Source organism: Microbacterium alcoholitolerans, from assembly GCF_050408615.1.
Classification (GTDB): domain Bacteria; phylum Actinomycetota; class Actinomycetes; order Actinomycetales; family Microbacteriaceae; genus Microbacterium.
The window spans coordinates 282,887-396,499 of record NZ_JBNTKD010000001.1 but is presented as its reverse complement, the minus strand read 5'-3'; the positions used below and the strand labels follow the sequence as shown (position 1 = coordinate 396,499).

Below are 113,613 nucleotides of genomic sequence, written 5' to 3'. Positions count from 1 at the left end.
CCGCGATCACCTTGGGGTCGTCGTAGGCCGCGGTGGCCTGCACGATGGCCTTCGCACGGGCGGCGGGGTCACCCGACTTGAAGATGCCCGAGCCGACGAACACGCCGTCTGCGCCGAGCTGCATCATCATGGCGGCGTCCGCCGGGGTCGCGACGCCCCCGGCGACGAACAGCACGACTGGAAGCTCACCGGTCTCGGCGATCTCGGCGATCAGCTCGTATGGGGCCTGCAGCTCCTTGGCGGCGACGTACAGCTCGTCCTTCGACAGCGCGGCGAGAGCGGCGATCTCGCCGCGGATCTTGCGGATGTGCTTCATTGCCTCCGACACATCGCCGGTGCCGGCCTCACCCTTGGAACGGATCATGGCCGCCCCCTCGTTGATGCGGCGCAGCGCTTCGCCCAGGTTGGTCGCCCCGCACACGAACGGGACGGTGAACGGCCACTTGTCGATGTGGTTGACGTAGTCGGCGGGCGAGAGCACTTCGGACTCGTCGATGTAGTCGACGCCGAGCTCCTGGAGCACCTGCGCCTCGACGAAGTGGCCGATGCGGGCCTTCGCCATGACGGGGATCGACACCGACGAGATGATGCTGTCGATCATGTCCGGGTCGCTCATGCGCGAGACACCGCCCTGTGCGCGGATGTCGGCGGGAACGCGCTCGAGCGCCATGACGGCGACGGCTCCGGCGTCCTCTGCGATCCTCGCCTGCTCCGCCGTGACGACGTCCATGATGACGCCGCCCTTGAGCATCTCGGCGAGACCGCGCTTGACGCGCTGCGATCCGGTGGTCGGGTTCTGGTCGGATGCCATGGTCACTCCTCAATGTGACAAAGAATCATTTGGCCTATGTCAAAACATAGCACCTTAGACTCGTCGTGATGGACGTCAAGATCACCGGTACGACCGCCGCTGAGATCGCCGGCAGCGTGCGCGGGCTGCGCGAGCGCGGAGTGCTGCGCCCCGGCGATGCGCTGCCACCGGTGCGCGAGCTCGCCGGGCTCCTCGGCATCAACCGGAACACGGCCGTCGCGGCTTACCGCCAGTTGGCACAGGCCGGCCTCGTCGTATCCCGCGGACGCGCCGGCACGCTCATCGCCGGTGGCGACAGCGTCGCCCAGGAGGGCGTCGCCGACACCGTGCTGCACGACGTCGGATCCGGCAACCCCGACCCCCGGCTGATCCCCGACCCCACTGCAGCGCTCGGACGCATCGTCGGCCGGCCGGTGCTGTACGGCGAGCCGGTGATCGACGCCGGCCTCGAGGCGTGGACCCGCGAGTGGATGCACGGCGACCTCCCTCGGGACGACATGCGCATCTGCGTGACCAGCGGCGCGGTCGACGCCGTCGAACGGCTGCTCGCGCAGGCGCTGATGCGCGACGACGCCGTGGCGCTGGAGGATCCGTGCTTCCTCGCCAGCATCCACACCGTCCGTCTCGGCGGCTACCGGGCGGTGCCGGTGCCGGTGGACGACGAGGGAATGACGGTGGAGGGCCTGCGTGCCGCACTGAAGGCGGGCGTGCGAGCGATCATCAGCACACCGCGCGCGCAGAACCCCACCGGTGTCAGCCTGTCCCCCGCGCGCGCCTCAGCGCTGCGTGCGGAGCTCGCCGAGCATCCGTATGTGCTGATCATCGAGGACGACCACTTCTCGCTGCTGTCCAGCCATGCGTACGCATCGCTGATCGGGCCCGAGCATCGCCGATTCGCGCTGGTCCGCTCGGTCTCGAAGTTCCTCGGTCCGGACATGTGCCTCGCGCTCACCGCGACTGATCCGACGACCGCCGAGCGCCTGGCGATGCGGCTGAGCCCCGGCACCACGTGGGTCAGCCACCTGCTGCAGCGGCTCGCGCACGCGCAGCTGACCGACGGCGGCGTCCGCACGCAGATCAGTGCGGCGGCCGCACACTACGCCGGGAAGAACGCGGCCTTCGCCGCCGCCCTTGCCGTTCGGGGCATCACGACCACGTCGACTGACGGGCTGAGCCTGTGGGTGCGGCTGAGCATCCCCGCACGGGTCGCGACCGACAGGCTGATGCGTCGCGGCTGGCTGGCGCGGCCCGGCGATGAGTTCCGTCTCGATGAGGCCGCGCCGCCCTCGCACCACCTGCGGCTCACCGTGCACGATCTGTCGGATGACGACGCCGAGCGGCTGATCGACGACATCGCGGCCGCTCAGCGGTGACAGGGCTCGACCTCTGCGGGTGAGAGGATAGCGGGATGAAGATCCTCTCGATCCAATCGGCCGTGGCGTACGGCCACGTCGGCAACTCGGCCGCCGTCTTCCCGCTGCAGCGTCTCGGCGTCGACGTGCTGCCGGTGTACACGGTGAACTTCTCGAACCACACCGGCTACGGCGCGTGGCGCGGGCCGATGATCGAGCCGAACGACGTCCGAGAGGTCATCACCGGCATCGAGGATCGCGGCGTGATGTCGCAGATCGACGCCGTGCTCAGCGGATACCAGGGCGGCGAAGGCATCGGCGACGTGATCATCGACGCTGTCGCGCGGGTGAAGGCAGAGAACCCGGATGCGGTCTACGCGTGCGATCCGGTGATGGGCAACGCCAAGTCGGGCTGCTTCGTCGCGCCGGCGATCCCGGACCTGCTGCGCGACAAGGTGGTTCCGGTGGCCGACATCATCACGCCGAACCAGTTCGAGTTGGGTTACCTGACCGGCACGGAGCCGGACACGCTCGAGTCCACGCTGACCTCGGTCGATGCGGCCACGGCGATGGGTCCGTCGACGGTGCTGGTGACCTCGGTCGAGCGGCCCGATCGCGTAGAGGGCACGATCGAGATGCTCGCAGCCGACGCGAAGGGCGCCTGGCTGGTCACCACTCCGCACCTGCCGATGAAGGCGAACGGATCGGGGGATGTGACCGCGGCGCTCTTCACGGCGCACTACGTCGCCACCGGTGATGCGAAGATCGCGCTGGAGCGCACCGTCTCGAGTGTCTTCGATCTGCTTCAGCTGACGCTGGAGGCCGACGATCGCGAACTCCAGTTGATCCAGGCGCAGGAGTCCTACGCGAACCCGCGCATGCAGTTCAGCGCCCGCCAGGTCCGGTAGAGGTCCTCAGGCGGGCCAAGCACGCGCGACGGCTTCGCGCACCTCGCCGAGCAGCTGCGGGAGTGCCTTCGTCTTCGCGATGATCGGGAAGAAATTGGCATCCGACGACCATCTCGGCACGATGTGCTGGTGCAGATGCGCGTCGACTCCGGCGCCGGCGACGGCGCCCTGGTTCATGCCAAGGTTGAAGCCGTCACAGCGCGAGACCTCGCGCAGGACGCGCATCCCCGTCTGGGTCAGCGCGCCGATCTCGGCGACCTCCTCAGACGTCGCCTGATCGTAGGTCGCGATGTGACGGTACGGGCAGACGAGCAGATGACCCGAATTGTACGGGAAGAGGTTCAGCAGCACGTAGGCGGTCTCGCCGCGCGCGACGATCAGCCGCTCCGCGTCATCATGCTTCGGAGCTTCGCAGAACGGGCACTCCTCGCGCAGCGGCTCCGGGCCCGCCTGGATGTACGCCATCCGGTGCGGAGTCCACAGCCGCTGGAACTCATCAGGGACGCCGGCCAGATGACCGCCGTCCTCCGGAGGGATCCCTGAGCCGGGGTCCGTCATGCGAGATCCTCGGCGGTCATCACCCGCGCGTGGCTCGAGACGGCAGTCCGGATGCGCTCGATCGCCGTCGCGATCGGCACGCCGTTCTCCTGCGATCCGTCGCGGAAGCGGAACGACACGGTGCCCGCCTCTCGATCCTGCGCCCCCGCAATCAGGATCAGCGGCACCTTGGCGGTGGTGTGGTTGCGGATCTTCTTCTGCATCCGGTCGTCGGAGTGGTCGACCTCGGCTCGGATGCCCGCGGCGCGCAGTTGAGCGATGACGTCGTCCAGGTACGGGGCGAAGTCATCCGCGACCGGCACGCCGACCACCTGAGCGGGGGCGAGCCACAGCGGGAAGTCTCCGGCGTAGTGCTCGAGCAGGATGGCGAAGAACCGCTCCACCGAGCCGAGCAGCGCGCGGTGGATCATCACCGGGCGGTGCTTGTGCCCGTCAGGACCGGTGTACTCCAGCGCGAAGCGCTCGGGCTGATTGAAGTCGAGCTGAATGGTCGACATCTGCCAGGTGCGGCCGATGGCGTCGCGTGCCTGCACCGAGATCTTCGGGCCGTAGAACGCGGCTCCGCCCGAGTCGTCGACGAGCTCGAGGCCGGACTCGACCGCGACCTCGCGCAGCGTGTCGATCGCGGTGCGCCACTGCTCGGGCTCGCCGAGGAACTTGTCGTTGCCCTCTTCGTTGGTGGACAGCTCGAGGTAGAAGTCGTTCAGCCCGTAGTCGCGCAGCAGCTCCAGCACGAGGTTGAGGTTGGTGGTGAGCTCTTCACGCACCTGATCCTGGGTGACATAGATGTGGGCGTCGTCCTGGGTCAGTCCGCGCACGCGGGTCAGACCCGAGAGCGTGCCGCTCTTCTCGTAGCGGTAGACGGTGCCGAACTCCGCCAGGCGCAGCGGCAGCTCGCGGTAGCTGCGCCCGCGTGAGCGGAAGATCAGGTTGTGGAAGGGGCAGTTCATGGGCTTCAGGTAGTAGTCCTGACCCTGACGGGTGATGTTGCCCTCGTCGTCGACGACCTCGTCGAGGTGCATCGGGGGGAACATGCCGTCGGCGTAGGTCTGCAGGTGACCGGAGGTCTGGAACAGATCCTTCTTGGTGATGTGCGGGGAGTTGACCACGTCGTAGCCGTTGCGCAGCAGATGCCGGCGCAGATTTTCCTCGATCTCGTAGCGGATGATGCCGCCCTTGGGGTGGAACACCGCAAGACCCGAGCCGATCTCGTCGGGGAAGGAGAACAGGTCCATCTCGACGCCGAGCTTGCGGTGATCGCGGCGCTCCGCCTCGGCGAGGCGCTCCTGGTGTGCGCGCAGCTCGTCCTTCGTCGGCCAGGCGGTGCCGTAGATGCGCTGCAGCTGGGGGTTCTTCTCGCTGCCGCGCCAGTAGGCGGCGGCGACGCGAGTGAGGTCCCAGCCGTTGCCGATCATGCGCGTGCCCGGGACGTGCGGGCCGCGGCAGAGGTCCTTCCAGGCGACCTCGCCGTCCTTGGTGACGTTGTCGTAGATCGTCAGCTCGCCGGCGCCGATCTCGACAGACGCTCCTTCGGCGGCGTCGGCGCCGGAGCCAGGACCGCCGGCGAGGTCGATGAGCTCGAGCTTGAACGGCTCGTGGGCGAGCTCTGCGCGCGCCTCTTCCTCAGTGACGACGCGGCGGGTGAAGCGCTGGCCCTCGCGGATGATGCGCTGCATCTCCTTCGAGATGGCCTTGAGGTCCTCAGGGGTGAAGGGCTCGTCGACGCCGAAGTCGTAGTAGAAGCCGTCGGTGATGGGCGGGCCGATGCCGAGGTTCGACTGCGGACGGATGCGCTGCACCGCCTGAGCGAGCACGTGCGCCGTCGAGTGGCGCAGGATGTCGAGACCGACGGGGCTGTCGATGGTGACCGGCTCGGTGGTCTGCGTGTCGGTCACCTCGGTGGCGAGGTCCTTGAGCTCACCGTCGACGCGCAGGGCGATGACGTTCCGGTCGGGGTACAGGTCGAATCCAGTGGTCACCCGACCATCCTAGTTGCGAGCAGAACCCATCCACTGCTTCGAGCCCAGAACCCCGGCACTCTCGAGCAAACGCAAAAACCCCGGCGGAACCGGGGTTTTCGTCTGTGCGCGATACTGGGATCGAACCAGTGACCTCTTCCGTGTCAGGGAAGCGCGCTACCGCTGCGCCAATCGCGCCTGTGAAGGCTCTTCAGTTGTGCTGAGAGGTGGCGACGGGATTCGAACCCGTGTAAACGGCTTTGCAGGCCGGTGCCTAGCCGCTCGGCCACGCCACCAGGAGGTGGATTCGAACCCACATGCCGAAACCCCCGAAGGGGATCCTGCACTCGAGCGGATGACGAGACTCGAACTCGCGACCCTCACCTTGGCAAGGTGATGCGCTACCAACTGCGCTACATCCGCATTTCGTTCCCGGTGTCCCGGGCACTTGAAATACATTAGCCCAGGTTCAGCGCATCACCAAACCGCATCACGCAGTCGGGCGTGTCATTCCGAGCCGACCCCGAACGCCACGCCCGAGGGACGACGCGGTGCAGGTGGGGCGCATTCGATCGGGTATGCTTTCTACCTGTGCCGGAGTGCACGAGATAACTGCACATGGGCGATTGGCGCAGTTGGTAGCGCGCTTCCTTCACACGGAAGAGGTCGTCGGTTCGAGTCCGGCATCGCCCACCGATGTGCCCCGCCGTTCACTGAGTGAACGACGGGGCATTCTCGTTGACGGAGCGTGCGTCTGGATGATCAGGCGCGTGCCTCCCTGAGCTCTGCCGATGCAGGCTGCGGCTGGGAGAAGATCACGACGAGGATCACCGCCGCCCCGACGACGACGTGGGGCAGCCAGACGTTGAGCGCCTCACCGGCGAATCCGAAGATCCACGGCGACAGCGCCAGGAACAGGCTGGCGACAACGTCGAACGCCAGGTGCACCGGCATCGGGATCAAGCCGAACGGACCCCACTCGTACTTGGTGAACAGGCTGTAGACGATCAGCCCGACGCCGAGGACGATCGGGATCACCACGGCGGCACCGCCTACCGATGCGAATCCGAACAGCCACGGCGCTGCGATCAGCGCCGCTCCGACGACGTAGTCGAGGATGCCGTGGACCTTCGTGGGGATGAAACGCATGATTCCTCCTTGGATCTCACCGCGGGATGCGGTTCACTACGGATTCGTCGCACTCCCCCGATCGGATTGGGTGCATCCGTCGCTCGGATCTTCATCCACAGATCCAGGTGCGGTCGGTATCATTTATTGGTTGTCTTGCCGACCCTGCGAGAGCAAACGAGGAGCCACCTGTGATCGATCACGACGAAGTGAATGGCGACTGGGAGTTCGATCCCGCGCACACCCGCATCGGCTTCTCTGCGAAGCACGCGATGGTCACGACCGTCCGTGGCGCCTTCAACAACGTCACCGGTCACCTGCACGTCGACACCGAGCATCCGGAGAACTCCTGGGCGAAGGTGACCATGGACGTCACCAGCGTCGACACGCGAAACGCTCAGCGCGACGAGCACCTGCGCAGTTCCGACTTCTTCGAGGCCGACAAGTGGCCCGAGATCACGTTCGTGAGCACGCACATCGAAGAGGTCGACGACCGCGCCTTCAGCGTCACGGGCGAGCTCACCATCCGCGATGTCACGCGCCAGGTCATGATCCCGCTCGCGCTGACCGGCATCGAGACCGGTGCCTACGGTGAACTCCGCGCCGGATTCGAGGGCAGCCGCCGCCTGAACCGCCGCGACTTCGGCCTGGAATGGAACACACCGCTGGATTCCGGCGGCGTGCTCGTCTCTGAGAAGATCACGCTGGAGTTCGAGATCTCGGCCGTCAAGTCCGTGCCTGCCGAAGAGCCCGACGAGCCCGACGACGACAGCCCTGACAGCTCCGAAGACGACGACTGAGCGCTACTCCCGTGCCCAGCCGTACCGCTTGATCAGCGCTTCGGCCACTCTGCCGTAGCGACGCGCGTCCAGCACCGCCGCCTCGCGCCGCATGCCCTTGTGGTGCACGCTGTACAGCTGCTCGATATCGACCCAGGACTCTCTGCCCTGAGAATCCCAGCCGCCCGACCCGATAGACAGATAGTCGCGGTCGCCGTCGTGCGGCCTGCTCGTCATGCGCACGGCGTACACGCGCTCCAGGCCATGCCGGCCGATCACCAGCACCGGCCGATCCTTGCCTCGCCCGTCGTTCTCCTCGTACGGCACCCACGTCCAGATGACCTCGCCGGAGTCCGGCACATCGTTGCGTGACGGCGAGTAGCCCACGGCCACATCCCGGATGCGCTCGGGGTTCACCTGCACGGTCTCGGAACCGGGCATCCGCCCTGCTTCGGCGTCCTCGCCACTGCGGACCGCACCTCTGCGAACCCGGCCCTCCGGGCGCAGCCTCGCGTCCGGCCGCCCCTGCAGGTCCTGCCGCTTGGGTCTCTGCGTCGCCAGCATCCGAGTGAGGACGCCGGTGAGGGCGGACAGCATCTTCTTCGTCGAACTCACCTGCCCACCCTATCCAGCGCCCGTCCGCTCCCCTGCTCAGTCACGCTGACCCGTGCCCGGTATCACAATCGAGGTCGAAAATCGCCCCCGTTCTCACGCGCGGGGCGGTCGCGCATCCTGAGGACATGCTCCACAGGATCGCTGACGACGCTCCCCTGATCTTCGTGCACGGATACGACCTCGGCTCGCGCATCTGGTCGCGCGTGCGCACAGGAGCGCGGGCCGCACCGATGCGGCTGCTCGGTCACAGCGCGATGTTCGTCCGAGGCCCCGAGGGAGTGCGCGTCTTCTACGACGAGCGCCGCATAGCGCGGCACGGCGCCATGCCGCGCTTCGTGCAGGAGACCCTGTTCGGGCACGGCTCGGTGCACAGTCTGGATGCCGACGAGCACCGGCACCGCAAGTCGACCTTCCTGCGAGTCGCCTACGACGATGTCCAGGTCCGCCGCCTCGATCCGCTGCTCGACGAGGAATGGCAACGTGAGCTCCATGAGTGGGTCGACGGCGAACACCGCAGCGCCTATGACGCCGCCGTGCGCGCATTCGGACGCGCCGGGATGCGATGGGCCGGCCTCCCCGGCACGACGGACGCACGAGATCGCTTCGCCGCGCGTCTCGCGCAGATCGTCGATGGCTTCGGTCGCCCGTTCTCCCCTGGCTTCGCGACCGCCGTCTTCAACCGCGTGTGGTCCGACCGCCGGGCCGCCCGCCTGATCCGCGCTGTGCGCGCCGGGTCCCTGCACCCTTCGCATGGCACCGCGCTGCGCGAATGGGCGTGGCACCGCGACCCCGACGGAGAGCTCTTGAGCGCCCGGCTTGCCGGCGTGGAGCTGCAGAACAGCATCCGACCGCTCATCGCCGTCGCACGCTTCGCGGCGTTCGCCGCGGCGCGCCTGCACGATATGCCCGAGTGGCGCGCGCGCATCCACGCCGAGACCGTGGAGCGGGGGCAGCTCGTCGGCGGCCCCCTGGCCGTCGCGTTCGCACAGGAGATCCGACGCACCGCGCTCTTCGTGCCGATGCTTCCCGGCCGCGCCACCACCGACATCGAGTTCGACGGGCAGCACGTCCCGAAGGGCGGCCGGGTCGTCATCGACACCCTCGGCACGGACCTCGACGAGGCGTCGTGGGACGATCCGGAGCAGTTCCGGCCAGAGCGCTTCCTGGAGCAGTCGGACTACGAAGCGATCGAGGCGTTCATCCCGCACGGCGGCGCCGACGTCGCCACCGGGCACCGCTGCCCGGGTGAGAAGCTCGCGATCGCCGCGCTGTCCGCAGCGATCGCCGCGATCAGCGACCCACGCGTGACGATCAGCGACAGAGGGCTCGATGTGAACCGCCGCCGCCTGCCGACCATGCCCTCCTCCGGGGGATGCGTGCACGCCGCCGGCGCACGAGAACGACAGAACACAAAGGAGAGGATCGGATCATGAAGGCGCTCACGTGGCAGGGAAAGCGGGACGTGCGGGTGGATGAGGTGCCCGACCCGGGGATCATCGAGACCAGCGACGCGATCATCCGCGTCACCTCCACGGCGATCTGCGGATCCGACCTGCACCTCTACGAGCTGCTCGGCCCGTTCATCGACCCGGGTGACATCCTCGGCCACGAGACGATGGGCGAGGTCGTCGAAGTGGGATCCGGGGTGAGGACGCTGAGCCCCGGCGACCGCGTCGTGATCCCGTTCAACATCGCGTGCGGCACCTGCTGGTTCTGCCGCCGCGGACTGCAATCGCAGTGCGAGACCACGCAGGTGCGCGAGTACCGCAGCGGCGCGGCGCTCTTCGGTTACACGAAGCTCTACGGCCAGGTGCCCGGCGGCCAGGCCGAGTACCTGCGCGTGCCGCTCGCCGACTACAACCACATCAAGGTCGGCCACGACCTGCCCGATGAGCGCTATCTCTTCCTCAGCGACATCCTCCCGACCGCCTGGCAGGGCGTCGAATACGCGGATGTCCCGTCGGAGGGAACGGTCGCCGTCCTCGGGCTAGGGCCCGTGGGACAGTTCGCGGCGCGCATCGCGCGGTCGCGCGGCCATCAGGTTCTGGGCATCGATCCGGTGCCGGAGCGCCGGGCGATGGCGGCACGCCATGGCATCGACGTGTTCGATCTCGAAGACGATGTGGTCACGTACCTTCTCGACATCACGCAGGACCGCGGTCCCGACTCGGTGATAGACGCCGTGGGCCTCGAGGCCCACGGCAGTCCTGCGCTCGCCACGCTGCAGAAGGCCGCTGGGCTCCTGCCGGACGCTCTGGCACGACCGCTTCTGGAGAACGTCGGCGTCGATCGTCTCGCGGCGCTGCACGCCGGAATCGATCTCGTCCGCCGCGGCGGAACCGTCTCCCTCAGCGGTGTCTATGCGGGTGACGCCGACATCCTCCCGATGAAGACGATGTTCGACAAGCAGGTCACGCTGCGGATGGGTCAGTGCAACGTCAAGCGATGGATCCCTGAGCTGATGGCGCTTGTCGAGCATCCGGAGGACCCGCTCGGCGTCACCGACCTGACGACCCATCGCGAGCCTCTGGAGCGTGCTCCCGAGATGTACGAGACGTTCCAGAAGAAGGAAGACGGCTGCATCAAGGTCGTCCTTCAGCCCTCGCAGGGCTGAAGGACGACCTACCGCATCGTCGAGGCAGTCACTCGGCCAGTGCGTAGCCCGCCTCGCCGTGGACGACGAGGTCGACACCGGCGACCTCGTCCTCGCTCGTCACACGGAATCCGATGGTCTTCTCGATCGCGAGCCCGATGACGGCTGCGACCGCGAAAGAGTAGATCAGCACGCCCCCGGCGGCGATCACCTGCACCGCCAGCAGACGCCAGTCCCCTCCGGTGAACAGGCCCTGGCCGATGGCGAAGAAGCCGAGGTAGATCGTGCCGATCATTCCGCCTACCAGGTGCAGTCCGACGACGTCCAGCGAGTCGTCGAATCCCCAGCGGTACTTCAGGTCGACGGCCAGTGCGCACACCACGCCCGAGAGCGCGCCGAGCAGCAGGGCCCAGCCGGGCGTGAGACTCGCGCAGGCCGGCGTGATCGCGACCAGCCCGGCGACGAGCCCGGAGACGGCGCCGACAGATGTCGGCTTGCCATCCTTGATCCGCTCGATCAGGATCCAGCCGAGGATGCCGGCCGCCGCAGCGCCGAGGGTGTTGATGCCGATCAGGCCGACTTTGCCCATGTCCTCGGAGAGCCACTCCGCACCGGCGTTGAAGCCGAACCAGCCGAACCACAGCAGGGCCGCGCCGAGAAGCGTCAGCGGCACGTTGTGCGGGCGCTGGATGCCCTTCTGGAAGCCGATGCGCTTGCCGAGCACGAGGGCCAGTGCCAGCGCAGCCGCGCCGGCATTGATGTGCACCGCGGTGCCGCCGGCGTAGTCGATCACGGCGATGCCGCTCTCAGCACCGAACAGCGCGGTGCCGAGGTTCATGATCCAGCCGCCGCCCCACACCCATGCGGCGATCGGGAAGTAGCCGATAGTGCCGAACAAGCCGACAAAGATCAGCCAGGGGCCGAACTTCGCACGATCCGCGATCGCGCCCGAGATCAGCGCGACCGTGATGATCGCGAATGTCGCACCGTAGGCGACGCTCAGCAGGGCGACGTTCGATCCCTCGCCCGCGGCCGTCTCCACCAGGCCGAAGTCCGCGAACGGGTTGCCGGCGAACTGCGACGGGTCGCTCACCGCGCTCATCGAGAAGCCGTACAGCACCCACAGCACCGCGATCAGTCCGATCGCGCCGAAGCTCATCATCATCATGCTGATGACGCTCTTCGCCTTCACCAGGCCGCCGTAGAAGAACGCCACTCCGGGCGTCATCAGCAGCACCAGCGCGGTCGCCGTGATCACCCACGAGACATTTCCCGTCGCGTCCATCTGGAACCTCCTTCGTCGAGTTGCGAACGAGGTTCAGTCTGTGACCACCGTGTTTCCGGCGCCGTCGCGCCGTGTTGCGAGCGTGTTACGGGACGCCCGCGAATGTGAACGTCGCGTTACGCGGCATCCGGCAGTGAGTGCGTCAGTGCGTTCAGTCGCGAGATGGCACGCAGATACTTCTTCCGGTATCCGCCGGCGAGCATCTCGTCGGCGAAGACGGCATCGAGTGCGACGCCAGTCGCGGCGATGGGCAGCTGGGCGTCGTACACCCGGTCGACGAAGGCGACGAAGCGCAGCGCCTCGGACTGGTCGGTGAGCACGCGCACCTCGCGCAGCCCGACCAGCGAAAGGCCGTCGATGAGACGGATGTAGCGCGACGGATGCACCTGCGCGAGGTGCCGGATGACCTCGGAGAAGTCGTCATCGGATGCCGCGCCAGATGCCGCCGCCCGCGCGATGGCCTGCTGATAGTCGGCGGCGCCGAGCACGACGGCGCTGCCGTCGATCGCCCGCTGCCGGTAGTCCACGCCGTCGATGCGCAGCGTCTGGAAGCTCTCAGACATCGCGTGGATCTCGCGTAGGAAGTCCTGAGCGGCGAACCGGCCCTCGCCCAGCGCGTTGGGCGGGGTGTTCGAGGTGGCCGCGAGCTTCGTTCCGGATGCCACGAGTTCGCCGAGCAGCCGGGTCATCACCATCGTGTCGCCCGGGTCGTCGAGCTCGAACTCGTCGATGCAGAGCAGATCGGCGCCGCGCAGCAGGTCGACCGTGTTCTTGTAGCCCAGCGCGCCGACCAGTGCGGTGTACTCGATGAACGAGCCGAAGTACTTCCGGCGGGCGGGAAGCGCGTGATAGATGGACGCAAGCAGATGGGTCTTTCCGACACCGAATCCGCCGTCGAGATACACGCCCGGCTTCATCGGCTCCTCCTTCGGAGCCCGGCGGAAGAATCCGACCTTCTTGGCCGGCTCTCCCCGACCGGCGAAGCGGATGAGCTTGTCCTTCCCCTCCTCCTGGGAGGGGTACGCGGGATCCGCGCGATAGCTCTCGAACGTCGCGTCATCGAACTGCGGGGGCGGTACGAGGCTGGCCAGCATCTCGGGGCCGGTCACGACGGGCGTGCGCTCGGTGAGGTGCACGACGCCGGTGCTGAGCTGCTGGGTCATCACGTTCCTGAAGTCATAGTCTTACGATCCGAGTGCGGGCATGCCAGAAGGGATCTATCGTCAATGGGGGACGGATCAACTTTACGCCGTCATCCCGCCTACCCGGCGTCCCGCATCCAGAGGAGCAACAGTGACTGTCGAACACGACACCTCATCCACGAAGTTCGCCGAGTACGCCGAGCCCGGCCGCCTCGTGACCACCGAGTGGCTCGCCGCGAACCTCGACACCCCCGGCCTCGTGATCGTGGAGTCCGACGAGGACGTGCTGCTGTACGAGACGGGGCACATCCCCGGTGCGGTGAAGGTCGACTGGCACACCGAGCTCAACGACCCGGTCGTGCGCGATTACGTGGACGGCGAGGGCTTCGCCGAGCTGCTGAGCCGCAAGGGCATCGCGCGCGATGACACGGTCGTCATCTACGGCGACAAGAACAACTGGTGGGCCGCCTACGCGCTGTGGGTGTTCTCGCTGTTCGGACATGAAGACGTCCGTCTGCTCGACGGAGGCCGTGACAAGTGGATCGCCGAGGGCCGCGAGATCACCACCGAGAAGACGCTGCGTGCGGCCACCGAGTATCCGGTCATCGAGCGCGATGACTCGGTTCTGCGCGCCTACAAGGAGGACGTTCTCTCCGCGATCGGCTCCACCCCGCTGATCGACGTCCGCTCCCCAGAGGAGTACAGCGGCGAGCGGACGACCATGCCCGCGTACCCCGAAGAGGGCGCTCTGCGCGGCGGCCACATCCCCACCGCACAGAGCGTGCCGTGGGCTCGTGCGGTCGCAGAGGACGGGGGATTCAAGTCCCGACAGGAGCTTGAGGCGATCTACCTCGACGGCGCGGGGCTGAAGCCGGGCGATGACGTCATCGCGTACTGCCGGATCGGCGAGCGCTCCAGCCACAGCTGGTTCGTGCTGCAGCATCTGCTCGGCTTCGACAACGTGCGCAACTACGACGGCTCCTGGACCGAGTGGGGCAGCGCGGTGCGCGTTCCGATCGTCACCGGCGCCGAGCCCGGTTCGCGCTGAGTCGGGTCCACTCTGAACCGGAGGCACTGCGAGCATGGGAGAATCGCAGGGATGACTGACACGCACGTTCCTGCAAAGCTCGCGGAGTTCCGCGACGACTTCCTCGACCTGCCCGAGGGCGATCGGCTGGAGCTGCTGCTCGAATTCGCGAACGAGCTGCCGCCGGTGCCCGCGCATCTCGCGGATCACCCGGACATGTACGAGCGGGTGGCGGAGTGCCAGTCCCCCGTGTTCATCAACGTCGAAGTCATCGGCGGCGTCGTCGCCATGCATGCGACGGCGCCGCCGGAGGCTCCGACCACGCGCGGCTTCGCCAGCATCCTCGTGCAGGGGATCACCGGGCTCAGCGCCGACGAGGTGCTGGCGATCCCGGACGACTTCCCCCAGACGATCGGGCTGACGAAGTCGGTCTCGCCACTGCGCATCGGCGGGATGACCGGAATGCTGCTCCGAGCCAAGAACCAGGTCAGGCAGAAGCGCTGACTTCGCCGAGCCCCTGCGCCATCATCCAGTCGGTGATGGCCGCGGTCCAGCCGGTCTGGTCGTAGTTCCAGATCTTGGTGTGTCTGGCGACGCTGAAGGTCGGCATCGTGACGAGGTCGGGTCGTGCGGCCGCCAGCGCGTGCGAGGCATCCGCCGGCACGAACCCGTCGTCGTCACTGTGCAGCAGCAGGATCGGCGCTTCGAGCTCTGAGGCGCGCGCGACCATGTCGAGCTGGTCGAACGCGATGGCGCCCTCCGCACCACTGAGGCGCGCTGTGACGGAGTTCCCCAGAGCGCCCATCGCGAGCGCGGGCAGCGGTTCGCGAAGCCCGGACTCCCGCGCCTGGAACCGCAGCACCGTACGCCAGTCCACGACCGGCGAGTCAAGGATGAGCGCGGCGATCGCCGAGCGATGCCCGCTGGACACTGCGGTCTGCAGCGCGATCGCGCCACCCATCGACCAGCCCATCAGCACGACGCGGCGCGCACCGTGGCGCAGTGCGTAGCCGATGGCGGCGTCGACATCCCGCCACTCCGCCGTGCCGAGCGCATAGGCGCCGCCTCGCGAGCGCGGCGCCTCTCCGTCGTTCCGGTACGACACGACCATCGTGGGCAGGCCGAGCGCGTGGAACACAGGTACCGCGCGCAGGCATTCGGAGCGCGTCGTGCCCCGCCCATGCACCTGGATCACCCAGGTGTCGGATGCCGCGGGGAACAGCCACGCCGGGCACGGACCGGCCGGCGAGCCGATCAGCACGCTCTCCCACGGCAGATGCAGCTCGCTGGGCGTGACGTAATACCACCCGCTGAAGGCCGCGTCCCGGTCGACCCGAGCTCCGGGCTCGATCTGGGTCAGCAGCTTGCGGCGCACGTGCTTGGCATCGGCGCTGAGCACCGCGCCGAGCTTCACGTAGCCGTAGGTGCCGGTGGTGAACAGGCCGTACCGACCGGGCAACTCGGTGTCGGGCGTGCGGTTCAGCTCGATCGTCTGCGCGCCGGTGTCGACCGCGATGATCTGGGTGTCGTTGCGCCTGATTGCCGGTGTGACGACCCTGCGGGCTGTGGCGAACACCGTGAACGCGACCGCCGCACCCGCGGCGATCACGGCAGGGACGGCGAGGGCTACGGCGTGCCTGAGACTCTTCATCGCCTCCTGACTCTAGCCTGTCCACGTGACCGCACACCCGGACGCCGCAGCACGCTTCGCAGAGGCGGCGGCAGAGCTGCGAGCGACGCCGTTCCGCGACGACATCGTCGTGCGAGAGATCCCGTCCCCGAGCGGATTAGCACCGTTCTCGCTTGCGCTGGCGGCCGATGTCCGCCCCGATGACCATGGCGACTCCGTCTACGGCACCGGGCGGTTCGTCCTGCTGCACGACCCCGAGGCCCCTTCGTCCTGGGGCGGCGCCTGGCGCATCGTGGCGTTCGCACAGGCACCGCTGGAGCCCGAGATCGGCACCGACCCGCTGCTCGCGGACGTCACCTGGTCCTGGCTCGTCGACGCTCTCGACTCACGCGCCGCCGCATACCACTCCGCCTCTGGGACCTCGACCAAGATGCTCTCGAAGGGCTTCGGCAGTCTTGCCGGAGAGGGCGACGGTGCGCAGATCGAGCTGCGCGCGTCGTGGACGCCGGATGCCCCGCTGCGCCCACATGTGGAAGCATGGACGGAGTTGGTGGGGATGCTGGCAGGCCTCCCCCCTGGTTCAGAAGGCGTCGCTGTGCTCGGCGCGAGAAAGGGCGGACGTGGCTGAATACTCCGTGATCAGCGACCGCACGGAGTTCGAGAACGCAGCGCACGCTCTGGCCGACGGCTCCGGCCCGGTGGCCGTGGATGTCGAGCGCGCATCCGGATTCCGCTACTCGCAGCGCGCCTATCTCGTGCAGGTCTTCCGCCGTGACGCCGGCGTCTTCCTCTTCGACCCGCCCGCCATCGGCGACTTCGCACCGCTGCAGGAGGCGATCGGCGATCAAGAGTGGGTCTTCCACGCCGCCAGTCAGGATCTCCCCTCGCTGCGAGAGCTCGAGCTCTCCCCCGCGCGCATCTTCGACACAGAGCTCGCCTCGCGGCTGCTCGGCAGCGACGGGTTCGGTCTCGCGGCCGTCGTCGAGCACGCGCTCGGCATCTCGCTCGCGAAGGCGCACTCGGCGGCCGACTGGTCGACGCGTCCGCTGCCCGATCCATGGCTCGAGTACGCCGCGCTCGACGTCCTGCACCTCGTCGACGTGCGGGACGTGCTTGTCGACGAGCTCATCAAGGCGCACAAGGCGGATATCGCCGACGAGGAGTTCGCGGCAACGCTCTCGCGCCCACCCAAGCCTCCCCGTGAGGAGCCGTGGCGCCGGCTCAGCGGTCTGCACAAGGTTCGCGGCGCGCGACAGCTCGCTGTGGCCCGCGAACTGTGGACGGCGCGCGAGGAGTACGCGCAGCACATCGACGTCTCCCCTGGACGCCTTGTCCCGGACCGTTCGCTGCTTGCCGCGATCGTCGCCGCGCCGCAGTCGAAACAGGCGCTCGCAGGGCTGAAGGAGTTCAACGGCCGCGCCAGCCGCACGCAGCTGGACCGCTGGTGGAGCGCCATCGAGCGAGGGCGGACCACCGAGGACCTGCCCCGCGAGCGCGTGCCCAGCGACTCGCTGCCACCGCCGCGCTCCTGGGCCGATCGCAACCCCGAGGCGGATCTGCGGCTCAAGGCGGCGCGCCCGGTCGTCGAGGCGCTCGCCGAGGGGTTGCACATGCCCACGGAGAACCTGCTGACGCCCGATCACCTGCGCAGGGTCGCCTGGGATCCGCCCGCGCTCACCGCCGAAGCCATCGGCGAGGCGCTGAGTGGGCTCGGCGCGCGTGCCTGGCAAGTTGCGCATACTGCACAGAAGATCGCGGATGCCTTTGTAGAGGGCCCGCAAATCGAATCGGACGCGGTCGAAGACGCTTCGTAGGTTCGACCCAACCGATTCCTGGCGTCTCGAGCGGGCTCCTAGGCTGGGGGCATCCCCAACCTTTGGAGGCAGAGTGGCCGAGCTATCGGACGTCTACTTCGTCGATGGAGTGCGCACACCTTTCGGGCGCGCCGGCGAAAAGGGCATGTACTGGAACACCCGCGCTGATGACCTCGCCGTGAAGGCGACCATCGGCCTGATGGAGCGCAACGCCGACGTACCGGCTGAGCGCATCGACGACGTGGCGATCGCCGCGACATCGCAGACCGGCGATCAGGGGCTCACCCTGGGCCGCTCCGTCGCCATCCTCGCCGGGCTTCCGCAGACCGTTCCCGGTCTCGCCGTCGAGCGCATGTGCGCCGGCGCGATGACCAGTGTGACCACCATGGGGGCGTCCATCGGCGTCGGCATGTACGACTTCGCGATCGCCGGCGGAGTCGAGCACATGGGTCACCACCCGATCGGGAGCAATGCCGACCCGAACCCGCGCTTCGTCGCGGAGAAGATGGTCGACCCCGGGGCCTTGAACATGGGCGTCACGGCCGAGCGCATCTTCGACCGCTTCCCGCACCTGACCAAGGAGCGCTCGGACCGGTTCGGCATGCTGAGCCAGCACAAGGTTCAGGCGGCGTACGACGCGGGCAAGATCCAGCCGGACCTCGTGCCGGTCGCGATCAAGGACGCCGACGGCGCATGGGGTCTCGCCATCGAGGATGAGGGTCGTCGCCCGCAGACCACGATGGAGGACCTGGCCGCGCTGAAGACGCCGTTCCGTCCGCACGGTCGCGTCACCGCAGGCACCTCCTCTCCCCTCACAGACGGCGCGACCATGTCGCTGCTCGCCGGCGGCGGTGCTGTCAAGGAGTTCGGCCTGACGCCGAAGATGCGGATGGTCTCTTTCGCATTCGCCGGCGTCCAGCCGGAGATCATGGGCATCGGCCCGATCCCGTCGACCGAGAAGGCGCTCAAGAAGGCCGGCCTGACGATCGACGACATCGGCCTGTTCGAGCTGAACGAGGCCTTCGCCATCCAGGTGATCTCGCTGCTGGATCACTTCGGGATCGCCGACGACGACCCGCGTGTGAACCAGTGGGGCGGGGCGATCGCAGTCGGGCATCCGCTGGCGGCATCCGGCGTCCGGCTGATGATCCAGCTCGCCGCGCAGTTCGCTGAGCGCCCTGACGTGCGCTACGGCCTGACCGCCATGTGCGTTGGTCTCGGGCAGGGCGGCTCGGTCATCTGGGAGAACCCGTTCTACAACGGCAAGAAGAGGAAGTGAACGGGATGACCGATTACAGCAAGGTCGACTTCTCGCCGATCATGGCGCTCACCGAGGGCGAAGTGATCACGCACTCCCCCGTGCGCGACATCCGCCTCGCATCCGGCAAGGTCCTCGCGCTGATCACGCTCGACAACGGACGCGATCACACCCGCCCGAACACGCTGGGGCCGGCGACGCTCACCGAGCTCGGCGAGACGCTCGACACGCTCAAAGCGCGCGCCGCGGCCGGTGAGATCCAGGCCGTCGGCATCACCGGCAAGCAGTACATCCTCGCCGCCGGCGCCGACCTCTCCGACATCAGCCGCGTGGGCTCGAAGGACAACGCACGGCTGATCGCGCAGCTGGGCCACAAGGTCATCGGATCACTCTCCGAACTCGGCGTCCCCTCGTTCGCGTTCGTCAACGGCCTCGCCCTCGGCGGCGGCATGGAGATCGCACTCAACTCCGACTACCGCACCGTCGATGCATCGGCAGCCGCGCTCGCGCTGCCCGAGGTGTTCCTCGGCATCATCCCCGGCTGGGGCGGCGCATACCTGGTGCCGAACCTGATCGGCATCGAGAACGCCCTCGAGGTGGTGATCTCGAACCCGCTCAAGCAGAACCGCATGCTCAAGCCGCAGCAGGCGTTCGAGCTGGGGCTGATGGATGCGATCTTCCCCGCTGCGAACTTCCTCGAGAACTCGCTGGCGTGGGCTGACGCCGTCCTCGGCGGCAAGAAGGTCGAGCGCAAGAACCAGCCGGGCAAGATCGAGCGCACCGTGAAATGGCCCGTCGCCATCAAGATGGCGCGCAATATGCTCGAGTCGAAGATCGGCACAGTGCCGCGCTCGCCGTACGTGGCCCTCGACCTGCTCGACAAGGCCCGCAGCGGCACGAAGGCAGAGGGCTTCGCGCGTGAAGACGAGGCTCTGGCAGAGCTCGTCACGGGTGACCAGTTCGCCGCGTCGATGTACGCCTTCGATCTGGTGCAGAAGCGCGCGAAGCGCCCGGTCGGCGCCCCCGACAAGACGCTCGCGAAGAAGGTCACCAAGGTCGGCATCATCGGCGCCGGGCTGATGGCCAGCCAGTTCGCGCTCCTGTTCGTGCGCAAGCTGCAGGTCCCGGTGCTCATCACCGACCTCGACCAGGCGCGCGTCGACAAGGGCGTGGCGTACATCCACGACGAGATCGGCAAGCTCGAGCAGAAGGGCCGTCTCGACGCCGACACCGCCAACAAGCTGCGCTCGCTCGTGACCGGCACCACCGACAAATCGATCTACGCGGACTGCGACTTCGTCATCGAAGCCGTCTTCGAAGAGGTCGGCGTCAAGCAGCAGGTGTTCGGCGAGATCGAGAAGATCATCGCCGAGGATGCCATCCTCGCGACCAACACCTCTTCGCTCTCGGTCGAGGAGATCGGCTCGAAGCTCGCCCACCCCGAGCGTCTCGTAGGCTTCCACTTCTTCAACCCGGTCGCGGTCATGCCGCTGATCGAGATCGTGAAGACGCCGCATACCAGCGATGCCGCCCTCTCGACCGCCTTCGTGGTCGCGAAGGGCCTCGGCAAGAACGGCGTGCTCACCGCCGACGCGCCAGGCTTCGTCGTGAACCGACTGCTGGCGAAGGTCATGGGCGAGGCGGCGCGGGCCGTCTACGAAGGCACCCCGATCGCCGAGGTCGAGAAGGCGTTCGGTCCGCTCGGTCTGCCGATGGGCCCGTTCCAGCTGATCGACCTGGTCGGCTGGAAGGTCGCCGCCCACGTGCAGGACACGATGGTGCGCGCGTTCCCCGACCGGTTCTACGCCAACGACAACTTCCACGCCCTCGCCGAGCTGGATGCCGTCGTGGAGACGGACAAGGGCGGCCGCGTGACCGGCTGGACCAAGGCCGCCGAGAAGACGCTCAAGGGCGCTGTCGGCTCGACGCCGGCATCCGCCGACACGATCCTCACCCGGGTGCAGGACGGCCTCGCCCAGGAGATCCGGCTCATGCTGGACGAAGGCGTCGTGCCAGAGGTCGAGGACATCGACCTGTGCCTCATCCTCGGCGCCGGCTGGCCGTTCATCGATGGCGGCGCCTCGCCGTACCTCGATCGCGAGGGCGCTTCCGAGCGCGTGTTCGGTGGGACGTTCCACAATCCGCCGATCCGCGGCATCGAGAGCTGACACCCGCAGCACTCCGACGCCCCGTCCGACCGAGCAGGCCGGACGGGGCGTCTCGCTCAGCGCTGGATCGGGCGCCGGTCGGGCTCGCCGCGGTCCGGCCAGTGCGATACCGCCCGCTCGGCCAGCGCGGTGATCGTCAGCGACGGATTCACGCCCGGGTTTGCGGGCACCGCGGCGCCGTCGACGACGTGCAGACCGGGATGCCCCCAGACGCGGTGGTACGCGTCGATGACTCCGTGCTCGCGACTGGCCGAGATGACGGCTCCGCCCAGGAAGTGCGCTGTCATCGGGATTCCGAAGACCTCTGGCCACGAGCCGCGCTCCTCCGATGGGACCCCGGTCTCGGCCTCCATTCGACGCGCCATGGCTCTGACGGCGTCGTGCGCCTGCGGCAGGAAGGAAGGGTTCGGTTCACCGTGCCCCTGGCGGCTGGTCAGCACGTGGCGCCCGAGACGGCGACGCAGTGACAGGGTGAGCGAGTTGTCCGCGGTCTGCATGACCAGGGCGATGATGCCGCGCTCGCTCCAGCGGTGCAGCGAGCCCAGCCGGAACTGTCTGACGGGATGCCGCACAGCGTGTCCGATGAGCGTGCCGAGGCGCCGCAGCAGCGCCCGATCACCCGGGACCAGCACGGAGGCGAGGGCGCCCATCAGGTTGGAGCCCGGGCCATAACGCACGTTCTCGACGTGCGTGCGCTCGTCGACGTGGAACGATGTCGTGATCGCCACACCCTCCGCGAGCTTCGCCGAATCGGGCACCCGAGTGGCGACGGCGCCGTCGAGCGCTTCCGAATTGGTGCGCGTGAGGCGGCCGACGGCATCCGAGATGTGCGGAAGGGCACCGGATGCCCTCATGCGATGCAGCAGCTGCTGCGTACCCCACGTGCCGGCCGCGAACACGACCTGCTCGGCGCGGATGGTCCGACGGTGACGACGCAGCCAGGCTCCACTGCGCTCAGATGTCACCAGATACCCGCCATCAGGATGCTCGCGCACCTCGGTCACGGTGCGCATCGGCTCGATCACCGCGCCGCGCTGCTCGGCGAGGGCCAGGTAGTTCTTCATCAGCGTGTTCTTCGCTCCGACCCGGCAGCCGACCATGCAGTTGCCGCACAGCGTGCATCCCGTGCGGGCAGGGCCCTCCCCGTCGAAGAAGGGATCGGGGACAGTGACACCGGGCATCCCGAGGAACACCCCGATCGGGGCGAACCGGAAGGTGTCCTCGACGCCGAGGTCTGCGGCCGCGCCGCGCATGATGCGCTCGACGGGACCGGTGTGCGGATAGCCCTCGACGACGCCGAGCATTCTCTTCGCGGTGGCGTAGTGCGGCGGAAGCTCGTCTCTCCAGCGCACGCTGTCCGGCCACTGCGGGTCGGCGAAGAACGCGTCGCCCGGTTCGTACAGCGTGTTGGCGTAGTTCAGTGATCCCCCGCCGACTCCCGCGCCCGCGAGGATCATGACGTGCGGCAGCCGGTGAATGCGCTGCACGCCGTGACATCCGAGTCTCGGCGCCCACAGGTACCGGCGCACATCCCACGACGTCTTCGCGAAGTCGTCGTCTTCGAATCGGCGGCCGGCCTCGATGACCTGCACCCGATAGCCCTTCTCGCTCAGCCGCAGCGCTGCCACCGAGCCGCCGAATCCCGAGCCGATGATCGCCACGTCGATGTCGAAATCAGGCATCCGTCACTCTCCGACCGTCGGGACCATGATCCGCAGTGCGGCCGCGCGCACCGAGAGCACAGCCGATTCGCTGCCGATGCGCTCCCCGTCAGCGTAGATCACCAGCCCGGGTGCGCTCACGCGCACCGATCGAGCGCGCCGATGGGTCACCTCCGGGCGGCTCAGGTGCCGGCCGCTCAGCAGCAGCGGGAACAGCCGCACGAGGCGCAGACGACTGAGTGGACCGACATGCACGACGTCGAGGAAGCCGTCGTCGGGCTCGGCGCCTGCGCACACCGGCATACCACCGCCGTAGCTGGTGGTGTTGCCGACGGCGATCAGAGTACCGGGGGCGCTGTGCTCGGCCTCGCCGTCGATCGCGATGCGGAACGCTAGCGGGCGCAGGCGGATCAGCTCGATCACCAGGGCGAAGTAGTACCGCATCGCCCCGCGAGGCCAGCGCAGCCGATTCGTGCGGTCACTGACCTTCGCGTCGAAGCCGAGCGCGGCGACCGACAGGAACAATGTCGTCCGATCGGCGCTGCGCGCCTCGCCGATGTCGATGACGCGCACCTCACCCCGCACGGCCAGCGCCGCGGCCGCGGGCGCGTCGCGACGCGGAAGGCCCAGTGCCCGTGCCAGATCGTTCCCGGTTCCGGCGGGAACGAGCGCGACCGGCACGTCGCTCCGCTCCAGCAGATCGAGGATGCCGGAGAGCGTGCCGTCCCCACCGACGACGACGAGCACATCAGGATCGGCGGCCAGCGCCTGCCGCGCCAATTCGCGGGTCTCCGCAGCGGAGCCGCCCGCATAGGCCCGCACGTCCGCGCCGAACTCGCGCAGTGCGGCGATCGTCGACTCCGCGGCACGGTGCCCCCGGCCCTTCCCGGAGTGCGGGTTGGCGATGACGGCGATGTGCCCGCGCGGACTCATGACGCTCGCGACGCCGTCGGGATGACCGCCCCGGGATTGAGGATGCCGGTCGGATCGAGCTCGCGCTTGATCGCGGTGAGAATGCGGATGCCGGTCTCGCCGATCTCCTCGGCGAGCCACGGCGCATGATCGCGTCCCACACCATGGTGGTGGCTGATCGTTCCTCCCGCCGCGATGATCGCGTCGTTCACGCGTCCCTTGGCACGCTGCCAGAGCGCGACCTGGTCGCCGCGCAGCCCCGCCAGGACCGTGAAGTACAGCGAAGCGCCGGTCGGGTAGATGTGCGAGACGTGGCACATCACGTAGCTCTTGGCGTCGGCATCCGACAATCCCTCGCGCAGGGCGTCCTCCACCGCACCGCGCAGCCGTGACAGATTCGACCACGTGGTGGCCGTCTCCAGCGTCTCGCAGAACACACCGGCATCCAGCAGGGCGTCGCGCAGATACGGACCGTCGAAACGCCCGTGCAGCCACTCCTCAGCGGCCCCTTGGCCGGACGAGCTGCCGCCGGCCGCGCGCAGCACCTGGGCGGCGCGTTCCCGCCGCTGCGGGATGTCCTCGCCCTCGTACACCGTCACCACGCTCGCGCCCTTGACGAGGGCTTTGCCGATCTTGCCCACCTGGGCGAGACTGACCGCCGTCTCGGCCTCATCGGACAGGCGGATCACGGTGGGTCCGCCACCACTCTGGGCGATCTGACGCAGCCCCTCGACGCCCTCCGAGAACCCGGGAAAGGTCCACGCTTCGAAGAGCCGCTCGCGCGGTATCGGATGCACGCGCAGGCGCACCTCGGTGATGACGCCGAAGATCCCCTCCGAACCGAGGAAGACCCGCACGAGGTCGGGGCCGGCGGCCGAGCCCGGCGAGCGGCCGAGACGGAGATCGCCCGTCGGGGTCGCGACGCGCAGGCCCGTGACCATGGTGTCGAAGCGGCCGTGACCGGCCGAGTTCTGCCCCGACGATCGGGCGGCGGCGAAGCCGCCGATGCTGGCATAGCGGAAGCTCTGCGGATAGTGGCCGAGCTCAAGGCCGCGCGCGGCGAGCAGCGCCTCTGCGGCGGGGCCCGTCGTGCCGGCTGCGAGTGTCGCCTCTCCGCTGATCTCGTCCACGTCGAGCAGCCCGTGGAGCCGCTGCAGATCGAGGCTGATCACTGCATGATGGGGACCGCGCTCGGGGTCGAGGGCGCCGACGACGCTCGTACCGCCGCCATACGGGATCACCGCGATGCCGCGCGTCGCGGCCAGATCGAGCAGGGCGCGCACCTCGTCATGTGAGGCCGGGCGCACGACCGCGTCGGGCGCGAGCTGCTCCGGACGCCTGCGCCGCAGCAGGTCGGGCGTGGAGCGGCCGCCGGCGTGGCGGATGCGCGCCGCGTCGTCGCTGTCGACGTGCTCCGCACCGACGACATCCCGCAAGGCGTCGAGATCATCCCCGCTGAGGGCGCTCGCCGGGATGTGCACGTCGGTCAAGGCGGGAGGCGGCCCAGGGCGCTTTATGCGTCCGAGGAGCAAGGGGATCAGACTGCGCACGGCGAACGGCAGCTCCTTGGCCTTGGCGGGATCGCCCCAGCCGTTCCAGCGCATCGGCTGCCCGAGCACCGCATCGTGCATCTCGCCTGTCCGCATCTCGCCCGCGCGCTTCCCGCCCCTGGGCATCGCCTGTTCCATGCGTTACAGTGTGACAGATCATGGAAGAACGTCAACCAGAGAGCGCGGCAAGCGGCATCCGTCGCCCCGAGTGGGACGCCACCCAGGCGCGCATCCTCGACGCCGCCGACGCGCTCCTCCAGCGTCGCGGCGTGCACGGCGTGACCATCGCCGAGATCGCCCGAAGATCCGCGCTCAGCCGGCCGACGATCTACCGCAGCTGGGCCGATGCCGATGACGTGGTGCGCTCGGCGCTGCTGCGACGCGTCGCCGGCATCCTCGACGCGGTGCCCGCTCCGGTCCCCACCCGCGCGGCGCTCGTGGACACCGTGCTGTCGTTCATCGCGCAGTTCCGGTCGGATGCGGTGTATGCGCGACTGCTCGCCGATGAGCCCGAGGCGTTCACCCGCTACACCCTGCAGCGGGTCGGACAGAGCCAGCGCATGATCCTGCGCTGGCTGTCGGCCGCGATCGCCGCAGCGCAGGACGAAGGCGGCATCCGAGCGGGCACCCCCGACGAGATGGCAGTGATGCTGCTGCTGATCGCGCAGTCGGCAGTGCTCTCCCACGGCACGGTCGCCCACATCATCGACGAAGCCGGCTGGGAGCGCGAGCTGCGCGCCGCCATCGACGGACACCTGCGCCCGTGACCGAGCACTCCCCTGATCTCAACGCGGCCCGCCGTCGAACGGATCTGATCGAGACGGCCGAAGGCACCATCGACGTGCTCGTCGTCGGCGGTGGGATAACCGGCGCCGGCGTAGCGCTGGACGCCGCATCGCGGGGGCTCACCGTGACGCTCATCGAGGCCGAGGATCTCGCCTTCGGCACCAGCCGGTTCAGCTCCAAGCTCGTGCACGGCGGACTCCGCTACCTCGCGACGGGCGACTTCGCGACGGCACGGGAGAGCGCTCGCGAACGTCACCTGCTGATGACACGGATCGCCCCGCACCTGATCCGCCCGCTCCCCCAGCTGCTGCCCTTCGGTACAGGAATCACCGCGGGTCAACGCGTCGCGGGCGCCATGGGCATGGGCATGGGCGATCTGCTCCGCGTACGGGCCGGCACGCCTCGCTCGACGCTGCCGGGACCACGTCTCGTCACCACCCGCACGGCGCAGCGGCTGGTGCCGGCACTGAAGCCGCAGGGACTGCGCGGGGGCATGCTCTCTTATGACGGTCAGCTCGTCGACGACGCGCGGCTGGTGGTCACCGTCGCCCGCACCGCCGCCGCACACGGCGCCCGCATCCTCACCAGAGTGCGCGCACTGCAGCTGCGGGCAGACGGCGCGACGGTGTCGGATTCGCTCACCCGCGAACAGTTCGAGATCCGCGCGCGCGCCGTGATCAACGCCACGGGTGTGTGGGCGGGGACGCTGGACGAGTCGATCACCGTGCGGCCCAGTCGAGGAACGCACCTCGTGCTGGATGCCGCCGACCTCGGTTCCCCTGCGGCGGCGCTCACGATCCCACACGAGGGATCGATCAGCCGCTACGTCTTCGCACTGCCGCAGCAGCAAGGGCGGGTGATCGTCGGGCTCACCGATGAGGACGCCCCGGGCCCCGTGCCGTCGGTGGCGCAGCCCACCGAGTCGGAGATCGCGTTCCTCCTGTCGAGCCTCAACCGCGTGCTCGCGGTGCCGGTCACGCGCGACCGGGTGCGCGGCGCGTTCGCCGGGCTTCGCCCCCTCATCGACAGCAGATCGGAGAGCACGGCCGACATCTCCCGGAAGCATCTGGTGACAGCATCCGATTCGGGAGTCATCGCCGTCCTCGGGGGAAAGCTCACCACCTACCGCCGGATGGCGGAGGACGCCGTCGATCTCGCCGTGCGCACGCGGCTCGCGGGCGACGCGCCGGCGTCGCGCACGACCGACGTGCGCCTCTTAGATGTTCCCCCGCCCCACGTCGACCCGGGGATCGCCGACGGCATCTCCGTCACGCGGGAAGGCATCATCTTCGCCGTGCGCGCGGAAGGAGCACTGACCGCCGAGGACGTCATCGATCGGCGCACACGCATCGGACTCGTGGACGCGGATCGGGAGCGCTGTCTGCCGATCATTGAACGGATCGTCGCTGAGACGCTCGCAAGCTAGAATTTGAACATGTTCAGTTCTGAGCGCACACCGAAAGCAGAGCAGACGCGAACCCGGATTCGAGACGCCGCGATCAGGTCATTCGTCGAACGCGGGTATCCGGACACCACCATCCGGCTGATCGCCTCCGAAGCCGGAGTGTCGGTCGGGAACGCGTACTACTACTTCCCGTCGAAGACACACCTCGTCCAGGAGCTTTACCAAGAGGTGCAGCGCGAGCATGTTCGCCTCGCCACCCCGCTGCTGAAGCAGACCACAGGCCTCGTCGACCGGCTTCGGATCGTGTTCGAGTCCGGCCTGGCCGTTCTTGCCCCGTACCAGCGGGTTGCGCCGGGGTTCCTCAGTGCGATGATCGCGCCGGACTCGCCCATCAACCCCCTCTCACAGGAGTCCTCACCCGCGCGCGAGGTCACGGTCGGCCTGATTCAGTCGGCGATCGACGGCGCTGACCACCGGCTCCCAGAGGATCTGACAGCGCGGATGCCGGATGCCCTGTTCGTCGCCCATCTCGGTCTGGTGCTGCGCTGGACCTACGACAGCACCGACCAGCATCGCGGCACCCAGCGACTCTTGGACACAGCGCTCCGGCTGTTCGCCGTCGCCCTCCCCTTCGCACGCGTTCCCGGTGTTCGCGGCGTCGCGCGCGACCTGCTCGACCAGATCGCGGATGTGCGCGCATGAACACCACAGTCCGCACGCCGGAGCACCCGATGGCGTTCACCTCGGTGGAGTTCTGGTTGGGAGCATGGACAGCCTGGGGCCTCTTCCTCGCGTTCCTCCCAGCCCTCATCATCATCAGCTCCCTCCCGGAACTGTTCACTCCGAGCGCGGGCTTCATCGTGGTCGCGATCATCTACGGTCTCGTCATCGGAGGGTTCGTCTCGCTCGTCGCCATGCTGGTTTTCAGCCCATTGGCGTGGCTTCTCGGATACTGTCTGCGGCGCACCGCAGATCGCTGGATCCATGTCCTCGCGTTCACAACACTCGGTGCGGCCGTCGGGTTCGTGACATTCGCCGCGTGGACACTGCTCGCCTACGCGCAGATCACGGATGCACTCATCAGCTGGCCGAATTGGTCTTATGCCGCCGGGAGTGCGGTCGCGGTTGCTCTGGGATGGTGGCGGGCTTCACGGCGCGCTCTCGAACGGGATGACCTGCGCAGCGAATACCCGCCGACGCGCCTGAACGCGTTTCTGCGCAGGTCCGACGGCGATGCCCAATTCGAGGACTTCGCGCTGGACTCCTGAACTCACCGGCTCTCGTGCAGCGGCAGGTCTATCACGCCGGTCTGCCCCGGTGCCTTCGCAACCGGCAGGCGCGTGCCGCTGACCTGCTCGACCACATCGGCTGCGATCTTCTCGGCTGTCAGGCCGGCATCCGCGAGGATCTGCTCGCGCGTGGCGTGATCGAGGAACTCGTCGGGCAGTCCCAGCTCGTCCACGCCCGTGTCGATCCCCGCCTCACGGAGCACCTGGCGCACCCGGGTGCCGACACCGCCGACGCGGATGCCGTCTTCCAGAGTGATCACCAGTCGGTGACGACGCGCAAGCTCGACGACCGCGGGCTGAACGGGCACCGCCCAGCGCGGATCGATCACGGTCGCGCCGATGCCGTGCGCTTGGAGCTTCTCCGCGATTGCGAGGCCCATCTCCGCAAACGATCCGATCGCCACGATGAGCACATCCTCCGCCCCCTGCCGGGCAAGCACATCGGTGCCGTCCGCGAGCCGCTCGAGGGCGATGATCTCGTGAGGGGCGTCGCCCTTCGGGTAGCGGATCACCGTGGGGGCGTCGTCGACCGCGACAGCCTCGTCGAGGAGCTCGCGCAGACGCACCCCGTCGCGCGGAGCGGCAATGCGGATGCCGGGCACCAGCTGCAGCATCGCGAGGTCCCAGACGCCGTGATGGCTGGGGCCGTCGGGGCCCGTGACACCGGCCCGGTCGAGCACGAAGGTGACGCCGGCACGATGCAGGGCGACATCCATCAGCACCTGATCGAAGGCGCGGTTCATGAACGTCGCGTAGATCGCGACGACCGGATGCAGTCCTCCGAACGCCAGCCCCGCGGCGGAGGCGACAGCGTGCTGCTCGGCGATGCCGACGTCGTACACCCTGTCCGGGAAGCGTTCCGCGAACGCGGCAAGGCCAGTCGGACGCAGCATCGCCGCGGTCATGGCGATGACGTTGTGCTCGCGCTCGCCCACGGCGACCAGCGCGTCGGAGAACACCGACGTCCAGGACTTTCCGGATGACGAGCCCAGCGCGCCGCCCGTCTTGGGATCGATGCGCCCCACGGCATGGAACTGGTCGGCGATGTCGTCACGGGCCGGCTGATAGCCGCGACCCTTCTCGGTGATGGCGTGCACGATGACAGGTGCACCGTAGTCCTTGGCCAGACGCAGAGTCTCCATCAGCGCAGGGATGTCATGACCGTCGACCGGGCCGAGATACTTGATGTCGAGATTGGAATACAGCGCCACGTTGTTCGTGAAGCGCGAGAGGAACCCATGCGTGCCGCCTCGCACGCCTCGGAACATCGCCCGGCCGAACGGCCCGAAGGCGCGGAACAGTCGGTCGGACTTCCGGTGCAGATCGCGATAGGCTCCCGCCGTGCGGACACGGTTGAGATACCGCGACATCCCCCCGATCGTCGGGGCGTAGGAACGGCCGTTGTCATTGACGACGATGACGAGGTTGCGCTCGTTGTCATCGCTGATGTTGTTCAGCGCTTCCCACGTCATTCCCCCCGTCAGCGCGCCGTCGCCGACGACGGCGATGACGTGCCGATCAGAGCGACCCGTGGCAGTCAGCGCACGGGAGACGCCGTCCGCCCAGCTCAGCGAACTGGAGGCGTGTGAGGACTCCACGACATCATGCGGGCTCTCGGAACGCTGCGGGTAGCCGGCCAGGCCGCCGCGCGCGCGCAGCTGCGAGAAGTCCTGGCGCCCGGTGAGCAGCTTGTGCACGTACGACTGATGCCCTGTGTCGAAGATGAAGGGGTCTTCGGGTGATGAGAACACCCGGTGCAGTGCGATCGTCAGCTCGACGACGCCGAGGTTCGGCCCGAGATGCCCGCCGGTGCGGGCGACGTTCTCAACGAGGAAGGTGCGGATCTCCGCAGCGAGTTCGGTGAGTTCCTCGGGTGAGAGCAGATCAAGATCTCGTGGACCGGTGATGCTCGGCAGGATCGGCATGGACGCTCCTCCGCGACTCGGCGACCGCACGGCCGGTGGGCGCGCGCGCATGAGCTCCAGTCTATCTCCGCGTCCTTGGGTGTTCGGTGCGACAGTCGGTGCTGGAATGCGACCCGGACGTGCTTCGCCAGCTGTTCTCATGACGAAAGCGCCCCGCCGGGCCGAAGCCTGACGAGGCGCTCTCGCATCACGGGTGTCAGACGAGCGAACGCAGCACGTACTGCAGGATGCCGCCGTTGCGGTAGTAGTCCGCCTCACCGGGGGTGTCGATGCGGACGACTGCGTCGAAGGTGATCGGTTCGCGACCGGCCGCCGAGAACTCGCTCGGGGTGGCCGTGACCTTGACCGTCTTCGGGGTCGTGCCCTCGTTGAGCTGGGTCAGGCCCTCGATCGAGACGATCTCGGTGCCATCCAGCCCAAGGCTCTCCCAGGTCTCGCCGGCGGGGAACTGCAGCGGGACGACGCCCATGCCGATCAGGTTCGAGCGGTGGATCCGCTCGAAGCTCTCGGTGATGACAGCCTTGACGCCGAGCAGGTTGGTGCCCTTGGCCGCCCAGTCTCGCGACGATCCGGAGCCGTACTCCTTGCCGCCGAAGATCACCAGCGGCGTGCCCTGGTCCTGGTAGTTCTGCGAGGCGTCGTAGATGTACGCCTGTGGGCCACCGGCCTGGGTGAAGTCGCGGGTGAAGCCGCCCTCGATCTGCTGACCGTCGTTGACGGCCTTGACCAGTGCGTTCTTCAGGCGGATGTTCGCGAACGTTCCGCGGATCATCACCTCGTGGTTGCCACGACGCGAGCCGAAGGAGTTGAAGTCCTTCTGCGCGACGCCGTGCGCGGTGAGGTACTCGGCAGCCGGGGTGCCGGCCTTGATGTTGCCGGCGGGTGAGATGTGGTCGGTGGTGACCGAGTCGCCGAGCGTGGCCAGCACGCGTGCACCGGTGATGTCGGTGACCGGCGCCGGCGTCAGTCCCATTCCGTCGAAGTACGGCGCCTTGCGCACGTACGTCGAGTCCTCGTCCCACTCGAAGATGGGTCCCGTCGGGGTGGGCAGGCTCGTCCAGCGCTCGTCGCCGTCGAAGACGGTGGCGTACTGCTTGATGAACTGGTCGCGCGAGATCGACGAGTCGATGACGCTCTGCACCTCTTCGGGGTCGGGCCAGATGTCCTTCAGGAAGACGTCGTTGCCGGCCTCGTCCTGGCCCAGCGCGTCGTTCTCGAAGTCGAAGTGCATCGAGCCCGCGAGGGCGTATGCGACCACGAGGGGCGGGCTGGCCAGGTAGTTCATCTTGACGTCGGGGCTGATGCGCCCCTCGAAGTTGCGGTTGCCCGACAGCACGGCGGTGACGGCCAGGTCGTGGTCGTTGACCGCGGCCGAGACCTCCTCGATCAGCGGACCGGAGTTTCCGATGCAGATCGTGCAGCCGTAGCCGACCGTGTAGAAGCCGAGGCCCTCGAGGTCCTTGTCGAGGCCGGACTTCTCGTAGTAGTCGGTGACGACCTTCGAGCCGGGGCCGAGCGTGGTCTTCACCCACGGCTTCTGCTTCAGGCCCTTCTGACGCGCCTTGCGGGCGAGAAGACCGGCCGCGATCATGACCGACGGGTTCGACGTGTTGGTGCACGAGGTGATCGCAGCGAGCGTGACAGCACCGTTGTCGAGGATGTAGTTCTGGCCGTCAGGGGTGACCACCGGCACCGGCCTCGAGGCGTGCGCCGGTGCGCCGCTGTTGATGTGAACAGGGCGGGTCGTCGTCTCTTCGTCGCCGGGGACCTGCCCCGGGTCGGATGCCGGGAAGGAGTGCTTCGACTCGAGGTCGACGATGTCGTCGGAGGTCGTCGGCGTCGCGTAGTTGACGATGTCCTTCTCGAACTGCTCCTTGGCCTCGGACAGCAGGATGCGATCCTGCGGACGCTTGGGGCCCGCGATCGAGGGGACGACCGTCGACAGGTCGAGCTCCATGTACTCGGAGTACGCCGGCTCCTTGGCCGGGTCGTGCCACAGGCCCTGCGCCTTCGAGTACGCCTCGACGAGGTCGACCGCCTGCTCGTCGCGGCCGGTCAGGCGCAGGTAGTCCAGCGTGACGTCGTCGATCGGGAACATCGCCGCGGTGGAGCCGAACTCCGGCGACATGTTTCCGATGGTGGCGCGGTTGGCGAGTGGAACGGATGCCACGCCGGCGCCGTAGAACTCCACGAACTTGCCGACGACGCCATGCTGGCGCAGCATGTCGGTGATCGTGAGAACGACGTCGGTGGCCGTGACGCCCGAGGGGATCTCGCCGGTGAGCTTGAAGCCCACGACGCGCGGGATGAGCATCGAGACGGGCTGGCCGAGCATGGCCGCCTCGGCCTCGATGCCGCCGACGCCCCAGCCGAGGACGCCGAGACCGTTGACCATGGTGGTGTGCGAGTCGGTGCCGACGCAGGTGTCGGGGTAGGCGCGCAGCACGCCGTCGACGCTGCGGTCGTAGATGACCTTCGCGAGGTGCTCGATGTTGACCTGGTGCACGATTCCGGTGCCCGGGGGGACGACCTTGAAATCGTCGAAGGCGGTCTGGCCCCAGCGCAGGAACTGGTAGCGCTCGCCGTTGCGCTGGTACTCGATCTCGACATTGCGCTCGATCGCGTCGGGACGACCGAACAGATCGGCGATCACGGAGTGGTCGATGACCATCTCGGCCGGCGAGAGCGGGTTGATCTTGTTGGGATCTCCGCCGAGAGCGGTGACAGCCTCGCGCATGGTGGCGAGGTCGACGATGCACGGAACGCCCGTGAAGTCCTGCATGACCACGCGCGCGGGCGTGAACTGGATCTCGGTGTCGGGGTCCGCTGAGGGGTCCCATGAGCCGAGCGCCTCGATCTGTGCCCGAGTGACGTTCGCGCCGTCCTCGGTGCGCAACTGGTTCTCGAGCAGGACCTTCAGGCTGAAGGGGAGCTTCTCGTGGCCTGCGACCGTGTCGATGCGGAAGATCTCGTAGTCGGTGCTGCCGACCGTCAGGGTGCTCTTGGCACCGAAGCTGTTCACCGTGGACACGAATCCGTCTCCTTCTGATTCGGATGGAAGCGATAGTCGGTTCCATCTTGCTCGCCGAGTGAGCGATACGGCTAGCAAGGTGTGCCTTACCAGTGTGCGCCGCTCCGCGTCTCGACGAAAGCCTGCAATTTATCTTGACGTCAAGATAAATCTATCAGATGTCCGTCGGCGAGGCGGGCGTGTCGCGCTTTGCGTACAGGCGGCGTGTCACGAGCCAGGTCAGTGCGAGCACGGCCGCGAAGAACGGCAGCCCCATCACGATCTTGACCGTCCCGAGGGTCGCCACGTCGCCCTGGAAGTAGAACGGCAGCTGCAAGCCGAGGCGCAGCAGGAACAGCGCAGCCCACGCCAGGGACAGCCACGCGAACGTCCGTCGCTTGCGGGCATCCTGACGCCACGCGATGCCCTCCCCCATGAGGAAGCCGACGGCGAGCCCGATCAGGGGCCAGCGCACCAGCGCGGAGATGAGGAAGGCCGAGCCGTACACGATGTTCGTGATGAAGCCGATGACGAACTGGTCCTCGGCGCGCCCGGTGAACAGCGGCAGCCCTGCGGCGATCACCGCGGCGAAGAGTCCCGAGAACGCCGCGACCGGCGGGGACTTCATCACCAGGCGGGCGACGGTGAAGACGGCTGCGATGCCGACGGAGAGTCCGAGTGCGAGCAGCAGGTGACGGGTGGTCGTGTAGGTGACGATGAAGACCAGCAGCGGAAGCACGGACTCCATGACGCCGCGCCAGCCCCCGATGACCTGCCAGATCATGTGCCCGGTGGACTGCTCGACGTCCGGATCCATGCCCGCCCGGCGGGCTGCCGAGCCGAGGGCGGAGCCGAAGATCTCGGCGGCGCTCGCATCCTCCGCCGGGTTGTCGCCCGCGCGGGGGGCGCCGGCGGGGACGTCGTCCGACGGCCGCTCCGGGCTGGGCTCGGTCACGCCGCGCCCGGAGTGGACGGCATCTTCAGCGGGATGAGATCCCGCGGGGGCATGGGCGTCCCTCCCCGCACGACGACGATCGAGCGGAACAGGTCCTCGATCTGCTCTGCCGCGGCGGGGTCGGATGCCGCGTCGCCGCCGATCACTCCGCGCAGGAACCAGCGCGGGCCGTCGACGCCGACGAACCGCGCCAGGCGCATGCCGGAGCCCTCCGCTGCCGTGGCGGGCACCTCTGCGAGCAGCTCCTTGCCGAGCGGCCCCTCGCGCTCTTCGACGCGTCCGCCCTGCGTGCGGATCTGATCGCGCAGCTGCACGCGGGTCTCATCCCACAGCCCGCGCGTGCGCGGCGCCGCGAACGGCTGCACCTGCAGCGACGAGGCGGCGTAGTCGAGTCCGACGGCCACGATGCGCTTGCTCTGCTCCTCGACCTCGAGCCGCAGGTTCAGGCCCTCACGCGGCAGCACCTTGATGCCGCCGAGGTCGATGTACGGCCTGACGGGATTCGCCTCGGCGTCGTCGAACGGTCCCGCTGTGGAACGGTCTGCCGGTGCGGACTTCAGCGCGGGTTCGATCTCTTCAGTCATTCGCTCTTTCCCTGGGTATAGCCGGTGGACCCGAATCCGCCGTCGCCGCGCACGCTGTCCGGCAGCTCCTCGACGGGTTCGAAGCGGGCCCGGACGACGGGCATCACGATCAGCTGGGCGATCCGATCACCGACCGCCACATCGTACGCTTGCTTGCTGTCGGTGTTCAGCAGGGTCACCTTGATCTCGCCCCGATAACCCGCATCGACGGTGCCGGGCGTGTTCACCACGGTGATCCCGTGCTTGGCGGCCAGTCCGCTGCGCGGCACGACGAAGGCGGCATACCCCTCTGGCAGCGCGATGCTCACGCCCGTGCCGATCAGGCTGCGCTCGCCCGGCTCCAGCCGCACCGCCTGCGTGGCGACGAGGTCGGCTCCGGCGTCCCCCGGGTGAGCGTAGGTCGGCACGCTGGCGGCGATAATGGGTACGACAACGGAATGAGTCACCCCATGAGGCTAATGCAGAACACCGAGCAGGACGCGAGCGAGACGTACCGCGAGCGTCTGACCCCGAGCTTGTGGATGCTGGTGACGATCGCCCTCGGCGGGCCCATGGTCGCCCTGGTCTTCGCCCCCATCGCTCCCACCGTCGCACTGGTCATCGGCGCGATCGTGTCGGTGATCCTGGTGGCGCTGAGCATCCTGCTCTCCCCCACCGTCCGCGTCGCCGGCACGGTGCTGCATGTCGGACGCGCGCACATCGACGCTCGCTGGCTCGGCGCCCCGGCGGAGTTCACCGGATCGGATGCGCGCGATCGGCGCACCCGCGACATCGCCCGCGACGGCTGGCACTTCCTGCGCGGCGGCGTCGACGGGCTCGTGATCGTGCCGGTCACCGACCCCGCCGACCCGATCAACAGCTGGACGATCTCCACGCGCACTCCGGACCGGCTGGCCGCCGCGATCCGCACGGCGCGCACCTCAGGCGGAGAATCGGCCTGAGACGCGGAGAATCGGCCTGAGACACAGAACGCGCCCCGGGCCGTGAGGGCCGGGGCGCGGACGTGTCGTGGGTGCGTCAGGCGGCGCACTCCTTGCAGATGGGACCTTCAGGGCCTTCGTGGTCGAGCTGCGAGCGGTGCTTCACGAGGAAGCAGCTCATGCAGGTGAACTCGTCCTGCTGGGCCGGGAGAACGACGACGTCGAGCTCCACATCGGAAAGGTCCGCACCGGGGAGCTCGAAACCCGTGGGGTTGTCGGAGTCCTCGACGTCGCCAGCGCCGGACTGGGTGTTCGGCACACGCTCCTTAAGTGCTTCGATCGACTCGGAGTCGTCTTCGCTCTTGCGGGGGGCGTCGTAGTCGGTTGCCATGCGGTAAGTCTCCACTTCCGTGGTACGAGGGGGTGGGTGAGTGGTGCCGATTCGGGTGAGCGGCGGCCATAGTTTGCACGAATGCTGGGCAATAAGCAAATGCTCTTGCGCACGGACAGGAAAACTCACGGCACGCCCACGCTATTCCCGGGTCCTCCCGCGCACACATGACACCATGAACGCACACCCATCAGAGGGGCATTCGCATGGAAAACGTCACCATCGTCGGAACAGAAGCGGGAGTCCTCGTCCTCGCCACGGAGTCCGGGCAGCGCTTCGCGCTCCCCATCGACGACGTGCTGCACCGTGAGGTGCGTCGGGCGACCCGTGACACGGAGCCGGCCGCCGCTCGTCTCGCAGCCAGCCCGCGTGACATCCAGGCGCAGATCCGCGCCGGTCTCACGGCCTCCGAGGTGGCTGCGCTGCTCGGCGTGAGCGAGTCGGACGTGGCCAGGTTCGAGGGCCCGGTGCTTGCTGAGCGCGAGCACGTCGTCAATCAGGCGCTCGCCGTCCCCGTGCTGATCGGCAGCGACGTGGAGCCCGATGCGCAGCCGACCTTCGGCACCGCGGTGCGCGCGAAGCTGGCGGATCTCGCGGCCACGGATGAGCGCTGGGCGAGCTGGAAGGACGAGTCCGGCTGGACCGTGAAGCTCGAGTTCACCGCGAATGAAGTCGCCCACGACGCACGATGGGCGTTCGACCCACGACGCAGCACGCTGTCGCCGACCAACGCCGATGCGACCCAGCTGTCGCGTCAGGGATCCCTTCCGGATGGTCTCATCCCGCGACTGCGTGCCGTCGACACCGAGCGCGTCTCGCCCTACAAGGACGACACCCGATTCGACTCCGGTGCGTTCGGCCCCCGGCTGCTGCCGCCACCCGAGGAGCACGAAGCCGACGCGGTGAGCGCTCCGGAGCACTCCAGCGCTGCGGCACAGGCCGCCGCGGCGCGCCGAGCACCGGAAGATCACCACACGAGTGCTGAGACCGCCGATCTGCTGGAGGCCCTGCGCCGACGCCGCGGACAGCGAGAGTCGGCTCCGCTGATCGACGACGACGAGACCGAGGCCGAGGAGCCGTCGCCGATCTCGCTGTTCGACGCGCTGGAGGAGCCGGAAGAGGACGAGAAGCAGCCGGAACCCCAGCCGGCCTCCGATGCATCCGGCGGTCGTCGCAAGCGCCGCAACGCGATGCCGAGCTGGGACGAGATCGTCTTCGGCGCGCGCACCGACGACTGATCAGCGGCGGAACCCGCCCAGCCGGATCAGCGGCACACGCCACTCCTCGGGAGTGAGCGCGCCGTGCTGGCCGACCATGGCCCGGCCGCGCTGATCTTCGGCATCCCCGTCGTACAGCGCGAAATTCGAGCGCGCGATCGCGAGCATGTCTCCCATCCGCGCCCCGGCGTCGTCGGTCACGACCGGGCCGAACAGCCCGGATTCGATCGCCTCGGCGCGGCTGAGCACGTCGGCGTATCCGTCCAGGTCGCTGCGCCAGCGGCTCAGGAGAGCCGCATGGTCGGCGTCGGGCTGGGTGTAGACATGCAGCATCCTTGGTTCGCCGCCGATGTGTCGGATGCCATCGTGCCAGCCGCCTGCGGCATCAAGCACGAGCTGGCGGTGCGCGGGAACGTCGACCATCCCGTGGTCAGCCGTGATCACCACCCCGACTCCGTCCGGGATCGACTGCGACAGAGCCGCATCGATGTCTTCGAGCGCGGCGACCCATTCGGCGGAGTCGATGCCGTGCTTGTGCCCGGCCTTGTCGACCTCGGGCAGGTAGCAGTACACCACGGCGCCGTCCTCGGCATCCGCGAGCTCGTATGCGAGGCCGACGCGATCGGCGACGGACGCAGCCGGGCGGAACTCTCCTCCACGCAGCGTGGCGCGGGTGAAGCCGCTGCCGGCGTATGCGCCGATCCCGACGACGAATGCGGCATGTCCGGCCGTACTCGCCCGCTCGAACACCGTCGGTGCCGGCTGCCAGGCGAGCGGATCGATACCGGCGTCCTCCCAGTCCGTGAGCTGGTTGACGAGGGCATCCCGCTGCGGGTGGCGCACGCGATACCCGACCATGCCGTGCACACCGGGGGTGGTGCCGGTGAGCAGGCTGGTCAGCGCGGCCGCCGTGGTCGTCGGGAAGACAGAGCCGATCGCATCCTTCTTTCCCATAGCCGAGGCCAGGGTGCGCGCATGGCCGGCGTGCGCGCGCAGCGGGATGGCGCCGAGTCCGTCGACGACCACCAGCACCACCGAGCGCACGCGCGGGAACTGCGCCGACTCGCCGCGCAGCGCGGCCAGCAGCTCAGGCGCCACCCCGGTGATGTTCCGCGGCGATTCGAGGCTGGACGGTAGCATGAGAGACATCCGGGTCAGTCTTTCACAGGCTTCCCGACGCACCGCGCCCGAGCGCTGTTGCGAGTCACCCGAGCGTCCGCAGGAAGTCCATGCCAAAGCCCTCGCCATCTGAGCCCGTCCAGGAGCGCATCCAGGACATCGATCTGTCCCAGGAGATGCAGGGGTCGTTCCTCGAGTACGCCTACTCGGTGATCTACTCGCGCGCGCTCCCCGACGCCCGCGACGGACTCAAGCCCGTGCAGCGCCGCATCCTGTACCAGATGGCCGAGATGGGCCTGCGACCGGACCGCGGTCACGTGAAGAGCGCCCGCGTCGTCGGCGAGGTGATGGGAAAGCTGCACCCGCACGGCGACTCGGCGATCTACGACGCGCTGGTGCGTCTCGCCCAGGACTTCGCGCTGCGCGTGCCGCTGGTCGACGGACACGGCAACTTCGGCTCGCTCGATGACGGGCCGGCGGCCTCGCGGTACACCGAGGCCCGCCTCGCGGCGTCCGCCCTCGCGATGACCGAGCACCTCGATGAGGACGTCGTCGACTTCGTGCCGAACTACGACGGCCAGTTCCAGCAGCCGGGCGTGCTCTCGGCGGCCTTCCCCAATCTGCTCGTCAACGGCGCGAGTGGCATCGCTGTCGGAATGGCGACGAACATGGCGCCGCACAACCTCATCGAGGTCATCTCCGCGGCGATCCACCTGCTCGAGAACCCGGATGCCGGCACCGCCGACCTGATGGAGTTCGTGCCAGGACCGGACTTCCCGTCCGGCGGCATCCTGATGGGTCTCGACGGAGTCAAGGACGCCTATGAGAGCGGACGCGGGGCGTTCAAGCTGCGCGCGAAGACCTCGATCGAGCCGCTGGGACCGCGTCGCACCGGGATCGTGGTGACCGAGCTGCCATACCAGGTGGGCCCGGAGCGCGTCATCGAGAAGCTCAAAGACGCTGTCAACGCGAAGAAGCTGCAGGGCATCAGCGACGTGCAGGACCTCACCGACCGCAAGAACGGGCTGCGGCTGGTCATCACCATCAAGACCGGCTTCGATCCGGCCGCCGTGCTGGAGCAGCTGTTCCGCTACACGCCACTCGAGGACTCGTTCTCGATCAACAACGTCGCCCTCGTCGAGGGCCAGCCGCGCACGCTCGGGCTGAAGGAGCTGCTGCGGGTGTACCTGCAGCACCGCATCGAGGTGGTGACGCGGCGCAGCCGGTATCGCCTGGCCCGCCGCAACGAGCGACTGCACCTGGTGCGCGGTCTGCTGCTGGCGATCCTCGACATCGATGAGGTCATCCAGGTCATCCGGTCCTCAGAGGACTCCGAGACGGCCCGCGCCCGGCTGCAGCAGGTGTTCGAGCTCGACGAGGTGCAGGCCGAGTACATCCTCGAGCTGCGGCTGCGCCGCCTGACGAAGTTCTCGCGTCTCGAGCTGGAGGCCGAGCGCGACAAGCTGCTCGCCGAGATCGCGGAGCTCGAGGAGCTGCTCGCCGATCCCGCGCTCGTCCGGGCGCAGGTCGCGCGGGAGCTGGATGCCGTGTCCGAGACGTTCGGGACCCCGCGCCGCACCCTGCTGCTCAACGCCGCACCGCCGAAGGCCCGCACGACCAAGTCGGCCGCCGAGCTGCAGATCGCGGATGCCCCGACCACGCTGCTGCTGTCAACGACCGGCCGAGCGGTCCGCGTCGATGCCGAGCCGGGGTCGGCCATCGCGACGCCACCGCGTCGCAGCAAGCACGATGCGATCATCGCGCGGCTCGAGACGACGACCCGCAGTGAGATCGGCGCAGTGACCTCCCGCGGCCGCGTGGTGCGGTTCACACCGCTGGACATCCCGGCCGTGCCGCCGACGTCGGTGGGCCTCGGCGCAGGTGTGCGCATCGCGGACTATCTCGGCATCACCGACCGCTCGGAGCGCGTGCTGGCGCTGATCCGCTTCGACGATGAGACACCGCTCGCGCTCGGCACGAAGGACGGTGTCGTCAAGCGCATCGTGCCGTCGGCTCTCGCCGTGCGCCCGGAGCTCGAGGTCATCGGCCTCAAGCCGAAGGATGTCGTCATCGGCGCGGCACCGGCACCGGATGCCACCGAGCTGGTTTTCGTGACATCGGATGCCCGGCTGCTGCACTTCCCCGCGTCGAACGTGCGCCCGCAGGGCGCGCCGGCGGGCGGAATGGCCGGCGTGAAGCTCGGCTCGGGAACCGAGGTGATCTCGTTCACTGTCGTGTCGAACCCGGAGGAGGCGGTGGTGGTGACCATCTCCGGTGCCGAGAGCATGCTCCCCGGCACCGACGGCGGTCGCGCCAAGGTCTCGCGCTTCGCGGAGTTCCCCGGCAAGGGCCGTGCGACCGGAGGCGTCCGAGCGCATGCGTTCCTGAAGGGCGAGGACCGCCTGCGACTGGGCTGGGTCGGCGTCGAGCCGCGCGCCCTGGGCACGGACGGAGCCGCGCGACAGCTGCCCGAGGGCGGCGCGAAGCGCGACGGCTCCGGTCAGCCCCTCGACGCGGTCATCGGCTCCGTCGGCACCGCGATCGGCTGATCGCGCCGCAGCGCTGCAGTTTCCTGCATCCGCCGCACAGACCTGCGCCGCGGATGCAGGAAAGTGCAGCGCGAGAGACTCTGGCGCTCAGGCGTCGATCGACTCGCGGCTGAGGCGGTCGCTCGAGGTCATGATGAACTCGCGACGCGGTGCCACCTCGCTGCCCATCAGCAGCTCGAACGTGCGCACCGCGGCATCCGCCGACTCGGCATCCTCGATGGTGACTCTACGCAGCAGGCGCCCGGACTTCTCCATCGTCGTGTTCGCCAGCTGATCGGCATCCATCTCACCGAGACCCTTGTAGCGCTGGATCGGATCCTGCCAGCGCTTCCCGGCCTTCTGCAGCTTGGTCAGCAGGGCGTGGAGCTCCGCCTCGGAGTACGTGTAGATCGTCTCGTTCGGCTTCGAACCGGGGTTCATCACGATCACGCGGTGCAGCGGCGGCACAGCCGAGTAGACCCGCCCCGCCTCCACGAGCGGGCGCATGTACCGGAAGAACAGGGTGAGCAGCAGCGTCCGGATGTGCGCGCCGTCGACGTCCGCGTCGCTCATCAAGATGACTTTGCCGTACCGCGCGGCGCTGAGGTCGAACGACCGTCCGGAGCCCGCACCGATCGTGGTGATGATGGCGGCGCACTCGGCGTTGCCGAGCATGTCGCCGATCGAGGCCTTCTGCACGTTCAGGATCTTGCCGCGGATCGGCAGCAGGGCCTGGAACTCGCTGTTGCGTGCGTGCCGGGCCGTGCCTAGCGCAGAATCTCCCTCGACGATGAACAGCTCACTCTGCTCGAAGTCGTTGGAGCGGCAGTCGACCAGCTTGGCCGGCAGCGACGACGACTCCAGGGCGGTCTTGCGGCGCTGGGTCTCCTTGTGCGCACGCGCCGACACGCGCGCCTTCATCTCTGAGACGATCTTGTCGAGCAGCATCGACGCCTGATTCTTGTCGTCGCGCTTGGTCGAGGTGAACCGCTCGGCCAGCTGCTTGCGCACCACCTGCGCGACGATCGAGCGGACGGCCGGGGTGCCGAGCACTTCCTTCGTCTGCCCCTCGAACTGCGGCTCAGGGACCGTGACGGTGAGCACCGCCGTGAGGCCCGCCAGCACGTCGTCCTTCTCGAGCTTGTCGTTGCCGACCTTCAGTCGACGGGCGTTCTGATCCACCTGACCGCGCAGCGTCTTGAGCAGCTCCTGCTCGAAGCCCTGCTGATGGGTGCCGCCCTTGGGCGTCGCGATGATGTTGACGAACGAGCGCGTGATGGTCTCGTAGCCGGTTCCCCACCGCAGGGCGATGTCGACCTCGCACTCGCGGTGCACCTCGGTCGACTTCATATGCCCGTCGCTCTGCAGCACCGGCACCGTCTCGGTGAACGACCCGCTGCCCTGGATCCGCCAGGTGTCGGTGACGGGCGCATCGGCCGCCAGATAGTCGACGAACTCGGAGATGCCGCCCTCATAGAGGTAAGAGGTCTCGATGGGCCCGGTCTCGGACTCCGAACTCTCTCCGTCCGCCGCGGACATCGAGGTAGTCGAAGGGCGCTCATCGCGCACGACGATCTCCAGCCCCGGAACGAGGAAGGCGGTCTGACGGGCGCGGTTCTCGAGCTCGTTGAGCTGGAACGCGGCATCCTTCGTGAAGATCTGCCGGTCGGCCCAATAGCGCACCCGTGTGCCGGTGACGCCCTTGGCGACCTTGCCGATGACGCGCAGCTCGCTGCGCTCCTCGAACGGCGTGAACGGGGCGTCGGGGCGCGGCTCGCCGTCGTCGGTGAACACACCGGGCTCGCCGCGGTGGAACGACATCGCATAGGTCTTGCCTCCGCGGTCGACCTCGACGTCGAGCCGCTCCGACAGCGCGTTCACGACCGAGGCGCCGACGCCGTGCAGACCGCCTGAGGCGGCGTAGGAGCCGCCGCCGAACTTCCCGCCGGCGTGCAGCTTCGTGTAGACGACCTCGACACCGGTGAGTCCCGTGCGGGGCTCGACATCGACGGGCACGCCGCGACCGCGGTCGGCGACCTGCACGCTCCCGTCCTCGTGCAGGACGACATCGATCTTCGATCCGTTGCCCGCCACGGCCTCATCCACGGCATTGTCGATGATCTCCCACAGGCAGTGCATGAGGCCCGGGGAGCCGTTCGACCCGATGTACATGCCTGGTCGCTTGCGAACGGCCTCAAGGCCCTCAAGCACCTGGAGATGATGGGCGGAATACTCGGCGGTCACAATGTTCAAGTCTATTTCGCGCGGAGACCTGCGCAGGCCGCGACACTCCCCCACGTAGGGACCGACGAGGGCCGGGTACGCGCACAGCGAAACACGCCGTGAAGCGGGCATTCCCTCAGGGGACTCGTGGTTGTATTGAGCACGATCTCAAGTAACCCGAAACTCGAGGAGGCACCGAGATGAACGCTACGACAGAGCGAGAGACCGTCGAGTACCGCCTCACCGCGATGGATCGCTGCGATTCCTGCGGGGCGCAGGCTTACATCGCCGCCGAGGTCAACGGCTCCGAACTGCTGTTCTGCGCCCACCACGGACGCAAGTACGAGGAGAAGCTGCGCGCCGTCGCCACCAGCTGGCACGACGAGACCGCTCGGCTCATCGAGGCCTGACCGACCGGCCCCGGAACCGGTGCACTCAGTCGACGACCGCGCGGCGCACGGCCGGAGTGAGTCGCGTCATGATCTCCTCGCCCACGGTGTCGATTCGCTCGGCGAGAGCCGTGGCATCCGACTCCCCCTGACCACCGGGGCCGAACACCGCAACTGCGTCACCGATCCTCGCTCCCGTCCACGACTCCACCGTCGTGGCGCCGCCGCCGATCTCGACGATGCGCCGCGGCCCGCCCGGGGTTCCGACGCTCGCACCGCGCAGCGTGGACGGCAGCCCATGGAACGATCCGATTCCGATCGATACCCGATCGCGGTCGACCGCGTCGACGGTCGCGATCAGGCGCGAGATTAGCGTGACGCCCTCCGGCTGCGGACCGTCGGCAGATCGGATGCCGTAGCAGAACGCGCCGATGCGGCTGAGTGATCCGCGCAGCTCGGGACGCCACCACGACGCCGCCGACGCGGTCAGGTGCAGCACCTCGGGTTCGCCGCCGGCGTCAGTCAGCTGCCGCACGGCGTCGTGGAAGACCGCCTGGGCTGCGTCGTCCTCTGCGTCGCTCGCCTCGGCGAGATGGCTCCACACGCCGATCACGCGCACAGCGCCCCGCCGCTCGGCGGCCCGCGCGAGCGCCACCGCGTCGGCCCAGGCCTCCGGACGGAAGCCGTTGCGGTGCAGCCCGGTGTCGATCTTGAGGTGCACATCGGCGCGGACGCCGGCGCTCTCCGCGGCCGAGATGACCTCCCGCAGGTACTCCATCGAGCCCACGCCGAGGTCGATGCCGGCGGCGATCGCGGTCGACACCTCGCCCCGGGCGGACGTCGCCCAGGCGTACACGCGCCGGTCGGTGAGCTCCCGGATGCCCAGTGCCTCCCGGATGCCCAGTGCCTCCCGGATGCGCAGTGCCGTCGCGATGTCGTACCCGCCGAACCAGGTGACACCGGCGGAGGCCGCCTCCGCGACCGACCAGCCGAGGCCGTAGCCGTACGCGTCGTCCTTCATCACCAGCATCAGCTGCCCCGGGGCGATTCGCTCGCGCACCGCGGCGATGTTGCGACGGAACGCGCCGCGTGAGATCTCCAGCACCGGACTGCTCATGCGCTCCACTCCCGGTTCGCGTGCCTGCCGATCACCACGGCCATCTCCATCGCGGACAGCCCCGTCGCAGCCGACCAGTGCGCGAGCGCGTCGCGCATCGGTCCCGTGCCGCCGAAGAAGGTCACCGAGGTGTCGTCGCGGACGTCCGCTCCATCGAGGTCGACGACGCAGACGTCCATGGCGATGCGGCCGACGATCGGATGCGTGCTGTCACCGATCTGCACGCGAGCGCGGTTGCCGAGCGCGCGGAGGATGCCCTGCGCATATCCTCCGGTCACCAGCGCCACCCGGGTGTCCTGCGCTGCGCGATGCGTGTAGCCGTATGAGACCGCCTCGCCGGCGCGCAGCGGCTTGGTCGACATCACCCTCCCGTCCAGACGCATCACCGGATCGGTCTGCTCGGATGCTCCCGGCTCGGGGACGCCGAGCAGACGATGCGGGTCGACGCAAGGCGCGTCTTCAAGCGAGGCCCGGATGCCCACTGCGCTCAGGAGCGCGAGTGCCTGCGGGTCATCCACCAGAACGGATTCGGCACCGGCCTCCGTCACGACGCGCGCCACGCGCTCGAGTCCGTGCCCGTATGCATCGTGGCGCAGATCTACGATGCCGCCGTCGCTCAGCAGCTCGCGCGCATTCCGCTCGAGCGCGCCCTGCGACAGGATCACCCGTGGCGCGGCACTGCTGCTGGCCATGACGTCCTCCCGGTCTCAGAGCTGGATGGTCTTGAAGCCCTTGTCGTGGATGAACCGCTCGATGGCGCTGCGCGCGCCCTGAGCATACTCGTCGAGCACACCTGTCGTCGACGTCGACAGCGTCAGCCCGCGACGCTCGGCCGCAGCTTCGATCAGCACGTCGGCGAGACCCGGGTTCAGCGGCAGGACGGGGCCCTGCACATTGCCCGCGAAGGCGTTGCCGTGTCGGACGAGTTCGCCTCGGGCCTCGCCTCGGACGAAGCTGCCGCGGCCGGCGATGACAGTGCCGTAGGCCGTGCTGGGATCCGTGAGAGTCCACTCCGAGGCGTGATCCTCGAAGCCGACGACGCGCAGCCCGGGGGTGTCCACGGTGATGTATCCGACGCGGCGTTCGCGCGTGCGCGCGACGCGGTACGGCATCAGGCCGAGCCCCTCGACCGAGTCGCCGTCCGTGAGATCTATGCCGGCGCCGAGCAGCTCTGCCGAGCCGCCGACGGCGAACAGCGTGCCACCGGATTCGATGAAGGACTGCAGCGCGGTCGCGCGCGACATCAAGTCGGCGTGCACACCGCGCAGTGCGGACAGCGGTCCGTTGCCGATGACGACGATGTCGACGTCTGCGGGCATCTCCTCGCCGACGCCGACGAGCGTGGTGACATGATCGACTCCGCGCGCCGATGCGCGCTCCTCGATCGTCCGGACGTTCCCGCGATCGCCTGTGATGCCGAGCTCTGCCGGGTACAGCTGCACGATGCTGATCATCGGCGTGCCACCTCCTGGTCGCCGTGACCGAGGATGCGCCGGCCGATCATCATGAGCTCGTAGTTCACGAACCAGGTCTGCTTCCCCGCTGTCGTGTCGGGGAAGGACCGCATGATCTCGACGGCCTTCTCCATGTCGGGCTCGACGGTGCCGATCTCGACGCCGGCGTAGGCCAGGGCGAGAGCGAGCTGGTACGCCTTCTCGCCGGTGACGACGTCCACGCGCGGCAGCGCCGCGAAGTCCACGTCATACAGCCAAGAAACGTCCGGCGTGCCCTCGTCGATGGCGATCAGCGCGCGCTCGGGCGTCTGCTCGAGAGCATCCAGGTTCATCTGGATGCTCGGCCCGTTCTTGAACATCACGAACTCGACCTGCTCGCCGGCGGGCTCACGGCGCAGCGGGATGACCTCGCCTCGGCCATAGGCCGGCGCCATGGTGGCGAATCCGGCCGCGGCGCTGGCGGTGTCGAACTCGGCGCCGAGGACGCCGCTCGCGACCGCCAGTGCGGCGGCGGCGTCGGCGGCGTAGTGCAGTCCGCGGGCGGGCAGGGTGATCCTGGCATCCGCTCCCCCGACGTTCACGACGATGTCGCGACCGGAGACCTCGCGGACCTCGGCGAACGCGTCGCGCGCGAGCGTTCCGGCGGTGCCGCTGCGGGTGTCGGCCGCATTGGCGAGGCCATGCGCCGACGCGGCGACGATCTCGGGAGCGATGCCGAAGAACGACACCGGTGCCCGCATCGCATCGACGTCGATCTTGGACAGATACGGGTCGTCGCGGTTCACGACCACGTGCGCGGATGCACGGGTGGACGCGTCGAGCATCATGTCTGCCACGCGCTCGGTCTCGTAGAACCGGTAGAGCTGGTCCACCTGGACGTTGAGCGAAAGGATCACTGCCGGCGAGAGGCGGTCCGCGAGGTCCGCGGCGAACCCCTCGTCGATCTCGAGCACGGCGACGTCAGCGCGGATGCGACCGGTCAGCGTCGCATCCGCCAGCAGCGCGCTGGTGACGCCTTGCGGCAGGTTCGCTCCCGTGGGGTTCGTGAAGACCTTGAGCCCGTGGGCGCGAAGGACTTCGCTGATCATGTGCGTCGTGGTGGTCTTGCCGTTCGAGCCGAGCACGAAGACCACGCCGTAGCGGAACTGGTCGGCCAGCGTCGGCAGCAGTGACGGGGCGAGCCGGTTGGTGAGGTAGCCGGGGAAGGCGGAGCCTCCCCCGCGCAGACGGGTCGCGAAGCGCGCGAGCTTTCCCGCCAGCACGGGGAAGACGTACCGCAGGCCGGCTGTGCGAGCCTGAGGTGTCGCCTGCATCATTCGAGGTAGTCCCGCAGCGACTGCGAGCGGCTCGGGTGACGGAGCTTCGCCATCGTCTTCGACTCGATCTGACGGATGCGCTCACGCGTCACCCCGAACGTGTCGCCGATCTGGTCGAGGGTCTTGGGCTGACCGTCACCGAGGCCGAATCGCATCCGGATCACACCGGCCTCACGCTCGGACAGCGAGTCGAGCAGCTGCTCGAGCTGACGCTGCAGCATCGTGAATCCGACTGCGTCTGCGGGGACCACAGCCTCGGTGTCCTCGATGAGGTCACCGAACTCGCTGTCGCCGTCCTCGCCGAGCGGGGTGTGCAGCGAGATCGGCTCACGACCGTACTTCTGCACCTCGACGACCTTCTCGGGGGTCATGTCGAGCTCGCGCGAGAGCTCCTCGGGCGTGGGTTCGCGACCGAGGTCCTGCAGCATCTGCCGCTGCACGCGGGCGAGCTTGTTGATGACCTCGACCATGTGCACCGGGATGCGGATGGTGCGGGCCTGGTCGGCCATGGCGCGGGTGATCGCCTGACGGATCCACCAGGTCGCGTAGGTCGAGAACTTGAAGCCCTTGGTGTAGTCGAACTTCTCGACGGCGCGGATGAGACCGAGGTTGCCCTCCTGGATGAGGTCCAGGAACTGCATGCCGCGGCCGGTGTAGCGCTTGGCGAGCGAGACGACCAGACGCAGGTTCGCACCGAGCAGGTGGCTCTTCGCACGCTGACCGTCACGGGCGACCCACTGCAGGTCGAGTCCGAGCTGCTTGGACTTCTCCGCAGCCGACATCGCCGACAGCTTCTCCTCGGCGAACAGGCCCGCCTCGATGCGCATCGCGAGCTCGACCTCTTCAGCCGCGTTCAGCAGCGCGACCTTTCCGATCTGCTTCAGGTAGTCCTTGACCGGGTCTGCGGTGGCGCCGGTGATCTGCGTCGAGTAGACCGGTGCGTCGTCCTCGTCCTTGGACGAGATGACGATCGCGCCGGTGGGCAGGGGCTCGGTGAAGGCGGGCTTCTTCTCGCCCTCCTCCTCTTCGGCCTCAGCGGCGTCGACGGCGTCCTGGTCGATCTCGGGCTCTTCCGTCTTCTTGGAGGCGCGCTTGGCGGGCGCCTTCTTCGCGGGAGCCTTCTTCTTCGCGGGAGACGTCGCGGGCTCGGCGGCCGCGTCGACCTCGGCGGGCTCGACGTCGGCAGCGGTCTTCTTCGTGGTCGTCCGGGTCTTCTTGCTCGTGGCAGCAGTCACGTTTCGCCTTTCACGGAGCGGTGCACGCGCTCCGAGCCATTTCGGACACTAGTAAGACCCTTGTCAAGCTCGTCGGGTGAGAACGATGCTTGACAACGGGTCAGGCATCCATTATCACACATCCTCGAGCAGACTGCGTCCTCCGCGTCGCATTCATCTCGTCAGCGCTGCTTGTCATCATCGCCGGGACGACGATTGGCGAGGTAGCGCTCGAGCTCCGCCGCGAGCTCGTCTGCACTCGGCAGGTCGCGCTCGTCGAAGGACTCGTCCTCGGCATCCTCGTCCCGACCCGCCATGTAGGCGTCGTAGCGCCGCTCGAGGGTGTGCACCATCTGGGTCAGCTCGTCGTTGCCCAGCACCTGCTCCTCGACACGAGCGACGAACTCGTCGCGGCCCGCCTGAACCTCATCCATGCGAAGCACCAGACCGGTGCCGATCATGACCTTGTCGGCCGCCGCGAGCACGGTGTCCGGGTAATCGGTGTCGGCGAGGTAGTGCGGCACCAGTAGCACGAAGCCGGCCACCCGCATCTCGTGCTCGATGAGGCGGTACTCCAGCAGGTGTCCCGCGGTTCCAGGCACCTGCGTGCGCGGGCGCCACACCGAGTGAGCGGCGATCAGATCGCGACGGTTGCCACTGACCGTAGTGCCGAGCGGGCGCGTGTGCGGCACCGGCATGGCGATGGAGTGCACCCAGCTCACCGTCGAGACCTGGAAGGCGTCGACGAAGTCGATGACCGCTTCAGTGAAGGCGTTCCACGCGAAGTCCGGCTCATAGCCGGACAGCAGCAGGAAGGGCTGGCCGAGCGCGTCGTGCGCCAGGGAGAGGTCGAGTCGCGCGGGACGGTACTCGGTGAGGTGGTCCTGGTCGAAGACGATCACCGGACGACGCGCGCGGTAATCGAGCAGAACGTCGTTGTCGAAGGTCACCAGCGGCTGCGGATCGGCCGTTTCGCGCAGGTGCTCGATCAGCCCGGACACGGCGCTCCCGGCGTCGGTGAATCCTGTGAGCAGGATCACAAGGGGCAGGCCGGTCGGCACGTCGGGTGCGCCGGCGATCGACTCGAACAGGTCTGCGGACGAGGGCATATCCCCATGCTACGAGTCCCCGCGGCCGCGGGCGTGGCCTGACTCTTGCTGACAGCGAACATGATCCGGCGGCGCGTCGCAGACGTCGTCCCTAGGATGGAGGCATGACGCTTCCCGTGATCTCTCACACGTCCGATCCATTCCCCGGAGGCGCTGCAGACGCCGCAGTGCTCGTCATCCCCGACCCGAGTGTCGCACCCGACGCGCTGGCCGGATTCGAGGGGCTCGTCGACATGCTCGACTCCATCGGATTCAAGGGTGCGGCATCCGCCTACACGCGTGTGCACCTTCCCGCGGTGACCGCGCTGCCACTCGCCGTCGTCAGCGCAGGCAAGACGCCGGACGCCTCAGCCGTGCGCGACGCCGTCGCCACGGCCGTGCGCAGCCTCACCGGATTCGCCGCCGTCTCCATCGGCTTCACCGCCGACCTCGAGCAGTACGCCGACGCGGCCGCGGAAGGCGCGCTGCTGGGCGGGTATCGATTCGACGACTACCGCTCCGAGAAGAAGCCCTCCCGTGCGGAGTCCATCGTGCTGCATTCGGCAGAACTGGCCGATGGCGCGCTCGAGCACGCGCGCGCCGTCGCGGAGGCCGTGGCGCTGGTCAAGGACCTCGTCCACACGCCCGCCGAGTGGCAGAGCCCCGAGCAGCTCGCCCGATCCGCCGTCGATGCCGTCGCCGAACTGCCCATCGACGTGCAGGTGCTGGATGAGACGCAGCTCGAGGAGCAGGGCTACGGCGGCATCCTCGGCGTCGGCCGCGGATCGGACCGCCCGCCGCGGCTCGTGCGCCTCGACTACTCCCCCGCGGACCCCGCCCGCCACATCGCGCTGGTCGGCAAGGGCATCACCTTCGACACCGGCGGCCTGTCGCTGAAGCCCGCTGCGAGCATGGTCGGCATGAAGTTCGACATGGCCGGCGCCGCCAGCATCCTCGCCGCCATCCGCGCCATCGCCGCGCTGCAGCTGCCCGTGCGCGTCACGGCGTGGATGTGCATCGCAGACAACATGCCCTCGGGCCGCGCGACGCGCCCGGGAGACGTGCTGCGGATGCTGGACGGGCAGACCGTCGAGGTGCTGAACACCGACGCCGAAGGACGACTCGTGCTGGCCGACGGCCTGGTCGCCGCGAGCCGCGAGAACCCGGACGTCATCATCGACGTGGCCACGCTCACCGGGGCGATCATCGTCGCGCTCGGCATGCGGCACACCGGTGTGATGGGCTCGGACGACGCCGTCGCCGAGTACCTCGCAGCATCGGATGCCGTCGGCGAGCCGGCCTGGCAGCTTCCGCTGCCGGAGTTCATGGAGGAGACGCTCGAGTCGCAGATCGCCGACATGATCAACGCGAACATGGCCGACCGCTCGGGCGGTTCGATGTTCGCCGGGCTCTTCCTGCAGCGCTTCATCGGCCGCGTGTCGGATGCCGAGGACGCACCGCGCATCCCGTGGGTGCACCTGGACATCGCCGGATCCGGCGAGCACAAGGGCGCGGCGTACGGATTCACGGAGAAGGGCCCCACCGGCGCGACGGTCCGCTCTCTCATCGCCTTCGCGCAGGCATCGGTCAAGGAGGCCTGATGGCAACGCATGAGTACGACCTCGTCATCCTCGGCGGCGGCAGCGGCGGTTACGCCGCGGCTCTGCGCGCCAGCGAACTGGGCAAGAAGGTCGCGCTGATCGAGAAGGACAAGGTCGGCGGCACCTGCCTGCACCGCGGCTGCATCCCGACCAAGGCCCTGCTGCACGCGGCCGAGGTCGCCGATCACGTGCGCAGCGCGGCATCCGTCGGCGTCACGGCGTCGTTCGAGGCGATCGACCCCGAAGGCGTGCGCAGCTACCGCGAGGGCATCGTCGCGAAGAAGTTCAAGGGCCTCGAAGGTCTGATCAAGGCCCGCGGAATCACGGTCGTCGCAGGCGCCGGACGCCTCGAGGCGGACCGCTCGGTCAGCGTCGGGGACGACCGCTACGTCGGCGCCGACGTCGTGCTGGCGACCGGCTCGTACAGCCGCTCGCTGCCCGGACTCGAGATCGGCGGGCGCATCATCGCCAGCGAGCAGGCGCTAGCACTCGACGAGGTCCCCACCAGCGTTATCGTCCTGGGCGGCGGTGTGATCGGCGTGGAGTTCGCCAGCGTATGGCGCTCGTTCGGCGCCGAGGTCACGATCGTGGAGGCGCTGCCTCATCTGGTTCCCAACGAGGACATCGCACTCAGCAAGGGTCTTGAGCGCGCCTTCCGTCGTCGCGGCATCAAGTACTCGCTCGGCATCCGCTTCCAGAAGGCCGAGCAGGACGACTCGCAGGTCACCGTCACACTGGAGGACGGCAAGACGTTCACCGGCGACTACCTGCTGGTCGCCGTCGGCCGCGGACCGGTGACAGCCGACCTCGGCTTCGAAGAGGCCGGCATCGCCCTCGACCGCGGCTTCGTCACCGTCGACGACCAGCTGCGCACCGGCGTCCCCGGTGTGTGGGCCGTCGGCGACATCGTGCCCGGTCTGCAGCTGGCGCACCGCGGATTCCTGCAGGGCATCGCCGTCGCCGAGCGGATATCGGGCATGCAGGTTCCGACGCTTCCGGAATCGCAGATCCCCCGCGTCACATACTGCAGCCCCGAGGTCGCTTCGGTCGGACTCACCGAGGAGGCGGCCGTCGCCGCCCACGGCGCCGACTCCGTCGTCGCCTACGACTACAACCTCGCCGGCAACGGGAAGAGCGAGATCATCGGCACCGGCGGCACCGTCAAGGTCGTGCGACAGAAGGACGGGCCCGTCCTCGGCGTGCATCTGCTCGGCGACCGCGTCAGCGAGCTGGTCACCGAGGGACAGCTCGCTGTGGCCTGGGAGGCACACCCCGAGGACATCGCACCGCTGATCCACGCACACCCGACGCAGAGCGAGGCGCTCGGCGAGGCCTTCCTCGCCTTGGCCGGAAAACCGCTCCACGCGCTCTGAACCGCACACACCCGACGTTCAGGTCACTAAGCTTGAACAAGTCACAGATTTCCGAAGGAGACTCCGTCATGAGCACACCCGTGGTCCTTCCCGCACTTGGGGAGAGCGTCACCGAGGGTACTGTCACTCGATGGCTGAAGCAGGTGGGCGACACCGTACAGGCGGATGAGGGCCTGCTCGAGATCTCGACCGACAAGGTCGACACCGAGATCCCCTCGCCCGTCAGCGGCGTCATCGAGGAGATCCTCGTAGCCGAGGACGAGACCGTCGAGGTCGGCGCGATGCTGGCCCGCATCGGCGACGGCAGCGGCGCAGGATCGTCCGGCGATGCGCCGGCAGAAGCTGCTCCCGCAGCGGAGGAGGCCCCGGCGCAGGAGGCGCCCGCCCCGCAGGAGGCTCCGGCCGAGCAGAAGGCTCCGGCCGCAGAAGCGCCCGCAGCAGAAGCGCCCGCAGCAGAAGCGCCCGCGGCATCTTCCGACGCCACCGATGTCGTGCTCCCCGAACTGGGCGAGAGTGTCACCGAGGGCACTGTCACCCGCTGGCTGAAGCAGGTCGGCGACGACGTCGCAGTCGATGAGGCGCTGCTGGAGATCTCGACCGACAAGGTCGACACCGAGATCCCGTCGCCCGTCGCGGGCACGCTGCAGGAGATCGTCGCAGCCGAGGACGAGACCGTCGCCGTTGGCGCCGTGCTCGCCCGCATCGGCTCCGGTGCCGCTCCCGCTGCTGCACCGGCCGCTGCTGCTCCGGCCGCCGAAGAGGCTCCCGCCGAAGCTCCGGCTCCCGAGGCCAAGGCTCCCGAGGCCCCAGCCGCACCGGCACCGGCAGCAGAGCCGGCCGCCGCGTCTGCGCCGGCAAGCGCGGCCGAAGAGGCACCGACACCGGCAGCACCGGCGACCGCCGCTCCTGCCGCACCCGCCGACGGCGGCTCCGACTCGCTGTACGTGACGCCGCTCGTGCGCCGCCTCGCCAGCCAGCAGGGCGTCGACCTGGCATCCGTGAAGGGCACCGGGGTCGGTGGACGCATTCGCAAGGAGGACGTCCTCAAGGCCGCCGAGGCCCAGTCCCAGACGCCGGCTGCTCCGGCAGCCGCCGCGCCGGCTCCGCTGGAGGTCTCGCCGCTGCGTGGCACGACCCAGTCGATGTCGCGTCTGCGCAAGGTCGTCTCCGAGCGCGCTGTCGCCTCCATGCAGCAGACCGCTCAGCTGACCACCTTCGTCGAGGTCGATGTCACGAAGCTCGCCGGCTTCCGCACCGCGAAGAAGGACGAGTTCCAGCAGAAGACCGGCGACAAGCTGTCGTTCCTGCCGTTCTTCACCCTGGCCGCAGCCGAGGCGCTGCAGGCATTCCCGATCATCAACGCGACGGTGGACGGCGACAAGATCGTGTACCCCGCTACCGAGAACATCTCGATCGCGGTCGATACCGAGCGCGGCCTGCTCACGCCGGTGCTCCGTGATGCGGCGACGAAGAACCTCGCCCAGATCGCGCACGAGATCGCCGATCTCGCGGCGCGCACGCGTGACAACAAGCTGAAGCCCGACGAGCTGGCCGGCGGCACCTTCACGGTGACCAACACCGGCTCGCGCGGAGCGCTGTTCGACACCCCGCTGGTGTTCCTGCCGCAGTCGGCGATCCTCGGCACCGGTGTCGTGTTCAAGCGCCCCGGCGTGGTCACGGTCGATGGTGTGGACGCGATCGCGGTGCGCTCGTACGTGTACCTCGCCATCTCGTATGACCACCGCATCATCGACGGCGCAGACGCAGCGCGCTTCCTCGGCGCGATGAAGAGCCGCCTCGAGAGCGCGGACTTCGCAGCGAACCTCGGGATCTGACTCCGCTCAGCCCTCACCGGATGGCTGGTCGGCGACGTCATAGACGTCGCGGACCAGCCATTCGTCGTCCTGGCTGACGAGCACCAGCATCTGCTCGCCGTGATCACCGGATCTGCCGAGCCTGATCACCGCGATGTCGCCGTAGTCCTCGATCGGCGTCAGCTCGCGAGCCGCGTCCGCTCCGGTCAGACGCTGGATGACGGACTCGCCGGCGCCCTCGACGACCGCTCCCTCGCATCGGAGATCCTCTGCCAGTGCGCACGCTGCGATCTCGGTCAGCAGCGCGGTGACCGTCTGCGCAATGTCGTCGGCATCGTCCGGGACGGGCGCCGCGGCATCCGTCTCCTCGGATTCTTCCGACACCTCGGCATCCGGACTCGACGACTCGGCTGCGGGAGCGGCCGTGGCGGGAGCCTGCGTCGCCACGATCTCCTTCGACGTCACCGCTGCAGAGGAGTCCTCCTCCCCGCTCGGCCACATCAGGCCCGCGGTCAGCACCGCCGCAGCGGCGCAGCCGCCGACCAGCAGCATCCGGCCTCGCCCGCTCCTGCTTCCCGCGTCGACGTCACGCTCCCTTGGCGCACCGCCGGCCCGTCGCTGCAGACGCGGTCGATGCTCGCGCAGCCAGTCGCGCATCAGCGCCGAACGCTGTGCGAAACGCTGGATCACGCGATGCGTCATTGCGGTCCTCGCACTGCGCTGCTCGTTCACCCGGCGGGCGTCGACCGGCAGCAGCGCCCGATGCATCTCGATGGCGCTGACACGCTCGGGTGGGAAGACCTGCCGATCCAGCGCGCGCGGGGCTGCGAGCTCGGTGAGCTCGTGCTCCCAGCGATCCATGGAGCGAACCACCACCCGGGTGTCGAGCATGCCGGTGCCGATCTCGGTGAGCAGTCGGTCGAGTGCACGATCGGTGCATCCCGCACGCACGCTCGCGATGATCTCGGCGCCGGCTGCGCTGCACGCCACGCCCTCGCCGGGGACGAACAGCGGGCGGGAGTCGTCGGCGAGCCACCATCGGCCGCGCACCTCCGCGGTCGCGCCGGCCTCCGCCGCTTCGACCGTGCCGCGCAGCACGCTCCCGATCAGTGTGACGACCTCGCCGGGCAGCAGCGGTCGCTCCGCGGCCGCACGGCGGCCCAGAAACCTCTCGACGGTGTCGGCGCACCACGGCAGCAGCGCGTCGTGTCCGTCGTGACGGCGCACGACGTCACGAACGCCGGCCACATGCTCGGCCGCGGCGAAGGTCCACAGCTGATCGGCGACCGACGCTGTGTCGACGCGGATCCGCATCAGCTCGCCGTCCGTGACCAGAACGCCCGGGAAGGCGGATTCGTCCCCATCGAGCCGGCGGATGGATCGGTGCACTCCCGGCAGCAGCGTTGCGGTGTCATCCATGGCATCCATAAGACGTCATCTGCGAGGCAGACGCGCGGCGCATCCCGGCCGCTGTGGAGAACTGCGCTCGATCCGCGGCCTGTGCAGGGCGTACGACGTCGCGATCACTCGGTAGGCTGGTACCCATGGCAAAGCGTGCTCCCGAACCCGAGAAGCGTCAGGGTTTCTTCTCCCAGATCAAGTCCCTGTTCCGATTCACCAGGGACGTCTACGGCTGGCTCCCCTGGGCGCAGATCGCGATCCTCATCGGCGGCGCGCTCATCGGACTCATCCTCGGCTACCTCATCGGCGGCGGCTCGGTGCTCTCGCTCGTGCTCTGGGGCATCACCGGTCTGATGTTCGGCATCCTGAGCGCGATGTTCCTGATGACCCGCCTGTCGACCAAGGCGATGTACCAGAAGATCGACGGGATGCCCGGCGCGACGGGTCACGTGCTCAGCACCAGCCTCGGGCGCCGCTGGCAGGCATCCGACACCCCGGTCGGCATCAACCCGAAGACGCAGGAAGCCGTCTACCGCGTGATCGGCCGCGGGGGCATCGTCGTCGTGGGCGAGGGAACCCGCGGCCGTCTGACGCGCCTGATCAACGAGGAGCGCCAGAAGGCGCAGCGCGTCGCCCAGGGCGTGCCGGTCACCGTGCTCTACGTCGGTCACGGTGAGGATGACGTCGCCATCGCCGATCTCTCCAAGACCATCAAGAAGATCCCGAAGACCATCGACAAGGCCACCATGGCCGCGGTGATCCGACGCATCGAATCGGTCTCGCAGTCGCTGTCGTCGCTGCCGATCCCGAAGGGCATCGACCCGACCAGGGTCCGCTCGCAGCGTCCGCGCTGAGCCCACGCACGCAGACCTCGGAACGGCCCCTCTTCGGAGGGGCCGTTCTGCATCGGTCAGTCGCCGAGTGGCTCCTTGGGAAGGCGTCGCACTCGCGGACGCCGGCGCTTCTTCTCGGGGATCATGGAGCGCATCTCCTCGAGCTTGCCGAAGCAGAGCAGCCGATCCTCGGCCTCGAGCACGATGTGCTTGCGCGGATTCGGGATCACATTCACACCACGGTGCAGCGTCAGCACGGTGATGTCGCGGTCCCACAGGCCCAGGTCGCCGAGCTTCATGCCGACCTGCTCGGCGTTGGTGTGGATCAGCAGCTCGGCGACGCCGTACCCCGTCGAGACGCTCAGACGCTGACGCACGTCGATGTCGGGGAAGGCCACCTGGTTGGCGATGTAGTCGATGATCGCGCCGGCCACGTCCAGTTTCGTGGCGGCTTCGATCCCCTGCAGGCCTGGTGAGGAGTTGACCTCCATCACCAGCGGGCCGTCGTCGCTCTCCAGCATGTCGACACCGGCGACGCGCAGGCCCATGATCTGCGCGGAGCGCACGGCGGTCTGCTCGTACACCGGGTCGAGCGTGACCGGCTCGACGCGACCGCCGCGGTGCACGTTCGAGCGGAACTCGTCGCCGTCGGCGACGCGACGCATGGCGGCGACCACGCGGTCGCCGACGACGAGCGCACGGATGTCGCGCCCGCGGCTCTCCGCGATGAACTTCTGGATGAGCACGTTCTGCTTCGTGGAGTGCAGCGTCTCGATGATCGCCTCGGCGACCTTCACCTGCGGGGCGAGGATCACGCCGATCCCCTGGGTGCCCTCCAGCAGCTTGATGACGACCGGTGCGCCGCCGACCCGCTCGATGGCCGGACGCACATCAGCGCGGTTGCGCACGAAGGCGGTCGGCGGCATGGCGATGTTGTGCCGCGAGAGGATCTGGTTCGCGCGCAGCTTGTCACGCGCGCTGGAGATGCCGTTCGCGGTGTTCGGCGTGTAGACATCCATCTGCTCGAACTGACGGACCACAGCCGTGCCGAAGTAGGTGATGGAGTTGCCGATGCGCGGCAGGATCGCGTCGTAGTCGCTGAGCTGCTTGCCTCTGAAGAACAGATCCGGCGCGTCGGCTGTCAGATCGATCGCGAAGCGCAGGGTGTTGAGCACTTTGACATTGTGTCCGCGCTGCTGGGCGGCGGCCCGAAGGCGCTGCGTCGAGTACGACTGCGGTGCACGCGAGAGGACGGCGATCTTCACAGAGGTTTCCTGCCAGGATGTAGAGGTGATTCGGTCCTCTCATTCAAACACGGCAACCGGCTGGCGCGAGTGGGTCGGCCTGCCGGATCTGGGCATCCCGTGGATCAAGGCGAAGATCGACACCGGAGCGCGCACCTCGTCGCTGCACGCGTTCGATGTGACCGAGTTCGAGCGCGACGGTTCCGCCTGGGTGCGCTTCAGCGTGCACCCCTGGCAGGAGAGCCACGAGGACGCCGTCGTGCACGAGTGCCCGGTTCACGATCGCCGCGCCGTGCGCAGCTCGTCAGGGCACGCGGAGGACCGCCTGGTGGTCAAGCTGCAGATAAGGCTCGTCGACGCCGTGGTCGACGCGGAGGTCACTCTGACCAACCGCGACGAGATGGGCTTCCGGATGCTGATCGGCCGCGAGGCTCTGCGCCAGGGCTTCGTGGTGGATCCGTCGAAGTCGTTCCTCGGCGGGCGAGCACCGCGTGACGCGCGCCAGCGCAATCGCGGCAGGGTGTGAATCTCAGGCGCGGATGAGGACCGTGCCGGCAGCCTTGTCGTGCAGGCCGCGCTGATCGGCATCCCAGATCACCGCGGGGATGACGACGACCAGCAGCAGGGTGCGCACGATCGGACGCCACAGCCCCACCCATGCGCCGTCGAGTCGAACGACGCGCATCCCGAGGATGCGGTGCCCCGGGCTTCCGCCGGCGGTGGGGATGAACAGGATCTGCAGCACGGCGAAGACCATCATGGGTGCGAACTGTGTGATCCCCGCCTCGCCGGGAAGCGCGAACTGGTCGTATCCGAAGAAGCCGACGGCGATGATGGTCGCCGCGAGGTAGTCGATCACCAGAGCGCCGATTCGACGGCCCGCTCGTGCGATGCTGCGAGGCCCCGTCTCGGGCAGTCCAAGGCGTTCACCGGGGTACTCGTTCACTCCTTCAGCCTACCGACCGCTCGTAACATGCTCGAAACACGACAGACACGGCCGAGAAACGACGTCAGCATAATCTGCGTAAGGTTGCAAGGGACCGATACCCGATCAGGAGTCGCACATGTTCACAGAACCCGCAGAGGTCATCAGCTACATCGAGAAGAACGACGTCAAGTTCCTCGACATCCGTTTCACTGACCTTCCGGGGGTGCAGCAGCACTTCAACATTCCGGCGTCGACCGTCGACGACGACTTCTTCCGCGACGGGCAGCTCTTCGACGGCTCCTCGATCCGCGGCTTCGCCAGCATCCACGAATCGGACATGCAGCTCATCCCTGACGTGACGACCGCATACCTCGACCCGTTCCGCGAGGCGAAGACACTCGTGATGGTCTTCGACATCTACAACCCGCGCACCGGTGAGATCTACTCGAAGGATCCGCGTCAGGTCGCCAAGAAGGCCGAGCAGTACCTCGCCTCCACCGGCATCGCCGACACCGCCTACTTCGCACCCGAGGCGGAGTTCTACATCTTCGACGAGGTCCGCTACTCGGTCACCGCCGGTGAGAGCTTCTACAAGGTCGACTCCGAAGAGGCGGCCTGGAACACCGGCCGCGAGGAGGACGGCGGCAACCTCGGCAACAAGACGCCCTTCAAGGGCGGTTACTTCCCCGTCTCGCCGGTCGACAAGACCGCGGATCTTCGCGACGACATGACGCTGCGCCTGATCGATTCCGGCTTCCACCTGGAGCGCTCGCACCACGAGGTCGGCACCGCCGGGCAGCAGGAGATCAACTACCGCTTCGACACCATGGTGAGCGCGGCCGACGACATCCTGAAGTTCAAGTACATCGTCAAGAACACCGCCGAGGAGTGGGGCAAGACGGTCACGTTCATGCCGAAGCCCCTGTACGGCGACAACGGCTCGGGCATGCACACGCACCAGTCGCTGTGGCTCGACGGCAAGCCGCTGTTCTTCGACGAGGCCGGCTACGGTCAGCTCAGCGACCTCGCCCGCTGGTACATCGGCGGGCTGCTCAAGCACGCCGACGCTGTGCTCGCCTTCACGAACCCCACGCTGAACAGTTACCACCGCCTGGTGAAGCACTTCGAGGCGCCCGTCAACCTCGCCTACTCGGCCGGCAACCGCTCGGCGGCCATCCGCATCCCGCTGACCGGCTCGAATCCGAAGGCGAAGCGCATCGAGTTCCGCGTGCCGGACGCATCCAGCAACCCGTACCTGGCCTTCGCGGCCCAGTTGATGGCGGGCCTGGACGGCATCAAGAACCGCATCGAGCCGTTGGAGCCGATCGACAAGGACCTGTACGAGCTTCCGCCGGAGGAGGCCGCGAACATCCCGCAGGTGCCGAACTCGCTGCTGGACTCGCTCAACGCCCTGCGCGACGACCACGACTTCCTCCTCGAGGGCGGCGTGTTCACCAAGGAGCTCATCGACACCTGGATCGACTACAAGTACGACAACGAGATCCTGCCGATGGCCCAGCGCCCGCACCCGTACGAGTTCGAGCTCTACTACGGGGTCTGACCCGACGCCTGCGGCGCTGCGAGTGCCCTGCTCAGCAGAGGACGCGCAGCGCTGCAGGCTGGATGCGGATGTCCAGGCGGGTGACCTCGTCGGCCTCCTCGCCGTCGATCTGGAAGGCGACGGGAGCGCTGAGCGACACGCGCGCCTCAGCGGCGGAGAGATGCTGCGCAGCGTCCGTGCTGACCGTCTCGCTGGCGCCGAAGATGCGTCGGATGCCGTTGTCCCACACGACCGTGCGCAGCGTCTGCATCCACTGCGCGGCGTTCTCGGCGCTGACGAGCAGCAGGTCGAGACGACCGTCGTCGGGGACGGCATCGGGCAGCAGGGTGACGCCGCCCTGGATCGCGCCGCAGTTGCCGATCAGCAGGGTGTGCCCCGACAGCTGCTGCTCCTGTCCGCCATCGACGCTCAGCAACACGTCGACCGCCTCGGCTGCGCTGACAGCGCGCCCCATGGCCTCGACGTAGGCGAGCCAGCCCGCCTTGTCCTTCAGGTCGTCGTCCGTCTCGGCGAGCATCTGCGCGTCCAGGCCGAATCCGATCATGACCAGGAAACCTGTCTCGGTCTCGGCATCATCCGCGCGCACCCAGCCCATGTCGATCTCGCGGTGCGCGCCGGCGGCGATGACGTCGAGCGCCTTGGGGATGCTGCCAAGCGGGATGCCGAGATTGCGCGCCAGCAGGTTCCCGGTCCCCTGCGGGACGATGCCCAGCTCGGGCCCGCCGCCGACCGAGTCATCGGCCTCGGCGGCCGCCGCGATCACCTCGCCGACGGTGCGGACCGTCCCATCGCCGCCGACGGCGATGATCACATCGCACCCGGCCTCCAGCGCGTCGCGCGACATCTGCTGTCCGGGATCATCAGCGGTGGTCTCCCACCAGTGCACCTCGACCTCGTCGCCGAAGGACGCGTCGACGGCAGCCGTCAGCTCCTGCTCGCCGATCTTGGTCGGATTCCATACGATCCCGATGCGCTTCGACATGTGGCTCCCCCGCTCATCCGTAGAACTGCTTCTCGAACACCCGCCGGGATCGGCGAGTGACCCTCAGAAAGTCCTCTTCCAGCGTCGTCGCCGAGCGGTCGGGGTAGCCGAGCAGGCGCCCGACGCCGTCGAGCTCTCGGATGTCACTGGGCAGCACGTCACGGGTCTGCCCGGTCAGCAGCGTCATGGCAGTGCGCAGCCGGCTGGAGAGGATCCACGCATCGCGCAGCTTCGCCGCACCTGCCGCGGGCAGCAGATTCGCCTCCGCAGCGGCATCCAGGGCATCCAGGGTTGAGGTGGTGCGCAGCGCCGGGATGACATGGCCGTGCTGCAGCTGCAGCACCTGCACCATCCATTCGACGTCGCTGAGCGTGCCGGGTCCGAGCTTGAGGTGGCGGCGCGGGTCGGCGCCCTGCGGCAATCGCTCCCCCTCGACCCTGGCCTTGATCCGCTTGATCTCGCGGACGTCCTGCAGCGAGACCTGCGCGGGATACCGGATGCTGTCGGCGAGCTCGGTGAACTTCGCGATCAGCTTCGCACTGCCCGCCACCCCTCTGGCGCGCAGCAGCGCCTGCGCCTCCCACGACAGCGACCAGCGCCGGTAGTACTGCGTGTACGCCTCGATCGAGCGCACGATCGGACCGTTGCGTCCCTCCGGCCGCAGATCGGCGTCCAGGTCCAGCGGAACCCTGCTGTCGGTGAGGTGCTCGCGCAGCCCCGCGACGATCTTCGCGGCGTGCTGCTGCGCACGCTGCGGGTCGATGCCGTTGGCGTCGTAGACGAACAGCACGTCGGCATCCGATCCGAGCCCGAGCTCGGCACCGCCGAAGCGGCCCATGCCGATGATGCAGAAGTCGAAGTCGTCGTCCTCCGGCGGCACGATCTCCCGGCGCACGGCGCGCAGCGCCGCCTGGATCGTGGCTTCGCTGATCGCGGTGAGGGCCTGCGCCGATTCGTGGATGTCGACGCGGTCCAGCACCAGTCCGATGGCTGTGCGCAGCAGCTCGCGACGGCGCAGCGCCCGCACCGACTTCAGCGCGGCCTTGGTTGTCGCATGACGGGTCTGGATCGCCCGCGCCTCCTCATCGAGCGCCGTCCAGCCCCTCGGTCGCAGTGCGGCCGCGTTGTCGAGCCACGCGACGGATTCGGGGATCCACTCCATCAGCTCACCTGCGTAGCGCGAGCGCGAGAGCACCCTCGTCAGCCGCTCGGCCGCCCCGGATGAGTCGCGCAGCATCCGCAGGAACCAGTGCGTGTCGCCCAGGCGCTCGCTGATCCGCCGGAAGGCGACCAGCCCGTAATCGGGGTCGGTGCCGTCAGCGAACCACCGCAGCATCACCGGCATGAGGTGCTTCTGGATCGCGGCCTTGCGGCTGATGCCCGAGGTCAGTGCGGCGATGTGGCGCAGCGCGCCGGCCGGGTCGCGGAATCCGATCGCGGCGAGCCGGGAGCCGGCCTGCTGCGGCGACATCGCGCGCTCTTCAGCGGGGAGCGAGGCGACGGCCGCGAGCAGCGGGCGGTAGAACAGCCGGGTGTGCTGATCGCGCACTTCACGGCGCAGGTCCTCCCAGACCTTCTGCAGGCCGGACGCGCTGTCCGCGAGGCCGGTCGCGCGGGCCAGCCGCCGCATGCCGACGTCATCATCGGGCAGCAGGTGCGTGCGGGTGAGGTCACGCAGCTGCAGTCGGTGCTCGAGCAGTCGGAGCTTGCGGTACTCCTCGCCGAACTTCGCCGCCTCGGCGCGGCCGATGTACCCGCCGTCGACGAGCGCGTCCAGCGACTCCAGCGTGCCCTGGGTGCGCAGCGTCTCGTCCGTGAGGCCGTGCACGAGCTGCAGCAGCTGCACCGTGAACTCGATGTCGCGCAGCCCGCCCGGGCCGAGCTTGAGCTGGTACGGCATCTCCTCCGGCGGGATGTTGTCGGTGACGCGCTGACGCATGCTCTGCACGCTCTCGACGAAGTCCTCGTGCTCGGCGCTCGACCAGACCTTCGGCTGCACAGCCGAGATGTACTCCGCGCCGAGCCCGGCGTCTCCTGCGATGGCCCTCGCCTTCAGCAGTGCCTGGAACTCCCAGCTCTTCGCCCATCGGTCGTAATAGGCCAGATGCGAGACCAGCGAGCGCACGAGTGCGCCCTGCTTGCCCTCGGGGCGCAGCGCGGCATCCACCTCCCACAGCGGCGGCTCCTTGCCGTAGGCCGACAGGGTGCGCATGGTCTCCTGCGCCAGGCGCGTGGCGATGTCGACCGCGCGCGACTCGGGCAGAACCGTCTCGTCCGCCGTGCCGCCGACGAAGATGACATCCACGTCGCTGAGGTAGTTCAGCTCGTGGGCTCCGGCCTTGCCCATCCCGATGATCGCCAGTCGCGTCGCGGCGATGTCAGCCCGGGTCCCCGCCCTGCCGGTGTCAGCCACAGCGGTGCGCGCGACGGCGAGAGCGGCTTCGAGCGCAGCCCCGGCAGCGTCCGCGAGAGCCTCCGAGACGTCGCCGATGATCTGCAGCGGGTCGTCGGATGCCAGGTCCGCCGCAGCCATCTCGCTGAGGCACCGACGGTACTCCACGCGCAGCGCTGTCGTCGGATCCGTCGCTCGTGCGAACCCGTCCTGTGCGTCCACGGCAGCCAGCATCCGCCGGCTGAGCTCGTCGGCGTCCGGCAGGGTGCTGCGCAGCACAGCATCGCAGGTGAGGTGCTCGGGGTGCCGCTCGAAGAAGCCGGCGAGGCCCGTGGACACGCCGAACAGACGCCAGGCCGCGATTCTGGCCTCCGGGTCGGCGAGCACCTTCCGGGTGCGTTCCGCGTCTCGCCGCGCGACGGCCACCAGGCCGTGCACAGCGGCATCCGGGTCGGCGGCCGCCATTCCGTCGGCGAGCTCGAACCGGTCGAGGCCGGTCAGCTCCGACAGCTCGGTCAGCTCGGCGGAAGCCGCCGTGAGCTCGACGAAGCCGAGGCGTGCGAGTGCCGACAGCGAGACGGACGCATCAGGACGCGCCATGGCGGACTCAGAGCAGTCCGAGGCTGCTCTGGAGCTCGAACGGCGTGACCTGACCCCGGTATGCCTCCCACTCCTTGCGCTTGTTGAGCAGCACGTAATTGAACACCTGCTCGCCCAGCGTCTCGGCCACCAGCTCGGAGTCCTGCATCAGCTCGAGCGCGTGATCGAGACTGGCGGGCAGCTGCGCGTACCCGAGTGCGCGGCGCTCGGAGTCGCTGAGCGACCACACGTTGTCCTCCGCCTCGGGCGGCAGCTCGTACTCCTCCTCGATCCCCTTCAGCCCGGCGGCGAGCATCAGCGCGTAGGCGAGATACGGGTTCGCCGCCGAGTCCAGCCCGCGGTACTCGACGCGCGTCGACTGCTCCTTGTTCGGCTTGTACATCGGCACTCGCACGAGCGCGGAGCGGTTCGCATGCCCCCAAGTGACGAAACTGGGCGCCTCATCACCACCCCACAGACGCTTGTACGAGTTGACGAACTGGTTCGTGACTGCGGCGATCTCGTTGGCGTGCCGCAGCAGACCGGCGATGAAGCGCCTTCCGGTGAGGGAGAGCTGGTACTCGGCGCCTGCCTCGTAGAAGGCGTTCGCGTCGCCCTCGAACAGCGACACGTGCGTGTGCATGCCGCTGCCGGGATGATTGTTCAGCGGCTTCGGCATGAACGTCGCATACACGCCCTGCTCGATCGCGACCTCCTTCACCACGGTGCGGAAGGTCATGATGTTGTCGGCCGTGGTCAGCGCGTCGGCGTAGCGGAGGTCGATCTCGTTCTGACCCGGTCCGCCCTCGTGATGGCTGAACTCCACCGAGATGCCGAGATCCTCCAGCATCCGCACGGCGCTGCGGCGGAAGTCGTGCGCGGTGCCGCCCGGAACGTTGTCGAAATACCCGGCATTGTCCACCGGCACGGGTCCCTCAGGGCCGAACTGCGATGACTTCAGCAGATAGAACTCGATCTCCGGGTGCGTGTAGAACGTGAACCCGGCATCGGCCGCCTTCGCGAGAGCGCGACGCAGCACGTTGCGCGGGTCCGACACCGCAGGACGCCCATCCGGGGTCGCCAGGTCGCAGAACATGCGCGCGGTGGGATCGACGTCCCCCCGCCACGGCAGGATCTGGAACGTCGACGGATCCGGCTGCGCCAGCAGATCAGACTCGTAGCTGCGCGTCAGGCCTTCGATGGCGGAGCCGTCGAAGCCGATGCCCTCGGCGAACGCGCCTTCGACCTCGGCGGGTGCGATCGCCACCGACTTCAGTGTGCCGATCACGTCCGTGAACCACAGTCGAACGAACTTGACGCCGCGCTCCTCGATGGTGCGCAGCACGAAGTCACGCTGCTTGTCCACGCTCATGCCCCAGTCGCGGGACCGGACTTGTCCCACCCCTCTTCGGCTGCCTCTTCCTCGGCCCACGCCCTCGCGCGCTCCTGCAGGATCTGCGGTGCTCTGGCGGCCTCCTCGGCCGTGTCGAACGGTCCGACGCGATCAGCCGATGCCGACTGCATGCCGAACTCCACCTCACCCGTTCTGAGGTTGTACCAGTGCTTCTCGTCGCCGTCGGACATGTCAGCTCCTTCGTCGGGATCTCGTCACGATCCTAATCGCTGGCGAGGTGATCGCTAGGCTATTGGCCATGGCACAGGCAATCGGCGTAGACATCGGCGGCACCGGCATCAAGGCGGGAATCGTCAACCTCGAGACCGGCACGCTGGACTCGGACCGAGTGCGCGTTCCCACCCCCGACGGCGCTCACCCGGCGGACGTCGTCAACACGGTGCGCGAAGTGCTCACCACACTCGGAGTGGCCGAGTCGACGCTGCCGCTCGGCGTCGCGTTTCCCGCGATCGTGAAGCACGGCAGGACGCTGTCCGCCGCCAACATCTCGAAGGAGTGGGTCGACTTCGAAGCGGAGAAGTTCTTCGAGGACGGCCTGGGCCGCGACATCACCTTCGTCAACGATGCGGATGCCGCCGGCGTCGCCGAGGCGCGCCACGGCGCCGCCCGCGATGCCAGAGGTCTGACCATCATGACCACCCTCGGCACCGGCATCGGCTCGGCGTTCCTGTACAACGGCGTGCTCGTGCCGAACACCGAGCTCGGGCACCTCGACCGCAACGGCGAGTCCATCGAGCGCTGGACGGCGTACTCCGCGATGGAGCGGGAGAGCCTGTCGTGGGAGGACTGGTCGGCGCGCCTGCAGGAGTTCTACCGTCACGTGGAGTTCCTGTTCAGCCCTGACCTGTTCGTCGTCGGCGGCGGCGTCTCGAAGCACCCCGAGAAGTTCCTGCCGCTGCTCGATCTGCGCACGCCGATCGTCGCGGCTGTGCACCGCAACGCCTCCGGCATCATCGGCGCGGCAGCGCTCGCCGGCTGATCCCACGGCGGAGCGCCCACGGCAGAGCACGCACGGCAGCATTATCGAAAGGCCCGGTCCGGTGACCGGGCCTTTCAGCGTGCTGAGGCGAACGGGCCGGCCTGTACGCCGGGTTCTGTTCAGGAGTTCTTCGCTCCCTTGACGGCCATCTCTCTCGGCGCCACGTTGCCGTGGCGCTCCAGCAACCTACCCGAGGACTCGGCGGGCCGCGTCAACGTCCTCTGTCTGGTCTTGCTCCGGGCGAGGTTTACCTGGCGGGCCATGTCACCATGTCCCCCGGTGGTCTCTTACACCACCCTTTCACCCTTACCGTCTCCCCGAGGGGTGACGGCGGTCTTCTCTCTGTGGCACTGTCTCGCGGATCTCTCCGGGTGGGTGTTACCCACCGCCCTGCCCTGCGGAGCCCGGACGTTCCTCGGTGCGGTCTCCCGCCACGCGACCGTCCGGCCGACCCGCTCGCCCGCTCAGTCTACGCGCCCTTGCTCGCATCCTCGCTGATGTGCAGGTCAAGTGGGACGTCGATCGGGAAGCCGGGGAACAGTCGGTCGGTGGCGGCCTCGGCCGCCGCCCGCACGGCGCTTGCGACGTCGTCGGCCTGCTCCGCCTGGCAGTGCACGATCACCTCGTCGTGCAGGAACAGCGCGAGGTGCGCGCGGGTGCGGAACACCGGTCCGGAAGCGGATGCCGGCTCGGATGCCAGTGGCAGGGCCATCAGGCGATGACGGATCTCGGCGAGCCACAGCAGGGCCCATTCGGCGGCGGTGCCCTGCACGACGAAATTGCGCGTGAAGCGCCCGCGATCGCGCGCCCTGCTGCGGGCGCGCGATTCGGCGACGCCGCCGGCGTCGGGTCCGCTGGCCAGCGATTGCGCGAGGCGCCACTCCGCATCGGGCCGGGGTGAGGTGCGGCCGAGCAGCGTGCTGACCACGCCGCCGTCCTCGCCGACCTTCGCCGCGTCATCGACCAGTCGCATCGCCTGGGGGTAGACCGCGCGCAGTCGCGGGACGAGCCGGCCGCTCTCGCCCGTCGTCGCGCCGTACATCGCACCGAGCACGGCGTACTTCGCCTCCTCGCGCGAGGAGACAGCGCCTGAGCGCACCACGCCCTCGTACAGGTCGGCGCCGCGTGCGGCATCCGCCATCGCGGTGTCACGGGACATCGCCGCGAGCACGCGCGGCTCGAGCTGCGCGACGTCTGCGCCGACGAGAGTCCAGCCCGGTTCGGCCCGCACCGCGCGCCGCAGCTGACGCGGGATCTGCAGCGCTCCCCCACCCGATGATGCCCAGCGGCCGGTGACGACGCCGCCGGTGAGGTAGACCGGGCGGAAGCGGTCGTCGCGCACCCATTCGTCGAGCCACGACCAGCCGTTCGCGGTGAACAGGCGGGCGAGCCTCTTGTACTCCAGCAGCGGCCCCACGACAGGATGGTCGACCTCGGCGAGCAGCCAGCGCGAAGTGGATTCGACGAAGACGCCCGCTCGCTGCAGGGCGCGCAGCAGACGCGGAGGGCTGTCGGGATTCACGCTCGGATCACCGAGGTGCTCGGCGATCCGGGCGGCGAGCTCGGTCATGTGCGCCGGTCGCGCTCCGCGCATCGGGCGGGGTCCGAGCTGCTCCTGAAGGATGCCCTCGTGCGCGGATCGACTCCAGGGCAGTCCCGCGGCGGTCATCTCCTCAGCGATGAGCGCCCCGGTCGACTCCGCCGCGCACAGCAGGGCGAGCCTGGCATCCGGCGCACGCCCCAGTGCGGCGAGCTGCGCCTGCCACTGAGCCCTCACCTCGTCGAAGTCGCCGCCGTGCGACGCCGCCGTGTCGTCGATGTCGAAGAGTCCCGGCTGCGCCGCCGGCGCGTCGACCTGCTCGGTGCGGACCCACAGCGCCGATGGCTCCAAGGCCGGATCGAGCGAGGCGGTGTCGCGGAGGATCGCGTGGCACAGCATGAGATCGTGCGCGCGCCTCAGACGCACTCCCGCGGCGAGCAGCGGCGGATAGAAGGCGCGAAGCGTCCGCACCGTCCACCGCGGGGCGAGCGCCTCCTCCAGCGCGCGCACCCGGCGGACCAGGTCGTCGTCGCTCACCACTTCCGGGTCGACTGCCGCTGCTGGGTCGTCGTGCACTGCGATCAGCCAGCCGCCGACGCCCGTGCGGGCGACGAGGGCGTGCGGCGTCACAGACCCGATTCGTCCGTGCGCACGAGGATCGCGCCGCATTCCGGGCACGAGACGACGTCGTCCGAGGCCGCTCGGCGCACCTCGTTCAGGTCGGTGCCCGAGAGCATCATCCGGCACCCTTCGCACACGCCGCCGCGCAGCAGTCCGACCGCGATGCCGCGTGACGCGCGTCGCTCGTAGTCGGCGATCAGGTCGGGTGCGACCGATTCCGCCAGAGCCGCACGATCACGTGTGAGGTGCTCTCCCTCGGTTGTGGCGGCGGCGATGTCGGCCTTGGCCGCCGCGGTGAGCTGCGAGCCCTCGGCCTGGGTCTGGTCGATCAGCGCACGCTGCGCGTCGACGGCCGCCTGAGCCTCTTCGACATTGCCCATGATGTCGAGCTCGGTGTCCTCCAGCATGCTGATGCGCCGGGCGAGACTGGCGATCTCGTTCTCGAGCGCCTGCGCCTGCTTGGGGTCGGTGGCGGCGGCCAGCCGCTCGGCGTCGCGATCGCGGCGCTGCGTGGCGAGGGCGACGTCCGACTCCACTCGGGCGAGTTCGCTGCGTGCGTCATCGAGCACTCCCGTCAGGGCGGTCAGCTCGCCGACTTGCTGCTGACGGATGCCCGCGAGCTCATTGATGCGCTCTCCCTGGGACGGCTGCGTGCGAGCGCGCTCGGTCTGCTGGATGCGACGGTCAAGATCGGCGATGTCGAGCAGGGTGCGCTGGTTCTCGGGGCTGGCTTTCACGTCTCAAATCTATCCGTTGTTCCATATCGCGTCGACGTACAGCCAGACCCGATCCTCGCGGACGAATCGGCTGCGCTCGCGCAGGGAGGATCGCTGCCCGTCCAGCCGGTGGAACGCCTCGAACTCGACGACGCCGGTGGCATCGAAGGGCCCTCCGCCGTCGACATCGAGGATGTCCAGCCGCACCCAGCGCACATCATCGTCGAGATCGAGCTCGGCGGGACGTGTGGACGGATGCCAGGTGCGCAGCAGATGCCCGGCATCCCCCACGGCGAACGCGGTGAACCGCGACCGCATCAGTCGCAGCGCCGTCGGCGCGCGGCCGGACGCCAGAACGGGGTCGCAGCACGAGCCGAAGACGTCGCCGCTCGTGCAGGGGCAGCGCTGATCGGCGGCGATCGGTGAGGGGGCGGGCATTTCTCCATGTTGCCAGTCGTCCATCGCGCGAGCACCATCGCCGCGTAGGCTGTCCGGACGTCAAGATGAGGAGTCGACATGTCTGAGATGCCATCCTTCGCCGCGCACAACGGTTTCCGCCTCCCCGCCGTCGGACTCGGCACGTACCGGTTGAACGGCGACGCCGGAGCCGCCGCCGTCGCGGCCGGACTCGACCTCGGGTATCGCCTCGTCGACACCGCGTTCAACTACGAGAACGAGGGTGCGGTGGGCGCCGGCATCCGGGCATCCGCGATCGATCGCTCCGAGATCATCGTCGCGACGAAGCTGCCGGGCCGCCACCATGCGGCGGCGAAGGCGCGCGACAGCATCGAGGAGAGCAGACACCGCCTCGGCGTGGATGCCACGGATCTGCATCTGATCCACTGGCCGAATCCTTCCGTCGGCCAGTACGGCGAAGCCTGGCAGGCGCTTGTCGACGCCCAGCAGCGCGGGACGGTCCGCCACGTCGGCGTGTCGAACTTCCTGCCCGAGCATCTCGATCGGATCGAGTCGGCCAGCGGCGTGCGACCGGTCGCGAATCAGATCGAGGTGCACCCCTACTTCCCCCAGCAGGAGGCGCTCGACCTGCACGCCGAGCGCGGCATCCTCACCGTCGCCTGGAGCCCGCTGGGACGGGCGCGCGAGCTGCTGCAGGAGCCGGTGATCGTGGAGGTCGCCGCCGGGCACGGCATCACGCCGGCTCAGACGGTGATCGCCTGGCACGTCGCTCGCGGCACGGTGTCGATCCCGAAGGCATCCTCGATCGAGCACCAGCAGCTGAACCTCGACGCGGCCTCGGTCGTGCTCGCGTCGGACGAGGTCGAGGCGATCACCGGTCTCGGCCGCGCGGACGGCCGTCTCTTCGACGGCGACCCGGCGACGCACGAGGAGATGTGACCGGCATCAGGAATCGTCGGCGGCCGCAGCATCCAGCGTCAGGGCGTCCGCCGTGCGGATGAAGAGGATGATCCAGGTGAACACCAGCACGCCGGCGATGAGCTCGACCGCCGTGAGCGAGTAGTACCCCACGGCGAAGAGCACGGCGAGCAGGACGATCACTGCGACGAAGAGGTACCCCAGGAGCAGGAAGGTGCGGGAGAGTCCTGGCAGCCACCATCGCAGCGCGATCACCAGCACGCCGAACGCGACGGCCATTCCGGACGCGACGCCGGTGTGCAGCAGGAAGAAGCGGTCGACCGGGAACACCCCGACCAGGCCGAGGAAGATGCCGACGATCACCAGGCACGCACGCACCGCAGTGACCCCCTGCCGCCGAGCGGGGATCTTCGCCGTCGCATAGCGTGCGAGCGTCGTGACCAGGACCCCCGCGACGATCAGGGTCAGGTTGAACGCGCGCGCCGAGAGGTCATTGGTCATTCCGAGCGCGCTCAGGTTGTCCTTCCACCATGACGGATCGCTCGCCGTGAGCATGGATGCCAGGATGCCTACGACGAGGAAGGTCGCGAGCACGACCGCGAGCAGCTGCAGGTCGAGGCGGGTCGCGGATGCGTACACGACGTACGCGGTCAGGCCCGCGGCCGCACCGGAGAGGACGAGCACGGGGAACGGGAACACCACGGCGCCGATCAGGCCGGCCTCGAGGATGACGGCGGTCAGAGTCCATCCCAGCAGGGCGATCACCGCATGAGCGACGGCGAGGGCCACCACATCGATGACGTCGAGAAGTCCCAGCGGTTTCGAGCGCGTCGGATCTGCGACGACGATTCGACCGAGGATGAACACGACGAGGGCCGTGACGGCCGCGGCGATGGCCGCGTACTGGCCGATCGAGCCGGCGCCCGAGATGGGGGCCGATCTGAATCCGAACACGGGCAGCGCGACCAGCGCCGCGAGGACGAACGCGAAGATGGAGATCTGCAGCCCGATGGCCTCTCGCGCGCGTTCGCGCGTGCCCCCGTTCTCGATCGAGCGGGCTGCGCTGAGGAGGTCTGGCCGTGCGACGCTGGACGACATGCCCTCAGTCTGGCATGACGCTACTCTGACGGGATGACCGCCAAGCCAGGTGCAGAGCCGGAACGTCTCCACTCCCCTGCGCTGCGCGTGCTGCTCCCCCTTGCCGCGGCGACCGTGACGCTGATCGGCGTGCACCTCGCCCAGGACGTTCTTACTCCGCTCGCTCTCGCCCTGGTGATCGTGATCATCTGCGAGCCGGTGCGTCGACCGCTGGAGCGGCGCGGATGGCCGCTGTGGGCGGCATCGACGATCGTCATCGTCGTGGCCTACCTCATCCTCGTGGTGATGGGCGTGCTGCTCTGGATCGCCGGTGCGCAGTTCGTCGCGCTCATGGAGGATGTGTCAGGCGCCGGCATGCCTGCCGCGGTCGAGGACCTCATCGCCTGGCTGCAGTCGGCCGGCCTGGACAAGGGCGTGTCGGACGCGGCATCGGCCCTTCTCGATCCGGCCATGCTGCTGAGCGTCGCCGGCGCGGTGTGGAGCAGCGTCCTGGGGGTCGCCACGGCGCTGTTCTTCGTCTGCGCGTACGTGATCATGATGGCCGTCGATGCTGCCAGGTACCGTCAGGCGCCGCGCCTGTTCGGCGCGACCGAGGGCGGGGCCATGGGGCGGATCTCGCGTCTGAGCTCGGGCATCCGCCGCTACTACGTCGTGAACGCGGCCTTCGGTGCGGTCGTCGCGATCATCGACGGCCTCGCGCTGTGGTGGATGGGCGTGCCCGCACCGGTCGTGTGGGCGGTGCTCGCCTTCGTGACCAACTTCATCCCCAACATCGGGTTCGTGATCGGCCTGGTCCCCCCGGCCGTCCTCGCGTTCATCGTCGGCGGATGGCCGCTCATGCTCGGCGTCGTGGCCGTGTACTGTGTGGTGAACGTGACGCTGCAGGTGCTGATCCAGCCGAAGTTCGTCAGCGACGCGGTCGGTCTGAGCCTCACCCTGACGTTCTTCTCCGTCGTGTTCTGGACGTTCATCATCGGCCCGCTCGGCGCGATCCTGTCGATCCCGCTCACGCTGTTCGCCCGCATGGTGCTGTTCGAGGGCGACCCCGGCGCCCGCTGGGTGCGGTGGCTGTCCGGCGATCGGGATGCCGCGCCCGAGGCGCCGTCGGCCGACGTCTGACACTTCGCCGGAGGAAGGAGCTCAGAGGTGGGCCCTGCCGGGATCGAACCGGCGACACCCACGGTGTGTATGTCGCCGATCGGCGGAAACCCCTGATTTCACGCGTTACGTACGTTGCAGGGACCTACCGAGATTGCCGCGGTGTCATCCTGGAGGCATCCCATCTTCTCAATCCGGTCGAGGGTGAACAGGCGACCTATCGAGCCCGAAGACGCCCGGACCGCGACGACGGCCATATACCTATTTCGAGCGCTTCAAGCCCTCCCAACGGATCCAGCTCGCTTCCGGTTCAGCCTCTTGGCGCTCGCTCGACTGGGTGCCGACACCTACAACTCCATCAAGCACTTCAGCCGTCCACAGGTAACGGACGCCAGTCACATCGATCTCATCGTTGACATTTCTCAGTTGATGGCCAGGTTGGATTCGAACGGCTTCGCGTCGAAGTCTCAGACGCGGGTGAGCTGGTGCCCTGGCGTGGGAATGGCCACGACCCGCAACCGCCCGGGACTGACGGTGCCCTGCCCCTCGCGATCGAGGCAGCTCTATCCGATCCCGAGAGTAGTGCTCAGCGCGCCGAGATGACGCGGTAGAGGGTCGCCTGCGAGATTCCGGTCATGCTCGCGATCTCGGCGCGGCTGTACTCACCACTACGCTAAGTCCAATGGTGGACCTCACTGACCTTGCCCGTCCTTTGGCATCCGCGCTGCGGACAGCTGCGAAACCAATCCAGGCCGAAGCCTGGGATCATGCAGCGTTTCAACGCAGATTGCACGAAGCGCTCTCCGACGCGTTCAACGGGATGGAGGAGCCGATTCGCTTAGTTCGTTATCGCGCCCATCTCATATCCGCGACCGATGCCGTAGCGCTGACCGAACTCTCAGAGGGCCTTGATGCATGCGTGCGGAAGCTCGCCGGTCCTGAGTGGTGGAAGAGGGCCGTATTCTGGAAGATCTCGGACGGTGCGCCCTACGCCAAAGCGGTGAACGTCCCGCTACGCGAGGCAGCGAGTGTGGCGCGTAGCCTCCAGCCGAAGGTGGCGGGAAACAGCGGCTTGAACAAACTGGACAGGCAGTCTTACAAATCTGGAAGCGCGGAAGAGGGACAGTTCCGCACAACAGTTGACAGGATCAACGCCGAGGCAGAAAGTCTGGAGCGTCTTCTCGACGAAGCTCAAAGTGCCCGCACTGAAGCGGCCGCGTTCTTCGACGGGTGGCATCGTGGTCGTGGTTTGGTTTCGAAGAAATCGATGAAGGAAGTTACAGCGTCACCGCACTGAGCGAGATTCCGAGGCCACCGACGAACCTCGAGATGTCTCGCGATCGCGCGGTAAGCGCGAAAGGTGTTCAGGTATGACCGACGAACGCGAATCCATCGAAGCCGAGTTGCTCGCACGCTGATTGTTGTTACCAATCCGACCCGCGTGATGCCTCTACTTTCACAGTGGGCCCTGCCGGGATCGAACCGACGACATCCACGGTGTAAACGTGGCGCTCTACCAGCTGAGCTAAAGGCCCTCAGAACCCCATTCTAACGGGCCGGGATTGCGTCACCGGACCCTCGAACGGATATAGGGTGAAGACAGCGCGCGTTGTGCACAGCCGACAAGGCCGCCCCGCGGCGCATCCCGTTTCCTTGGCAAGACCTGCCAGCTTGACGAAAGGCTCCACGTGACCGTCCACGATCAGGATCCGTACTCCCAGGCCCCCCTGGACAGCGACCCGGAGGAGACCGGCGAGTGGCAGCAGTCGCTCGATGAGCTGGTGGATGCAAAGGGCCACGGCCGCGGCCGTGAGATCATGCTCAGCTTGCTCAAGCGCTCGAAGGATCTGCACCTCGGTGTGCCGATGGTTCCGACCACCGATTACATCAACACGATCGCTCCCGAGAACGAGCCATCCTTCCCGGGCGACGAGGAGGTCGAGCGCCGCTACCGCAGCTGGATCCGCTGGAACGCCGCGGTCACGGTGCACCGTGCACAGCGCCCCGGGATCGGCGTCGGCGGTCACATCTCGACCTACGCGTCCTCCGCGTCGCTGTACGAGGTCGGCTTCAACCACTTCTTCCGCGGCCTCGACAACCCCGGCGGCGGCGACCAGATCTTCATCCAGGGCCACGCCTCGCCCGGCATCTATGCCCGCTCGTTCCTCGAGGGTCGCCTCAGCGAAGAGCAGATGGACGGCTTCCGCCAGGAGAAGTCGCGCGCCCCGCACGCGCTGCCGTCTTACCCGCACCCGCGCCTGATGCCGGAGTACTGGCAGTTCCCGACCGTGTCGATGGGGCTCGGCCCGATCAACGCGATCTACCAGGCCATGTCGAACCGGTACCTCGAGAACCGCGGCATCAAGGACACCTCCGCCTCGCACGTGTGGGCCTTCCTCGGCGACGGCGAGATGGACGAGATCGAGAGCCGTGGCCAGCTTCAGGTCGCTGCCAACGAGGGTCTCGACAACCTGACGTTCGTCATCAACTGCAACCTGCAGCGCCTCGACGGCCCGGTCCGCGGCAACGGCAAGATCGTTCAGGAGCTCGAGTCGTTCTTCCGCGGCGCGGGCTGGAACGTCATCAAGGTCGTCTGGGGCCGCGAGTGGGACGACCTGCTCGCCCGCGACAGCGAGGGCGCGCTGCTGAACATCATGAACTCGACCCCGGACGGCGACTACCAGACGTACAAGGCCGAATCCGGCGCCTACGTGCGCGAGCACTTCTTCGGCAAGGACGAGCGCGCGGCCGCACTGGTCAAGGATCTCAGCGACGAAGAGATCTGGCAGCTGCGCCGCGGTGGTCACGACTACCGCAAGGTGTACGCCGCGTACAAGGCCGCCGTCGAGCACAAGGGCCAGCCCACCGTCATCCTCGCCAAGACCGTCAAGGGCTACGGCCTCGGTCCACACTTCGAGGGCCGCAACGCGACCCACCAGATGAAGAAGATGACGCTGGAGAACCTGAAGACCTTCCGCGACACCATGCACATCCCGATCACGGATGCGCAGCTCGAGGAGAACCCGTACCTGCCGCCGTACTACAACCCCGGTGCGCAGGACGAGACGGTCCAGTACATGCTCGAGCGTCGCAAGAGCCTCGGCGGCTTCCTGCCCGAGCGCCGGACGACCCACGTCCCGATCTCGCTTCCGGGCGATGCCGCGTACGCTCTGCCGAAGAAGGGCTCCGGCACCCAGGAGATCGCCACGACCATGGCGTTCGTCCGATTGCTGAAGGACCTGCTGCGCTCGAAGGACTTCGGTCACCGCATCGTGCCGATCATCCCGGACGAGGCCCGCACCTTCGGTCTCGACGCGTACTTCCCCACGGCGAAGATCTACAACCCGAACGGCCAGCACTACACGTCGGTCGACCGGGAGCTGCTGCTCGCCTACAAGGAGAGCCCGCAGGGCCAGATCGTGCACGTCGGCATCAACGAGGCGGGGGCCGTCGCGGCCTTCACCGCCGCCGGCACCTCCTACGCCACGCACGGCGAGCCGCTGATCCCGATCTACATCTTCTACTCGATGTTCGGCTTCCAGCGCACGGGCGACGCCCAGTGGGCCGCCGGCGACCAGATGGCTCGCGGGTTCATCATCGGCGCCACCGCCGGACGCACCACGCTCGCCGGTGAGGGCCTGCAGCATGCCGACGGACACTCGCTGCTGCTGGCATCCACGAACCCGGCGACGGTGTCCTACGACCCGGCGTACGGCTACGAGATCGCCCACATCGTCCGCTCGGGCCTGGAGCGCATGTACGGCGGCGAGCACGAGGACCCGAACGTCATGTACTACATGACCGTCTACAACGAGCCGCTCGTCCAGCCGGTCGAGCCGGAGGACGTCGATGTCGACGGCATCGTCCGCGGCATCCACCGCATCGCCACCGGCGAGGGCGACGGTCCGCGCACCCAGCTGCTCGCATCGGGTGTCGGCGTGCCGTGGGCTCTCGAGGCTCAGCAGCTGCTGAAGCAGGACTGGGGCGTCGCCGCCGATGTCTGGTCGGTCACCTCGTGGGGCGAGCTGCGCCGCGACGGCCTCGCCGTCGACGAGCACAACTTCCTGCACCCCGCCGAGGAGCCCCGCACGGCCTACCTGACGCAGAAGCTGCAGGAGGCCGAGGGCCCAGTGATCGCGGTCAGCGACTTCATGCACGCCGTGCAGGATCAGATCCGCCCGTGGGTTCCGCAGCGCTACTACACGCTCGGCGCCGACGACTTCGGATTCTCCGACACCCGGGCAGCGGCCCGTCGCTACTTCAAGATCGATGGACCGTCGATGGTCGTGCGCGCGCTGCAGGCGCTCGCCGACGAGGGCAAGGTCGATCGCGCGCTGGTCGGTCAGGCCATCGAGAAGTACCGCCTGTTCGACGTCAACGCGGGCTCCAGCGGAAACGCGGGCGGCGAGAGCTGAGCCTGTGACCGGTACCTCGAAGCCGGCCATGGACAAGGCCGCAACGCTCACCTGGCTGCGCCGCATCTCCGGTGACATCGCCACGGTGACGATCAAGCGGCTCGAGGACACCCTGCCCTGGTACGCCGACATGCCGCCGGCCCGACGCTCCGCCGTCGGGCTGGTGGCCCAGGCCGGCATCACCTCCTTCATCCAGTGGTACGAGGATCCGACCTCGACGCCCTGGATCGCCGCCGACATCTTCGCGGCGGCTCCCCGTGAGCTGCTGCGAAGCGTCAGCCTGCAGCAGACGCTGCAGCTGATCCGCGTCACAGTCGAGGTCACCGAGGAGCGCGTCGCCGGCCGCGGCGACGACCTGCGCGAGGCCATCCTGCTCTACTCGCGCGATGTCGCCTTCGCCTCGGCCGACGTGTACGCGCGCGCCGCCGAGGCTCGCGGACTCTGGGATGCCCGGCTCGAGGCGCTCGTGGTCGATTCCATCCTCACCGGGGAAGCCGATGAGGAGCTGCCCAGCCGGATCGCGGCTCTGGGCTGGCACGGTCACGGCGAGGTATGCGTGATCGTCGGCACCACACCTCCGCAGTTCGACGTCGACCTGGTGCGACGCACCGCCCGTCGCCTCTCCGTCGATGTGCTGATCGGCGTGCAGGGCTCCAGGCTCGTGCTCGTCATCGGCCGGGCCAGGGTGCCAGGCAAGGAGGTCGCCGAGGAGGAGCTGCCGTTCAGCGAGATCGCCAAGAATCTCGAGCCGTCCTTCGGCCCGGGATATGTCGTGCTCGGCCCGCCGGTCACCGCGCTGGTGGATGCCGGCCAGAGCGCCCGCGCCGCTCTCGCCGGCTTCGCGGTCGCCCGCGCCTGGCGCGGCGCGCCCCGTCCCGTCGAGGCGGACGATCTGCTGCCGGAGCGCGCGCTCGCCGGTGACACCCTGGCCAAGCAGACACTGATCGAGCGAATCCACCGTCCGCTCCAGGCGCACTCACCGGACCTGGTGACGACCCTGTGGAGCTACCTCGACAACGGCCGCTCGCTGGAGGCGACTGCACGCGAGCTGTTCGTGCATCCGAACACCGTGCGCTATCGCCTGAAGCGAGTGACCGAGGTGATCGGCTGGGATGCCACGGGTCCGCGTGAGGCGCTCATCCTGCAGACCGCGCTGATCCTGGGCTCCATCGGCACCGCCGAGCCCGCGCGTCGCCGTCAGCTGCCGCGTCGGCGCTGAACACTATGAGGCGCTGAAAGCCGGCCGGCAGCGCATCCGCGCTCTGGCTGTGCGCCACGCACAATCAGATTGCGGATTCTTGTGATGGTTCATCCACCGCATCTCCCGATTCGTTGGCAGACTGGACTGGTGATCGTCGCCGCCTGCCCTGGACAGGGCTCACAGACCCCCGGATTCCTCGCCCCCTGGCTCGAACTCGAGGGAGTTCCGGAGCTGCTCGAGGCGTACTCGGATGCCGCGGAGGTCGATCTCATCGCCCACGGCACGACGTCCGACGCCGACACGATCCGCGACACGCGCATCGCACAGCCGCTGATCGTCGCGGCTTCCATGATTGCGATGACGCAGCTCGTCCAGCGCGCGCAGCGCACCGCAGACGGCGTCGCCGGGCACTCCGTCGGCGAGCTCGCGGCGCTGAACAGCGCCGGTGTGATCAGCTCTGAGGACGCGATGCGGCTGGTCGGCATCCGCGGTCGGGCGATGGCGGATGCCGCCGCTCAGACTCCCACCGGGATGAGCGCCGTGCTCGGCGGTGAGGCGGATGCTGTCCTCGCGCTGCTCGAAGAGCTCGACCTCACTCCGGCCAACTACAACGTCGCCGGGCAGATCGTCGCCGCCGGAACGCTCGAGAACCTGGCCGGGCTCGCCGAGAGCGCGCCGCGCGGCGTGCGCGTGATGCCGCTGCAGGTGGCCGGCGCCTTCCACACTTCGTACATGGCGCCGGCAGTCGAGACGCTGCGCGCAGCGGTCGCCGAGGTCGAGTACGAGGAGCCTACACACACGCTGTGGTCGAACCGCGACGGAGCGGTCGTCACCGACGGCCAGGATGCCCTTGACCGCATCGTCACGCAGGTCTCGTCGCCGGTCCGGTGGGACCTGTGCATGGAGTCGTTCCTCGCCGCAGGTATCACCGGATTCATCGAGGTCGCCCCTGCGGGCGCCCTCGTCGGTCTGGCCAAGCGCGGCATGCGCGGCATCCCGGCCGTCGCCGTGAAGACGCCCGAAGACCTCGACGCAGCTGCGGAGCTGCTGAACGGAGCAGCCCAGTGACCACGCTCAAGCAGGCATCCGGCCCGGCGTACACCCGCATCTACTCGGTGGGCGCCGCACGGGGCGAGAACGCCGTCCCCAACGAGGATCTCATCGGCCCCATCGACTCGAGCGACGAGTGGATCCGTCAGCGCACCGGCATCGTCACCCGCGCCCGCGCACTGCCGGAGACCTCGGCGATCGAGCTGTCGACGGATGCCGCCGCGGAGGCCGTGCAGCGTTCGGGCATCGACCCGGCCGACATCGATCTGGTCATCGTAGCGACGATCAGCAACCCCAAGCAGACCCCCTCCGTGGCCGCCATCGTCGCAGACCGGATCGGCGCGAACCCCGCAGCCGCCTACGACATGAACGCCGCCTGCGCCGGATACGCGTACGCGATCGCCCAGGCAGACGCGCTCATCCGCGCCGGTGCCGCGCGCTACGCCGTCGTCATCGGCGCCGAGAAGCTGTCTGACGTCGTCGACCCGACTGATCGCAGCATCTCCTTCCTGCTCGGCGACGGCGCCGGCGCCGTCGTGATCGGCCCGAGCGAGACGCCCGGCATCTCCGCGACCGTGTGGGGCTCGGACGGCTCGAAGTCCGACCTCGTCGGCATGAACCACACGCTCACCGAGTTCCGCGACGGCGTCGCCCCGTGGCCGACGCTGCGCCAGGAGGGTCCGCGCGTGTTCCGCTGGGCCGTGTGGGACATGGCGAAGGTCGCCCGCGAAGCGCTCGAGACGGCCGGCATCGAGGCATCCGATCTGGCCGCCTTCATCCCTCACCAGGCGAACATGCGCATCGTGGAGGAGTTCGCCAAGCAGCTGAAGCTGCCCGAGACCACGGTCATCGCCCGCGACATCGAGACGACGGGGAACACCTCCGCCGCCTCGATCCCCCTCGCCACCCACCGCCTGCTCGAAGAGCACCCCGAACTCAGCGGTGGTCTGGCGCTGCAGATCGGCTTCGGCGCGGGGCTCGTCTTCGGCGCGCAGGTGGTGGTGCTCCCCTGATCGGGGGCGCACTTTCCCTAGACTGTTCAGCGGTTCCGAAACCAATCCGAGAAAGAGGAAACACCATGGCTCTTACCAACGACGAGGTCCTCGCCGGCCTTGCTGAGCTGGTCACCGATGAGACCGGCATCGACGCATCCGAGGTCGCGATGGAGAAGTCGTTCACCGACGACCTCGACATCGACTCGATCTCGATGATGACGATCGTCGTCAACGCCGAGGAGAAGTTCGGCGTCACCATCCCCGACGACGAGGTCAAGAACCTCAAGACCGTCGCCGACGCCGTCAACTTCATCGTCGCCGGCCAGGAGTGAACCCTGCGGATGCCACCCCCGCGAAGCGCGGGGCGTGGCATCCTCCTTCCCTGCCCCTCCCCTCCTCATGAAGGACCATCAATGACCAAGCGAATCGTCGTCACCGGTATCGGCGCCACGTCCGCTCTGGGCGGCACGGCCCCCGAGAACTGGGCGAACCTGCTCGCCGGAATGCCGGGCGCGCGCACACTGCCGCACGAGTGGGTCGACAAGTACGAGATCCCCGTGAAGTTCGCAGCCGAGGCCATTGTGCGTCCCGAGGAGGTGCTGCCGCGCCACGAGGCGAAGCGGCTCGACCCCTCCACGCAGTTCGCGCTCATCGCGGCGCGGGAGGCGTGGGAGGACGCCGGCGCTCCGGAAGTGGCGCCGGAGCGGCTCGGCATCGACTGGGCCACCGGCATCGGCGGCGTCTGGACGCTGCTGGATGCCTGGGACACGCTGCGCGAGAAGGGCCCGCGACGGGTCATGCCGCTGACTGTGCCGATGCTGATGCCGAACGCCGGCGCCGGAAACCTGTCGCTGCACTTCAAAGCCAAGGCGTTCGCGCGCACCGTCGTGAGCGCCTGCGCCTCGAGCACGGAGTCCATCGCCAACGCCTACGAGCACCTGCAGGACGGCCTTGCGGACGTGGTGATCGCCGGTGGTGCGGAATCCGCCATCCACCCCATCACTATGGCGTCCTTCGCTTCCGCGCAGGCGCTCTCGCGCCGCAACGACGACCCGGAGGGCGCATCACGGCCCGGTGCGATCGACCGCGACGGCTTCGTCATGGGCGAGGGCGGCGCCGCGCTCGTCCTCGAGACCGAGGAACACGCCAAGGCGCGCGGTGCCAAGATCTACGCATACCTGGCCGGCGGTGGCGTCACCGCCGATTCCTACCACATCACCGGCAACGACCCTGAGGGATCGGGCGCCGCCCGCGCGGTGGAGCTCGCCCTCGCGCAGGCCGGTGCGCGCGCCGACGAGGTCACGCACATCAACGCGCACGCGACCTCGACCCCGGTGGGAGACCCCAACGAGTACGAGGCGCTCAAGCGCGTGTTCGGCGACCGGATCGATGACATCCCCGTGTCAGCGACCAAGGCATCCACCGGGCACCTGCTCGGCGGCACCGGTGCGCTCGAAGCCGTCTTCACGGTTCTCGCGCTGCGCGACCGCATCGCTCCCCCGACCATCAACATGACCGAGCCGGACCCGGCCGTGCCGTTCAAGCTCTCCGGCGAGCCGCAGCCGCTCGGCGACGGCGACCTGCTTGCGATCAGCAACTCGTTCGGCTTCGGCGGGCACAACGCCGTCATCGCGTTCCGCAGCGCCTGAGCAAGTCGCTCACTGGACGGGCATCCGGGCCGGCGTCCGCGATGCCCGTCGACGCGTGAAGGCGCCGAGAAACCAGCCGATGAGCGGGCCGACTCCGAACGCGAACACGACGGTCCCGAGTCCGACTGGACCGCCGAGCAGGAATCCGCTGACGAGCACGCCGCCCTCGAGGGCGGTGCGCACGAGCCACACCGGCTTGCCGGTGCGTGCGACGAGTCCGGTCATCAGGCCGTCTCGCGGCCCTGGTCCGAACCCGGCCGAGATGTAGAGACCGCTAGCGAAGGCCAGCAGCACGAGTCCGGCGAGGAACAGCGGCACACCGACCCATGCGGAAGGAGCTGCGGGGACCACCGCGAGGGTGACTTCGGCGCTGGGTCCTACCAGCAGAGCGTTGAGCACGGTTCCGATGCCCACCCGCTGGCGCAGCGGAATCCAGAGCAGCAGCACGACACCGGCGACGAGGGAGGTGATCAGCCCGAAGCCGAGTCCGGTCGTCTGCACGAGTCCGACGGCGAGCACGTCCCACGGCGCCACGCCGATGCCGGCGCGCACCATCAGCGCCATCCCTGCGCCGAAGAGGAACAGTCCGAGCATCAACTGCGCGAGGCGCTCGAGGAAGTCCCTCGGACCCGTCGTGGAGATCGGAAGCAGGATCGATCGAAGTCGCATGCATTCATCGTGGCCGCGGCCCCCTCGGCGAATCGGAGGCCACTCCTCGAAAGTGGTCTGACGAATGCAGTCCACTGTGCGGCATGCTGGACACATGGCCTCGCGACTCGTCGAACAGCTCGGTGCGCAGAACATCGTCGGAGCGAGCGCGGCCGAGCTGTCCGATCACATCCGCGCCGTGATCCTCGACGGACGGATGACGGTCGGCGAGCGGCTGCCCAGCGAGCGCGCACTGGCGTTCGAGCTGCGGCGCTCCCGATCGACCGTCACGCGAGCGTACGATCTGCTCGAAGCCGACGGATACGTCAGTCGGCTGCATGGCGGCGGCACCCGCGTCGCGCTGCCCAACGCGCGCGTCCCTCCCACTGCTCCCGAGGACGACACCGCGATCGACCTGTCGATCGCGTCGATGGACTCCACCCCGGGTCTGTACGACGCGACAGTGCGCTCGCTGCCGCGCCTGGCCGCGCTGCGCGGGACCAGCGGCTACTCGCTGCAGGGTCTGCCGGAGCTGAGGGATGCTGTCGCACAGCGCTTCGCCCAGCGGGGCCTGCCGACCTCCGCCGACGAGATCATCATCACCTCCGGCGCCCTCAACGCTCTGAATCTGATCCTCACCGCCATCGGCCGGCGCGGCGAGCGAGCACTGGTGGAGCAGCCGACCTTTCCTCACGCGATGGAATCGCTTCACCTGCACGGCTACCGGGTCGTGCCCACCCCCGTCGACGTCGACGGCTGGGACGCCGCCCACCTCATGGAAGTGCTGCTGCGGGCGCGCCCGCAGCAGCACTTCCAGGAGGTGGGCGGCGTCCCAGCCGTCGACGTCGACGGCTGGGACGCCGCCCACCTCATGGAAGTGCTGCTGCGGGCGCGCCCGCATGTGGCATATCTGATCCCGGACTTCCACAACCCCACCGGTGCCACCCTGCCCGAAGAGGTCCGCGATCGGATCACCGCCACCGCCCGCAACGCGGGAACGCACCTGATCGTCGATGAGACCACCGCCGAGCTCGACATCGATCGCGGTCGGTCACCCGCGCCGCTCGGTGCCTTCGGTCCGCACGTGATCACGCTCGGATCGATGTCCAAGATCGCCTGGGGCGGGATGAGACTGGGTTGGATCAGAGCCGAGCGAAAGCTGATCAGCCGGCTGCTGGCTGTTCGCCCGTCATTCGAGCTGGGCACCGCTCTGCTCGAGCAGTGCATCGCGGTCGAGCTGCTCGCCGATATGCCTGCGCTGACCTCGCATGTGCGCGCTCGGCTCCTCGCCGGGCGGGATGCCGTCTCGGAAGGACTCGCCGGCATGGGTGGCCTGACGATGCCGGCCACGCCCGGCGGGCTCTCCGCCTGGGTGGACCTGGGCGCCCCGGTGTCGACCAGGCTCGCGCTGGCCGCACGCGAGCACGGCCTCATCGTTCCGCCCGGGCCCCGATTCACGACCGGCGGTGTGCTGGAGCGCCGTCTGCGCATTCCGATCACCCTCACCCCGGAGCGCACCGCGGAAGCCATGTCGAGGCTGCGGGCGGCATGGGAGAGCCTGCAAGCCGGCGCGTCGGTCCCCGACCGTGCGCTTCAGCAGACCGCGGTGATCTGAGCGGGCATGACGACGGCCCCTGCTTCCCCGCAGGGGCCGTCAGTCATCTGCGGAGGATTCGCTTTCTCGGTCTCCGGGAGAGGCTCACCGGCTTCCGTTACTCGCGCCTCCTCCGCAAGTCTCATCCGCCCCACCAGCGCAGCGGCTAACCCACTTTGTGGAGCCAGACGACGTGCGCGTCATCTCCGGCATGGCGGAACGGCTCGAGTTCCTCATCCCACGCAGAGCCGAGGGCCACGTCGAGTTCGCGCTGCAGTTCGGCCGCGCTGCCGGCCGCGATCTCCATCGCGTACCGGATGCGGTCCTCGCCGATGACGATGTTGCCGCTCGAGTCGGTCTGCGCATAATGGATGCCGAGATCAGGCGTGTGCAGCCAGCGCCCGCCCTCGGAGCCGGGCGTCGGATCTTCCGAGACCTCGAAGCGCAGATGCTCCCAGCCGCGGATCGCCGTGGCCAAGGCGGCGCCGGTGCCCGCGGGCCCGTCCCAGTAGAACTCCGCTCGGCGCGTGCCCTGCTGCACCGGCTGGTCGCTCCAGTCGAAGCTGACGGCACGACCGACAGCGCGCCCGACCGCCCATTCGAGGTGCGGGCAGAGCGCGCGAGGAGCAGAGTGGATGAACACCACTCCGCGTGCGTATCCCGTCGCCATGATCTCTCCGTTTCATCAGGTACGTCTTCCCCTACGACCTGATCCGAAGATGTGGCGAGCTATGCGGTTATACGGCGATTATCACCCAGATCCGGAGGAATCACAAGCATGTGATTCCCCCGGACCGCGGATCAGCTGTGCGGCGTCACGACCGCACGCCCGGAGAGCTTGCCGTCGTGCAGATCGTGGTACGCCTGGAGCGCGTCATCCATCGAGTACCGTGTCACGCTCGGGGTGATCTGGCCGTTGCGATACAGCGCCGCCACCTCGTGCAGCTCCTCGATGGTGCCCCAGTAGGTGTTCGTGAGCTCGGCCTCGTACGGGTTGGAGTAGAAGTCCCACTGCGTGGGCCCGCCGGCGACGCCGACGACGGTGATCCGCCCCTGGCGCCGCACCACGTCCTGCGCGGTCTTGATCGTCGCGCTGACGCCGACGAAATCGAACACCGCGTCGACGCCCTGCCCGCCGGTCAGCGCGCGGATTCGCTCCACCTGGTCATCCCCTCCGGGCACCGTCACGGCTCCTGCCTGCTCGGCCTCGGCCATCGCCTCGGGCTTCATGTCCGTCGCGATCACGGTCGCTCCGGTGAGGGTGCGCAGGATCTGCACGGCGAGCTGGCCGAGACCGCCGAGGCCGATGACCAGCGCGGTCTTGCCGCCCGCCCGCCAGCTTCGGAAGCGCGAGCTTGATCGCGTGGTACGGCGTGAGTCCTGCATCCGCCAGGGGTGCGGCGTCGACCGGATCCGCGTCCTCCAGCGGCACGAGGTTGCGCGCCGGCACCGTCATGTACTCCGCCATGCCGCCGTCGCGACCGAGTCCGGTGGCGAGGTACGGCTGCGTGGCGGCGTTGTGGCAGTAGGTGTCCTGGCCACGCGAGCAGGCGGGGCAGCGTCCGCAGCCGATCGGTCCGTAGACAAGGTACGCGTCGCCCTTCTCGAAGCCTGCAACACCCTCGCCGAGCTCTTCGATCCACCCGGCGTTCTCGTGTCCGAGGGTGTAAGAGGGTGCGAGCTGCTCACCCATGCTCTCGTCGAACTGCTCGAAGATCGCGACATCCGAGTGGCAGGCGCCCGCTCCGGCGATCTTCAGCAGCACCTCGCCCGGGCCCGGGGTGGGGCGATCGACCTCCTCGATCGTGGGGAAGGTCTTCCAGGCGGTGAATCGCACGGCTCTCATGAGGTCCTCCTCGGCGAGCAGCCTCGTCGCGCGTGCACCGCGCTCGGAAACGAGGCTGTACTCACTTCGATGGTAGTGATCGCGCGCGCGAGCAGGGCCGAGAAAAGACGACGGCCCCGATCCGAGGATCGGGGCCGTCGCAGAAACGGGCGAGTGGGACTCAGGCCTCGCTCATGGCGAGCTTCGCCTGCTGACCCTTGGCCGCGTAGTAGGCTGCGCGCGCGGCATCCTTGCGCGCCTGCTCGGCGTAGCCGGCCTCGAGAACGTCCTGAGCGACCTCGACCTGCTCGTGCTGGTCGGTGCCGTTGTACTTCTCGATGTAGGCGTCGAGCTCGGGGCCCGACTCCCACGACGTGATCAGGCAGTAGCGCGGCTCGGTGCCGTTGTGGGTCGTGGCATGCCACAGACGCTGGGTGTCGACGATCAGCTGCGCGCCGGCCGGCAGAGCGATGCGGTACTCGATGCTGGGGTCGGTGCGGTTCTCACGCAAGACGAAGTAGCTGTCCTTGTCGTCGGTCAGGTTGAAGAAGCCGCGGACGACCCACCCCGTCCCGTCCGGGTTCAGGCGGTTGTTGTCGTCCTGATGCAGGTTGTACAGGCACTCGCCATACGGAGTGGGCTGCAGCTCGATGACGCGGCAGCGGCCGACGTTGGCGCCCGGCTCCTTGGCGCGCGCGGTGAGCGTGGGCGCGATGGCGGTCTGCGAGTCGATCCAGACGCCGTCCTTGTCGGTGCGCGGCGGCTTGTGGTTCCAGAAGCCGTTGCACTCGATCTCGCCCTTGGCACTGGCCAGCGGCGAGAAGCGGGTGTCACCGGAGGACTTCCAGTCGACATACTCGATGTCGAGCCATTCCTTCGGGTCCATTTCCCCGCCGTAGCTGTCGAGAATGACGAAACCCTTGTCCTCGAGGGCTGCGGACTTGATGTATCCCATGATCCGAGTCATGTCCTTTCGTAGCGGGCCAGCACGTTTTAACAGGCCCTACTTAGGCAAGCCTACCTCCGGCCCCTGAACACTCCCCCGTGCCCCACCGGAGAAAATCGGGCCACGACTAGACTCGTCCCGGCGGCTCCCGTCTTCCCGCCACACGGAGGAATCACGCAGTCATGGCAATGGCGACCAACGTCGAAGCGACCGCAACCGGCACCATCGAATGGCTCGCCGCGGAAGAGACGAACATCGTCGTCCCGGTCTATCAGCGCCAGTACCGCTGGGACATCGGCGGCTGCGAGAAGCTGCTCTCGGATGTGCGTGCGGTGGCCGGCGAAGATGACGCGCACCGCCATTTCATCGGCTCGATCCTCTCCGGCCGGGATGCCGAGGACGGCGATCTGATCCTCATCGACGGCCAGCAGCGGATCACGACGGTGATGCTGCTGATCGCGGCGCTGCATCACGCGGTGCGCGACACCGATCCGGGGATGGCCGCCGAGCTCGAGCGCGTGCTGGTTCGCGCTGACGACCCGGCCCGCACCAAGCTGCGCCCGCACCACGCCTGGGCCGACCTGTACGAGTCCGTCGTGCTCGATCGTCGCGGAGACGTCGAGCGCGAATCGCGCTTCGACGACAACTACGCCTTCTTCCGCAGCCAGGTGCATGCCGACGAGGCGGGATCGATCTGGCGGGGTCTGCGGAAGCTCGAGCACGTGTCGATCACGCTCGGCGCGGATGCCAACGCCCAGCAGATCTTCGAGAGCCTGAACTCGACCGGTCAGCCGCTGCGCGATCACGAGCTGATCCACAACTACATCCTGATGGGCCTGTCGCACGCAGAGCAGCTCAGCGTCGAGGAGGATTTCTGGCTGCCGATCGAACGGCGCACCGGTGAGAGCATCGGCGCGTTCTGGCGGCACTACCTCGTCATGATGCTCGGACGCGAGATCGACGCCGCCGGTGAACACGGCGTGTACGCCGCCTTCCGCGGCTCCTTCCCGAGGTTGGACGTCGACAAGCTGCGGGCTGACGCGGCGATCTGGCGTGAGTACGCCGAGATCTACGGGGTCCTGCTGGATCCGGCCGGAGAGTCGGATGCTGGCATCCGACGCCATCTGGAGTACGCGAACGCCTTCGGGCGCGCGACGTACCCGCTGGTGATGAGCGCCTACGGAGACTACCGGCGAGGCCTCGTCGCTCGCGAAGAGCTGATCGAGGTGCTGGAATGGGTGCAGGCGCTGTTCCTGCGCCGCGCCGTGGTGGGTCTTCCGACCGAGCGCCTGATCGCGCGGCTGTGCCGCGCGCGTCAGGCCGGCCGAGACGAGCTGATGCGCGCGATCGCCCGGATCACCCCGTCGGATGAGCGCGTCAGCGCGGTGCTCAAGTACGGTGAGCTGCCGCACGCCGCGTACGTGCTCGGACGCATCGAGCAGGTCGATGACCCCGCCGCGTTCGATGTCGAGAACATCGTGCCCGCGGTGCCGACCACGGTGTGGAGCGGCGACGGCATCCGTCCGTGGAAGGAGTACAGCGAGGACGAGCAGAACAGCCACCGCGCACTGGCCCCGACCCTTGGCAATCTGACGCTTCTGGAGCCCTCCCTCACCGAGCGCGTGTTCGGCGCGTCCTTCCCCGTCAAGCGCGACGACGCCTACGCGCGCAGCGCAGTCTCGGCCACCCGCGAGCTCGCCGACGTCGAGGCATGGAACACCGCCGCGATCTCGGCGCGGACCATGCGGCTGACGCAGGAGTTCATCCGCATCTGGGCACGACCTGCGCTGCCGGAGATCGATGACGACGGTCTCACGCCCGTACTCGACGCGGTGCGCCGGCGCGGCTGGCCCGCCGGGTGGGATCGCGAGTTCGACTACGTCGAGTACCGCGGAGAGCACTGGGAGATCAAGGACGTCAAGGCGCTGTTCAATCGCATCTTCCGTCGGGCGTGGACCGACGACCGCCGTTCGGCGCTCGCGTACAGCGCCCGACACGGCGGCCCGATCTACGACGAGATGGCGTGGAAGGGGCACTGGGGTGCTCTCGATGAGTCGCATTTCCTCTACATGGGCTGGGACTCGAACTACATGATGACGGCCCTGCAGGGCGTGCTGGAGGAATCCGGCATCGCAGCCGAGGTGTTCGTGAAGTACTCGTACATAGGGAATGTGATGTGATGGCAGCCGGCACCCAAGTGCGACGCATGATGGATCTCGCCGTCGAAGAGCGCACGCTCACCGTGCCGCTGGTGTGGTCGGATCCCGCTGACACCCGCACGATCGACGTGTTCGCCGCGGTCGTGAGTCGCCGGGGCGGCGAGCACCTGCCGTACCTCGTCTATCTTCAGGGCGGCCCGGGCCATGAGGCACCGCGGGTGTTCCACGCGCCGGCGTCGCCCATGTGGCTGGACACGGCGCTCGAGCACTATCGCGTCGTGATGCTCGACCAGCGCGGAACGGGCCGCTCGACTCCGGTCGGCGACAGTCTGCTGGAGCTCGGCGCGGAAGCCGCGGCCGAGTATCTCACGCACCTGCGCGCCGATTCGATCGTGCGGGATGCCGAGGCGCTGCGCGCAGAGCTCGGCGTGACCCGGTGGAGCCTGCTCGGTCAATCATTCGGCGGCTTCACGACTCTTGCCTACCTCTCGACGGATTCATCCTCGCTGGAGCGGGTCTTCATCACCGGCGGTCTGAGCACGCTCGACCGCCACCCCGACGAGGTGTACGCGCTCTGCTACGACAAGATGCAGGACGCCTCCGAGCGCTACTACCGCCGATTCCCCGAGCACCGCGAGCGGATGCGCCGGCTTGTGGAGCTGGCAGCCGCCGGCGAGATCGTGCTGCCCGACGGCGAGGTCGTCTCGGTGTCGCGCCTGCGCTCGGTCGGCTCGACCCTGGGCGCGAACGACGGCTGGCAGACGCTGTGGTCGCTCCTCGAACTGGATCCCGCTTCCAACGCGTTCCGTCACGACCTCGCGGCGGCCATGCCGTACGGCGGCCGCAACCCGCTGTACTTCGTCTTCCACGAGTCCAGCTACTCCTCGGGCCAGGCCACCCGCTGGTCGGCCGAGCGCATGACTCCCGCGATCTTCGATGACGATCCGACGCTGTTCACCGGTGAGCACATCCGCAGCGAATGGACCGAGACAGTGCCCGCGTTCCGCCCATGGCGGGAGGTCGCGATGCGGCTCGCCGAGCACGAATGGCCGAAGATCTACGACCGCGACGCGATCGCCGTGTCCGGAATCACCGGGGCCGCCGCGGTGTACCTGAACGACGTCTACGTCCCGTTCGAGTTCTCGATGGAGACGGCGGAGCTGCTGCCGGGCGTTCGCACCTGGGTCACCAGCGAGCACGAGCACAACGGGCTGCGCTCCGGGCCCGTGCTGGAGCGGCTGATCGACCTCGCGCACGACCGCGCCGTGCGCTGAGCACCGTCGCTGAGCACTCAGGTGCTCGGCGCGTCCTCGTCGTCCTGAGCGGCCTCGATGGACTGCTCGGCGACATCCGCGGGATCGGCCTCGATTCCATCCGGTGGCGGCTCCGTCGCGGTCCGCTCCGGATCCCGAGGCTCCGGCACCAGCTCGCGCTCCTGATCCAGGCGATCCGCCTCGGGGACCTCGACGGGCTGCTCATCATGTGAACCGCTCATGTCTTCCTCCTCTTGCGTGTCGGTGTCGCCAGGGTGCCCGACGACAGCATCCGATGAAAGGGGCTTGCCAACGCGCTGCCGGCTCTGCCTACCATCCCGGCATGAGCAGCGATCCCGTCATCCGGCCGCGCATTCGGGTGGGCACGTCCGGCTGGCGCTATCCGTCCTGGCGCGGTGATTTCTACCCCGAAGGGCTCGTGCAGCGCGCCGAACTGGAATACATCGGCGCGCGCATGTCGACCGTCGAGCTCAACGGCTCGTTCTACTCGCTGCAGCGTCCCGCAAGCTACCTGCGCTGGCGCGAGAGCGTGCCGGACGACTTCATCTTCGCCGTCAAGGGATCGCGCTACATCACGCACATGCTCGGCCTGCGCGATGCGCGCACCGCACTGGCGAACTTCTTCGCGTCCGGCCTCCTCGCCCTCGGCCCGACGCTGGGTCCGATCCTCTGGCAGCTTCCTGAGCGCCATGAATTCGAGTCGGAGGTGCTCGACGAGTTCCTGGGTCTGCTTCCGCGATCCACCGGGGCCGCACTCGAACTCGCACGCGCTCACGACGAGCGCATGCACGGGCGCACCTGGCTCGAGACGGACGCCGACCGGCCGCTGCGTCACGCGATCGAGCCGCGTTCGCACAGCTTCGACGACCCGCGCCTGCGAACGCTGCTGCGGCGGCACGGCGTGGCTCTCACGGTCGCCGACACGGCCGGCCGCTGGCCGCGCTTCGAGCCGAACGACGCCGATCTGGTCTACGTGCGACTGCACGGCTCTGCGGAGCTCTACGCCAGCGGCTACTCCCCCGGCGAGCTGCGCACGTGGGCGGATCGGTGCCTGGCCTGGTCGAGCGCGGATGGCATCCGACGCGACGTGCACGTCTACTTCGACAACGACGCGAAGGGACACGCGCCGCACGATGCGCTCGCTCTGGCGCGGCTGGTCGGAGACGCTCCCTCAGCGTCGTGATCGGCGCAGGCGACGCGCCGCCCGCTCGTCGGCGGCGTCGTTCTCGGCGTTGCGCTCCAGCCGCTCCGTATCGCGCAGCTCCACCTGCAGATCGCGCTCCGCCGGGATGCCCTTGCGCAGCTCGCGCACCCGCTCGACCTCGGCGTCGAAGAGGGCGCCGATCAGCAGCGCCATGTTGCCGATCCACAGCCACAGCAGGAAGATCACGACGCCCGCGAAGGCGCCGTAGATCCGGTCGTAGTCGGCGAGGTTCCGGGTGTAGAAGCCGAGGCCGACGGACGCCAGCGCGAAGATCCCGATCGCGACGATCGCTCCGACGCTGATGAGCCGGAAATGCGGATGGGCGATGTTCGGTGCGAAATAGTAAAGAATCGCGACGACGAGGATCACGATGAACACCAGCAGGGGCCAGCGCCCGATGCGCCATACGAGCAGAATCGCCTCGCCGGCACCCGCGGCCCTGCCGATCGACTGCGCCAGGGGCCAGCTGACGACCGCCAGAGCGACCGCGACAGACACCAGCACGAAGACGACGAGCGTGACGAGCAGGTGGATCGGCTTCGCCTTCCACAGCACCCGGCCCTCGGGAACGTCGTAGATCCGGTTGATCGCGCGGCCCAGCGCGGTCACGTAGCGGGCGACCGACCACAGCGCGACGATGAGCACGGCCACGAGCACCCAGCCGACGCCCGCGGCGGATGAGACCTCCTCGATCGGGTCGCTGATCGCCCTGACGACGTCGGGAGGCAGGACGTCTTCGGCGACGTCGAGGACGGCCTTCACGGCATCCTTCTTCTCGCCGATCAGCCCGATCAGCGAGAACGCCGCGATGAGCGCGGGAAACAGCGCGAGGATGCCGTAGAAGGTCAGCCCCGCGGCGGCGTCCGCCGAGAACGTCCGGAAGAAGCCACGCGCGACCCTGCGCACGATGAGCATCACCGTTCTGCGCAGGGTCGCCACGCGCGCGTGGTCGCGGGTGTGCTCAGCAGGGCCCATGAAGTCAGTCTCGCGTACGCCGGGGCCCAGGACAATCGGTGGGGCGGGCGGGACTTGAACCCGCGATCGTTGGGTTATGAGCCCACTGCCTTGACCAGCTTGGCCACCGCCCCGAGAACTTCCATCGTAGCGGTGCACGCGCGCCCTACTGCGCGCTCGCCCGCGCGTGGGTGTCGGTGTGCTCGAGATAGATCCGCGCATTGCGCACAAGGCCGGCGCGCTCGTCATCGGTGAGCTGGCGACGCACCTTCGCCGGCACACCCGCGACGAGGGATCCGTCTGGGACCTCGGTGCCGCCGAGCACCACGGCGCCGCCGGCGATGAGGCATCCGCGTCCGATCACGGCGCCGCTGAGCACGACCGCGCCCATCCCCACCAGCGACCCGTCGCCGATCCTGCAGCCGTGCACGACCGCGTTGTGGCCGATCGAGACGTTCTCGCCGATCACCACCGGATGCCCGCTGTCGACGTGGACGGAGACGTTGTCCTGCACGTTGCTGCCCGCTCCGACCGTGATGGATGCGGAATCGGCGCGCAGCACGGCGTTGTACCAGACGCTCGCCCGAGTGCTGAGTGTCACGTCGCCGATGATGCGCGCCCCGTCGGCGACGAACGCGTCGCCGCCGATCGTTGGCGACCGGTCGGCAAGGGAGATGACGGATGCTGTCGCGGCGATGGTCATGTAGGTGAGACTACCCTCAGATCCGCGTCTTTCCGCGCCGGAGCGACCGCGGTAAGCGTTGCCTTCGCTTGCTTGCGGAATGACCGGCGGCGAGTAGCGTTGTATCTCACAAGGCAGCTCGACCACTTCCGGAGGTACTTCATGAGCAAGTCGCAGACCGTTCCCACCACCGCGATCGACCCCACCGTGGCAGCAGCAGCGGCGCAGTTCCTCTCCCCCGTCGTGCACAGCATGCAGGCCCTGGTCGTCAACGGCAAGCAGGCGCACTGGCACGTGCGCGGCGCCAACTTCGTCGGCGTCCACGAGTTCCTCGACACGGTGGTGGCACACGCCATGGACTTCGCCGACACCGCCGCGGAGCGCATCGTCGCCCTCGGACTCCCGATCGACGCTCGTGTCGGCACCGTCGCTACGAAGTCCGCCACCACTCAGGTGCCCGCGGGTTTCGCATCCTCGGATGACCTGGTGCGCGCCGTCATCGCCGACATCGACGCCGCCCTCGTCGAGATCAAGGCCGCAGTCGACGGCCTCGACGAGGTCGACCTCACCAGCCAGGACGTCGCGATCGAGATCCAGCGCGGGCTCGAGAAGGACCGCTGGTTCCTCGTCTCGCACATCGCAGCCTGACCCGCACGCGCGAACGCCCGCCCCTCGGGGCGGGCGTTCCTGCGTTCTCAGCCCAGGTGCGTGACGCGCCCGCCGAGCAGCGTCGCCGCGACGGGCATCCGGATCAGCTGCTCTCGGTCCGCCGTGAGCGGGTCGGTGCCGCAGAGCACGAGGTCGGCGACGCCGCCGAGTTCGAGATCGGTGCCGCCGCGGTGGCTGCTGGCACGCAGCGCCGTCTCGATCGGGACCCGCTCCTCCGGATGCCACGACGCGCGCTCATCCCCGGTGCGGTGCACCGCCGCTGCGATCGTCAGCCAGGGATCCAGCGGCGCGACCGGCGCATCCGAGCCGAATCGGACCGGCACACCGGCATTGAGCAGTGAAGCTACCGGATGGCTGATGGCCTGCTGGTGCTGCCACAGCGATCCCACCAGATCGCGGTCGTCCACGGCATGCTCCGGCTGCACGCTGGCCACAGCGCCCAGCCTCGCGAAGCGCGCGAGATCGGCGTGCCGCACGAGCTGCGCATGCTCGATCGTGCCCTGCGCCTGCGTGTACGTGAACGCGTCGAGCGCGGATGCCACCGCACGGTCTCCGATGGCGTGCACAGCCACGTCGATGCCGGCACCCGTCGCGGTGGTGAGGAAGGCGCGCAGCTCATCCGGTTCGATCGTGAAGACGCCGAAGTTCGCAGGGTCGTCTCCGTACGCGTGCGAGCACGCCGCCGTGCGGGTGCCGAGCGATCCGTCGGTGATCAGCTTGAGCGAGCCGACATGCACCAACCCGTCGGTGCCCGGCAGCTGCTCACCCGAGCGCAGGCCCTCGGCCATCGCGCGCTGAAGGTCGGCCGCGTAGAACGCGAACTCGACGCGATGCGCATCGAAGCCGGATGCCGTGCGCCGCTGCCAGGCGGCGGCGTTCCAGGCCATGTCGAAGTCGACGATGCCGGTCACTCCCCTGGCAGCCGCGCGCTGTCCGGCACGCCGCACCGCGGCATCCGCCGTCACATCGTCCGCGGTGTTCAGCCGTCGCGAGATCTCGAAGGCGTCCTCTTCCCGCAGCATCCCGTCCGCCGTCGACGCGAAGCCCTCCCGACGGAAGGCCGCGGAGTTCAGCCAGACGCTGTGCACATCGGCGTTGATCAGGTACGCGGGCCGCTCTCCGGTGGCGTCGTCCAGAGCCCGCAGCGTCGGCTCGTCCGGCCACAGCGCATCGCGCATGCCGGCGCCGATCAGACGTCCGTCGGCGAGAGGTGCAGCATCCGCCATGAGCGCCGCCGCCTCGGTCGCTGTCCGCGCGGCGCCGAGCTGCACCCGGTCGGCGTTCAGCGCCCACTGCACGGTGTGCACGTGGTGATCCCAGAGACCGGGGATCGCTCGGCATCCCTCGCCGTCGAGCACGATGCCCTGTGGCCGCAGCGCACCGGTCGGCGCGATATCCCCGATGCGGCCCTGCTCGATCAGCAGATCGACGGGATCATCGCCGAACGGCACACCCGAGGGCCCTGTCAGCCTGACCGCGCGGATGAAGTCGACGCGCTGCCCCTGCTCTGCCCGATCGCGGGCAGCCTGGTTCTGCCCCGTCACGCCTTACGCTCCCTGCGCGCCTCATGGGCACGACGCATCTCTGCAGCCAGCGCGCCGTTCGCATACGCGCCGTCGCCCTCCAGCGCGACCAGGATCTCCTCCACCGTCTCGATCGGCTTGTTCTGGCTGAGCTTGCGCTTGGCGACGACCTTCGTCGGCGTGAGACGGAAGCCGACGGTTCCGGCTGCAAGACGGGCGACGAACGCCTCGTCGTTCGGCGGAGTCCACATGCCGCGCGGATTCGGCATCCGACTCTCGAACACGTTCACCATGCGCTCCAGCACCCGCAGGTTCTCGTCGGCGGAAAGGATCTCGGGGATGCCGGTCAGATGCACCGAGACGAAATTCCAGGTGGGCACTGAGGCGATGTCGCCGTACCAGCCGGGTGAGATATAGCCGTGCGGGCCTTGGAACGAGATCAGCAGCTCGCGCTCCCCCAGGCCGTGGATGAGGTCGTCAGGGCGGCCGACGTGGCCGACGACGGTGAGATCATCGCGTTCATCATCGAGCAGGACGACATAGTGCGAAGCGACCAGGCCGTCGTCCGCGTCGCTGACGAGCGTCGCCCACGGGTTGAGCTCGACCACGCGGCGGAGCTCGGTCGGGTCGGTCATCGCGAAACTGGGGTTCTGGCGCACCATCCCAGCCTATGACCGGCCCGACCTGCCCGGTGCCCTCCGGCTACTTCCCGACGACCCTGATCGCCTGCGTCTTCCAGTTCTCGTACGACGGGTCTCCGGACATGAACGCCTCGACCTCTTCGGTCGTCGCGGTCAGCTTGGGATCGTTGTCGAGGTACTTCTTCGTCTCCCGTGCGACGAGTCCGGACAGCACGAGCAGACCGATCAGGTTCGGCAGCGCCATCAGACCGTTCATGACGTCCGAGAAGGCCCACACGACGCCCAGCTGCACGGTGCAGCCGATGAAGACGACCAGTGAGAAGATCACGCGGAACGGCATCACCGCCCGACGGCCCAGGAGGCGCTCGATGCTGCGCTCGCCGTAGTACGACCAGCCCAGGATCGTCGAGCCGGCGAACAGCACGAGCCCGATCGTGACGATGTAGTGCCCCCACTCGCCCGGCAGTCCGTGCGAGAACGCCTCGCCGGTCATCAGCGCCGGGCTGATTTGCTCGCCGGTCTCGGGGTCGGTCATGTTCCAGACGCCGGTGGTGATGATGACAAGGCCCGTGCAGGTGACCACGATGATCGTGTCGATGAACGTCTGCGTCATCGACACCAGGCCCTGACGCACCGGGTGACTGGTCTTCGCCGCCGCGGCGGCGATGGCGGCCGAGCCCATGCCCGATTCGTTCGAGAAGATGCCGCGGGCCACACCGAACTGCACGGCGATGATGATCGCCGAACCGGCGAAGCCGCCCACCGCGCTCGTGCCGGTGAAGGCGTCGGTGAAGATCTGAGCGAAAGCGGCCGGTACACCGCCGATGTTGGCGATGAGGATGTAGATCGCACCGAGCACGTAGAAGATGATCATGACGGGGACGAGCCCGGCAGTGACGCGGCCGATCGACTTGATGCCGCCCACCAGCACGACGAGCGCGAACACGGTCAGCACGATCCCGGTGACCCAGGTCGGGACGTTGAAGCTGGACTCCATGTTCGACGCGATGGAGTTTCCCTGCGTCATGTTGCCGATGCCGAAGCAGGCGATGACTGCGGCGACGGCGAAGAAGATCGCCAGGAACTTGCCGAAGCGGTTCGGGATGCCGCGCTCGAGGTAGTACTGCGGCCCGCCGTTCTTCTCTCCTGCGGAGTCGGTGGTGCGAAAGCGCACCCCGAGGAACGCCTCGGAGTACTTCGACGCCATCCCGAGCAGTCCGGTCACCCACATCCAGAACAGCGCACCCGGGCCGCCGATGCCGATGGCGGTCGCGACGCCGACGATGTTCCCGGTGCCGACGGTCGCGGCAAGGGCGGTCGTCAGCGCCTGGAACTGCGAGATGTCTCCGTCTGAGCCCGGGTCCCGGCGGGTGAACAGCCCGAGGCGGAGTGCGGATCCGAGCCGGAGGAACTGCAGCCCGCCGAGGCGGATCGTCAGATACAGCCCGGTGCCGAGCAGCAGCGGAATGAGCAGGTACGGTCCCCAGATGATGCCACTGAGCCAGCCCAGAAAGCCCTCGATTGCCGACAGGTCCATGCGATCTCCTCACGCATCGTTGCGAACGGACTCCGCCATCCTATTCACAGCGAGCGGTCAGACTCGATGCGACGCGGGCTTCGGTGCGTGCGCCGGTCGTCCCGGCGTTCAGCGCTGGCAGTACGGACACCAGTACAGCTTGCGCGCGCCGATCTCCTCGAGAGCGATCTCGGTGCCGCACACCCGGCACGGCAGTCCAGCACGGTGGTACACCCAGTGCCGGTCATCGCGACTGGCCATGGCGGCCCGGTAGTCGTCGCCGGTGAGTCCGTCCATCGTCATCATCTGCCCGGTCTCGACGCCGATCGACAGCAGCCGCACCCAGTCGCGCCACAGCTCGCGCACGACCTCCTCTGGCACGTCGCGCCCCGGGGTGTGCGGTTCGAGACGCGCTCGGTACAGCATCTCCGCGCGGTACACGTTGCCGATGCCACTCACGACCGACTGATCCATGAGCAGCAGGGCGATCGGCGTGGGCTTGCGGCGCACGGTGCGCACGAAGCGCTCCTCACCCTCCGCCGGATCGCCGACCAGCGGGTCGGGGCCGAGCTTCGCGACCGTGGCGAGCATCTCGTCGGGAGTCTGCAGCACGCAAGCGGTGGGCCCGCGCAGATCGGCGCACGTGGCATCCGTCAGCAGCCGCAGTCGCACCTGCCCGACGACCGGCGGCGGCCACTCGTCGTCGGCGTCGCCGTCGTCGAGTCCCTTCGTCTGCTCGGACATGCGCACGTGCACGCGCGCCTTGCGCGGCGCGCCGATCGAGGTCAGCGAGTTCTCGCCCGCATCATCGAAGATCGGATCCTCGAGATCCGTGCCGCGCTGATTGGTCTGGCCCATTCGTCCGTTCGCGGACGAGATGGTGGCGTCGGCGAAGATCTCGCCGGCGAAGTCCCACGCCCCGTACAGTCCCAGATGCACGCGCAGCCAGACGGCGTCTTCGAACTCGAGGAACATCTGCTTGCCGACGGCGATCGCCTGCTGCATCTCGCGCCCGTCCAGCACGGCCGCGCCCTCGGCGAAGCGCCCCTGCGGACTCGAGGCCCGCACCGGCAGAGCGACGAAGTTGCGCGCGAATTGCCGGGCGATCCGGTGAACGGAGTGTCCCTCCGGCATGTCAGGCCCGCCCGTCGGCGGAGCCGACCTCTCCTTGACGCGGGTCGGGCAGCAGCGACCCGTCCTTCTCGAACGCGGCGATCTGACCGATGCGGCGCGCATGCCGCTCCTCGCCCGAGAACGGCGTCGCGATGAACCGGTCGATGAAGCTCGTCACCTCTTCGAAGGAGTGCTGGCGCGCGCCGATGGAGATCACGTTGGCGTCGTTGTGCTCGCGAGCGAGTTCTGCCGTCGAGAGATTCCACACCAGCGCGGCGCGGATGCCGGCGACCTTGTTCGCCGCGATCTGCTCGCCGTTGCCCGAGCCGCCGAACACCACGCCGAGCGCCTCGACGCCGTCGGACTGGTCGGCGACGACCGCCTGCGCCGCGCGGATGCAGAAGGCCGGGTAGTCATCCAGCGCGTCGTACTCGACAGGACCGTGGTCGATGACGTCGTGTCCGGCGGCGCGGAGGTGCTCCTGCAGTCGCGTCGAGAAGTCCAGGCCGGCGTGATCGGTGGCGATGTGGATGCGCATGGCATCCATCCTATTCAGGCCTGCGGCGCGCCGGCCCTGCCGTTCGCGCCTACGGCGCGAGCCCTGCGGCCGCCGGCTTGAACCCGGCCCGCACGTTCTCACAGCATCCGGGCCGACAGATGTCGAACGCGGGACCCAGCGCGGTGACGTGCGCGCGATCGGATGCCGGTCGCCCCTCCATCCGCTCCTGGATCAGGTCCACGATGCCGGCGACGAAGGCCGGCGACACGCCCGGAGTCGGCGTGCGGGCGAAGAGCAGCCCGGCCTCATCCGCGGCGTCCTTCGCCTCGGTGTCGAGGTCCCAGAGCACTTCCATGTGGTCGCTCATGAATCCGAGCGGCACGACGATGACGGCTCGGCGGCCGCGCGCGGGCAGCTCGCCGATGACATCGCACACGTCGGGTTCGAGCCACGGCTGGGTCGGCGGGCCGGAGCGGGACTGGTAGACGAGCTCCCACGCGACGCCGGCGGCCTCGGGACTGAGCTGCGCGACGCGGTCCATCACCCACGCGGCGACGGCCTCGTGCTGTGCGGCATAGGCACCGCCGACGCCCCATTCGATGTCTCGCGGACCGGAGCGCTTGGCGTCGTCGATCGGAATGCTGTGGGTCGAGAACAGCACCTGGATCGAGTCGGCGGCGACGCCCTCTTCCAGGCGCGCCCGCACGGCATCGTCGACGCCCTCCACGAACGCCTGCACGAAGCCCGGGTGATCGAAGAACGGGCGGATCTTGTCGATCGTGACCACGCCGTCGAACTCGGTGCCGTCGAGCACGCGTGAGAAGTCCTCGCGGTACTGCCGGCAGCTCGAGAACGAACTGTATGCGCTCGTCGCGAATGCCAGCAGAGTGGTGTCGTCGTTGCCAGCGGCCTCGGCGACGGCGTCTTCGAGATAGGGCGCCCAGTTGCGGTTGCCCCAGTAGACCGGCAGCTCGATCGAGCGCGCCGCGAGCTCCGCCTCCAGCGCGGCCTTGAGCGCGCGGTTCTGCGCATTGATCGGGCTGATGCCTCCGAAGGCCCGGTAGTGATGCGCGACCTCCTCGAGTCGCTCATCCGGGATGCCCCTGCCGCGGGTGACGTTGCGCAGGAACGGGATCACGTCGTCCTGGCCCTCCGGGCCGCCGAATCCGGCCAGCAGGATCGCGTCGTAGCCGACGCCCTCTTCGATGTGCATCGCGCCGCCGGCGGCAGCCGCAGATGCGTGGGGAACAGCATCCGAGTCAAGTTGGGTCACGGGCGCCATGATCGCATCCCCTCCTATGAGCCGGCATCGAGTCGTTCCCGGTTCGGCACGCCTGGCGTAGGCTGTCATGGTTGCCGTCGGCGCCAGCCGCGCCGATGCACGCCGACATCCCCTCCACCAATGGGAGAACATCAGCTGTGCCTGGAGAAAACCTCACTCGTACCGAAGCGCAGGAGCGCCGTGCCGTCATCGACACGCAGTCCTATGAGGTCTCACTCGACCTCACCAAGGGAGCGGAGGTGTTCGGCTCGCGCAGCGTCGTCCGATTCACCGCGACCCCCGGAGCGTTCACCTTCATCGACCTGATCGCGCGAGAAGTCCGTGAGATCACGCTCAACGGCGAGCAGATCGACCCTGACGAGGTCTTCGCGGACTCGCGCATCGCGCTCAGCGACCTGCAGGCCGAGAACGTGCTGATCGTCGACGCCGACTGCCTGTACACCAACACCGGCGAGGGACTGCACCGCTTCGTCGACCCGGTCGACGGCGAGGTCTACCTCTACTCGCAGTTCGAGGTTCCCGACTCCCGCCGCGTCTTCGCGGTGTTCGAGCAGCCCGATCTCAAGGCGACGTTCCAGTTCACGGTCACCGCGCCCGCCGCGTGGAAGGTCGTGTCGAACTCGCCGACGCCGGAGCCCATCGTGCACGACCCTTCGACGGGCTCAGGGACCCAGCAGGTCGCGACGTGGGGCTTCGAGCCGACGCCGCGCATCTCGTCGTACATCACCGCGCTGGTGGCCGGCCCGTACGAGGCGACGTTCTCCGAGCTCACGAGCTCGTCGGGCAAGGTCATCCCCCTCGGCGTCTACGGCCGCAAGAGCCTGTGGCAGCACCTCGACGCGGATTACATCTTCGAGAAGACCCGGCAGGGCTTCGCCTACTTCGAAGAGAAGTTCGGCGTCGCGTACCCGTTCGAGAAGTACGACCAGCTGTTCGTTCCGGAGTTCAACGCCGGCGCGATGGAGAACGCCGGTGCGGTCACCTTCACCGAGACGTACGTCTTCCGCAGCAAGGTGACGGACGCCGTCAGGGAGCGTCGCGTCGTGACGATCCTGCACGAGCTGGCGCACATGTGGTTCGGCGACCTCGTGACCATGAAGTGGTGGAACGACCTGTGGCTGAACGAGTCGTTCGCCGAGTGGGCGTCGACGATCGCGACCGCTGAGGCCACGGAGTGGACCGAGGCGTGGACGACGTTCAACGCGATGGAGAAGACCTGGGCGTACCGCCAGGATCAGCTCCCCTCGACGCACCCGATCGTCGCCGAGATCAACGATCTGCAGGACGTGCTGGTCAACTTCGACGGCATCACGTATGCCAAGGGCGGATCGGTGCTCAAGCAGCTCGCCGCGTGGGTCGGCATCGACGCGTTCTTCGCCGGAGTCTCGCAGTACTTCCAGAAGCACTCCTGGGGCAACACCGAGCTGAGCGATCTGCTGGTCGAGCTCGAGGCGACGAGTGGGCGCGAGCTGACGAGCTGGGCGAAGAAGTGGCTCGAGACCGCCGGGGTGAACACCCTCAGCCCGGTGATCGCCGAGGATGCCTCGGGAACGATCACACGCTTCGCGGTCACGCAGACGGCTCCCGCCGACTACCCCACGATCCGCCCGCACCGACTGGGCATCGGCTTCTACGACCTCGACGGCGGAGCCCTTGTGCGCACCCACTACGTCGAGGTGGACGTGGACGGCGACCGCACGGAGATCCCCGAGCTGCAGGGCCTGAAGCGGCCCGACATGGTGCTGCTGAACGACAAGGACCTCGCCTACGCGAAGATCCGCCTCGACGAGCGCTCGCTCGCAACGGCGATCGAGCACCTCGCCGACATCAGCGACCCGCTCGCGCGCTCGCTGGTCTGGGGTGCGGCGTGGGACCAGACTCGGGATGCCGAGAGCGCTGCGCGCGACTACATCGACCTCGTGCTCGGCAACATCGGCCGCGAGACCGAGTCGACCACTGTGCGCACCACTCTCGCCCAGCTCCAGCTGGCCGCCAACGTCTACGTCGACCCGTCGACGCGGTCGGCGGCGCGCGAGAAGATCGCCGACGGCCTGTGGGCTCTGGCACAGCAGGCCGAGGCCGGCAGCGACGGCCAGCTGCAGCTGGTGATGGCGTTCGCCAACTCGATCGCGACTGCCGAGCACGCCGGAATCGTCGGCCGGCTGCGCGCGGGCGAGGAGACGCTTTCCGGTCTCGAGATCGACGCTGACCTGTCGTGGCAGCTGCTGATCGGCCTGGCCGCCGCAGGCGCGACCGATGCGACCACCATCGACGCGGCGCTCGCTGCGGACAACACATCCAAGGGCGGTGAGCTCGCAGCTCAAGCGCGTGCCGCGCTGCCGACGGTCGATGCGAAGAAGACCGCCTGGGCATCGCTGATCGACAACAGCGACCTGCCCAACACGATCGTGCGATCCACGGCGCTCGGCTTCGTGCATCCGTCCGGCGTCGATGTGCTCGGCGAGTTCATCCAGCCGTACTTCGACATGCTGCTTCCGATCTGGGAGGGCCGCACGTACCAGATCGCGGATTACCTGATCGTCGGCCTCTACCCCCGCTCGCTCGCGAACATCGAGCTGCGCGACGCGACGCGCGCCTGGCTCTCGCAGCACCAGGACGCCGCTCCCGCCCTGCGCCGACTGGTCCACGAGAACCTCGCCGACGTCGAGCGCGCACTCGCCGCGCAGTCGCGCGACGCGGATGCCGACGCCGAGTCCTGAGCAGGACACCGCTCCTCGATGAGGCCTCTGCGCACCCAGTGTGCGCAGAGGCCTCATCAGTAGAATCGACGGGATGACTCCTCACCCGCTCGCCACCGACCCCGAGACGCCCGTCGATCCCGGTCTCTGGTCGAATCTCTGGTCGAGATCGCTCGATGTGCTCGGAGTGGTGGGCGGCAAGCTGCTGCAGGTCGCGATCATCATCGCGGTCTGCGTCGTGGTGTCGTTCCTGCTGCGCCTCGTCATCCGTCGCGTCGTCCAGCGCATCGTCAACAACGCCAAGAGCAGGGCCGACGTCGCCGACACAGTAGCGCTCGAGCGCTCTCCGCTGGCCGACATGCGCCTCGTGCAGCGCACCCGCACCCTCGGCACGATCCTGCAGAACATCGTCAACGTGACGCTCGTCATCGTCGCGCTGATTCTCATCGTCACCGCGATCGATCCCGGGATCCTCGGCTCGCTGACGCTCATCACCGCGGCCGTCGGCGCCGGCCTGGGCTTCGGTGCGCAGAACATCGTCAAGGACGTGCTGAACGGCATGTTCATCGTCGCCGAAGACCAGATCGGCATCGGCGACGTGGTCGATCTGGGGCTGGCATCCGGCGTCGTCGAGTACGTCAGCGTGCGCATCACGCAGGTGCGCGACGTCAACGGCACCCTCTGGTACGTCCGCAACGGCGAAGTCACCCGCATCGGCAACATGTCACAGGGGTGGGCGCGTGCCATCGTCGACCTCGGCGTCGCCCCCGACGCCGATCTCGAGCTCGTCGAGAAGACCATGCTCAGCACAGCGCAGGATCTCGCGAAGGATGCGAAGTGGCGCACCCGCATCATCCAGATGCCGGAGGTGTGGGGTCTCGAGTCGATCGACGGCGATGCGCTGGTCGTGCGAGTGGTGATGAAGACCCGCGCCAACGCCAGGGATGACGTCTCGCAGGAGCTGCGGCGCCGGCTGAGGGCCGCACTGCTCGAGAAGGACGTGCTGATCCCCCGCATGCAGGCCGTGACCGTCACCGGCATGGACGGCGGGCGGCGCGTGCGCGGCGCCAACCCGCCGATAACCCGGCCCAACGCGGTCACGGGCGTGCCCCCGGTCGCCGACCGGGGCGTCTGGCGGCGCAAGAAGTCGGGCGATGAGGAAGGCGATCAGAAGTGACGTTCTACGACGAGGTCGGCGGCCACGACACCTTCGAGCGGATCGTGCACGTGTTCTACCGCGAGGTCGCCCTCGACCCGGTGCTCAAGCCGATGTACCCCGAAGAGGACCTGGGCCCCGCGGCAGACCGCCTGACCATGTTCCTGGAGCAGTACTGGGGCGGCCCGACCACGTACGGCGAGAGGCGCGGGCATCCGCGACTGCGCATGCGTCATGTCGCCTTCCACGTCGATCCGGATGCCCGTGATCGGTGGCTTCGGCACATGCGGACGGCCCTGGACGAGGTGAAATTGTCGCCTCTGCACGAAGCGACGCTCTGGGACTACCTCGAGCGCGCCGCATATGCCATGGTGAACACGTTCGAGCCCTCCGGCATCGGCCGGGGTCCGGGCGGTCGCCCCACGCTCGAGCACCGAATCGCACCGGAGTCGACGGAGACCGAATGATGACCACCCCCAGTTCCCCCGCCACGGACGTGCTCGTGATCGGTTGGGGGCTGGCCGGGCTCGTCGCATCCGCAGAAGCGCTCGCAGCAGGTCGTCACGTGACGATCGTCGACCAGCAGCCTCGCACCGACCTCGGCGGGCAGGCGTGGTGGTCGTTCGGGGGGCTGTTCCTCATCGACTCCCCAGAGCAGCGTCGGATGGGCATCCGCGACTCGCTCGAGCTGGCGACGCAGGACTGGTTCGGAAACGCCGGCTTCGACCGGCCGGAGGACGAGTGGCCCCGGCGCTGGGCCGAGGCGTATCTGCAGTTCGCGTCGGGTGAGAAGCGCGAGTGGCTGCGTGAGCGCGGCGTCGGATTCTTCCCCGTGGTCGGCTGGGCCGAGCGCGGCGGCAGCGGAGCGATCGGGCCCGGCAACTCGGTGCCGCGCTTCCACATCGTCTGGGGCACGGGCCCCGGGATCGTCGCGCCCTTCGCCGCCGCCGTCGAGGCCGGCGAGGCGGAGGGGCGGGTCACCATCCTGCCGCGGCACCGGGTGAGCGAGCTGCTCGTCGAGGACGGCGCGGTCGTCGGCGCACGAGGAGAGGTGCTGACGGACAGCCCCGCGCCGAGGGGCGTCCCGTCACCTCACGAGCAGGTCGGCGAGTTCTTGATCCGAGCGGATGCCACGATCGTCGCCTCCGGCGGCATCGGCGGCAACCATGACCTCGTCCGCGCCGCCTGGCCGGAGCGCCTCGGCACTCCCCCGACCCACATGCTCACCGGCGTCCCGGCGTACGTGGACGGCTCCATGCAGGCGGTCTCTGCCTCGGCAGGGGCGAACCTGATCAATGAGGACCGGATGTGGCACTACGTCGAGGGGATCGAGAACTGGGATCCCGTCTGGCCGGACCACGGGATCCGAATCCTGCCCGGTCCGTCATCGCTCTGGCTGGATGCGACGGGGGCACGTCTGCCCGTGCCGTTGTATCCGGGCTTCGACACGCTGGGCACCCTGGCGCACTTGCGCAGGACAGGCCACGACCACTCGTGGTTCGTCACCTCGCTGAAGATCATCGAGAAGGAGTTCGCACTCTCCGGCAGCGAGCAGAACCCCGACCTGACCGGCAAGGACGTGCAGCTGCTGCTGCGCTCCCGCCTCGCGAAGGGACCCACCGGCCCCGTGCAGGCCTTCCTGGAAGAGGGCTCCGACTTCATCGTCGAGAACGATCTCGAGACCCTGCTGACGCAGATGCGCGCGATGCCCGGCGGCGAGCTGCTGGACGTGAACCGGGTGCGGCAGGAGGTGTTGGCGCGCGATCGCGAGATCGACAACGACTTCACCAAGGATGCCCAGATCGCCATGCTGCGCTCGATGCGCAGCTATCGCGGCGACAAGCTGATCCGCACCGCCGCGCCGCATCGGCTGCAGGATCCGTCGGCGGGACCAATGGTCGCCGTGAAGCTCCACGTGCTCACGCGCAAGTCGCTCGGCGGCATCCAGACCGACCTCGACGGACGCGCCCTCGACGCCGCCGGGTCGCCGATCCCGGGCCTGTACGCGGTCGGCGAGGCGAGTGGCTTCGGCGGCGGCGGCGTACACGGCTATCGCGCACTGGAGGGCACGTTCCTCGGCGGATGCCTGTTCTCCGGTCGCCAGGCAGGCCGCTCCGCGGCCCGCTGACCGTCGCCTGCGCTCACGCCGGTTCCCGGAGCTGCTATCGGGCCCCTGTGCCTGTCGAAGAGCCTGTTCCTGTCGAAGAGCCCGTGCCTGCCGAAGAGCCTGTGCCGCGCACAGCGGTCAGCCCGGTCACCGCGGGCCCGCGGCTGAGCACGTGTCCGCGCGCGAAGGCCAGCCGCGTCCAGCGACCGGACGCGGTGACGCGGACCTGTTCCGCACCGGCGATGAAGCCGAACGCGTGCGCCGCGAACGCGACCCCACGGGGCAGGCCGAGCAGCGATTCGTCCGGTTCCCCCCAGATCCGCGCGCGCAGAGAGCGGACGGCCTCCTCGCCCGCGCCCGCCGGGCTGCCGTGCGCGACCGCCGAGATGCCCCACTGCGCCCGCGCGGCGATGATCTGCGCCGACAGTTCGCCAATCAGCTCCCAGCCATCGCGCGGCGGTGACACGCCTGCCCACGCCGGCGCGCGACCGGTGTCCGGCAGAGTGAGCTCCGCGGGCTCGGTGCCGGGCGAGAGCTCGTCGACGACGATGTCGCACCGCAGCTGGGGATCGGCGTGCACGATCCGCATCGCCAGCACCGTGGGCGTGTGATCGAAGAGTCCCTGCGGAGCGAGTGCGGCGGCGGTCAGCACCAGCATGCCGCCGGCTCCCTGCAGGCGCACGCCGTCGGCGGACGCCGTCGCGGCGCGTCCTGCGAAAGTCAGCACGTCGCGGGCGGTCTGGGCATCGGAGAGAACGAGAGGTCTGGTCACTCCTTCTAAACTAGCCTCATGACCGTCGACGACAACGCCCGCCGATCCGTCGACATGCTCCTCTCGGTGCTGGATCTCAGTTCCACCGAGGCGCGCACCACGGAGGACATCTTCACAGGGGTGTCCCATCCGATGCCGACCGGTCGCATCTACGGTGGCCAGGTGCTCGCGCAGTCGCTGGTCGCCGCCGAGCGGACCCTTCCCGAGGAGCGCGTGGTGCACTCGATGCACGGCTACTTCCTCCGCCCGGGCGACGCGAGCAACGGACTGACGTTCTCGGTCGATCGCATCCACGACGGGCGATCCTTCTCCACCCGGCGCTGCCAGGCCTTCCAGGGCGGTGTGCCGATCTTCTCCATGATCGCCTCATTCCAGGACGAGGACCCCGGCATCGAGCACGCCGCGCCGTTCCCCGATGACGTCCCGGATCCCGAGGATGTCGCCTCCGACATGGAGTACATCGATGCCGTGCACCCGATGACGGGCCGCATGCTCGCCGACCGACCGGCAGACATCCGGCACATCGACGGACCGCTGATGCTCGAGGCCGGTGGCGAGCTCGTCGCTCATCAGGCGGTGTGGATGCGGCTTCGCGCGCCGCTGCCGGATGCTCCGGGTCTGCACAGGGCGGCGCTCGCCTACCTCAGCGACATGACTATCCAGGAGTCGATCCTGCGCCGTCACGGCATGAGCTGGTCGACACCGGGTCTGAAGGTCGCCAGTCTCGATCATGGGATGTGGTGGCATCGCTTCGGTCGCGCCGATGAGTGGATGCTCTACGTGCAGGAGTCCCCGAACGCCCGCGGCGGGCGCGGCCTGGCCACGGGTCGCGTCTACAGTCGCGACGGCGACCTGCTGGCGAGCGTCGCGCAGGAGATCATGATCCGGGTGCCGGACGCTGGCTGAACGCGGCTGCTGGGGGGGAGTCAGCGGTGCTGGTACTGGATCGGATCCCCCAGATAGGGCTCCCACGCCGCGCGCATCTCGGGTGCGATGCGCACCGGTCGGCCGGTGACGGCATCGACCAGAACGATCACGGCCGTCGAGCGCGCGTACAGCATCCGCTGCTCGCTGTCGGGGTGGTTGTACACCTCGTAGCAGACATGGATGCTGGAGCCGCCGAGCTTCCCGAACCACATCTCCACGTCCAGGGGACGTCGCTGATAGGGCACGGGGGCCGCGTACTCGATCTCCTGCCGGGCGATCAGCGTGAGCACGCCCTGGTCGATCCCGGAGGAGAGCACCGCCGTGGACGGTGCGCTCTCCCCCGGTGCAGGCATCCAGAAGGCGCGCACGCGCGCCTCTTCCAGAAGCTTCAGCATCGACGTGTTGTTCACGTGGTTGAACGCGTCGAGGTCGCCCCATCGCAGGTGGATGGGGATGTGCAGTCGCATGGGGTTCGCTTTCTCAGAACGAAAATCGACAGCGGGCCCCACGCCCCCGAGGCTCGGGGCAGCGCGAAGCGATGCCCGGAGTGGGGCGAGGGATCAGTCGCGCGTGAGCTTGCGGTGGGTGGTGCGGTGCGGACGTGCGGCCTCCGGGCCCATCCGCTCGATCTTGTTCGCCTCGTACGCTTCGAAGTTGCCCTCGAACCAGTGCCATTCGGCGGGGTTCTCGTCGGTGCCCTCATAGGCGAGGATGTGCGTGGCGATGCGGTCGAGGAACCACCGGTCGTGCGTGATGACCACGGCGCAGCCGGGGAACTCGAGCAGAGCGTTCTCGAGCGAGCTCAGGGTCTCGACGTCGAGGTCGTTCGTGGGCTCATCGAGCAGCAGGAGGTTGCCGCCCTCCTTGAGCGTCAGAGCGAGGTTGAGGCGGTTGCGCTCACCACCCGAGAGCACGCCGGCCTTCTTCTGCTGGTCCGGGCCCTTGAAGCCGAACTTCGACACGTAAGCGCGCGAGGGGATCTCGATCTTGCCGACGGTGATGAAGTCGAGTCCGTCTGAGACGACCTCCCACAGCGTCTTGTTCGGGTCGATGTTCGCGCGGGACTGGTCCACGTAGCTGATCTTGACCGTCTCGCCGATCTTGAGGTCGCCGCCGTCGAGGGGCTCGAGACCCACGATCGTCTTGAACAGCGTGGTCTTGCCGACGCCGTTCGGGCCGATGACGCCGACGATGCCGTTCGGCGGAAGGCTGAAGCTCAGCCCGTCGATGAGCACGCGGTCGCCGAAGCCCTTCTGCAGGTTCTTGGCCTCGATCACGACGTTGCCGAGACGCGGACCGGCAGGGATCTGGATCTCCTCGAAGTCCAACTTGCGAGTGCGCTCGGCCTCGGCGGCCATCTCCTCGTAGCGGGCCAGACGCGCCTTCGACTTGGTCTGGCGTCCCTTCGCGCTGGAGCGGACCCACTCGAGCTCATCCTTCAGGCGCTTGGCGAGCTTGGCGTCCTTCTTGCCCTGGATGTCGAGGCGCTCGGCCTTCTTTTCCAGATAGGTCGAGTAGTTGCCCTCGTAGCCGATCAGGCGTCCGCGGTCGACCTCGGCGATCCACTCCGCGACGTTGTCGAGGAAGTACCGGTCGTGCGTGATGGCGATGACGGCGCCCTTGTAGTCCTTCAGGTGCTGCTCGAGCCAGAGCACGCTTTCAGCGTCGAGATGGTTGGTGGGCTCGTCCAGCAGCAGCAGGTCGGGCTTCTGCAGCAGCAGCTTCGCCAGGGCGACGCGGCGCTTCTCACCACCGGAGAGCGGACCGATCTCGGCATCTGCCGGCGGGGTGCGCAGCGCGTCCATGGCCTGTTCGAGCTGCGAGTCGAGGTCCCAGCCGTCCGCCGCGTCGATCTCCTCCTGCAGCACGCCCATCTCGGCGAGCAGGGTGTCGAAGTCGGCATCCGGGTCGGCCATCAGCGCGGAAATCTCGTTGAAGCGATCGACCTTCGCCTTGATCGCGACGCCTTCCTGGATGTTCTCGAGCACGGTCTTGGTCTCGTCGAGCTCGGGCTCCTGCATGAGGATGCCGACCGAGAAACCCGGAGTGAGCTTCGCCTCGCCGTTGGAGGGCGTGTCGAGGCCGGCCATGATCTTGAGGATCGTCGACTTGCCGGCGCCGTTCGGGCCGACCATTCCGATCTTCGCGCCGGGGAGGAACGCCATGGTGACGTCGTCGAGGATGAGCTTGTCGCCCACCGCCTTGCGGGCTCGCACCATGGAATAGATGTACTCGGCCACGAAGCAGCACTCCTTTTGTCAGCGGGCACGCGGAACAGGCTCCCGAAGGAGCCGACAGTCAAGCCTACCCGCCTTCCGGTATGGTGACGCCCGTGCCCGGCGGGGGTGTCACCAGTCGATCGGACGGGTGGTCCCGATCAGGCAGCGACCTTCGGCCAGCTGGGGCATGACTGCCGTCGCGGGCTCACCCGTCGACGGACCGACCTGACCTATGAGGCACTCCTGCTCGCCCCAGGCGAGCGAGAACTGCACGCTCTCCGCCGAGTTGCCGACGGTGCTCACGTCCTCGGTGATCTGCATGCGCTCCCGATCGAATCCGGCGGCGGCCAGGGCGTCGATGTACGCCCGACCGGAGGCTCGCTGCTCGGAGGCCCACACCTGCGCGGTCACAGCAGTGAACAGCGGCAGGTTGTCCGCCGCGGTGCCGTCGGGAACGAGCTGCGGCTGCACTGACGAGGGGGTCGGCGCCGGGGTCTGCGCACCCGGGGCCGGTGCACTCGGCGTCCCCGCCGGCGCGGTGATGTCGCTGCAACCGGCCAGCAGCAGCACGCTCAGTGCCGCGGCAAGGGCCAGCGGGCGGGCGGAGCGGCGCCGGGAGACGGCGGCGGATGCGGGAGACCCTCGGAACACGCTCAGAAGTCTAGGCGAGTTCGCGAGGGCCGCCCGTCGGGGAGCACGCTGTCCGGCCGGAGTCCGCAGATTCAGGCGAAGGCTTCCTCCTGCTCCTGGGTGGTGCCCTCACTCGCAGTGGCACCGTCTGCGGTGTCCGTGATGGTCATGCCGCTCGCCGCCCATGCCTCCTCGAGCTGAGGCGGGACCGGGTCGTAGGTCTGCGGCTCATCGTGCGGCCCACTCTGCGACTCCGAAGCCTCGGTGCGCGTGCGCTCGGCGTTCGCGCCCGGCTTGGGACGCCGCACGAACGCACTCGTGCCCTTGTTGAGATCGTGTCCGATGGCGGATGCCACGATGTCGGCGCTGGTGCCCTTGCGTCCCTCGTTCTCCCATTCCTTGATCTTGAGCGACCCGGTCACGATCACGGGATCGCCTCTTCGCAGTGAAGCCTTGCCGTGCTCGGCGAGGTCGCGGAACGCCGATACGGCGTACCAGCTGGTGCCCTCGTCGACCCAGCTGCCCGAGTTCTTGTCGAAGTAGCCACTGGATGAGCCGACGCGGAAGTTCACGACGGGGTCGCCGCTTCGGGTCGTGTTGTACGTCGGATCGTTGCCGATGTTGCCGCTGATCGTCACGAGGTCGTTCGTCAATGCCATGTCCTGCTCCTGTGTCATCCGGGACGACGCCCGGCTGATGACAGCGTGCACCCGGGCATCCGACGTCCCGGGGGCGATTCCCACAGTCGGTGGAGAACTCGTGCAGATCGGAAACTGTGCAGGAAGGTCAGTGCACGAAGAGCAGCAGCGCGGCGACGGCGATGAACAGCAGGCCGAACACCGTGTTCAGCACGCGCTGGCCACGAGGATCGCGCGTGTACCGGCGGAACGGCTTGGCGGCCGCCGCGAAGAAGAACCACATCACGAGCACATCGACGATCATGACGGTGCCGATGAGGATCAGGTACTGCGGGAGCGGATCCTGATCGAGGCGGATGAACTGCGGGACGAAGGCGAGGAAGAAGACGATCGCCTTCGGATTCAGCAGGTTGACCCAGAACCCGCGCCGGAAGATCGACCATGCGTGCTCGCGCGGTCGAGTCCGTCCGGGATCGTCGATGCGCTCCGGCCGCGCGAGGATGAGGCGGATGCCCAGATAGACGAGGTAGACGACGCCGGCGTAGCGGATGATCTCGAACAGGATCGGTGATCGCGCGACGAGCAGTCCGACCCCGGCTGCGACGATCACGACGTGCACGATGAGAGCGGCCTGCTGCCCGAGCACTCCCCAGAAGGAGCGGCGCCAGCCTTGATTGAGTGCATTGCTCATCGTGTTGATCGCTCCCGCACCAGGGGTCAGGCTGATCACCACGCACGCCGCCAGCAGCGACAGCCATACGGTCCACGTCACCTGCACAGTGTAGGGATCGCGGGGCAACGGCGTGGAATCGGATGCAACGTCGGTGCCGCACCGTACCGTGAAGGCATGAGCACCGCGACGCCCCTTCCGACCTGGCTGACCCGTGTGGGCGTCTTCGATCTCGAGACGACCGGAGTCGACGTCACCGCCGACCGCATCGTCACCGCGCACGTCGGCGTGATCGACCGTCACGGACGCGAGATCGCCTCACGGGACTGGCTGGCGGATCCCGGCATCCCGATTCCCGATAGCGCAGC

100 protein-coding genes, 6 tRNA genes, 1 other RNA gene and 2 pseudogenes (2 of these 109 only partly in view) are annotated in these 113,613 nt (G+C 68.3%); 47 read left to right on the top strand and 62 right to left on the bottom strand.

Annotated elements, in window-relative coordinates:
• Nucleotides 1-811, bottom strand: the 5' portion of a protein-coding gene (pdxS, locus tag ACQUSX_RS01935; RefSeq protein WP_428905286.1) for a pyridoxal 5'-phosphate synthase lyase subunit PdxS. It extends 89 nt beyond the left edge of the window; 811 of the gene's 900 nt are visible here — the first part of the coding sequence; the start codon lies at nt 809-811; the stop codon falls past the left edge of the window.
• Between the two features lie 68 nt (nt 812-879).
• On the opposite strand from pdxS, the gene ACQUSX_RS01930 reads away from it, so the two are divergent.
• The gene (locus ACQUSX_RS01930; protein ID WP_428905285.1) at nt 880-2,184 is read left to right on the top strand and encodes an aminotransferase class I/II-fold pyridoxal phosphate-dependent enzyme; all 1,305 of its coding nucleotides are present in this window, start codon (nt 880-882) and stop codon (nt 2,182-2,184) included.
• A gap of 35 nt (nt 2,185-2,219) precedes the next feature.
• On the top strand, nt 2,220-3,071 hold the full coding sequence (pdxY, locus tag ACQUSX_RS01925) for a pyridoxal kinase PdxY (RefSeq protein WP_428905284.1): 852 nt from the start codon (nt 2,220-2,222) through the stop codon (nt 3,069-3,071).
• A gap of 6 nt (nt 3,072-3,077) precedes the next feature.
• Here pdxY and ACQUSX_RS01920 read toward each other — a convergent pair whose 3' ends face one another.
• From ACQUSX_RS01920 to ACQUSX_RS01900, 5 genes are all read right to left on the bottom strand, one after another.
• Nucleotides 3,078-3,629: an HIT family protein gene (locus ACQUSX_RS01920; protein ID WP_428905283.1), complete on the bottom strand. Its 552-nt coding sequence runs from the start codon at nt 3,627-3,629 to the stop codon at nt 3,078-3,080.
• Nucleotides 3,626-5,608 carry a threonine--tRNA ligase gene (gene thrS / locus ACQUSX_RS01915; RefSeq protein WP_428905282.1) on the bottom strand — a complete coding sequence of 661 codons (1,983 nt, stop codon included), beginning with the start codon at nt 5,606-5,608 and terminating at the stop codon, nt 3,626-3,628. Before thrS ends, ACQUSX_RS01920 begins: the two co-directional genes overlap by 4 nt.
• Before the next feature lie 105 nt (nt 5,609-5,713).
• A tRNA-Val gene (locus tag ACQUSX_RS01910) sits at nt 5,714-5,785 on the bottom strand.
• A 27-nt stretch (nt 5,786-5,812) separates the two neighbouring features.
• Nucleotides 5,813-5,883, bottom strand: a tRNA-Cys gene (locus ACQUSX_RS01905).
• A gap of 54 nt (nt 5,884-5,937) precedes the next feature.
• Nucleotides 5,938-6,010, bottom strand: a tRNA-Gly gene (locus tag ACQUSX_RS01900).
• Between the two features lie 197 nt (nt 6,011-6,207).
• On the opposite strand from ACQUSX_RS01900, the gene ACQUSX_RS01895 reads away from it, so the two are divergent.
• Nucleotides 6,208-6,280, top strand: a tRNA-Val gene (locus ACQUSX_RS01895).
• A gap of 69 nt (nt 6,281-6,349) precedes the next feature.
• Here ACQUSX_RS01895 and ACQUSX_RS01890 read toward each other — a convergent pair.
• Nucleotides 6,350-6,736: an SPW repeat domain-containing protein gene (locus ACQUSX_RS01890; protein ID WP_428905281.1), complete on the bottom strand. Its 387-nt coding sequence runs from the start codon at nt 6,734-6,736 to the stop codon at nt 6,350-6,352.
• A 170-nt stretch (nt 6,737-6,906) separates the two neighbouring features.
• Here ACQUSX_RS01890 and ACQUSX_RS01885 point away from each other — a divergent pair, with 170 nt between their 5' ends.
• Nucleotides 6,907-7,515, top strand: a complete 609-nt coding sequence (locus ACQUSX_RS01885; RefSeq protein WP_428905280.1) for a YceI family protein — start codon at nt 6,907-6,909, stop codon at nt 7,513-7,515.
• A gap of 3 nt (nt 7,516-7,518) precedes the next feature.
• Here the strand turns inward: ACQUSX_RS01885 and ACQUSX_RS01880 are convergent, their stop codons facing one another.
• Nucleotides 7,519-8,109 carry a type II toxin-antitoxin system PemK/MazF family toxin gene (locus tag ACQUSX_RS01880; protein ID WP_428905279.1) on the bottom strand — a complete coding sequence of 197 codons (591 nt, stop codon included), beginning with the start codon at nt 8,107-8,109 and terminating at the stop codon, nt 7,519-7,521.
• Between the two features lie 125 nt (nt 8,110-8,234).
• Here ACQUSX_RS01880 and ACQUSX_RS01875 point away from each other — a divergent pair, with 125 nt between their 5' ends.
• Nucleotides 8,235-9,542 carry a cytochrome P450 gene (locus ACQUSX_RS01875; RefSeq protein ID WP_428929944.1) on the top strand — a complete coding sequence of 436 codons (1,308 nt, stop codon included), beginning with the start codon at nt 8,235-8,237 and terminating at the stop codon, nt 9,540-9,542.
• Nucleotides 9,539-10,723, top strand: a complete 1,185-nt coding sequence (locus ACQUSX_RS01870; protein WP_428905277.1) for a zinc-dependent alcohol dehydrogenase — start codon at nt 9,539-9,541, stop codon at nt 10,721-10,723. Before ACQUSX_RS01875 ends, ACQUSX_RS01870 begins: the two co-directional genes overlap by 4 nt.
• A 28-nt stretch (nt 10,724-10,751) precedes the next feature.
• On the opposite strand, the gene ACQUSX_RS01865 is transcribed toward ACQUSX_RS01870, so the two are convergent.
• A complete protein-coding gene (locus tag ACQUSX_RS01865) occupies nt 10,752-11,987 on the bottom strand; it encodes an ammonium transporter (RefSeq protein ID WP_428905276.1) in 1,236 nt (411 codons plus the stop codon).
• A gap of 116 nt (nt 11,988-12,103) precedes the next feature.
• Complete coding sequence (zapE, locus tag ACQUSX_RS01860; RefSeq protein ID WP_428905275.1) at nt 12,104-13,150, bottom strand: cell division protein ZapE; 1,047 nt, start codon at nt 13,148-13,150, stop codon at nt 12,104-12,106.
• A gap of 130 nt (nt 13,151-13,280) precedes the next feature.
• On the opposite strand from zapE, the gene ACQUSX_RS01855 reads away from it, so the two are divergent.
• Nucleotides 13,281-14,177, top strand: a complete 897-nt coding sequence (locus ACQUSX_RS01855) for a sulfurtransferase (RefSeq protein WP_428905274.1) — start codon at nt 13,281-13,283, stop codon at nt 14,175-14,177.
• Nucleotides 14,178-14,228: 51 nt separating this feature from the next.
• Nucleotides 14,229-14,660 (top strand): SufE family protein, encoded by a 432-nt coding sequence (locus ACQUSX_RS01850; protein ID WP_428905273.1) that lies wholly within the window; start codon nt 14,229-14,231, stop codon nt 14,658-14,660.
• On the opposite strand, the gene ACQUSX_RS01845 is transcribed toward ACQUSX_RS01850, so the two are convergent.
• Nucleotides 14,644-15,807, bottom strand: a complete 1,164-nt coding sequence (locus ACQUSX_RS01845; protein ID WP_428905272.1) for an alpha/beta hydrolase family protein — start codon at nt 15,805-15,807, stop codon at nt 14,644-14,646. The two genes, ACQUSX_RS01850 and ACQUSX_RS01845, sit on opposite strands and share 17 nt — an antisense overlap.
• Nucleotides 15,808-15,832: 25 nt before the next feature.
• Between ACQUSX_RS01845 and ACQUSX_RS01840 the strand changes: the two genes are divergently transcribed.
• From ACQUSX_RS01840 to ACQUSX_RS01825, 4 genes are all read left to right on the top strand, one after another.
• Nucleotides 15,833-16,414: a DUF3000 domain-containing protein gene (locus ACQUSX_RS01840; RefSeq protein ID WP_428905271.1), complete on the top strand. Its 582-nt coding sequence runs from the start codon at nt 15,833-15,835 to the stop codon at nt 16,412-16,414.
• Nucleotides 16,407-17,600, top strand: a complete 1,194-nt coding sequence (locus tag ACQUSX_RS01835) for an HRDC domain-containing protein (RefSeq protein ID WP_428905270.1) — start codon at nt 16,407-16,409, stop codon at nt 17,598-17,600. Before ACQUSX_RS01840 ends, ACQUSX_RS01835 begins: the two co-directional genes overlap by 8 nt.
• Before the next feature lie 73 nt (nt 17,601-17,673).
• On the top strand, nt 17,674-18,879 hold the full coding sequence (locus ACQUSX_RS01830; RefSeq protein ID WP_428905269.1) for a thiolase family protein: 1,206 nt from the start codon (nt 17,674-17,676) through the stop codon (nt 18,877-18,879).
• 5 nt (nt 18,880-18,884) lie between these two features.
• Nucleotides 18,885-21,026 (top strand): 3-hydroxyacyl-CoA dehydrogenase NAD-binding domain-containing protein, encoded by a 2,142-nt coding sequence (locus ACQUSX_RS01825; RefSeq protein ID WP_428905268.1) that lies wholly within the window; start codon nt 18,885-18,887, stop codon nt 21,024-21,026.
• Nucleotides 21,027-21,082: 56 nt separating this feature from the next.
• Here ACQUSX_RS01825 and ACQUSX_RS01820 read toward each other — a convergent pair whose 3' ends face one another.
• Genes ACQUSX_RS01820 through ACQUSX_RS01810 form a run of 3 tightly spaced genes read right to left on the bottom strand, consistent with a single transcriptional unit; the run spans nt 21,083 to nt 25,287 of the window.
• Nucleotides 21,083-22,708 carry a GMC oxidoreductase gene (locus ACQUSX_RS01820; RefSeq protein WP_428905267.1) on the bottom strand — a complete coding sequence of 542 codons (1,626 nt, stop codon included), beginning with the start codon at nt 22,706-22,708 and terminating at the stop codon, nt 21,083-21,085.
• A gap of 3 nt (nt 22,709-22,711) precedes the next feature.
• The gene (locus ACQUSX_RS01815; RefSeq protein WP_428905266.1) at nt 22,712-23,620 is read right to left on the bottom strand and encodes a diacylglycerol kinase; all 909 of its coding nucleotides are present in this window, start codon (nt 23,618-23,620) and stop codon (nt 22,712-22,714) included.
• Nucleotides 23,617-25,287, bottom strand: coding sequence for an FAD-binding oxidoreductase (locus tag ACQUSX_RS01810; RefSeq protein ID WP_428905265.1), 1,671 nt, complete (start codon nt 25,285-25,287; stop codon nt 23,617-23,619). Before ACQUSX_RS01810 ends, ACQUSX_RS01815 begins: the two co-directional genes overlap by 4 nt.
• A 20-nt stretch (nt 25,288-25,307) precedes the next feature.
• On the opposite strand from ACQUSX_RS01810, the gene ACQUSX_RS01805 reads away from it, so the two are divergent.
• From ACQUSX_RS01805 to ACQUSX_RS01790, 4 genes are read left to right on the top strand one after another with little or no spacing between them, the layout of a single operon-like run.
• Nucleotides 25,308-25,916, top strand: a complete 609-nt coding sequence (locus ACQUSX_RS01805; RefSeq protein ID WP_428905264.1) for a TetR/AcrR family transcriptional regulator — start codon at nt 25,308-25,310, stop codon at nt 25,914-25,916.
• Entirely contained in the window at nt 25,913-27,361 is a 1,449-nt protein-coding gene (locus ACQUSX_RS01800; RefSeq protein ID WP_428905263.1) for a glycerol-3-phosphate dehydrogenase/oxidase, read from the top strand. The genes ACQUSX_RS01805 and ACQUSX_RS01800 overlap by 4 nt, the downstream gene beginning before the upstream one ends.
• Before the next feature lie 9 nt (nt 27,362-27,370).
• Entirely contained in the window at nt 27,371-28,042 is a 672-nt protein-coding gene (locus ACQUSX_RS01795) for a TetR/AcrR family transcriptional regulator (protein WP_428905262.1), read from the top strand.
• On the top strand, nt 28,039-28,608 hold the full coding sequence (locus tag ACQUSX_RS01790) for a hypothetical protein (RefSeq protein WP_428905261.1): 570 nt from the start codon (nt 28,039-28,041) through the stop codon (nt 28,606-28,608). The genes ACQUSX_RS01795 and ACQUSX_RS01790 overlap by 4 nt, the downstream gene beginning before the upstream one ends.
• A gap of 2 nt (nt 28,609-28,610) precedes the next feature.
• Here ACQUSX_RS01790 and dxs read toward each other — a convergent pair whose 3' ends face one another.
• From dxs to dut, 5 genes are all read right to left on the bottom strand, one after another.
• Nucleotides 28,611-30,554: a 1-deoxy-D-xylulose-5-phosphate synthase gene (gene dxs / locus ACQUSX_RS01785; protein ID WP_428905260.1), complete on the bottom strand. Its 1,944-nt coding sequence runs from the start codon at nt 30,552-30,554 to the stop codon at nt 28,611-28,613.
• Between the two features lie 196 nt (nt 30,555-30,750).
• On the bottom strand, nt 30,751-33,585 hold the full coding sequence (gene acnA, locus ACQUSX_RS01780; RefSeq protein WP_428905259.1) for an aconitate hydratase AcnA: 2,835 nt from the start codon (nt 33,583-33,585) through the stop codon (nt 30,751-30,753).
• 154 nt (nt 33,586-33,739) lie between these two features.
• Nucleotides 33,740-34,519, bottom strand: coding sequence for a DUF3159 domain-containing protein (locus ACQUSX_RS01775; RefSeq protein ID WP_428905258.1), 780 nt, complete (start codon nt 34,517-34,519; stop codon nt 33,740-33,742).
• Complete coding sequence (locus ACQUSX_RS01770; protein ID WP_428905257.1) at nt 34,516-35,103, bottom strand: DUF3710 domain-containing protein; 588 nt, start codon at nt 35,101-35,103, stop codon at nt 34,516-34,518. The genes ACQUSX_RS01775 and ACQUSX_RS01770 overlap by 4 nt, the downstream gene beginning before the upstream one ends.
• Nucleotides 35,100-35,549, bottom strand: coding sequence for a dUTP diphosphatase (gene dut, locus ACQUSX_RS01765; RefSeq protein ID WP_428905256.1), 450 nt, complete (start codon nt 35,547-35,549; stop codon nt 35,100-35,102). Before dut ends, ACQUSX_RS01770 begins: the two co-directional genes overlap by 4 nt.
• 3 nt (nt 35,550-35,552) lie before the next feature.
• On the opposite strand from dut, the gene ACQUSX_RS01760 reads away from it, so the two are divergent.
• The gene (locus tag ACQUSX_RS01760) at nt 35,553-36,044 is read left to right on the top strand and encodes a DUF3093 domain-containing protein (protein ID WP_428905255.1); all 492 of its coding nucleotides are present in this window, start codon (nt 35,553-35,555) and stop codon (nt 36,042-36,044) included.
• 76 nt (nt 36,045-36,120) lie between these two features.
• Here the strand turns inward: ACQUSX_RS01760 and ACQUSX_RS01755 are convergent, their stop codons facing one another.
• Nucleotides 36,121-36,414 (bottom strand): DUF4193 domain-containing protein, encoded by a 294-nt coding sequence (locus tag ACQUSX_RS01755; protein ID WP_241928650.1) that lies wholly within the window; start codon nt 36,412-36,414, stop codon nt 36,121-36,123.
• A 206-nt stretch (nt 36,415-36,620) separates the two neighbouring features.
• Between ACQUSX_RS01755 and sepH the strand changes: the two genes are divergently transcribed.
• Nucleotides 36,621-37,652, top strand: coding sequence for a septation protein SepH (gene sepH / locus ACQUSX_RS01750; RefSeq protein ID WP_428905254.1), 1,032 nt, complete (start codon nt 36,621-36,623; stop codon nt 37,650-37,652).
• Here sepH and ACQUSX_RS01745 read toward each other — a convergent pair whose 3' ends face one another.
• Nucleotides 37,653-38,780 (bottom strand): alkaline phosphatase family protein, encoded by a 1,128-nt coding sequence (locus ACQUSX_RS01745; protein ID WP_428905253.1) that lies wholly within the window; start codon nt 38,778-38,780, stop codon nt 37,653-37,655.
• An 80-nt stretch (nt 38,781-38,860) separates the two neighbouring features.
• Here ACQUSX_RS01745 and ACQUSX_RS01740 point away from each other — a divergent pair, with 80 nt between their 5' ends.
• Nucleotides 38,861-41,299 (top strand): DNA gyrase/topoisomerase IV subunit A, encoded by a 2,439-nt coding sequence (locus ACQUSX_RS01740; protein WP_428905252.1) that lies wholly within the window; start codon nt 38,861-38,863, stop codon nt 41,297-41,299.
• A gap of 87 nt (nt 41,300-41,386) precedes the next feature.
• Here ACQUSX_RS01740 and ACQUSX_RS01735 read toward each other — a convergent pair whose 3' ends face one another.
• Nucleotides 41,387-43,525, bottom strand: a complete 2,139-nt coding sequence (locus ACQUSX_RS01735; protein ID WP_487250602.1) for a DNA gyrase/topoisomerase IV subunit B — start codon at nt 43,523-43,525, stop codon at nt 41,387-41,389.
• Between the two features lie 176 nt (nt 43,526-43,701).
• Here ACQUSX_RS01735 and ACQUSX_RS01730 point away from each other — a divergent pair, with 176 nt between their 5' ends.
• Entirely contained in the window at nt 43,702-43,911 is a 210-nt protein-coding gene (locus tag ACQUSX_RS01730; RefSeq protein WP_428905250.1) for a DUF7455 domain-containing protein, read from the top strand.
• A 25-nt stretch (nt 43,912-43,936) separates the two neighbouring features.
• On the opposite strand, the gene ACQUSX_RS01725 is transcribed toward ACQUSX_RS01730, so the two are convergent.
• The 6 genes from ACQUSX_RS01725 to ACQUSX_RS01700 all read right to left on the bottom strand — a co-directional run bounded on the left by ACQUSX_RS01725 (nt 43,937) and on the right by ACQUSX_RS01700 (nt 50,100).
• Nucleotides 43,937-45,007: an alanine racemase gene (locus tag ACQUSX_RS01725; RefSeq protein WP_428905249.1), complete on the bottom strand. Its 1,071-nt coding sequence runs from the start codon at nt 45,005-45,007 to the stop codon at nt 43,937-43,939.
• A complete protein-coding gene (locus ACQUSX_RS01720; RefSeq protein WP_428905248.1) occupies nt 45,004-45,699 on the bottom strand; it encodes an alanine racemase C-terminal domain-containing protein in 696 nt (231 codons plus the stop codon). Before ACQUSX_RS01720 ends, ACQUSX_RS01725 begins: the two co-directional genes overlap by 4 nt.
• A gap of 15 nt (nt 45,700-45,714) precedes the next feature.
• A complete protein-coding gene (locus ACQUSX_RS01715) occupies nt 45,715-46,461 on the bottom strand; it encodes a type 1 glutamine amidotransferase (RefSeq protein ID WP_428905247.1) in 747 nt (248 codons plus the stop codon).
• Nucleotides 46,458-47,777 carry a MurT ligase domain-containing protein gene (locus ACQUSX_RS01710; RefSeq protein ID WP_428929943.1) on the bottom strand — a complete coding sequence of 440 codons (1,320 nt, stop codon included), beginning with the start codon at nt 47,775-47,777 and terminating at the stop codon, nt 46,458-46,460. Before ACQUSX_RS01710 ends, ACQUSX_RS01715 begins: the two co-directional genes overlap by 4 nt.
• The gene (locus ACQUSX_RS01705) at nt 47,774-49,012 is read right to left on the bottom strand and encodes an RNA polymerase sigma factor (RefSeq protein WP_428905245.1); all 1,239 of its coding nucleotides are present in this window, start codon (nt 49,010-49,012) and stop codon (nt 47,774-47,776) included. Before ACQUSX_RS01705 ends, ACQUSX_RS01710 begins: the two co-directional genes overlap by 4 nt.
• 161 nt (nt 49,013-49,173) lie before the next feature.
• Nucleotides 49,174-50,100: a proteasome assembly chaperone family protein gene (locus ACQUSX_RS01700; protein ID WP_428905244.1), complete on the bottom strand. Its 927-nt coding sequence runs from the start codon at nt 50,098-50,100 to the stop codon at nt 49,174-49,176.
• Between the two features lie 104 nt (nt 50,101-50,204).
• Here ACQUSX_RS01700 and ACQUSX_RS01695 point away from each other — a divergent pair, with 104 nt between their 5' ends.
• The 3 genes from ACQUSX_RS01695 (at nt 50,205) to sucB (ending at nt 54,888) form a co-directional block, all read left to right on the top strand.
• Nucleotides 50,205-51,680 carry a leucyl aminopeptidase gene (locus ACQUSX_RS01695; RefSeq protein ID WP_428905243.1) on the top strand — a complete coding sequence of 492 codons (1,476 nt, stop codon included), beginning with the start codon at nt 50,205-50,207 and terminating at the stop codon, nt 51,678-51,680.
• Nucleotides 51,680-53,053 (top strand): dihydrolipoyl dehydrogenase, encoded by a 1,374-nt coding sequence (lpdA, locus tag ACQUSX_RS01690; RefSeq protein WP_428905242.1) that lies wholly within the window; start codon nt 51,680-51,682, stop codon nt 53,051-53,053. Before ACQUSX_RS01695 ends, lpdA begins: the two co-directional genes overlap by 1 nt.
• Nucleotides 53,054-53,121: 68 nt before the next feature.
• A complete protein-coding gene (gene sucB / locus ACQUSX_RS01685; protein ID WP_428905241.1) occupies nt 53,122-54,888 on the top strand; it encodes a 2-oxoglutarate dehydrogenase, E2 component, dihydrolipoamide succinyltransferase in 1,767 nt (588 codons plus the stop codon).
• A gap of 6 nt (nt 54,889-54,894) precedes the next feature.
• Here the strand turns inward: sucB and ACQUSX_RS01680 are convergent, their stop codons facing one another.
• Nucleotides 54,895-56,286, bottom strand: coding sequence for a hypothetical protein (locus ACQUSX_RS01680; RefSeq protein WP_428905240.1), 1,392 nt, complete (start codon nt 56,284-56,286; stop codon nt 54,895-54,897).
• A gap of 125 nt (nt 56,287-56,411) precedes the next feature.
• On the opposite strand from ACQUSX_RS01680, the gene ACQUSX_RS01675 reads away from it, so the two are divergent.
• Nucleotides 56,412-57,122: a DUF4191 domain-containing protein gene (locus ACQUSX_RS01675; RefSeq protein ID WP_428905239.1), complete on the top strand. Its 711-nt coding sequence runs from the start codon at nt 56,412-56,414 to the stop codon at nt 57,120-57,122.
• Between the two features lie 56 nt (nt 57,123-57,178).
• Here ACQUSX_RS01675 and ACQUSX_RS01670 read toward each other — a convergent pair whose 3' ends face one another.
• Nucleotides 57,179-58,366 carry a RimK family alpha-L-glutamate ligase gene (locus ACQUSX_RS01670; RefSeq protein ID WP_428905238.1) on the bottom strand — a complete coding sequence of 396 codons (1,188 nt, stop codon included), beginning with the start codon at nt 58,364-58,366 and terminating at the stop codon, nt 57,179-57,181.
• Between the two features lie 25 nt (nt 58,367-58,391).
• Between ACQUSX_RS01670 and ACQUSX_RS01665 the strand changes: the two genes are divergently transcribed.
• A complete protein-coding gene (locus tag ACQUSX_RS01665) occupies nt 58,392-58,871 on the top strand; it encodes an ATP-dependent zinc protease family protein (protein ID WP_428905237.1) in 480 nt (159 codons plus the stop codon).
• Nucleotides 58,872-58,874: 3 nt separating this feature from the next.
• Here ACQUSX_RS01665 and ACQUSX_RS01660 read toward each other — a convergent pair whose 3' ends face one another.
• Nucleotides 58,875-59,291 carry an RDD family protein gene (locus ACQUSX_RS01660; RefSeq protein ID WP_428905236.1) on the bottom strand — a complete coding sequence of 139 codons (417 nt, stop codon included), beginning with the start codon at nt 59,289-59,291 and terminating at the stop codon, nt 58,875-58,877.
• A gap of 118 nt (nt 59,292-59,409) precedes the next feature.
• Between ACQUSX_RS01660 and glnA the strand changes: the two genes are divergently transcribed.
• On the top strand, nt 59,410-60,834 hold the full coding sequence (gene glnA, locus ACQUSX_RS01655) for a type I glutamate--ammonia ligase (protein WP_428905235.1): 1,425 nt from the start codon (nt 59,410-59,412) through the stop codon (nt 60,832-60,834).
• A gap of 31 nt (nt 60,835-60,865) precedes the next feature.
• Here the strand turns inward: glnA and ACQUSX_RS01650 are convergent, their stop codons facing one another.
• Genes ACQUSX_RS01650 through ACQUSX_RS01635 form a run of 4 tightly spaced genes read right to left on the bottom strand, consistent with a single transcriptional unit; the run spans nt 60,866 to nt 66,371 of the window.
• On the bottom strand, nt 60,866-61,816 hold the full coding sequence (locus ACQUSX_RS01650; RefSeq protein ID WP_428905234.1) for a diacylglycerol/lipid kinase family protein: 951 nt from the start codon (nt 61,814-61,816) through the stop codon (nt 60,866-60,868).
• A gap of 13 nt (nt 61,817-61,829) precedes the next feature.
• On the bottom strand, nt 61,830-64,808 hold the full coding sequence (locus ACQUSX_RS01645) for a bifunctional [glutamine synthetase] adenylyltransferase/[glutamine synthetase]-adenylyl-L-tyrosine phosphorylase (RefSeq protein WP_428905233.1): 2,979 nt from the start codon (nt 64,806-64,808) through the stop codon (nt 61,830-61,832).
• 7 nt (nt 64,809-64,815) lie between these two features.
• Entirely contained in the window at nt 64,816-66,153 is a 1,338-nt protein-coding gene (locus tag ACQUSX_RS01640) for a glutamine synthetase family protein (RefSeq protein ID WP_428907568.1), read from the bottom strand.
• Nucleotides 66,154-66,155: 2 nt separating this feature from the next.
• On the bottom strand, nt 66,156-66,371 hold the full coding sequence (locus tag ACQUSX_RS01635) for an SPOR domain-containing protein (RefSeq protein WP_428905232.1): 216 nt from the start codon (nt 66,369-66,371) through the stop codon (nt 66,156-66,158).
• 68 nt (nt 66,372-66,439) lie between these two features.
• Here ACQUSX_RS01635 and ppgK point away from each other — a divergent pair, with 68 nt between their 5' ends.
• On the top strand, nt 66,440-67,180 hold the full coding sequence (gene ppgK, locus ACQUSX_RS01630) for a polyphosphate--glucose phosphotransferase (RefSeq protein ID WP_428905231.1): 741 nt from the start codon (nt 66,440-66,442) through the stop codon (nt 67,178-67,180).
• Between the two features lie 88 nt (nt 67,181-67,268).
• On the opposite strand, the gene rnpB is transcribed toward ppgK, so the two are convergent.
• From rnpB to ACQUSX_RS01610, 4 genes are all read right to left on the bottom strand, one after another.
• An RNA gene (rnpB, locus tag ACQUSX_RS01625) (RNase P RNA component class A) lies at nt 67,269-67,635 on the bottom strand.
• 14 nt (nt 67,636-67,649) lie between these two features.
• The gene (locus tag ACQUSX_RS01620; protein WP_428905230.1) at nt 67,650-69,389 is read right to left on the bottom strand and encodes a bifunctional 3'-5' exonuclease/DNA polymerase; all 1,740 of its coding nucleotides are present in this window, start codon (nt 69,387-69,389) and stop codon (nt 67,650-67,652) included.
• Complete coding sequence (locus ACQUSX_RS01615) at nt 69,347-70,078, bottom strand: zinc ribbon domain-containing protein (RefSeq protein ID WP_428905229.1); 732 nt, start codon at nt 70,076-70,078, stop codon at nt 69,347-69,349. Before ACQUSX_RS01615 ends, ACQUSX_RS01620 begins: the two co-directional genes overlap by 43 nt.
• Before the next feature lie 9 nt (nt 70,079-70,087).
• Complete coding sequence (locus ACQUSX_RS01610; protein ID WP_428905228.1) at nt 70,088-70,495, bottom strand: YchJ family protein; 408 nt, start codon at nt 70,493-70,495, stop codon at nt 70,088-70,090.
• A gap of 78 nt (nt 70,496-70,573) precedes the next feature.
• On the opposite strand from ACQUSX_RS01610, the gene ACQUSX_RS01605 reads away from it, so the two are divergent.
• The gene (locus ACQUSX_RS01605) at nt 70,574-71,413 is read left to right on the top strand and encodes an aldo/keto reductase (protein WP_428905227.1); all 840 of its coding nucleotides are present in this window, start codon (nt 70,574-70,576) and stop codon (nt 71,411-71,413) included.
• 6 nt (nt 71,414-71,419) lie between these two features.
• Here ACQUSX_RS01605 and ACQUSX_RS01600 read toward each other — a convergent pair whose 3' ends face one another.
• Complete coding sequence (locus ACQUSX_RS01600) at nt 71,420-72,490, bottom strand: DUF998 domain-containing protein (RefSeq protein WP_428905226.1); 1,071 nt, start codon at nt 72,488-72,490, stop codon at nt 71,420-71,422.
• Nucleotides 72,491-72,523: 33 nt separating this feature from the next.
• Between ACQUSX_RS01600 and ACQUSX_RS01595 the strand changes: the two genes are divergently transcribed.
• Nucleotides 72,524-73,609: an AI-2E family transporter gene (locus ACQUSX_RS01595; protein ID WP_428905225.1), complete on the top strand. Its 1,086-nt coding sequence runs from the start codon at nt 72,524-72,526 to the stop codon at nt 73,607-73,609.
• 565 nt (nt 73,610-74,174) lie between these two features.
• Here the strand turns inward: ACQUSX_RS01595 and ACQUSX_RS01590 are convergent.
• A pseudogene (locus ACQUSX_RS01590) lies at nt 74,175-74,249 on the bottom strand (recombinase family protein); the annotation flags it as partial.
• A gap of 21 nt (nt 74,250-74,270) precedes the next feature.
• Between ACQUSX_RS01590 and ACQUSX_RS01585 the strand changes: the two are divergent.
• Nucleotides 74,271-74,885 (top strand): hypothetical protein, encoded by a 615-nt coding sequence (locus ACQUSX_RS01585; protein WP_428905224.1) that lies wholly within the window; start codon nt 74,271-74,273, stop codon nt 74,883-74,885.
• A gap of 165 nt (nt 74,886-75,050) precedes the next feature.
• Here the strand turns inward: ACQUSX_RS01585 and ACQUSX_RS01580 are convergent.
• A tRNA-Val gene (locus ACQUSX_RS01580) sits at nt 75,051-75,123 on the bottom strand.
• Between the two features lie 153 nt (nt 75,124-75,276).
• Here ACQUSX_RS01580 and aceE point away from each other — a divergent pair.
• The 6 genes from aceE (at nt 75,277) to ACQUSX_RS01550 (ending at nt 82,898) form a co-directional block, all read left to right on the top strand.
• Complete coding sequence (gene aceE, locus ACQUSX_RS01575; RefSeq protein ID WP_428905223.1) at nt 75,277-78,003, top strand: pyruvate dehydrogenase (acetyl-transferring), homodimeric type; 2,727 nt, start codon at nt 75,277-75,279, stop codon at nt 78,001-78,003.
• Between the two features lie 28 nt (nt 78,004-78,031).
• Nucleotides 78,032-79,222: a PucR family transcriptional regulator gene (locus ACQUSX_RS01570; RefSeq protein ID WP_428905222.1), complete on the top strand. Its 1,191-nt coding sequence runs from the start codon at nt 78,032-78,034 to the stop codon at nt 79,220-79,222.
• A 129-nt stretch (nt 79,223-79,351) separates the two neighbouring features.
• Complete coding sequence (locus tag ACQUSX_RS01565) at nt 79,352-80,272, top strand: ACP S-malonyltransferase (RefSeq protein WP_428905221.1); 921 nt, start codon at nt 79,352-79,354, stop codon at nt 80,270-80,272.
• A complete protein-coding gene (locus ACQUSX_RS01560) occupies nt 80,269-81,267 on the top strand; it encodes a beta-ketoacyl-ACP synthase III (RefSeq protein WP_428905220.1) in 999 nt (332 codons plus the stop codon). The genes ACQUSX_RS01565 and ACQUSX_RS01560 overlap by 4 nt, the downstream gene beginning before the upstream one ends.
• A gap of 65 nt (nt 81,268-81,332) precedes the next feature.
• A complete protein-coding gene (locus tag ACQUSX_RS01555; RefSeq protein WP_087130211.1) occupies nt 81,333-81,581 on the top strand; it encodes an acyl carrier protein in 249 nt (82 codons plus the stop codon).
• Nucleotides 81,582-81,662: 81 nt separating this feature from the next.
• The gene (locus ACQUSX_RS01550; RefSeq protein ID WP_428905219.1) at nt 81,663-82,898 is read left to right on the top strand and encodes a beta-ketoacyl-[acyl-carrier-protein] synthase family protein; all 1,236 of its coding nucleotides are present in this window, start codon (nt 81,663-81,665) and stop codon (nt 82,896-82,898) included.
• Nucleotides 82,899-82,907: 9 nt separating this feature from the next.
• Here ACQUSX_RS01550 and yczE read toward each other — a convergent pair whose 3' ends face one another.
• Nucleotides 82,908-83,567, bottom strand: a complete 660-nt coding sequence (yczE, locus tag ACQUSX_RS01545; protein WP_428905218.1) for a membrane protein YczE — start codon at nt 83,565-83,567, stop codon at nt 82,908-82,910.
• Between the two features lie 94 nt (nt 83,568-83,661).
• Here yczE and ACQUSX_RS01540 point away from each other — a divergent pair, with 94 nt between their 5' ends.
• Entirely contained in the window at nt 83,662-85,161 is a 1,500-nt protein-coding gene (locus ACQUSX_RS01540; RefSeq protein ID WP_428929942.1) for an aminotransferase-like domain-containing protein, read from the top strand.
• Between the two features lie 145 nt (nt 85,162-85,306).
• Here the strand turns inward: ACQUSX_RS01540 and ACQUSX_RS01535 are convergent, their stop codons facing one another.
• From ACQUSX_RS01535 to ACQUSX_RS01525, 3 genes and pseudogenes are all read right to left on the bottom strand, one after another.
• A complete protein-coding gene (locus tag ACQUSX_RS01535; RefSeq protein WP_428905216.1) occupies nt 85,307-85,810 on the bottom strand; it encodes a DUF3145 domain-containing protein in 504 nt (167 codons plus the stop codon).
• A gap of 131 nt (nt 85,811-85,941) precedes the next feature.
• Nucleotides 85,942-86,986 (bottom strand): annotated as a pseudogene (locus tag ACQUSX_RS01530) (NAD(P)-dependent alcohol dehydrogenase).
• Nucleotides 86,987-87,146: 160 nt separating this feature from the next.
• Nucleotides 87,147-87,920, bottom strand: coding sequence for a hypothetical protein (locus ACQUSX_RS01525; RefSeq protein ID WP_428907567.1), 774 nt, complete (start codon nt 87,918-87,920; stop codon nt 87,147-87,149).
• A gap of 173 nt (nt 87,921-88,093) precedes the next feature.
• Here ACQUSX_RS01525 and ACQUSX_RS01520 point away from each other — a divergent pair, with 173 nt between their 5' ends.
• Together ACQUSX_RS01520 and ACQUSX_RS01515 are read left to right on the top strand one after the other, a co-directional pair.
• Nucleotides 88,094-90,091 carry a DUF262 domain-containing protein gene (locus ACQUSX_RS01520; protein WP_428905215.1) on the top strand — a complete coding sequence of 666 codons (1,998 nt, stop codon included), beginning with the start codon at nt 88,094-88,096 and terminating at the stop codon, nt 90,089-90,091.
• Nucleotides 90,091-91,344 (top strand): alpha/beta fold hydrolase, encoded by a 1,254-nt coding sequence (locus tag ACQUSX_RS01515; RefSeq protein ID WP_428905214.1) that lies wholly within the window; start codon nt 90,091-90,093, stop codon nt 91,342-91,344. Before ACQUSX_RS01520 ends, ACQUSX_RS01515 begins: the two co-directional genes overlap by 1 nt.
• 17 nt (nt 91,345-91,361) lie before the next feature.
• Here ACQUSX_RS01515 and ACQUSX_RS01510 read toward each other — a convergent pair whose 3' ends face one another.
• Nucleotides 91,362-91,565: a hypothetical protein gene (locus tag ACQUSX_RS01510; protein WP_428905213.1), complete on the bottom strand. Its 204-nt coding sequence runs from the start codon at nt 91,563-91,565 to the stop codon at nt 91,362-91,364.
• A gap of 101 nt (nt 91,566-91,666) precedes the next feature.
• Here ACQUSX_RS01510 and ACQUSX_RS01505 point away from each other — a divergent pair, with 101 nt between their 5' ends.
• Nucleotides 91,667-92,527 carry a DUF72 domain-containing protein gene (locus ACQUSX_RS01505; protein WP_428905212.1) on the top strand — a complete coding sequence of 287 codons (861 nt, stop codon included), beginning with the start codon at nt 91,667-91,669 and terminating at the stop codon, nt 92,525-92,527.
• On the opposite strand, the gene ACQUSX_RS01500 is transcribed toward ACQUSX_RS01505, so the two are convergent.
• The 3 genes from ACQUSX_RS01500 to ACQUSX_RS01490 all read right to left on the bottom strand — a co-directional run bounded on the left by ACQUSX_RS01500 (nt 92,516) and on the right by ACQUSX_RS01490 (nt 94,205).
• Complete coding sequence (locus ACQUSX_RS01500; protein WP_428905211.1) at nt 92,516-93,523, bottom strand: YihY/virulence factor BrkB family protein; 1,008 nt, start codon at nt 93,521-93,523, stop codon at nt 92,516-92,518. The genes ACQUSX_RS01505 and ACQUSX_RS01500 overlap by 12 nt on opposite strands.
• A gap of 39 nt (nt 93,524-93,562) precedes the next feature.
• Nucleotides 93,563-93,636: transfer RNA gene (locus ACQUSX_RS01495), tRNA-Ile, on the bottom strand.
• Nucleotides 93,637-93,668: 32 nt separating this feature from the next.
• Nucleotides 93,669-94,205 carry a gamma carbonic anhydrase family protein gene (locus tag ACQUSX_RS01490; RefSeq protein ID WP_428905210.1) on the bottom strand — a complete coding sequence of 179 codons (537 nt, stop codon included), beginning with the start codon at nt 94,203-94,205 and terminating at the stop codon, nt 93,669-93,671.
• Nucleotides 94,206-94,346: 141 nt separating this feature from the next.
• Between ACQUSX_RS01490 and ACQUSX_RS01485 the strand changes: the two genes are divergently transcribed.
• Nucleotides 94,347-94,832 carry a Dps family protein gene (locus tag ACQUSX_RS01485; RefSeq protein WP_428905209.1) on the top strand — a complete coding sequence of 162 codons (486 nt, stop codon included), beginning with the start codon at nt 94,347-94,349 and terminating at the stop codon, nt 94,830-94,832.
• Between the two features lie 47 nt (nt 94,833-94,879).
• Here ACQUSX_RS01485 and ACQUSX_RS01480 read toward each other — a convergent pair whose 3' ends face one another.
• The 6 genes from ACQUSX_RS01480 to ACQUSX_RS01455 all read right to left on the bottom strand — a co-directional run bounded on the left by ACQUSX_RS01480 (nt 94,880) and on the right by ACQUSX_RS01455 (nt 101,427).
• A complete protein-coding gene (locus ACQUSX_RS01480) occupies nt 94,880-96,397 on the bottom strand; it encodes an amidohydrolase (RefSeq protein WP_428905208.1) in 1,518 nt (505 codons plus the stop codon).
• Nucleotides 96,394-97,035 (bottom strand): FMN-binding negative transcriptional regulator, encoded by a 642-nt coding sequence (locus ACQUSX_RS01475; RefSeq protein WP_428905207.1) that lies wholly within the window; start codon nt 97,033-97,035, stop codon nt 96,394-96,396. The genes ACQUSX_RS01480 and ACQUSX_RS01475 overlap by 4 nt, the downstream gene beginning before the upstream one ends.
• Nucleotides 97,036-97,078: 43 nt before the next feature.
• A complete protein-coding gene (locus tag ACQUSX_RS01470) occupies nt 97,079-98,554 on the bottom strand; it encodes an alanine/glycine:cation symporter family protein (RefSeq protein WP_428905206.1) in 1,476 nt (491 codons plus the stop codon).
• A gap of 108 nt (nt 98,555-98,662) precedes the next feature.
• On the bottom strand, nt 98,663-99,667 hold the full coding sequence (locus ACQUSX_RS01465) for an Fpg/Nei family DNA glycosylase (RefSeq protein WP_428905205.1): 1,005 nt from the start codon (nt 99,665-99,667) through the stop codon (nt 98,663-98,665).
• A gap of 1 nt (nt 99,668) precedes the next feature.
• Nucleotides 99,669-100,184, bottom strand: a complete 516-nt coding sequence (locus ACQUSX_RS01460) for a ribose-5-phosphate isomerase (RefSeq protein WP_428905204.1) — start codon at nt 100,182-100,184, stop codon at nt 99,669-99,671.
• Between the two features lie 49 nt (nt 100,185-100,233).
• Nucleotides 100,234-101,427, bottom strand: a complete 1,194-nt coding sequence (locus ACQUSX_RS01455; protein WP_428905203.1) for a ferrochelatase — start codon at nt 101,425-101,427, stop codon at nt 100,234-100,236.
• A 137-nt stretch (nt 101,428-101,564) separates the two neighbouring features.
• On the opposite strand from ACQUSX_RS01455, the gene pepN reads away from it, so the two are divergent.
• The 4 genes from pepN (at nt 101,565) to ACQUSX_RS01435 (ending at nt 107,410) form a co-directional block, all read left to right on the top strand.
• Entirely contained in the window at nt 101,565-104,147 is a 2,583-nt protein-coding gene (gene pepN, locus ACQUSX_RS01450) for an aminopeptidase N (protein WP_428905202.1), read from the top strand.
• 73 nt (nt 104,148-104,220) lie between these two features.
• Nucleotides 104,221-105,303, top strand: a complete 1,083-nt coding sequence (locus ACQUSX_RS01445) for a mechanosensitive ion channel family protein (RefSeq protein WP_428905201.1) — start codon at nt 104,221-104,223, stop codon at nt 105,301-105,303.
• Nucleotides 105,300-105,749, top strand: coding sequence for a globin (locus tag ACQUSX_RS01440; RefSeq protein WP_428905200.1), 450 nt, complete (start codon nt 105,300-105,302; stop codon nt 105,747-105,749). Before ACQUSX_RS01445 ends, ACQUSX_RS01440 begins: the two co-directional genes overlap by 4 nt.
• On the top strand, nt 105,746-107,410 hold the full coding sequence (locus ACQUSX_RS01435) for an FAD-binding dehydrogenase (protein ID WP_428905199.1): 1,665 nt from the start codon (nt 105,746-105,748) through the stop codon (nt 107,408-107,410). Before ACQUSX_RS01440 ends, ACQUSX_RS01435 begins: the two co-directional genes overlap by 4 nt.
• A 34-nt stretch (nt 107,411-107,444) precedes the next feature.
• On the opposite strand, the gene ACQUSX_RS01430 is transcribed toward ACQUSX_RS01435, so the two are convergent.
• On the bottom strand, nt 107,445-108,161 hold the full coding sequence (locus ACQUSX_RS01430; protein ID WP_428905198.1) for a DUF8185 domain-containing protein: 717 nt from the start codon (nt 108,159-108,161) through the stop codon (nt 107,445-107,447).
• A gap of 18 nt (nt 108,162-108,179) precedes the next feature.
• Here ACQUSX_RS01430 and ACQUSX_RS01425 point away from each other — a divergent pair, with 18 nt between their 5' ends.
• A complete protein-coding gene (locus tag ACQUSX_RS01425) occupies nt 108,180-109,067 on the top strand; it encodes an acyl-CoA thioesterase (protein ID WP_428905197.1) in 888 nt (295 codons plus the stop codon).
• Nucleotides 109,068-109,087: 20 nt separating this feature from the next.
• On the opposite strand, the gene ACQUSX_RS01420 is transcribed toward ACQUSX_RS01425, so the two are convergent.
• From ACQUSX_RS01420 to ACQUSX_RS01400, 5 genes are all read right to left on the bottom strand, one after another.
• Complete coding sequence (locus tag ACQUSX_RS01420) at nt 109,088-109,555, bottom strand: acyl-CoA thioesterase (protein ID WP_428905196.1); 468 nt, start codon at nt 109,553-109,555, stop codon at nt 109,088-109,090.
• 93 nt (nt 109,556-109,648) lie between these two features.
• Nucleotides 109,649-111,328, bottom strand: coding sequence for an energy-dependent translational throttle protein EttA (gene ettA, locus ACQUSX_RS01415; RefSeq protein WP_428905195.1), 1,680 nt, complete (start codon nt 111,326-111,328; stop codon nt 109,649-109,651).
• Nucleotides 111,329-111,436: 108 nt separating this feature from the next.
• The gene (locus ACQUSX_RS01410; RefSeq protein ID WP_428905194.1) at nt 111,437-111,958 is read right to left on the bottom strand and encodes a DUF6993 domain-containing protein; all 522 of its coding nucleotides are present in this window, start codon (nt 111,956-111,958) and stop codon (nt 111,437-111,439) included.
• 71 nt (nt 111,959-112,029) lie between these two features.
• On the bottom strand, nt 112,030-112,596 hold the full coding sequence (locus ACQUSX_RS01405) for a single-stranded DNA-binding protein (RefSeq protein WP_428905193.1): 567 nt from the start codon (nt 112,594-112,596) through the stop codon (nt 112,030-112,032).
• A gap of 127 nt (nt 112,597-112,723) precedes the next feature.
• Nucleotides 112,724-113,347 (bottom strand): LysE family translocator, encoded by a 624-nt coding sequence (locus ACQUSX_RS01400; protein ID WP_428905192.1) that lies wholly within the window; start codon nt 113,345-113,347, stop codon nt 112,724-112,726.
• 75 nt (nt 113,348-113,422) lie between these two features.
• On the opposite strand from ACQUSX_RS01400, the gene ACQUSX_RS01395 reads away from it, so the two are divergent.
• A protein-coding gene (locus tag ACQUSX_RS01395; protein WP_428905191.1) for a 3'-5' exonuclease crosses the window boundary here: on the top strand, nt 113,423-113,613 show its 5' end (the start). The gene runs 517 nt beyond the window's last position; only the first 191 of its 708 coding nucleotides appear in the window; its start codon is at nt 113,423-113,425; its stop codon lies off the right edge, out of view.

Bases quoted from the DNA above. Each gene is read 5' to 3' on its own strand.
- ACQUSX_RS01930 (WP_428905285.1), top strand. From the start codon at position 880: ATGGACGTCAAGATCACCGGTACGACCGCCGCTGAGATCGCCGGCAGC.
- pdxY (WP_428905284.1), top strand. From the start codon at position 2,220: ATGAAGATCCTCTCGATCCAATCGGCCGTGGCGTACGGCCACGTCGGC.
- ACQUSX_RS01920 (WP_428905283.1), bottom strand. From the start codon at position 3,629: ATGACGGACCCCGGCTCAGGGATCCCTCCGGAGGACGGCGGTCATCTG.
- ACQUSX_RS01890 (WP_428905281.1), bottom strand. From the start codon at position 6,736: ATGCGTTTCATCCCCACGAAGGTCCACGGCATCCTCGACTACGTCGTC.
- ACQUSX_RS01875 (WP_428929944.1), top strand. From the start codon at position 8,235: ATGCTCCACAGGATCGCTGACGACGCTCCCCTGATCTTCGTGCACGGA.
- ACQUSX_RS01870 (WP_428905277.1), top strand. From the start codon at position 9,539: ATGAAGGCGCTCACGTGGCAGGGAAAGCGGGACGTGCGGGTGGATGAG.
- ACQUSX_RS01865 (WP_428905276.1), bottom strand. From the start codon at position 11,987: ATGGACGCGACGGGAAATGTCTCGTGGGTGATCACGGCGACCGCGCTG.
- zapE (WP_428905275.1), bottom strand. From the start codon at position 13,150: ATGACCCAGCAGCTCAGCACCGGCGTCGTGCACCTCACCGAGCGCACG.
- ACQUSX_RS01850 (WP_428905273.1), top strand. From the start codon at position 14,229: ATGACTGACACGCACGTTCCTGCAAAGCTCGCGGAGTTCCGCGACGAC.
- ACQUSX_RS01845 (WP_428905272.1), bottom strand. From the start codon at position 15,807: ATGAAGAGTCTCAGGCACGCCGTAGCCCTCGCCGTCCCTGCCGTGATC.
- ACQUSX_RS01825 (WP_428905268.1), top strand. From the start codon at position 18,885: ATGACCGATTACAGCAAGGTCGACTTCTCGCCGATCATGGCGCTCACC.
- ACQUSX_RS01820 (WP_428905267.1), bottom strand. From the start codon at position 22,708: ATGCCTGATTTCGACATCGACGTGGCGATCATCGGCTCGGGATTCGGC.
- ACQUSX_RS01815 (WP_428905266.1), bottom strand. From the start codon at position 23,620: ATGAGTCCGCGCGGGCACATCGCCGTCATCGCCAACCCGCACTCCGGG.
- ACQUSX_RS01810 (WP_428905265.1), bottom strand. From the start codon at position 25,287: ATGGAACAGGCGATGCCCAGGGGCGGGAAGCGCGCGGGCGAGATGCGG.
- ACQUSX_RS01805 (WP_428905264.1), top strand. From the start codon at position 25,308: ATGGAAGAACGTCAACCAGAGAGCGCGGCAAGCGGCATCCGTCGCCCC.
- ACQUSX_RS01795 (WP_428905262.1), top strand. From the start codon at position 27,371: ATGTTCAGTTCTGAGCGCACACCGAAAGCAGAGCAGACGCGAACCCGG.
- ACQUSX_RS01790 (WP_428905261.1), top strand. From the start codon at position 28,039: ATGAACACCACAGTCCGCACGCCGGAGCACCCGATGGCGTTCACCTCG.
- dxs (WP_428905260.1), bottom strand. From the start codon at position 30,554: ATGCCGATCCTGCCGAGCATCACCGGTCCACGAGATCTTGATCTGCTC.
- ACQUSX_RS01770 (WP_428905257.1), bottom strand. From the start codon at position 35,103: ATGACTGAAGAGATCGAACCCGCGCTGAAGTCCGCACCGGCAGACCGT.
- ACQUSX_RS01760 (WP_428905255.1), top strand. From the start codon at position 35,553: ATGAGGCTAATGCAGAACACCGAGCAGGACGCGAGCGAGACGTACCGC.
- ACQUSX_RS01755 (WP_241928650.1), bottom strand. From the start codon at position 36,414: ATGGCAACCGACTACGACGCCCCCCGCAAGAGCGAAGACGACTCCGAG.
- sepH (WP_428905254.1), top strand. From the start codon at position 36,621: ATGGAAAACGTCACCATCGTCGGAACAGAAGCGGGAGTCCTCGTCCTC.
- ACQUSX_RS01745 (WP_428905253.1), bottom strand. From the start codon at position 38,780: ATGTCTCTCATGCTACCGTCCAGCCTCGAATCGCCGCGGAACATCACC.
- ACQUSX_RS01740 (WP_428905252.1), top strand. From the start codon at position 38,861: ATGCCAAAGCCCTCGCCATCTGAGCCCGTCCAGGAGCGCATCCAGGAC.
- ACQUSX_RS01730 (WP_428905250.1), top strand. From the start codon at position 43,702: ATGAACGCTACGACAGAGCGAGAGACCGTCGAGTACCGCCTCACCGCG.
- ACQUSX_RS01725 (WP_428905249.1), bottom strand. From the start codon at position 45,007: ATGAGCAGTCCGGTGCTGGAGATCTCACGCGGCGCGTTCCGTCGCAAC.
- ACQUSX_RS01720 (WP_428905248.1), bottom strand. From the start codon at position 45,699: ATGGCCAGCAGCAGTGCCGCGCCACGGGTGATCCTGTCGCAGGGCGCG.
- ACQUSX_RS01715 (WP_428905247.1), bottom strand. From the start codon at position 46,461: ATGATCAGCATCGTGCAGCTGTACCCGGCAGAGCTCGGCATCACAGGC.
- ACQUSX_RS01710 (WP_428929943.1), bottom strand. From the start codon at position 47,777: ATGATGCAGGCGACACCTCAGGCTCGCACAGCCGGCCTGCGGTACGTC.
- ACQUSX_RS01700 (WP_428905244.1), bottom strand. From the start codon at position 50,100: ATGCCCTCGTCCGCAGACCTGTTCGAGTCGATCGCCGGCGCACCCGAC.
- ACQUSX_RS01695 (WP_428905243.1), top strand. From the start codon at position 50,205: ATGACGCTTCCCGTGATCTCTCACACGTCCGATCCATTCCCCGGAGGC.
- lpdA (WP_428905242.1), top strand. From the start codon at position 51,680: ATGGCAACGCATGAGTACGACCTCGTCATCCTCGGCGGCGGCAGCGGC.
- sucB (WP_428905241.1), top strand. From the start codon at position 53,122: ATGAGCACACCCGTGGTCCTTCCCGCACTTGGGGAGAGCGTCACCGAG.
- ACQUSX_RS01680 (WP_428905240.1), bottom strand. From the start codon at position 56,286: ATGGATGACACCGCAACGCTGCTGCCGGGAGTGCACCGATCCATCCGC.
- ACQUSX_RS01675 (WP_428905239.1), top strand. From the start codon at position 56,412: ATGGCAAAGCGTGCTCCCGAACCCGAGAAGCGTCAGGGTTTCTTCTCC.
- glnA (WP_428905235.1), top strand. From the start codon at position 59,410: ATGTTCACAGAACCCGCAGAGGTCATCAGCTACATCGAGAAGAACGAC.
- ACQUSX_RS01650 (WP_428905234.1), bottom strand. From the start codon at position 61,816: ATGTCGAAGCGCATCGGGATCGTATGGAATCCGACCAAGATCGGCGAG.
- ACQUSX_RS01645 (WP_428905233.1), bottom strand. From the start codon at position 64,808: ATGGCGCGTCCTGATGCGTCCGTCTCGCTGTCGGCACTCGCACGCCTC.
- ACQUSX_RS01635 (WP_428905232.1), bottom strand. From the start codon at position 66,371: ATGTCCGACGGCGACGAGAAGCACTGGTACAACCTCAGAACGGGTGAG.
- ppgK (WP_428905231.1), top strand. From the start codon at position 66,440: ATGGCACAGGCAATCGGCGTAGACATCGGCGGCACCGGCATCAAGGCG.
- ACQUSX_RS01620 (WP_428905230.1), bottom strand. From the start codon at position 69,389: ATGCGGCGCGATCCTCGTGCGCACGGACGAATCGGGTCTGTGACGCCG.
- ACQUSX_RS01610 (WP_428905228.1), bottom strand. From the start codon at position 70,495: ATGCCCGCCCCCTCACCGATCGCCGCCGATCAGCGCTGCCCCTGCACG.
- ACQUSX_RS01605 (WP_428905227.1), top strand. From the start codon at position 70,574: ATGTCTGAGATGCCATCCTTCGCCGCGCACAACGGTTTCCGCCTCCCC.
- ACQUSX_RS01600 (WP_428905226.1), bottom strand. From the start codon at position 72,490: ATGTCGTCCAGCGTCGCACGGCCAGACCTCCTCAGCGCAGCCCGCTCG.
- ACQUSX_RS01595 (WP_428905225.1), top strand. From the start codon at position 72,524: ATGACCGCCAAGCCAGGTGCAGAGCCGGAACGTCTCCACTCCCCTGCG.
- ACQUSX_RS01585 (WP_428905224.1), top strand. From the start codon at position 74,271: ATGGTGGACCTCACTGACCTTGCCCGTCCTTTGGCATCCGCGCTGCGG.
- ACQUSX_RS01570 (WP_428905222.1), top strand. From the start codon at position 78,032: ATGGACAAGGCCGCAACGCTCACCTGGCTGCGCCGCATCTCCGGTGAC.
- ACQUSX_RS01555 (WP_087130211.1), top strand. From the start codon at position 81,333: ATGGCTCTTACCAACGACGAGGTCCTCGCCGGCCTTGCTGAGCTGGTC.
- ACQUSX_RS01550 (WP_428905219.1), top strand. From the start codon at position 81,663: ATGACCAAGCGAATCGTCGTCACCGGTATCGGCGCCACGTCCGCTCTG.
- yczE (WP_428905218.1), bottom strand. From the start codon at position 83,567: ATGCGACTTCGATCGATCCTGCTTCCGATCTCCACGACGGGTCCGAGG.
- ACQUSX_RS01540 (WP_428929942.1), top strand. From the start codon at position 83,662: ATGGCCTCGCGACTCGTCGAACAGCTCGGTGCGCAGAACATCGTCGGA.
- ACQUSX_RS01535 (WP_428905216.1), bottom strand. From the start codon at position 85,810: ATGGCGACGGGATACGCACGCGGAGTGGTGTTCATCCACTCTGCTCCT.
- ACQUSX_RS01525 (WP_428907567.1), bottom strand. From the start codon at position 87,920: ATGGGATACATCAAGTCCGCAGCCCTCGAGGACAAGGGTTTCGTCATT.
- ACQUSX_RS01520 (WP_428905215.1), top strand. From the start codon at position 88,094: ATGGCAATGGCGACCAACGTCGAAGCGACCGCAACCGGCACCATCGAA.
- ACQUSX_RS01515 (WP_428905214.1), top strand. From the start codon at position 90,091: ATGGCAGCCGGCACCCAAGTGCGACGCATGATGGATCTCGCCGTCGAA.
- ACQUSX_RS01510 (WP_428905213.1), bottom strand. From the start codon at position 91,565: ATGAGCGGTTCACATGATGAGCAGCCCGTCGAGGTCCCCGAGGCGGAT.
- ACQUSX_RS01505 (WP_428905212.1), top strand. From the start codon at position 91,667: ATGAGCAGCGATCCCGTCATCCGGCCGCGCATTCGGGTGGGCACGTCC.
- ACQUSX_RS01500 (WP_428905211.1), bottom strand. From the start codon at position 93,523: ATGGGCCCTGCTGAGCACACCCGCGACCACGCGCGCGTGGCGACCCTG.
- ACQUSX_RS01490 (WP_428905210.1), bottom strand. From the start codon at position 94,205: ATGACCATCGCCGCGACAGCATCCGTCATCTCCCTTGCCGACCGGTCG.
- ACQUSX_RS01485 (WP_428905209.1), top strand. From the start codon at position 94,347: ATGAGCAAGTCGCAGACCGTTCCCACCACCGCGATCGACCCCACCGTG.
- ACQUSX_RS01470 (WP_428905206.1), bottom strand. From the start codon at position 98,554: ATGGACCTGTCGGCAATCGAGGGCTTTCTGGGCTGGCTCAGTGGCATC.
- ACQUSX_RS01465 (WP_428905205.1), bottom strand. From the start codon at position 99,667: ATGCCGGAGGGACACTCCGTTCACCGGATCGCCCGGCAATTCGCGCGC.
- ACQUSX_RS01460 (WP_428905204.1), bottom strand. From the start codon at position 100,184: ATGCGCATCCACATCGCCACCGATCACGCCGGCCTGGACTTCTCGACG.
- ACQUSX_RS01455 (WP_428905203.1), bottom strand. From the start codon at position 101,427: ATGGCGCCCGTGACCCAACTTGACTCGGATGCTGTTCCCCACGCATCT.
- ACQUSX_RS01445 (WP_428905201.1), top strand. From the start codon at position 104,221: ATGACTCCTCACCCGCTCGCCACCGACCCCGAGACGCCCGTCGATCCC.
- ACQUSX_RS01435 (WP_428905199.1), top strand. From the start codon at position 105,746: ATGATGACCACCCCCAGTTCCCCCGCCACGGACGTGCTCGTGATCGGT.
- ACQUSX_RS01425 (WP_428905197.1), top strand. From the start codon at position 108,180: ATGACCGTCGACGACAACGCCCGCCGATCCGTCGACATGCTCCTCTCG.
- ACQUSX_RS01420 (WP_428905196.1), bottom strand. From the start codon at position 109,555: ATGCGACTGCACATCCCCATCCACCTGCGATGGGGCGACCTCGACGCG.
- ACQUSX_RS01405 (WP_428905193.1), bottom strand. From the start codon at position 112,596: ATGGCATTGACGAACGACCTCGTGACGATCAGCGGCAACATCGGCAAC.